The organism is Hymenobacter saemangeumensis (assembly GCF_039541835.1).
Taxonomy (GTDB): domain Bacteria; phylum Bacteroidota; class Bacteroidia; order Cytophagales; family Hymenobacteraceae; genus Hymenobacter; species Hymenobacter saemangeumensis.
Window position 1 is genome coordinate 1 of sequence record NZ_BAABGZ010000017.1, and the last position, 112,183, is coordinate 112,183.

A 112,183-nucleotide genomic window follows, 5' to 3' on the forward strand; every position below is an offset into this window, starting at 1 on the left:
CAAAAATGAGGTGGGTCGCACCCCAAATTTCGCCTCGTCGTGGAAGTCTTTTTTATTGGCACCCTACTTCCTAAACAGCTTCGAACTGAGCCGGAGCACCAACCAGGCCGCGTCCAAAGGTTGATACATCATTATTGTAGGAGCAGCCGACAGCGGCCAACACTGGCCGCTGCGCTGACTCTGATGCGGCGGGCGGCGGGGCCGGCTGGTCGGCAGAGTTGGAAGAGGGCTTGTGCTGCTCGCAGCAGGTAAGCCCCAAGAATATTATGGCCGGTAGAGAAGCCCGACGGATGAAGCGGAAGGACATGGCAGGTAGAGAAAGTGAACCGGCAGCCGCAGTGGGAGGGGCTTTGGGACGGCTAAAGGTAGATGCCATCATGCGGAAGGAGCCTGAACCTGCCAACCTGCCGTGCGCACGGCTTACATTTGTCAGGCCACTATCTAGCCCGAAATTACCCGTGACCGACGCCGAATTCGACCTGCTCGACGAGCTGTACTTCGTGACTACCTTCCGCACCCTGGCGGAGAAAACCGGCCTGCCCGCGCCCGAGCTGGAAAAGCAGCTGCGCAGCCTGCTGGAGCAGGGCCTCATCCGCAGCTTCTGGCCCGACCCCGACACCGAGCTGGCCTACGAAACCACCTCCTTTGGCGCCATCGCCCGCGACGCGTCCTACCTGGCCTCCAAGGAAGGGCTGCTGCAGCATAACACCCGCTAGCCCGTGGCAACCACGGCAGCATTGGCCGGCGCGGCCCTCACCGCGGCCCAGGCGCGGCCCCCCGGCTACTACGTGCGGCAGCGCCTGCTGCAAAACAAGCCGGCCCTGGCCGGGCTGCTTTTCATTGCCCTCTGCACCCTGATTGCGCTGCTGGGCTACTGGGTGCTGCCCGACAGCTCGCCCAACGCCAACCACGGCTTTGTGGCCCTGCAAAAGCAGCCGCCGGGGCTCACGGTACAGTTTCTGCGCCTGCCCGTAGCGGGTTCAGCTCCGGCAGCAGGCAACATATTCACTACCTGGCTGCACGGCCGCGAGCCCCAGTTCGAGGAAATAGCCATTGCCCCGGGCAGCTACCGCACCCTGGGCGCCGACTCCGTAGAGTACCGGCCCTGGACCGCCCCCGGCACCGCTCCAGCCCCGCCCCAGCGCATCAAAGCCTCATTCACCCATTCACCCATTCACTCATTCACCCACTGGCTGGGCACCGACAAAGCCGGGCGCGACACGCTGAGCCGCCTGCTGCTGGGCACGCGCATCTCCCTGGGCATCGGCTTCGTGGCCGTGCTTATTTCGCTGGTGCTGGGCATGGCCATCGGGGCCCTGGCCGGCTACTTCGGCGGCTGGGTCGACTCGCTGCTGCTGGGATTGATGACCGTGGTGTGGAGCATTCCCGGCATCATGCTGGTGATTGCCATTTCCCTGGCGCTCGACAGCAAGGGCGTGTGGGTCAGCTTTGTAGCCGTGGGCCTGACCATGTGGGTGGATGTGGCCCGGGTGGTGCGGGGGCAGATGCTGAGCTTGCGCTCGGCCACCTTCGTGGAAGCCGGCCGGGTGCTGGGCCTGCCCACGCACCGGCTCATTGCCCGCCACCTGCTGCCCAACATGCGCGGCCCGCTGATTGTGCTGGCCACCAGCAACTTTGCCGCGGCCATCCTGCTCGAAGCCGGCCTGAGCTTTCTGGGCCTGGGCGTGCAGCCCCCCGCCCCCAGCTGGGGCCTGATGGTGAAGGAGGGCTACGACCTGCTCGGCACCGAGGCCGGCCTGTGGCTGACGCTGCTGCCGGGCACGGCCATTTCCCTGCTCGTGCTTAGCTTTAACCTGCTCGGTAATGGGCTGCGTGATGCCTATGACCCGAAAACCGCGGTAAATGGGTAAATTTGTTTTCTGCCTATACCTACCCCCATTGCCTTCTGGCCTAATTCATGTCGCACGCCGCCGTTCCTGCTTCTACTGACAAGCCCACCGACCCCACCGGCGCGCAGGTGGTGGCGGCCCGCGACGAGCAGCTGAAGCAGCTGCGCCGCCAGCTGTTTCTCAAGCAGTTTGAGCTGGATACGGTGCTGGGCGTGGCCCACGACATGACGGCCCGCGACCACAGCGAGGACGAGCTCTACCGCATGCTGCGCCTCACCCTGCAGGGGCAGCGCGCCGTGGTGCAGCTGCTGCTTTTTGCGCGCGAAGACAACGGGTTCCGGGTGCGCGTGGCCCTGGGGCGCGACGCCGATGAAGCCGAACGCCTGGCCCTGCCCACCGTGCTGGCCGAAGAAAATATCACCCAGCCCCGGGCCGTCGAAGACTTTAACCTAGGCCCCGACTGGGACCGGTACGAGCTGCTGATTCCCATCCTGCGCCAGCACCAGACGGCGGCCTACATCTTCGTGGGCGGCCTGCGCCACGACTACGAGCGGCAGCAGCTCATTCCTTTCCTCGGCTCGCTGGCCAACACCCTGCTGGGGGCCGTGGAAAACCGCCGCCTGCAAAGCCAGCGCGTGCTGGATGCCGCCGTGCGCAAGGAGATAGAGATTGCCCAGGAGGTGCAGGCCATGCTGTTTCCGCGGCAGCTGCCCAACGACGGCCACCTGGCCATGGAGCGCAGCTACGTGCCCCACACCGAAATCGGCGGCGACTACTACGACGTAGTCGAAATCGATGCCCACCGCCTGCTGATGTGCGTGGCCGACGTGAGCGGCAAGGGCGTGCCGGCTTCGCTGCTCATGTCCAACTTCCAGGCGGGCCTGCGCACCCTGCTGCGTCAGGGCGTGGAGCTGGTCACCATCGTGCCCGAGCTCAACCACCTGCTGTTCCGCAACTCCGGCGGCGAGAAGTTCATCACGGCCTTTCTGGGCATCTACGACCGCCGCACCCGCAGCCTGCAGTACGTCAACGCCGGCCACAACGACCCTATTCTGCTGCCCGACCACGGCCCAGCCCAGCGCCTGAGCGCCGGCACCGTGATGCTGGGCATCATGGAAGAGCTGCCGCTAATGCGGGTAGGGGAGGTGAAGATAGAGCCCCAGTCCCTGCTGCTGCTCTACACCGACGGCCTCACGGAGGTATTCGATGCTGAGGGGGCCGAGTTTGGCGAGGAAGGCGTGCTGCAGGTGCTGCAGCACAACCGCTATCTGCCCCTGGCCAAGCTGCACCAGGAGCTGCTGCACCGCATCGAAGCTTTCAGCGCCAAAGCCGCTCAGTTCGCAGATGATGTGACCATCCTCAGCTGCCGGTTTAAGTGATTTTTGATGTGCTGATGTGCTGATGTGTCATTGCTTCGCTGCGCTCGCAATGACACGTACCTTTTACTCACTGCGCACTACTCACTACTCACTAACTCCCTCTCGCACCCACGTCTCGGCCCGAATCAGCAGGGCCAGGCTTAGGAAGAACACCGAGCCAATCTTGTCGACTTCCACCAGCTCGTTGAGTAGCAGGTGGAAAATGATGATGATAAGCGAGAGCGCAGCCGCCAGCACTACGCGGCGCACTTCCGGGTTACGGGCCTGATGATAGAGGCGCTCAGCAGATAATAAAGCCACTGCCAGCAGAACGACAAACAGCAGGAAGCCCGGCAGGCCCTGTTCGGCCAGCTGCAGCAGGAAGTAGTTGTGGGTGGTCGACTTCTCAGGGTTTTCGCTTACGTAGGTGCGGAAGCTTTTCACCGTGTAACGCTTGTACTCGGGGTAGAACGTAGCCGGGCCCGAGCCCACCAAGGGCTTCTCGGAAATCATGCGCGAGGCTGCTATCCAGCGGTACACCCGCTCCATGCCCGACACATCCTGCAGCTTATAAGTGGCTTCGAGGTGCTTGTTAAAGTCCTTGCCGTTGAATACCGTCTTCTCGAAGTCGGGGGCGTACAGCATGAAGTTGTTGGCGCTCATAAAGTAGAACGCCCCGCTGCCTGCCGCCAGGGCCACGGCCAGCAGCATCACCTTGGTCAGGCGCAGGCGCATCACCAGGTAAAACAGGCCCGCAATGGGCAGCGAAAGAATGGAGGCCCGGGTGTAGGATGTCAATAGCCCGAACAGTAGCACGCCCAGCAACCCCAGCCAGGCCAGGCGCGGGCCCTGCCGGCGCGTGGCCTTGGCCCCGTACAAGCAGAACGGAATCAGCAGCGCCAGCGTGGCCGCGTAAATCACGTGGTTGCCGAAGAAGGGCTGTATCGCCCCGTTGATGGTGCCAAAGGAAAAGCCGAAGCGAGCATGGCGGCTGGCCACGTAGAGCACGCTCAGGCAGGCCCCGGCGGCGTACACGGCCGCAAACTGCCACACCTGGGCCGGGCGCCGCATTATCAGCAAGGTGCCCAGCATAAAGGGCGTGAGGTACCACACCTTGGCCATGAGGTACTTGACGGACTTCACCGGGGCCACCGAGAAGAGGATGTCGACGCCGGCCCATAGGAGCATCAGCAGCAGCACAATAACAATGGGGTGCAGCAGCTCGCGGCCCGGCAGCCGGGCCGTGCCGAGCAGGAAGGCGCCGGCCACGCAGGCCGTCAGGGCCAGCATCAGCGGCTCGGAGGGCAGGTCCATGCTAAGCCCACCCGGCAAGCCGATTTCCTGGGAGAAGGGCAGAATAAAAAACAGCAGGTAGTAGAGCAGGCGCCACTCGATGAAGACCACCAGCAGGCCAACCAGCGCCACGCCCGGCAGTAGTAGCACGGGGTTCTGGGTGAAGGCCGCCAGGGTGCCACCAGCCAGCAGCAGCAGCACGAAGCCCACAAAAACGCGCTGCGGCCCATCAACGGGCCGGAGCCGGTGCAGCAGCTCGCTTACACTCACGACAAGCCTCCCTGCGGCTGGCGCTGATTGTAGCGGTACAGCTCGAGCAGCGTAATCACCACCACCGACAGCGAGAAGGTGAGCAGCACCGAGCCCACCACAATCAGCCAGCGCACGGGTTTGGTTTTTTTGGTAGCCGGGTAGGCCTTCTGCACGACGTACACACTCGATACGCGGCCCGTCAGGCCCAGGCGAGCAGTCTCATAGGCGGCCTGGGCTTCTATCAAACGGGTTTGCAGGTTGTTGACGCGGCTGGTGAACATGGTCAGCGAGTCGGCTCCGCGCACGTAGCTTTCCACATTGATGAGGTTGCCGCCGTCGGCCTTGGTGAGGCCGCGCAGGGCCCGGCGCAGGCCGGCCACGTCGCCGCCGCTGGCTTCGGCTTTGCGCAGGGCGGCCTCGGTTTCAATCAGCTGCTTCACCATGTAGCGGCCCTGCATCTCAAAGCCAAAGATGCCGTAGCGGTTGCGGGCCGCAATCAGCTGGCGGCGGCTGCGCTCGAAGCCGGCCTTTAGCGAGTCGTAGCGCTGGCTGTAGAGGCCCAGCAGCTTACGGCGGTTTTCCATGGTCAGCTGCTGGTTTACCGAGTCGATGGCCTCCACCATGCTGTTGGCAATCTTGGCGGCCAGGAACTTGTCCTGGTCCATGAACGTGAGCTCAATGGCGTCGCGCTCGTTGTGCACAATGTTGAGGTTGCTGTTGAACTCGTGCAGCACGTAGTTGTCGGCGGCATCGTCGCCGGGCGTGCCGGCCCCGTAGTGATTATAGAGGTTATACTTTCTGATGATGAAGTCGGCCACGGGCTGCGACTCGCCGATGGTGATGGCCCGGTCCAGGTCTTCGGCCCGGCCCCCCAGCTCCAGCTTGTTTTCGTTGTTGCCCAGCAGCCGGTCCGGGTCTGCCGTTTGCGGGTTGGTGGGAAAAAAAACCGAGGTCGACTTATAGATATTGGGCAGCAGCAGGGCAACAACGATGCTTACGACAGCTGCCAGTACCACGGCCCATCCCACCAGGTATTTCCAACGATTAATAATGGGGCCCAGACCAAGCAGCGAAAAAGAAGATGCAGACATAAATAGCGAACGAGCGAACAAACCGCGGTTTTGCCCGCGCTTTCACGGCAAACAGACCAACGGCAGGCAAAGATAGCCCGAAAATGGGCGCGCAGGGTGCCCGCAATGGCCGCCGCACGGCTGTAGCGTAGCTTTGCGGGGCGCAAGGCACCCGGTGCCGCGCCAGGGCATGGTTCGTTCTTAGCATCTACTCGGCATCAAACGGTTTTTTGGCAATATCAGCATCGTCGTCCTGCTCAACCTGCTGGTTAAGCCCGGCTGGGTGGTGGTCGAAAACCTGGTGCAGGACCGGCTGGGCCACGCCACGTTCGGCCTGATTACGGCCCTGTCGGCGCTCACGCTGGTGGTGGCAGCCCTGTCCGACCTGGGCCTCACGCCTTATACCGTTAAGCGCGTGGCCGCCGAGCCGGGTTTCCTGCAGGAAACCTTTCCCACGCTGCTGCCCCTGCGCGGCTGGCTGAACGCCGTGGCCCTGGCGGCCATGCTGGGCGTGGGCTGGGTGCTGGGCTACCGCGGCGCCGAGCTGGCCCTGCTGGTGGCCGTGGGCGGGGCGCTGCTGCTCACCCAGTACGGGCAGTTTCTGCGGGGCACCCTGCAGGCCCACCAGAAGTTCAACACCGATGCTGTGCTGTCGGTGGTGGAAAAGCTGCTGCTGTTGCTGGTAGTGGTGGCCCTGCTGCCCATCGGCCTCACCCTGCACAACTACGTGGGGGCCCGCCTTGGGGCCGCCGCTTTCACGGCCGTGCTGCTGTATGGGCTGATGACGCGCCTGTTTGGCCGCATCCGCTACCGCTGGCGCTGGCCCCAGGCCCGCTCGGCCCTGAGCGCCAGCCTGCCCTTTGCCATGATGACGCTGCTCTACGGCATGAACGAGCGCATCGACATGGTGATGCTCGAGCGCCTGGCCTCGCCCACCGAGGCGGGCTACTACGCCGGGGCCTACCGCTGGGTCGATGCCGTGATGATGTACGCCTGGACGGTGCTGCCCCTGTTTTTTGCCAAGTTTGCCAGCGTGCAGCACGAGGCCCGGCAGCAGCGCAAGCTGCTCTGGTTCGGGCAGCGCGTGCTCACGCTGCCGCTGCTGTTTGTGGTGGCCTTTGTGCTGTTCCGGGGCGAGGTGCTGTTCTGGCAGTTCAGCCACAGCACGGCCGGCGAGCTGGCCCGCATGAGTACCTGCCTGAAGATTCTGTTTGTGAACGTGCTGGTGCATGCCTTCTTCGCCATCTACAGCACCCTGCTCACCAGCACCACGCACGAGCGGGCCGTGAGCTGGGTGGTAGCCGGCAGCATCGCCCTCAACGTGGGCCTGAACCTGGTTCTGCTGCCCCGGTACGGCGCCGTGGCGGCCTCGCTCAACACCCTGGCCTGTGCCGTGGCCGTGTCGGGCGCCTACCTGGTGCTGGTGGCGCGGCGCACCGGCGTGGTGCTGCCCTGGCGCATCCTCTCGCGCCTGCTGCTGGCTTTTGGCATGCTGTGCGGCGCCTGGTACGTGCTGCGTACCGGCCTGTACCTGAGCTGGTGGCTGGAAGCCGGCCTCATGGCCCTGGTGTATGGCCTGATTGTGCTGGGCACCGGCCTGGTGCAGAAAAAGGAGATTCAGCAGCTGCGCCCTGGAAAGGGAATTAAAAATTAAAAGTTATCAATTAAAAATTGATTCTATTTCCGCCGGTGCCATCTGGATGAGGGCGCTATGCCAATTCATAATTCATAATTTTTAATTCAATTTGGATATCGCCGTCAACACCCGTTTTCTGCTGCCGGGCGACAAGCTCGAAGGCATTGGGCGCTTCAGCTACGAAACGCTGAGCCGGCTGGTGCGCCAGCACCCGGAGGTGACGTTTCATTTCCTGTTCGACCGGGCCTACGACCCGCGCTACCTCTTTGGGCCCAACGTGGTGCCGCACGTGCTGCTGCCCCCGGCGCGGCACCCCTTTTTATACGTGGCCTGGTTTGAGGGCGCGGTAGCACTGTGGCTGGCGCGGCACCGGCCGGCGGCCTTTCTCAGCCCCGATGGCTTCACCACCCTGGCCACCACCGTGCCCCGCGTAACCGTGCTGCACGACCTGGCCTTCGAGCACTTTCCCCTCGACGTGGGCCTGCTGCAGCGCAAGTACTACCACTTCTTCGTGCCGCGCTTTGCCCGCGCCTCGGCCCGCCTCGTGGCCGTGTCGGAAGCCACCAGGGCCGACATCCTGCGCACCTATGGCATTGCGCCCGGGCGCATCAGCGTGGCCTACAATGCGCCGGCCGACCTGTTCCGGCCCCTGCTGCCCGACGAGCAGACCCGCATCCGGGAGCAGTTCAGCGACGGGCGGCCGTACTTTCTGTTTGTGGGGGCCCTGCAGCCGCGCAAAAACCTGGGCACGCTGCTGCGGGCTTTCGACCAGTTCAAGGAAGAGGGCGGGGCGGCCGTGGCCGATGCGCAGCTGCTCATCGTGGGGCGCAAAGCCTGGAAGGCCGGCCCCATCTTCGATGCCTACCAGCAGATGCGCCACCAGGAGTCCGTGCGCTTCACCGGCCGCGTGGCCGATGCCGAGCTGGCCGGCCTCTACGCCGCGGCCCTGGCCACCGTGTTTGTGCCCTACTTCGAAGGCTTCGGCATTCCCATCGTGGAAGCCCAGGCCAGCGGCTGCCCGGTGCTGACCTCCGACGCCAGCTGCATGCCCGAAGTGGCCGGTCCCGGCGGCGCCGTGCTGGCCGACCCGCACAGCCCCGCTGCCATCGCCACCGGCCTCACCCAGCTCTGGCACGATGCGGAGCTGCGCCAGCGCCTGGTAGCCGCCGGCACCCACAACCTGCACCGCTTTTCCTGGGAGCGCAGCGCCGGGGTGCTGTGGGACGCGGTGCTGCAGGCGGTTGGTAGTTAGTTCCTGGTTGCTTGTTTCTGGTTTCTAGTTCCTAGCTGCTTGTTGCTGGTTGCTTGTTTCTGGTTGCTGGGATACATGCCCCCGCGGGGCTTCCCAGTTTACGTTTGCTAGTATGCCTGGCTTCGCCTCGCCATGACAGAGGCCGGACGCATACCAGAAACAAGCAACAAGAAACCAGAAACCAAAACCCAGAGGCTATTTTTGCCCTGCTATGGCCCGTACCCATCCCTACAACTTCGTTCATGTGCTGCTGCCGCAGCTGGCCTGGCGCCGGCCGGAGGCGGTGCGGCGCGAGCTGAGCGACCCCGGGCTGGCCCGCGACCTGCTGCACTACGTGTGGGACAAAGCCGGCGAGGGCCTGCCGGTTTCCGAGAAGGTACCGCCCCGGGGCCTGCGCCTGAGCTGGCACGAGGTTGCTGGCCGGGTTACGGCCCTGGTGCAGCTGCCGCCGCCGCAGGCCACCAGCGAAGCCCATTTCGCGGCCCTGGTGTATGAGCAGAACGAAGCCCCCGACGATGACGATGTGCCCGAGCTGCGCCCCCGCTACTTCACCCTGGAAGCTACCCTGGGCCTGAGCACCGGCGAGGGCACGCCCACGGTGATAGGCGAGCGCAACGCCGAGGCCCACCGCCACCTGGGCCGCGGCCCCGCCGGTGGGCGTTCCGATACGGCCAGTGCCTTCCTGCACGCCCTGGCGGAGATGCTGGGTCCGCTGCCCGACCTGGACGTGCCCTACATGCACGTGGTGCGCTCATGAGCAAGTGGCTTGAGGCAGCGGTGATGACGCGGCCGCCCCGGCTGCTGCACGCCCTGCTGCCCGGCTGCCAGTGGACCGGCCCTGCCCAACCGGCCGGCCAGCCGGTGCTGTACCTGACCTTCGACGACGGTCCCATTCCCGAAGAAACGCCCTGGGTGCTGGAGCAGCTGGCCTTGTTTAAGGCCCAGGCCACGTTTTTCTGCGTGGGCCAGAACCTGCAGCGCTACCCCGAGCTGGCCCGCGCCGCCCTGGCCGCCGGCCACCGCCTCGGCAACCACACCCAGCACCACCGCAGCGCCTGGGCCAGCGCCCGCCCCGCCTACCTGGCCGACGTAGCCGCCTGTCAGGAAGTATTGGACGAGCTGCTGCCTCCTGCGGCAAGCTTCACCCACCAGGCACTAAGCACCGGGCACCAAAAGCCCCTCTTCCGCCCGCCCTACGGCCGCCTCACCTGGCCGCTGCTGCGGGCCCTGCAGCCCCACTACCGGGTGGTGATGTGGTCGGTGCTGACCCGCGACTACGACCCCGACCTGCGTCCGGAAGCCTGCCTGCGGCTGACGCTGGCCGCTGTGCGGCCCGGCGACGTGCTGGTGTTTCACGACAGCCACAAGGCCAGTGCCCGGCTGCGCTACGTGCTGCCGCGGGTGCTGGCGCACTTCGCCGGGCATGGCTACCAGTTTGCGGCCTTATGACGACGGTGCTGCTGCTGGGATACTGCCTGCTGTGGCTGCTGGGCGTGGCCTACGGCGCCTGGTGCTTTGCCCGGCGTAAAGGAGCGCCTGCTCCCGTACGCCTGCCCGTGCCGCTGCCGCGCGTCAGCATTCTGCTGGCGGCCCGCAACGAGGAAGCGGCGCTGCCGCGCTGCCTGGCCAGCCTGCGGGCCCTGCACTACCCGCCCCAGCTGCTGGAAGTGCTGCTCGGCGACGATGCCAGCACCGACGGCACGGCGGCTGTAGCCCGGCAGGCCATGCGCGGCTTTGCCGGACAGTTTCGGATAATTCCCATTGCCGAAAACCGGGGGCAGGCCCGGGGCAAGGCCAACGTGCTGGCCCACCTGGCCCGGCACGCTACCTCCCAGTACTTTTTCATTACCGATGCCGACATCAGCCTGCCGCCCACCTGGGTAGAAGCCCTGCTGGCCCACGCGGCGCCGGGGGTGGGCACCGTCACGGGCATCACGGCGGTGCGCGGGCCCCGGCTGTTTCACCAGCTGCAGGGCATCGACTGGCTGCTGTCGCTGGCCCTGATTCAGGTGGTGAGCGACTCGGGGCGGCCCGTGACGGCCATGGGCAACAACATGCTGGTGACCCGGGAGGCTTACGAAGCCACCGGCGGCTACGAAAACCTGCCGTTTTCCGTCACCGAAGATTATGCCCTGTTCAAAGCCGTAATTGCCCGGGGCTTCGGCTTCCGCCACGTGTTTAGTGATAAGGCGCGGGCCGACTCCCTGCCCATTCCCAGCTGGGGCGCCCTGCTGCGGCAGCGCCGCCGCTGGCTGCGCGGCGTGGAGGCCCTGCCCCTGCGCCTGCGTACCGAGCTGGCCGTGTACGGGATGTTCTGGCCGGTGCTGCTGGCGCTGGGCTGCACGGCCGGGCCAGCCGCGGCGCTGGCCGTGTGGCTGGGGAAAATGCTGGTGCAGGGCACCCTGGCCGGCCTGGCCCACCGCCGCGCCGGCCTGCCGATGCGCTGGCCGCTGCTGCCCTTGTTCGACTTCTACGCCCTCGGCCTGCTGGTAAGCCTGCTGGGCTTCCGCCTCTTCGGCGGCGCGGTGGTGTGGAAGGGGAGGAGGTATTAAGAAAATGGCCGAGAATGGCAGACGAATGATGAGCCAAATCAAAAGCCCCGCCGTCAGCAACAGACGGCGGGGCTTGGGACGGGCAGCAGCTGGCCGCCTTGTGGCAGTGGGCCTACAGCTCTACTACGGTCAGCTCAATGTCAACCAGGTCGGTAGCCTGGTTGGGGCGCATGACCGGCCGGGGGTTGATGCCGATTTTTTCAGGGTTGAACTTCCCTTGCCGGGCCAGCACGCGCTGGGCCTCCAGGAGCTTGGCCCGGCTGAAAACGTCACCCGCCCGCAGGGGAGTCAGCTGGAGCACCGAGGCCGCGGAGGTTTTCCGGTTGCCGCTCACGCTGAGAGTGCCAATGCGGGCGGGGCGGCCTTCCACAATGCTGAAGGTCAGGTCGGTGCTGCCGTCGGCCTGCCGGGTGGCGCTGGGCGTTACGGAGAAAAACAGGTAGCCATTGTCCATGTAGCGCGAGGTAAGGTCCTGGCCCTGCGGGTCGAAGCTCAGGCGGCGGGCCACGGCGGCCGAGTCGTAGGCATCGCCGGGCTTCAGCCCCAGCGCCTGGTCAAGCTCGGCGGTGCTCAGAAAGGTGTTGCCCTGCCAGCTGATGCGGCCAATGCGGCCCGTGACAGCTGATGGCGCGGCCGTGACGGCAGCCGGCCCGGTGGCGTCGGCAGCCGGCGAGCCGGCGCAGGCGGTGGCTGCCCAGGCAAACGCGAATACGGGCAGCACGAGGAGAAAGCGGAGTTTTTGCATGGTGGTGGAAGTGGGTTGGGTGAGCATGTGGATGCGTAAAAAAATCTGCTTGCCGGCAAAGGCGTGCGCCAGGGCGAAGGGCGGCTGGCTGGCGGCCAGCTTTATCAGCAGCTCGCCGTAGCCCAGGGGGCTGCCCTGGGTGCGGGCCACGGCTTCATCGGCCAGGTACTCGTGCACGGCCTTGAGCTGGGTTTTGAAGTAGGGCAGCAGGCCATTGAACCAGAGCAGCACGCCCAGCGCTTCGGCAAACAGCAGGTCGGCGGTGTGGCGCTGCTGCACGTGCACCTGCTCGTGCTGCAGCAGCAGCTGGCGCTCCCTGGCACTAAGCCCGGCGTGCAGAGGCGAGAGAAACACCAGCCGGCCAAAGGAAAACGCCGGGAGGCTGGGCGCGGGCAGCTCCACGATGGTAAAGCCGCCCATGTTGGTGCGGGGGTGCCGGCGGGCCAGGGCCAGCAGGCTGCGCACGTTTCGGCCCGCGCCCCAGAGCTTAGCCAGCGCGCCGAGCAGGTAGATAAGCGCCAGGGCCGGGACCAGCAGCGCGGCCAGGTCGGGTGAGGCAGCACCGGGGGCCTGTGGGGCGGGCGCTACGGAAGGCGCCAGCTGCCAGCTTAGCGGCAGGGGACCAACGCCCGGCTCGGCTGCCACCGGGAAAAGCAGGCTCAGCCCTGGAAAGGCCAGCAGGGGCAGCAGCAGGCTGGCCGTCATGCTCCCGAGCAGGTAGGCGCGGTTGGCGCCAAACGTGCTGAGCCGGGCCAGCAGCAGGCGGTAGGCCAAGGCGAATACGGCCAGGCAAAAGCTGGCTTCGGCCAGGTACAGCAGCAGGCTAGTGAGCATCGCCATCGGGCTTGGAGGGGGAGTCGGACTGGTGCAGCATGTCGAGCAGCTGCTGCTTTTCGCGCTGGCTCAGGGTTTCTTCCACCATAAAGGAGACCAGGGCAGTGGGCGAGTTGTCGAAATACTGGCTCAGCATGCGCTTGAAGCTGGTTGTGCGGTACTCCGTCTTGCTGATAAGCGGGAAGTACTCGTAGGTTTTGCCATAGGCTTTAAAGCCCACGTAGCCTTTGCGCTCGAGAATGCGCACCACCGAGGAGATGGTGTTGTAGGGTGGCTTGGGCTCGTCGGGCAGGTGCTCGATAACGTCCTTCACAAAAGCCTTCTTCAGCTTCCACAAGACGTGCATGATGCGCTCTTCGGTTTTGGTTAGCTCTTCCATGGCTCAAAGGTATAACGGTGAAAACAGTTTTGCAACTTATTTTTCAGTTATAAAACTGACCTTGCCGTTTTTCAAAATGCTCTATTTGCTTATGGTTTGATTTGCAGTCACTTTCATGTTGGAGAACAGCCTTCGTTCTATCGTCCGCCTCACCCCCCCCCCGCCCCCAAAAAATGCTTCATTCGCATTTCCGAAAGGGAGAGGGGGAGCCGGTCTGGAATAACCTTCGCACACTAACCTGGGATGCGCTCTAGGTGTGTTTACTGCTGGGCGGCCTTCGTTAGGGGCGCAGGCCCGAACTTTGCGGCATGATGCACATCACCGACTCCCACGCCCACCTCTACTCCGAACAATTCAAGGCCGACCGCGAGCAGGCGCTGGACCGGGCCCGGGCGGCGGGCGTGGGCACCATTGTGATGCCCAACATCGACCACTCCAGCATAGCCGCCATGCTGGAGCTGGAGGCGCTGGCCCCCGAAACCTGCTTTGCCATGATGGGCCTGCATCCCTGCTCGGTGGGCAAGAACTTTGAAAAGCAGCTTTACGAGGTGGAAGAATGGCTCAATAAGCGGCCCTTCGCTGCCGTGGGCGAAGCCGGCCTCGACCTGTACTGGGACAAAACCCTGCTGGCCGAGCAGCAGGAAGCCCTGCGCATACAGCTGCAGCTGGCCAAGCAGCACCAGCTGCCCATTGTGCTGCACACCCGCGACGCCTTTGCCGAAACCGCCGCCCTGGTGGCCGAGGCCCAGGACGGCACCCTGCGCGGGGTGTTTCACTGCTTTTCGGGTAGCCCGGAAGAAGCCGAGCAGGCCATCAGCCTGGGCTTTCTGCTGGGCATCGGCGGGGTGGCCACCTTCAAGAACGGGGGCGCCGACAAAGTGCTGCCCGGCATTGGCCTGGAGCATTTGCTGCTCGAAACCGACTGCCCCTACCTGGCGCCGGTGCCCTACCGCGGCAAGCGCAACGAGCCGGCCTACCTGCCCTACGTGCTGCACCGCGTGGCCGAGCTGCTGGGCAAAGACATGGAGGAAGTGGCCGCGGCGACCACCCGCAACGCCGCCGCGCTGTTTAACCTTTAAAAGCCGGCGGCCAGGCAGGCTTCAGGAGCCGCTTTCGCGCTCCAGACTCTGCAGGGCCAGCTCAATCCGGCGGCTGTAGCCGTCTATCTGCTCGAGGCCGGCCCGGGCTTCCTCAATCTTGCCCCGCTGGTACAGCGCAGCCAGCTCCTGGCCCTTGTCGAGCATCTGCTTCAGCAGGCGCTCCAGCTCCCGCACCTGGGCGCTGGTTCCGAAGCGGGCCTTTACAACGGTTTGTATCCATTCGCCCAAGGGGCTGTGGGCCACGCTGAATAGCTCCGGCTCGGCCTCGCGCACCCCATAGAGCACCGACCGCAGCCGCGACTTAAACAAGACCTGCTTGATGCGGGCCTGCTGAAAGTCTAGGTGTGAAAGGGCCATGGCAAATGAAAGGAATGCTAAAGTCGTAATGAAACAGATAATAACTGCACGGGGCAGCCCGGCGGGGGGGGAGGCTCATCCGCGGCCCTGCCGGCAGGGCCGCATTGGCTAAGCAACGAGGCCTGAGGGTTAGAAAGGGCTTTAGCCCGTGCTAAGGCCGCTTGCAGGCGGTAAAAGATAGGTGCTGCCCGAGGGCGAGCGCCGCAAGAACGGCCGGAGGTAAAGCCCGGTTTTGCTTACGCGGCTTCCAGCTCGCTGGAACTTGCTGAGGTGGCCGGGCTGCGTCGGAGCTGCTCCAGGGCGTGGCGGGTTTGCACCAGCTCGGTTACTTCGTAGGAATAGGCCGTGATGCCGGCCGGCTGCCCGTTTTCTTCAAAGCGCTGGTAGATAAAGTTGAAGTAGGCGTCGCGCATGCCGCCCTGGTTGTCGCGGATGCTTACCTGCAGCTCCTTGCCAACAACCGGCTCGCCGGTTTGAAAAACCCCGTCCAGCATGGCCGTGAGCTGCTCCCTGGCTTCGGGAAACACCTCGGCCACGGTGCGGCCCACCACCTCCTGGCCGCCCACCAGCTCGCGGAACAGCGTGTTGGCAAACTCGTAGCGGTGCTCGGGCCCGCGCACAATGCTTACGTACGCCGGGGCGTGCATCAGCAGGTCGTAGAAGGTCTGGCGCTGCTGCTTCACCAGCTCGGCGTTGCGGTACGACTGGTCGGAGAGGCGGGCCTGCTGCTCGGTGGCGTCGAGCAGCTCCTGCACCATCATCTTCTGGTCGTGAATGTCGGTGCCGCCGCCTACGCGCTGCACCACGCGGCCCCGCTCGTCGAAGTGGGGCACGCTGCGCGTCATTATCCAGCGGTACTGCCCGTCGGCGCGCCGCACGCGGTACTCGTACTGGGTGGTGTCGGCCAGCTGGCGGCTGCGGTCCCAGTCCCGCTGCAGCTTCGGCTGGTCGTCGGGGTGAATGGCCTGGGCCCAGTTGGCCTGCAGGGCCTCGGCGCTCAGGCCGGTAAATTCCAGCCAGCGGCGGTTGAAGAAGACGCCCCGCCCGCTGGCGTCGGTGATGTTGACCAGCACCGGCAGGGCATCGAGGGTGAAGCGGGCCCATTCCTGGGACTGCGTCAGCTGCTGCTGCACGAGCTCGTGCCGGCGCTCGGCCAGGTGCTGGGCCGTCACATCGCGCGGCTGCTGCAGAATGTACTGCAGCTGGCCCTGGCTGTCGAGAATGGGGTAGTGGGTGAGCTGCCAGTAGCGCTCCTCGGTGCCGCCGCCCAGCTCAGCCGGCCGCTCCAGGTCGTAGCGCAGCAGGGGCATGGTGTCGGGCTGCAGGGTGTGGCGCACCTTCTCGTGCGACTCGTGCAGGGCCTGCTGGCTTTCGGGGGCCGAAGGATAGGCCTCGAATATGTTGCGGCCCCGGGCCTGCTCCCGCGGCAGCATGGCCTGGTTTACGTGCTGGTCGGAGTTGTCGAGCACCGTGCCATCGGGCGCCAGGAGCAGGAACAGGCCGGGGAGCGAGCGGAAGATGTGCTGATAGTCGACGGAAGGCGTGGAAGGGGACATAAGGCAGCAGGTGCAGAAGACAGAAAGCAGGGGCGCAAAATTAAGGCGGTACCCAGAGCGGTTTTTAGGCTCGTGTACTGAGTTGAGAGTTAAAAGTTAAAATTCAAATGGGTCGGTTTTTTAACTCTTAGTGGCGTTTCAGGGACAGCCCCGATGTAGCGTGGACTCTGCGAGTGCGCGCGCATGAACGTTCACCCGCGCGCACTCGCAGTGTCTACGCTACGCTTGTCTAACTTCTTCTCAAGGTGTACACCAGCCTGGAAACTGCTATAGTACTGCAATTCGCCGGTACGGTTGCCTTTTCTGCGCCGAACGCTGTCCGCCTCGCCCTTTGCAGGCTGATACACCGCCTGCGACCGGGCCGGCGCCAGCCCGGTACAGGCAACCTAGTCCTTATCAAACCAGGCCAGCACAATGGGGAAGATTATCAGCTCGCCCAGCAAGGCGCCGGCAATAGCCACTGCCGTCAGGGCTCCAAAGGTTTGCACGGTTTTCAGCGAGCCAAGCATCATAAAGGCGTAGCCGCAAAAGAGAATGGTGCCCGTAAGCACGATGGCCGGGCCCACGTGGGTAATGGTAGCCAGCCGGGCCACTGCCGGAGCGTGGCCGGCCCGCCGCTGCTGCCGGTAGTGGTAGATAAAGTGCATGGTGTCGTCGACGCTGAAGCTGAGCACGATGGCGGCAATACTGGCCGTGGCAGTGTCGAGCGTGATGCCCAGCCAGCCCATCAGGCCCAGCACCACCAGCACCGGAAACAGGTTGGGCACCACGGTGAGCAAGGCCAGGCGCAGGTCGCGGATAAACAGCCAGACCAGGAAAAACACGAGCCCACAGGACAGCAGCAGGCTGTTGGTTTGCGATGCGGTGACGTACTGCACAATGTTGGCGTACATGGGCTGGTAGCCGGCAGGCCTCACCGTGGCTACCGGCCCCAGCGTGGCCCGGGCTATGGCCAGCAGCGAATCCGTTTTGGCCGTAAGCTGCCGGGCCGAAAGCATGGGCCCCGATACCGTGATGCGGCCCGTGCCGCCGTTGGCCGTCTCAAACTGCCGGGCCAGGCTGGGGTAGTCGGCCGCCAGCTGCTCGTGGCTGAGGCGCAGCACCGAAGCGCTGCCCAGCGCCACCCGGCTGCGGCGCTCACCCAGCCGCGCCTCCAGCCCGCCCAGGTAGAGGGAGTGAAAGCCGAATATCCGCCCCACGCCCGCCAGCTGCCGGGCCGAATCGGCGAAGGCCACGGCGGCCTGCAGCACGGCCGGGCTGTGCAGCGACTGCCCGGCGCGGGGCGTAACGAGCAGCTCCAGCGGCAGGTAAGCCCCCCAGGCGGCCTGAATGGCTTGGTGGTCGCGCACGACGGGGTGCGATGGGGGGAAGTAGCCCAGCGTGTAGGTATCGGCGCGCAGGCGCGGCAGGCCGGCCGCCAGGCCCAGCAGCAGCAGCAGGGCCGCCGTGCCCAGCGGCACCTGCCGGCGCAGCACCCAGCCGTAGAAGCCGGCCAGGCGCGTGCTGGCCGCCCGGGTGCTGGGCGCCGCCGGCCGGGCCAGCGGCAGCAGCCACACGCCCAGCCCAAAGGTGAAAACCAGGCAGAGCCCAATGCCCAGCGCGGTGAACAGGCCGAAGGTCTGCAGAATGGCCATGGGGCTGGTGAGCAGCGCCAGAAAGCCGGCCACCGTGGTGAGCGTGGTGAACAGGCAGGGGTAGAAGGTGGCACGCAGCGCCTGCAGCGCCAGCTCGGTATTGTCGGTGGTGGTCTTGCTGGCCAGCTGGTTGCGCTCGTTGATGACGTGCAGCGCATCCATCAGTCCGAGCAGGATGATGACGACGGGCAGCAGCACGGTCATCAGGTTGAGGCGGTGGCCCAGGGTGCCGTAGAGGCCCAGCGTGAGGTAAGTGGAAAAGCCCACTACCCCCAGCACGTACAGCAGCAGCCGCCAGTCGCGGTAGATAAGCAGAAACACCAGGCCCATCAGCAGGTAGCCCACGCCCAGGAACAGCCCGAAGTCCTGCTGGGAAAGGGCATTCAGCCCCGCATACACCACGCCAATGCCGCCGAGGTGGGCCCGGCTGGCCGGAAAGTGGCGGAGCACGGTGGCCCGCACTTCATCCAGCAGCTGCCCGCGCTGGTTGTCGAAGTCGGCACTGGCTTTCAGCACCACTAGCAGGCGGGCGGTGCGGTAGTCGGCCGTGAACAGCTGCTCCCGCAGCGTGGGCAGGGTTTGCAGGGCGGCGCGCACGGCCTCGCCGTTGGTGCCGGGGGCGAGGAGCGGGGCGGCGTAGGAACCCAGCAGGCTGCGCCGCGGCAGGGTGGCGCTGCCGGGGCCAAACACCGTGGCCACCGCTGGTAAGGCGGCCAGCTCGGCATCCAGCTGCCTTAGGGCCTGCAGGTTGGCCGGCGAGAGTAACGTCTCCCGTCCGGCGCGCACGGCAATAACGACGACTTCGTCGTTGCCGAACTTCTCCCGGAACTCGTGGTAGGCCGCCAGGGCCGGGTCGCCCCGCAGGAACCAGACGGCGAGGCTGTTGTCGACCACCAGGGCCGCTTTCACCCCCGGCCAAAGGGCCAGGCCAGCCAGCAGCGTAAGGCTGAGAAAGGCCAGGCGGAAGCGGTATAGCAGTGCAATCATGGGAGCAAAGCAAGCAGCTTTTCTGGTGGTTAGCTAATGCTCGAAAGAATGGCGCGATGTCCTTTGCGCATTGCGTTACGCTCTGATTTGCAAATTTTTGTGATTGTGTTAGGTCTGATTGTAAAGTCCCGTTATCGCAAAAGTCGGCCTGACAAGCGGCCCTTTATGGGCTCTCTTTGTACTGTTCGCCACAGCGGCCGAAGCCGGGTGAGCATCTTCCATTATGAGCATGCTGAACTTCTGGGCTTATCTGCGCCAACGCTTCCCGCCGGTCAACATGGCCTTGTTTGCGGTGCTGTTTCTCACGGTATGGGCCGTAGCGGGCACGACGGGGGCGGGCCGGGCTTTCGGCTGGCGGGAAGGGCTGGGCATTATGGCCACCATCTCGTTTTTCTTTCGCCTCCGCGTATTCGACGAAATCAAGGACTTCGACCTTGATGCCCAGAACCACCCCCAGCGGGTGCTGCAGCAGGGCCGCGTGACGCTGCCGCAGCTGCGCCGCCTGGCCTGGGCCGGCGCGGCCCTGGAGCTGGGCTGGTCGGCGCTGCTGGGCGGGCCGGCCGTGCTGGGCTGGGCCCTGGCCCTGGCCTACAGCCTGGTAATGCGCTTTGAGTTCTTCGCGCCGGCCTGGCTGCGGGCACGCCTGCTGCTCTACGCCGTTTCGCACATGCTCATCATGCCTCTGATAATCGGGTGGCTGTGGCTGGCCTACGCACCCGCGCTTAGCGGCCGGCTGGTGCTGCTCATGCTGCTGAGCTTGCTGGGGGGCTTTGCCTTCGAGCTGGCCCGAAAAACCCACGCGCCGGCGGCCGAGCAGGCGGGTATCGACTCCTACTCCCGCACCCTGGGGCTGGCCGGGGCCTGTGCCGGCATCGTGCTGGTGCTGTTGGCCGGGGTGGGCGTGCAGGCCGGGCTGCTCTACCAGCTGCACGCCGGCCCAGGGCCCTACGTCGTGCTGGGCGGCCTGCTGCTGCCCACGCTGGCCCTGTACCGCGCGGCCCTGGCCCGACCCCGTGAGGCCCTGTTCCGCCGCGCCGAGATGCTGGTATCCCTTTTTATGCTGAGTAGCTACCTGACCCTGATTGTGCTCATAAAGGCTTAACGCGGTGCGTTCAGCTGCCACTCTGCTTGCCTGTTCAATTTTAACCTGACGACTATGTCTCCTGCGCTGCCATTCAACGGGCTGATAGATTACCGCCAGCCTACGCCGCCCGCCGGCCTCACCGTAGGGGGCAAGGCCCAGGGCCTGTACCAGCTGCGCCGCCTGGGCCTGCCCGTGCCGGGCTTCGTGGTGATTCCCGCCGAGGTGTTCGACCCGGTACTGGCCGGGCTCGGCACCACCGAGGCAGACCTGGCTGCCCGCGGCGACGCAGGCGGCCCTGGTGCGGGTGCTGGCCGTGTGGGCGGGGCCGGGCGTAGCCGTGCGCTCGTCGGTGGCCGATGAGGACGGCGCCCAGGCCGCCTTCCCGGGGCTGATGGACTCGGTGCTGGCCCTGCGGACGCCCGACGAGGTGCTGGCCGCCGTGGCCCGGTGCGCCGCCAGCGCCTATTCGGAGCGCGCCCTGGCTTACCGGCGGCAGAAGGGCCTGTCGCTGGCGGCGCGGCCCGCCATCATCGTGCAGCGGCAGGTGGCGGCCACGGCGGCCGGCGTGCTGTTCACCACCTTTCCGGAGTTTCCGCAGGAGATGGCCATCCACGCGGTGTGGGGGCTGGGCGAGGGGCTGGTGGGCGGCGCGCTGGAGCCCGATGAGTTCTACCTGGACAAGCAGAGCCGCCAGGAAACGCACCGCAAAATTGCCCGCAAGGCCGAGCAGGTGCAGCCGCTGCGGGGCGCCACCGGCCTGGTGCCCGTGCCCGAAAGCCAGCAGGACCAGCCCTGCCTGTCGGCCAGGGTGCTGACCCGGCTGCGGCAGACCGGCGCCTTCCTGGAGTATTCCCTGGGCAGCCCGCAGGATGTCGAGTTTGTGGTCGACCACGACGAGCTGTGGCTGGTGCAGACCCGCCCCATCACCCAGCCCATTCCCGAGGTGGTGGTGTATGATAACGCCAACATTCAGGAAAGCTACTGCGGCGTTACCACGCCGCTCACGTTCAGCTTTGCCCAGCGGGCCTATGCCACGGTGTACCGCCAAACCATGCGGGCCCTGGGCCTGCCCACCACCACCATTGACGCCCACGAGCCCGTGCTGACGCAGCTGCTGGGCCTGGTGCAGGGCCGCATCTACTACAACATCAACAACTGGTACCGGGGCCTGCAGCTGCTGCCGGCCTTCCACCAGAACAAGGCCGACATGGAGCGCATGATGGGCCTGGACGCGCCCGTCGACTTCGTGCAAAGCCGGGCCAAAACCCTCCCGGAAAAGCTGCGCCTGCTGCCCCGCCTGGCCCTGAACCTGGCCCGCCTGCTGGCCGCCTTCGCCACGCTGCCCCGCCGCGTGGCCGCCTTCCAAAGCCACTTCGACCAGCAGTACCAGCGCTTCTACCGCCTGCCGCTCGCGGAGCTGGCGGCGCCCGCGCTGCTGGCCGAGAAGGCCCGCCTCGATGCGGCGCTGCTCGATAGCTGGACCACGCCCATCATCAACGACTTCCGGGTGATGATGGCCAACGGCCGCGTGGCCCGCGACTTGCGCCGCGCCGGCCTGGCCGACCCCGACGAGTTTCTGAGCCGCTACTTCGCTGCGGCCAACGCCGAGCTGGCCAGTGCCCGCCCGGCCCACGCCATGCAGGCCATTGCCGCTGGCATCGCCGCCCGGCACGCTGCCCTGCTGCCGCTGCTGCGCGAGCTGCCCGCCAACCTGCCGCAGCGCATTCGCCAGGCGGCGCCGGACCTGTTCGCTGCCATCTACGAATACATTCAGCAGTATGGCGACCGCAGCATCGGCGAGCTTAAGCTCGAAACCGAAACCATGCGCACCGACCCGCTGCTGTTTTATAAGTACCTGCGCAATTACCTCGGCGCCGAGGCCGGGGCTCCGGCGGCTGCGGTGCCGGCCAGTGCGGCTACTTGGCACGCGGCGGCCAGCGCCGAGCTGCAGGCGCTGCTGCGCTCCCACTCAGCCTTTTTTGCCCGCCGGGTGTGGAGCGGCCTGCGGCAACTGCAGGCCGCGCTGGCCCGCCGCGAAGAGCTGCGCCTGCAGCGCACCCGCCTTTTTGGCATGTACCGGGGCCTGTACCGGGCCCTGGGCCAGCGCCTGGCCGAGACCGGGCAGCTCGCCGCGGCCGCCGATGTGTTCTACCTGACCGAAGCTGAAATTGCCCGCGCCGCGGAGAACCCCGCCAGCCGCTGGGCCGAGCTGGTAGCCAGCCGCCGGCAGGAGTTTGCCCGCTACCGCGCCGAAGCGGTACCCAGCCGGGTGTCACTGCCCGGGCGGGTGGGCAGGGGTGCAGTGGCGGCTACCGGCGATGGAGCGGCTTCTTTGCGCGGCACGGGCTGCCTGCCCGGTCGGGTGGAGGGCGAGCTCATTCTCATCACCGAGCCCGGCGACAGCCTGGATGTGGCCGGCCGCATTGTGGCGGCCCCCCGCACTGACCCCGGCTGGGCGGCCCTGTTCCCTACCTGCGGCGGCGTGCTCATCGAGCGCGGCTCGGCGCTGTCGCACTCCGTGATTTTGCTGCGCGAGCTGGGCATTCCCACCATCATCAACATCCCCGGCCTGTGCCAGCGCGTGCAGTCGGGCCAGCTGGTGGCGATGGATGGGGGTACGGGCGAAGTATCACTCAGCGCAATCGAGGTTTCCAGCTATGCTTGAGCGTATTGTCTACTCCGGGCAGCTTCCCGCCAGCTTTTTTGACCTGGCCGCGCCGCGGTATGCCCAATCGTCGTTCGCACCGGAGGAAGAGGCCGACCAGGTTCGGCAGCTGCTGCGCATGGAAGCCGGGCAGCATACGGTCATTGTGTATACCGACCACCAGCGGCTGCGCCTGGTTGGCATTTTTCCGCAGGCGGGCAGCGCGGCGTATTTCGGCTTTTGGGAAACAACGAACGACGCCGAGTTAAACAAAGCGGCCTTCGCTATGCTGGAGGCCGATGCAGCCACGCTTCATAAGCAGACCCTGGCCGGGCCGCTGCATTTCAATACGTTTCACCGCTACCGCCTGCGCCTGGGCCCTGCGCCCAGCTGGCAGCAGTTCGACCGCGAGCCGGTAAACCCGGCGTATTATCCCGAGCTGCTGAAGCAGCTTGGCTTTCAGCCCAGCATAACCTTTCAGAGCCGCCTGCTGCGGGCCGATACGGTGCCCCGCGTGTACCTGGAAAAGAACCCGGCGCTGGAAATGCTGGCCCGCATTCCCTTCGATTTTATCCCCGTCACGCCCGAGAGCTGGGTGCTGTTAGCGGACGACATTGCCAGACTGATTCACGAAATATTTAACGCGAACCCGGCGTACAAAGCCGTGCCGCGGGCACAATTCGACTTGCTGTACAACCCGGTTTATGCGGCCAGGCTTTGCCCGCATTCCTCGGTGCTGTTTCGGGACCAGCGCAGTGGCCGGCTGGCGGCCATCAGCCTGTGCCATCCCAACTATCAGGAACTCGACTTACCGGCTGGCGTCGCGCCCGAATTTGCCCGCGACTACCCACGGCTGCCGCGCAGAACGCTGCTAGCCAAAACCGTGGGCGTGCACCCCGACTTCCGGCAGCAGGGCCTCATGGATTTGCTGGCGGCCTATGCCATGCAGAAATTCCAGACCTACTACGAGGAGGTGATTTTCTGCCTCATGCGGGCCGATAACTATTCCCTACGCTTCACCGATGGCCTGCCGGTGGAAACGGCGCATTATGCCTTGTTTGAGCGAAGGGTGGGGTAGCTTTCCCGCAGGGTTTCGCAGTGGTTAAAATCGCAGTGTTCCGCAGTGTCGTTCTATCGTTGAACGGTCACTGCGGAACACTGCGGTTTTAATCACTGCGGGAAATCCTATCAATACGTCACCAGCCCGTACTGTACACCATAGCCCCGGCCATACCGGTTCAGGTCCAGTCCGGCTATGGTATCGAAGAAGCTGTTGGCCACGCGGGGCAGGTAAGGGTAGGGGCATACCGAGTGGGCCATGAAATACATGCCCAGGCGGTGCAGGCCGAAGTCCAGCGCGGCCAGCTGAAAGCCTTCGCGGAAGCGGACTGCGTCGGCAAACTGCCCGGTGAGGGCGTGCAGGGCCTGGCGGTAGTGCTCCAGGTACAGGGGGCGCAGGTGGTAGCGGTCGGCGTCGAGCACAAAGGCCAGCAGCTCCACCACGTCGTATTGCGGGAGGTGGTAGGTGGCCAGCTCCCAGTCGTAGGCGCAGAGGCGCAGCTGGCCGGCGGCGTCGCGCTTGAAGCAGGTGTTGCGGGGGTTCAGGTCGTTGTGAACAAGGGTTTTGGGGTGCTGCTCGAGCTGCTGCCAATAAGCTGGGATGTGGGCAATGGCCTGGCGCAGCTGGGCGGCCCGGGCCGGGGTGAAGAGCTCGGGGAAGCGGGACGCGGCATTGCTGAGCAGGGCCGTCCAGAGCGGAGCCAGCCGCTGCATAAAGGCGCCGGATGGCACGTCGGGGCCGTAGTTGGCGCGGGCAGTGGGCGTGGGGTGAAGGTGGGCGGCGTGCCAGGCCGCCAGCTGCGTGAGCGCCGCACGGATGTGGGCATCGGTCCAGCGCTCGGGTGCCATCACGGAGTTGAGCAGCTCCACGGTGCGGCCTTCGTCGAGGTATTCGAGCAGCACGGCGTAGGTGTCGCGGCTGGGGTCGGCGTGGGTGGCCCACACCTGGGGCAGCAGGCCGCTGGGGTCGGCCTGGCCATAGGCCTGCAGCTCGCGCCAGTGGGTGTGCTCGAAGCCGGTAAGGGCCTGGTAGTGCGGGTAGATTTCGGCCACTGCCCCGCCGCAGGCCCCGGCCATGCCGCTGAGCATGGTGGCAATGTCATGGCCGGCCGGCTTCAGCTTCAGCACCAGGCGCTGGGTCTGGGGCTGGCCATCGGCCAGCAGCTGCACTTCGAGGCCAAAGTGGCCCACGGGCTTGGCCGAGCAGCCGGCCGTTAGGGCCGTGAGAATGCTCGACGAGCTATCGAGGGCCAGGGGCCGCACCCGCTCTACCCGAATGTTGCGGGCGGGCGCATGGCGGCGCATTATCTGTTCCAGAAAGGCGGGGCGGAAGTAGTCGGCGGTCGTCATCGCAGGGAGAGGGTTAGGGAGCAGAATTGCTGCCCGAAGTAACGCTGCTCCCCGGCCCGCTGATGCTTTTTTGGAAAAGGTTTTATGCGTTTCAGGGACTTTTCAGATGTGGGGTATTTGGTGGGCTTAGGGTTTGAAAAGCGGGGTTTTTGAGGGCGTTTGGGGTATTTTTCTCTGATAAGAATCCGACTTTTGTTTTTTATTGAGGGCCGCCGGCGGTGGGGACTGGGGTGGTGCCACGAATTCCGCGCAGCGGTTCGTGGTACCACTAATTGGCAGAACGAAAACTATGAAGGATGTTCTGGCTATTAGTGGTACCACGAAGCCCTGCGGGCAATTCGTGGCACCACGCCCGCCGCTCAATCCACCGCCTAGGGGACATTCAAATCGGCCAGTCCAGTACCCGCACGTTTTCGAAGTAGAAGCAGGCTTCCTGCTCCGAGAGCTGCTGCGATACTTCCGGCAGCAGCGGCACGGCCGCGCTGCGGGCCGGGGCCTGGCTTTGCAGCAGGTTCCAGAATACCAGCCGCAGCTGGCGCGGGGACTGGCCCAGGGACTGGCACACGCGCTCAAACTCCGCCGGGCTCACGTACTCGAAGATGTTGGACAGGCTGGCCTTGCTGATGCCCTGGCCGGCCTCCGACAGCAGGTAAGCCGTGGCCTCGCCGGTGGTGATGTGCAGCCGGGGCAGCCGGGCGCGCAGCTGCTCGTAGTTGCGGCTTTGGTAGCAGGGCGGCAGAATGTTTTCGGGGAGGCCTTCGGCTCCGAAAAAGAAGAAGCGGGAAAAGAAATTGTCGCGCAGCAGCACCTGCGCTACGTGCTGCTGCCAGCGCTGGTAAAACAGCTCCCCGCCCGATGCGGCGGTGTGCTTGTACAGGCTTGCATCGCGGCCCTTGCTGAGGTTGACCGCATCGAAATAGCTGATGAACTGCCGCCGGAAATCGTCCTGCCCGTAGGCTTCAATCACCGAGGCGAAGTAGGCCTGCTGCGCGGCTACGGTATCGAACTCGAATAGCGTGCGCAGCTGGTCCTGCAGCGCGGCATCGAGCGTTGGCAGAAAGCCATGGACGTAGGCTTCGAGCCGGCCGGCGCCCAGCAGGCCGCCGGGGTGCTGCGCGAAAAAGGCGGCCCAAAACTCCCGCTCCCCGGCGGGCAGGCCCGGCTGCACGGCTTGCCAGGTGCGGCTTACTTCCCCGGGCCCCGCCAGGCCCAGCAGGCCGTGAAATACCGCCTGCTCGTGCCCGGCAATGACGTGGCACTTAAGCGCCAGCAGGCGGTTCTGCTCCGGGTTCAGGTCGATGGCTGTTACCCGGGCGGGCCCGGCGAGCAGGGTGTTGAGCACGTTGCAGCCGGCGCCGGTAATAACCAGGGCATGGTCCTGGGGCTGCAGCTGCAGCGCATGGTATAGGGTGGCGCTGCCTTCCCACACCAAGGAGTAGCGGAGCTGGTCGAGGGCGACGTGGTGGAACTCGGAGTTCATAATCAATTAGTAATTAAGATTGGGGAGGCCGGCTTTTTTAACTCTCAGCTTTTAACTGCCTACAGCACCTCCGCGTAGCGGATTTTGGAATGGTGGCGCTGGTCGACGGGCAGGCTGCTGCGGAAGTGGACGGCCTGGCAGGCGGCGGCCGGGAAATAAGCGGCTAACGCGGCCCGCACGGCGGCTTCGCTGGCTGGGCCCTGCACGTAGATATTGAACCCAGCGCTGACGGGCCGCGCCGCTACCCGCTCCACCCCGGGCAGGTGCTGCAGCACGTGTTCGAGCTGGTAGTGCTGCAGGCCCTGGCGCAGGGCCTCGTTGCCCTGGCGGCCGGTGAGGTAGAGCTGCCCGTCGGCCCCGAGGTAGCCGAAGTCGCCGGTGTGCAGCCAGCCATCGGGCTCGCGGCTGGCCACATGCGGGCCGCGCACCTGGATTTCGCCCACTACCGGGCGGCTGCCATCCGGCAGGCTGAGCGCGCCCAGGGAAGCCAGGCGCAGCTCCAGGGAAGGATGAACCGGGCCCACGCAGTATCCCAGGGCGGGACTCGCTGCCTGCCCGGCCAGGGGCCGCACGGCAATGGGCTCGGCTTCCGATGAGCCATAAATGACATACACCGTAGCGCTGGCAAACACCGCTTTTAGGGCGTGTACCAGCCGCTCGGGCACGGGGGAGCCACCTACGCCCAGGGCCCGCACCAGCGGAAAGCCACCTGGCTGCTGCCGCAGCGCGGGCAGCAGCTGCTCGAAGTAGAACACGTTGCCGGTGAGGGTCTCGACTTGCTCGACCAGCAGCTGCTCCACGATAAGCGGCGGGCGGACGGTGGAGATATCAGCCCAGTGCACATTGGGCAGAATGCTGACGGCGCCCGCGCCCAGGTTGTGCAGCAGCACGTTCGGGAACAGCGGAAAGTCGCGCTGGCCCGGCCAGGGCGGGAATATTTCCTTCAGCACCGCGTGCTGGGTGCTGAGCACGGCATGGGTGCGGATTATCTGCTTGGGCCGGCCCGTGGAGCCCGAGGTGTGGGTGATAAGGGCGGGCTGCTGGGGCGGCACGGGCTGCGGCAGCTCCGCCGGCGTGGCGGGGCTGGTAGGGCGCGAGGCGGCCAGCAGCTTCACACCAAGCAGGCGGGCCAGCAGCCGCGGCCCGGCCGCCACGCGGGGCAAAATGGCCACGCCGCCCTGCCGGGCCAGGGCCAGCAGCTGTCGTGTGCTCGCGCCGGCCGGGGGCAGCACCACCGTGGCCCCGTGCGCCAGCACGCCCAGCAAGGCCCCCACCAGCTCCAGGCTGACGGGCACCAGCAGCAGCACCCGCTGCCCGGGCAGCACCTGGGCCGCCGTCAGCCGCTGCCGCATAGCCGTTACAAAAGCTTCAATCTCGCCCCCGGTATGTAGTTCGCCGGGCTCGAACCCCCCGGTGCCGGACTGGGCCGGCGAGGCCGAAGGCCAGGCCAGCAGCACTTGCCGGGCCTGGGCCTGCAGGGTGCGGGCAATGTGGGCGTAGAAGTTGGTGCTGGGCATTGGCGCCGGGAAATTCGGCCGCTAGTACTTCACGTCGAACCGGCCGTCGGCGACTTCCAGCGAGTCGTTACCCCCGGGGCCACCGTAGAGCCAGCCCTCAAACGTGCCGCTTACGATGCGCTGCTGCCGGTCGAGGCGGCGGATTTGCAGGCGCACCGGCCGCCTGGTGCGGCTGCGGTAGTCGTTGCTAAAGCTTAGGTAGTCATTGGCCCACATAGCCTCCGGTTGTATGCCGGTAGTGGCACGGGCGGTATCGGTTCCCAGCAGACGCAGACCGCCCAAGGTATCGGTGAGGTGAAAGACCATATTTAGCTCCATGTCATAAAACGCTTTGCTGTCGCGTACGCCGGTCATGCGCCCCATTACCTGTAGCAAGGGGACACGGGGAGGGGTTAAGAAGTTATTGAACGGGCCCGCCCATAGCTCGTTCTTTTCCCAATAGGTACCCCCGATAATGGCCCGGCCTGCGTCATGATGGCCCAGCACCGTCCACACCTGCGGGCCCAGGCGGCAGCCCATAGTGTGGGCGCCGGTTTCGGTGTAGGGCGGCAGCTGGGCCCGATTAAACTCGGCTGCGTTGTCGTAGTCGTCGCACGACTTGGTGCAGGCGCCCAGGGGCAGCAGGCTGAGGTAGGTAAGCAGGGTACGGAGGCGCATGGGGCGGGAGGGGCTAGACTTACGCATGGTCGTTTCTTCCGTTTTACTGCAGTGTGCGCAAGGGTAAAGCGCCGTGTTTGCAGTGGTCGTTCAATAAGTTGACATCGAGGGCACCAAAGACAACCAAAACACGCCGTCGCCTGCCTGCCCCCTCCGGCCCGGCCGACAACGAGGCCGCCCGGCAGCTGGGCCAGCAGGGTACGCCAATATAGGAATAGGAGTTGGAGGACATGCAGCGGCTAGATGCACGGGCTGCTAACTCAGTACGTCACGTCGAACCGCCCGTCGCTGACTTCCAGCGAGTCGCGGCCGTTGGGGCCGCCATAAACCCAGCCCTCAAACCGGCCGCTGATGATGCGGCGCTGCCGGTTCAGGTGGCTGATAACCAGGCGCACGGGGCGCCGGGCACGGCTGCTGTACTTTGTGTCGGTTAACAGGTTTTCTACCTGCATGTACTCATAGGGCTGCCCGGCCGGTACCAGGGAGTAATCGGCCTCACCCAGCCGCCGCAGAGTGCCCAGCGAATCGGTAGGCAGGAAGGTCAGCTGAATGCGGGTGTTGTAGAAAATCCGGCTGCTGCGCGCCCCGGTCATGGCGCCGGTCAACCTGAGCGAGCGCGGCAAACGCGGGGTGTTCTCCAGCTCTACGCCCAGGGCATTGGGAAGCCATTCAGGGCCGCTCCCGCCAGAGCCGCTCAGGTCCTGCCTGCCCAGCACCGTCCATACCTGCGGGCCCAGGTGGCAGCCTAGCTTGTTGGCTCCGGTTTCGGTGTAGTCCGGCAGCTTGGCGCTGTAGAACTCGCTGGCGTTGTCGAAGTCCTTGCACCTGGTGCAGGCGCCCAGGGGTAGCAGGCTGAGGTAGGTAAGTAAAGAGCGGAAGCGCATGGATAGAGGAAAAGAAGGGAGGCCAAAAGTACCCATTTATTCTTCCCAGCCCGATTCGGCTCAGCCGGGCAAGCCCACGCTTCATCCTCCTCATCCAACGCTTCGGTAACAGAAACTGGAACAGGCGTGGGGCCGGCCGGCACCTTTGAGTCGTCAATTAAGACCGACTCTATGAAAACCCTGTTCCTCGCCCTCGTCCTGCTGCTGAGCCTTGCCGGCCTGGCCACTGCCCAAACCACCACGCTTTCCGGCGCCGTGCGCGACGGCGCCGGCCGCCCCCTGCCCGGCGTCAACGTCTTTCTCAAAACCACCTTCGACGGGGCCAGCACCGACTCCCTGGGCCGCTTCCGCTTCAGCACCACGGCCACGGGCTCGCTGCCGCTGGTGCTTTCGCTTATCGGCTACCAGCCCCAGGAAATACCCGTCACGCTGGGCCAGGGCCCCATCAGCCTGCCCAATCTGAAGATGAAGGACGCCCCCGCCCAGCTTGGCGACGTGGTGGTGACCTCGGGCTCGTTCGAAGCCAGCGACGAGAAGCGCAGCACCGTGCTCAAGCCCCTGGACATCGTGACCACGGCCGGCTCGCTCGGCGACATCGCCAGCGCCCTCAACACCCTGCCCGGCACCACCCGGGTGGGGGAGGAGGGCAAGCTCTTTGTGCGGGGCGGGGCCGCTTCCGAAACCAAAACCTACCTCGACGGCCTGCCCGTGCAGAATCCCTACGGCGGGGCTGTGCCCAGCGTGCCGGCCCGGGGCCGCTTCTCGCCCTTCCTCTTCAAAGGCACCGTGTTCAGCACCGGCGGCTACTCGGCCGAGTACGGGCAGGCGCTGAGTGCCGTGGTGGGCTTGAACTCCGATGATTTGGCCGCCGAAACCCAGACCGGCATCTCGCTGATGAGCGTGGGCGGCAGCCTGTCGCGCACCAAGCGCTGGGACCGTACCTCCCTGGCCGTCACGGCCGACTATACCAACCTGACGCCCTACTTCCGCCTGGCCCTGCCCGCCGGCAGCTTTAGCCAGGCTCCTGAGAACCGCGGCGGCTCCCTCAGCCTGCGCCACCGCACCGGGCAGGCGGGCATGCTCAAGGTGTACGGCACCTTCAGCCAGCAGCGCCTGGCTTTGCGCCAGCCCGACCCCAGCCCCGCCTTCCAGGCCGAAGGCCGCCCCGTGGCCCTCTCGAACGACAACGCCTACCTCAACGCCAGCTTCCGCAGCCCCCTGCGCCGCGGCTGGAGCCTGAACACCGGCCTGGCCCTGACCCGCGACGACAACACCATCCGCCCCGACGTGCAGACGGTGCAGGACGTGGAGCAGTCGGCCGTGGCCCGCCTCGTGCTCACCAACGACTCGGCCAGCACCTGGTTTAACCTCAAGCTGGGGGCCGAAGGCTACGGCCAGCAGTTCCGGCAGCGCTACCAGGCCAATGCCGAAGCCCCCACCCAGCGCCTGGGCTTTGATGAGCAGCGCGGCGCAGCCTTCGCCGAGTCCGACGTGGTGCTGGCCAAGCGGCTGGCGGGCCGGGCCGGCCTGCGCGGCGAGTACTCGGCCCTGCTGGGCGACTGGAGCCTGGCCCCGCGCCTGGCCCTGGCCTACCAGACCGGCGCCTACAGCCAGCTTTCGGCCGCCTGGGGGCAGTTTTACCAAACGCCCACCAACGACCTGCTGCGCGTCAGCACCAACTTAAAGTTTGAAAAGGCCGAGCACCTGCTGCTCACCTTCCAGCGCGTGGCCCAGCAGCGTACCCTGCGCGCCGAAGCCTACTACAAGACCTACGCCGGCCTCAGCACTTTCGACGCTGCCCAGCCCTTCAACCCCAGCCGCTACCAGAACGCCGGCAGCGGCTACGCCCGGGGCCTGGACCTGTTTTGGCGCGACCGCAGCACCTTCAAGAAGGTAGACTACTGGGTAAGCTACGGCCTGCTCGACACCCGCCGCCAGTACCGCGCCGACCCCGCGCAAGCCGTGCCCACCTTCGCCGCTACCCACAACCTGAGCGTGGTAGGCAAGTACTGGGTGCAGAAAATCCACACCCAGTTCAGCTTCACCTACAGCTACGGCAGCGCCCGCCGCTTCCACAACCCCAACGAGCCCGGCTACAACCAGGGCCGCACCCCCGACTTCCACGACCTGAGCCTCAACGCCAGCTACCTCACCCACCTCTTCGGGCAGTTCACCATCGTGCACGTCTCGGCTTCCAACGTGCTGGGCCGCCAGAACATCTTCGGCCACCGCTACGCCGTCACGCCCGACGCCAATGGGCAGTTTGCGAGTGTAGCTATTACGCCGGTGGTGCCCCAGATGCTGTTCGTGGGCGTGTTCATCTCCATTAACAAGAAGGCGAAAGTAGATTTGAACGAGGCGCCGGAGTAAGGGACAGCGCAGAAACGTGCCAGGGCCTTTTTCTTGGGGGGCGGGGGTAGCAGTCAATAATTCAGGTGCCGGCACGTTACCTCTGACACCGTCTAATTAATACCAGGCATGACCACTCGGCTACGTTGCTTTACACTGGCCCTGCTTACGGGCAGCACCTTTGCGCTTACAGATTGCAGCAAATCCGGGGAGCCCGAACCACGAGCTCCTTCCCAGCGAGAAATATGGCTTACCACCCCCGGCTGGCGGCTGGTTGGTTATGCATTCGAGGAAACGACAGCTGCGGGCGTCACCACCACGCACCCGGTTCCGCTTACAGCTTTCGACCCCTGCTCCCTTGATGATTTAATCTATTATCATCCCAACAAGGACTACACCGTGGACGAGGGCCTTGATAAGTGCAGTGTCACCTATCCATCATATCTAATGAGGGGCACCTGGGCATTTGCTTCTGACGAAACCGAGCTTATCCTGAACCCTGGCCAGCCTGGTGCCAAGCCCGACCGTATTCGCACCCTTACTGCCACGTCTCTGACCTTGGCATCGCCCCCAGATACCCTTTTTCCTAATGGCCCCACATCCGTTCAGATAAGGACTTACGCTGCGCAGTAGAAGTCAGTCCTGCTCGCCGGAGCTTCTCGCTGGTCTGCTCCTCGCCATTAACAAACTACCTGTCGACGGCCCCCGAGGCCCCCTGCGGGGCTGCCAGCCCCCAGCCGATACCAAAGTGGCCGCCCCAGAAGGGGCGGCCACTTTTTTTTTGCCTTCCCGCCAATCCCCCGCTTCCGACGCTTCATCCCCCTCATCCGACGCTTCGGTAACGGGAATTTTCGGCCGCCTCCGGGCCCTGCCACCTTTGAATCATCAACCAGCGCAGCAGCCCTGGTCAGCCACTAAAAACCATCAACCACTAACCAAAAACCAACCACAGCCATGAAGACCATCCTCACCGCCCTCGCCTTTGCCGCCGCTTCCTTCGCCGCCCAGGCCCAGGCTCAGCCCGCTACCGCATCCGTAGCCAGCACCAGCGCCCCCACGGCCGATGCCTACACCACCATGATGACGGCCACCATTGCCGAGCTGCTGCAAACCAAGGATGCCGCCGCGGTGCAAACCGTGCTCGACAAGCTGGGCCGGGCCGCGGCTGCCAAGCCTGCCGACTGGCTGCCCCGCTACTACCTGGCTTATGGCGCCGCCCGCCAGGCCTACATGAGCAAAGACGCCGAGCTGATGGACAAAACCCTGGACCGCGCCCAGGCCGACCTCGACCAGGCCCGCAAGCTGCGCGGCGACGAGTCGGAGCTGCAGGTACTGCAGGCTTACATCCACCAGGCCCGCATCATGGTATCGCCGATGATGCGCGGCATGAAGTACACGGCCAAGGTGCAGGAAAGCCTGAACGCGGCCGAGAAAGCCAACCCCGCCAACCCCCGCATCTACCTGCTGCGCGGCAACGACTTCTACTTCCGCCCGGCCATGTTTGGCGGGGGAGCTGAGGCGGCCCGCCCGCACTTCCTCAAAGCCAAGGAGGCCTACGCCGCATTTAAGCCTGCCTCCGAGCTGGCGCCCAGCTGGGGCGAGCGCCAGGCCCTGGGCCTGCTGAAAAAGATTGACGAAGACGCCGCCAAGGCCTCGGCCAAGTAGACCACGGGTAAGGGCTGGGCTGGCTCCCGCCCGGACGTCAGAACGACAACTGTTCGACGTCCGGGCAGGAACCAGCCCCGCTTTTGCAGCCATCTGCCGCCGTTGCTGCCTGCCTAGCCTGGCCTTGAATCTGCTTTAATTCCCCTTTACTTTGATGGAAACTTGCCCTTCTGCCGATTTGACCAAGCCTGGCTCCTCCACCATGCCCGACCAAGGCCCTTTCCTGCCCATCCGGGCTACGTGGCCGGCCTGGCTGCGGGCCCTGCGCACCCTGCTGCTGGTGTCGCTGGTGCTCTCCGTGCTGCTCAACCCCGGCGACCTGACCAATGCGCGCCGGTTTGGCATTACGTTTCTCATCACCTTCGGCTACGCCGGCGGCCTGTGGCTGGCCAATGGCTACATCGTAGACCTGCTCAATGCCCGCATGCCCTGGGGCGTTGACCGGCCGCTGCGGCGTCTGCTTATTACGCTGGCGCTTTCCACTACGGCCTCGCTGGTAGTGATAGTGGGCATGAACGTGCTGATTCTGCTGGGCTTCGGTCAGCCCTTGAGCCATATGCTGCGGCCGACCATGTATGCCCAGATTCTGGTGCCGTTGGCGGTAACCACCATCATCTCCCTGTTTCTGCACAGCCGGGCCTTTCTGCGGGAATGGCGGACGGCCGCCATCCGCGCCGAGCGCCTGGAAAAGGAAAGTGCTGTAGCCCGGCTCGACTCCCTGCGCCGGCAGGTAGACCCCCACTTTCTGTTCAACTCCCTGAACGCGCTGACCTCGCTGGTAGAGGAAAACGACCCTGCCCGGGCCGTGCGCTTTATCCGGCAGCTCTCGCAGGTGTACCGCTACGTGCTCGACAGCCAAAGCCAGGAGATGGTGCCGCTGGCCGACGAGCTGCGCTTTGCTGAGTCTTACCTTTTCCTGCAGAAAACCCGCCTCGGCGATGCTCTGGCCGTGGAAATGCAGCTGCCGGCCCCAGCTGAAATGGCCGCCTTCTTCCTGCCGCCGCTGGCCCTGCAGCTGCTGCTCGAAAACGCCGTAAAGCACAATACCGCCTTCCAGGCCGACCCCTTGCGCCTGCGCGTGGAGCTGGACGTCGCTGGCCGCTCCCTGGTGGTGCGCAACACCCTGCGCCCCCGCCGCCTGGCTCCCGGCGAGGCCTCCGGCACCGGCCTGCAAAACCTCACTGCCCGCTACGCCTTCCTCACCGAACGGCCCGTGGAGTTCGGGCCCGAAGGCGAGGAGTTTGTCGTAAAATTGCCGCTGCTGGTTATTTGAATTAAAAATTAAAAATTATTAATTAAAAATTGTTTTTCGGTTGTCAGGCTGTGTTTTCTAATGGAGGCTGTTTAGGAAGCGGTTAGAATGTCATGCTGAGCATTCTGCGCATCAAGCAGAGATGAAGCATCTTTACCACAAGTGTAGACCCAATTGAAAGGGCATTATACTGCTGTGGGCAAGACGCTTAGCCTGCGCGGACGCCAGATGAGCAGAACGGCCATTCGTGCTTTTTTAGATTTCCTAGAGCGGTTCTGTGGTTGATATGCGGCCTCGTTCTCGTGGTCGCCTCACCCCCCGGCCCCCAAAAAATGCTTGATTCGCATTTCCGAAAAGGAGAGGGGGAGGCACAGGTTGACCCATATGACTACCTGAAATTCGCTGTAAACAGCTTCTTTGTATGAATTTTTAATTTTTAATTCATAATTTTTAATTGAATAAAATGCTTCGCGCCCTTATTGTTGAAGACGAGCCCCTGGCCGCCCGCCGGCTGGCCGACCTGCTGGCCAAGCAGCCCCAGCCCGTGCAGGTGCTGGGCACGGCGGAATCCATCAGCCAGGCCGTGGCTTTGCTCGAAAGCCTGAGCCCAGCGCCCGACGTGCTGTTTCTCGACATTCACCTGGCCGATGGGCTGAGCTTTGAGATTTTTGAGCGCACCACCGTGCGCTGCCCCGTCATCTTCACCACGGCCTACGACCAGTATGCCCTGCAGGCGTTTAAGGTGAACAGCGTGGACTACCTGCTCAAGCCCATCGACGGCGAGGAGCTGGCCGCGGCCTTGCACAAGCTGCAGCGCCTGCACGCGGCGGCCACGCCGGCAGCACCCGCTCCTACGCTCGACGCGGCCCTGCTTGGGCAGCTGCTGCAGCAGATGCAGCAGGGGCCAGTGGCGCAGAGCTATAAATCCCAGTTTGTGGTGCGGGTGGGCGAGCACCTGAAAGTGGTGCCCGTCGACCAGATAGCCTACTTCTTCAGCCTGGAAAAGGCCACCTTCCTGCAAACCACCGAGGGCCGCAAGTACGTGGTGGACTACACCATGGACCAGCTCGAAGGCCTGCTCGACCCCCGGCAGTTCTTCCGCCTCAACCGCGCCTACCTGGCCCAGCAGTGCGCCATTCACGACATTATCCACTACACCAACTCCCGCCTGCAAACCGTGCTCAAGCCCACCGCGCCCGACGCCCAGGTGCTGGTGAGCCGCGAGAAAGTGGGCACCTTCAAAAGCTGGCTCGATAGGTAATAGTAACCCGGACTTTTAGTTTGCGTCCCGGAAAGAGCTAAAACGACGACACCAGAACGACTCCAACGGCGCGGAGTCGCGGACTGAAAGTCCGCGCTACTGACCACGGCTGCCCTGTTCCACACAAAGATGAAAGAAGCCCCGCTTTGGCTGCGCCGCCTGGCCGCAGTGCTGTCGTTTCTGGGGCACCCGCTGCTGGCCGTTCCCGCTTTTGTGGGGCTGCTGGTAGGCCCGCAGCTGAGCCACCGGCAGGCGGCCTGGGCCCTGGGCAGCATGCTGCTGCTGGTGCTGCCCCTGGGCCTGTGGAACCTGCGTCAGACCAAGCGCGGTGCGTACTCCAACTTCGATGTATCGGAAGCACGACAGCGCCGCTCGTTCTACCCGGTGCTGCTGGTGTTGCTGGGCTTGGGCACGGCGGTGCTGTTCTGGCAGCAGGAAGGCGGCCCGTTCCGCTACGGGGTGCTGGTGGTGTGGGCCATGCTGCTGCTGTGCTACCTTCTCAACTTCTGGCTGAAGGTGTCGCTGCATGCGGCCATCTCCTTTTTCCTGGCTGGTGCCGCCGTGTATCTATACCCGGGCTGGGGTGGGCTGGCGCTGCTGCTGGCCGTGCTGGTAGCGGCTTCACGCTGGGTGCTGGACCGCCATACGCCGGCCGAGCTGCTGGCCGGGGCCGCCCTGGGAGGTGCTGCCTATGGCGGGTTACTCTGGCTGCTGGAGCAGCCATTGCCGGGGTAAGCGGGTTCGGATAGTGGTTGTAAGGTCCGCAAAACCGCCTTGTACTTGTCGGCCCGGGAAGTGGCAACACCCAAGTTGCGGAGTACATCTGGCCAAACTTTAGCGGGACTTTGACCAAGAGCCCGGCACCGGAGCTAAAAAGCACGTCATGCACAATCTGGCGTCTGGGGAGGCTAAGCTTCTCTGGTACAGGAGTAATCCAGTTACTGCTGTGCCAGGGATGCTTAGCCTCCGCAAACGCCAGACGTGCATGACGAACTAGTGGCGATGCCCGGGAGTGGCTATTCCTTGCTGAAGCGGCTCACCACCTTACGCTTGTCGGTCGTGGTCAGCACCAGCGTGTAGAGGCCGGGCTTCAGGGTCGAAACGTCTACCGTTTCGCCGTTGAAGGTGCCGCGCGACACCACCGTGCCGTCGAAGCCGAGGATGCTGACCTGCGCGCCTTGCAAGTCGGTAGCGGAGGTCACGTTCAGGCGGTCGGTGGCGGGGTTAGGATACAGCGTCAGAGCAGGGGTGGGGTCGAAGGCAGGGGCAGGGGCCAGCGTGGCGGGCTCCGCATCGACTGTTGGGCGGGCACTCACCCGGCTGATGCGCACCCAGTTGATGTTCCAGCCGCCGGTTTGGGCAAACACGGTGAAGTTGTAGGTGCCGGCGTTGATGTAGACGGTGCGCGACACCGTAGTCCAGTTCTGCCAGCCGTTGGTAGAGGGAATGGCCGTGCTGCCCAGCTGAATGCTGCCGTTTAAATTCGACGACAAGGTGCTTGCTCTCGTAGCGGCCACGCGGTACTCGATGAGGTAGCTGCCGGAAGAGGGAAAGTTGATGCTGTTCCACACCAGGTAGTCGCCCGGGTCGATGTAGCCCATGTTCCGCCCGCCTTCCGTGCAGGCTTCGGCTTGCATGCCGTAGTTGACGTTGGCAAATTCAGCGCGTAGCTGGCGGCTGAAGGCCGGCGCGGCCGTGCGCACCCGCAGGGAAGTAGCGCGGTCGTTCCAGCCGTTATTTACCAGGCAGGAGGTGGAGGAAGTCAGGGTAAGGGCAGCACCGCCAAAGTTGTCGTCATCATACAGCACCATCTCGTAGCCGCTGTTCACGGTCAGCGACGAGATGTCGTTGTTCAGGATGCCGCGGCTTTGCAGGGCCGCCAGCGTGTAGTCGCCCACGGCCAGGGAAGTAGCCGCGCCGCCGTAGTTGCAGTCGCGGTACACGGTAGCCACGCCCGTAACGGGCGTCGTGTTCGGTGCCGGGGCCGTACCCGAAATGGTGTAGGCCCCCAGCGAGCCGTAGTCGGAGTAGCCGTCGGTAGCCGGGTTTCCCTGCCCGACGCCATCGACCTGCAGGTAGTAGGTGCCTGCGCTTAGGTTGGTGCTGAACGTCGCGTTCAGGTTGTTGGCGCCCGCCGTGTCGTAGGTGCCCAGCAGGGCCCCGCTGCCGTTGAAGAGCCGCACCGCAATGTCGAGGTTGCTGTGGCGGCTCACCCCACTCACGTTGAAGGTGGCCGTGCCGCCGGCGGTGCTGAAGGAGAAGTAGTCCAGGTCGGTAGCGCGTTCGATAACGCCGCGGCCCGAGAGGCTGTTGCCGCTGCGAGCAAGGGCCGTGGCGCTGGTCGTGCTGTTGCTGTGGTCGTCGGCGCGGTAGCCTACGTTGAAGTTAGTGCCCGTCATGATGGCCAGGTCATCCTGGGTGTTGTTGGCGTTGGCGTACTCGCCGCGGCTCCACTGCGCCACGGGCGTGTAGTAGCCGTTGCCCATAATCGGCGACCAGCTGCCGTGCCCGGCAAAGTAGCCTTCGTTCGGGGTGGTGCGGCCGTCGTGGCTCAGGCCCAGGGTGTGGCCCACTTCGTGCGAGGCCGCCTCGCCCCCGTCCTTGGGGCTGCTCATAAACACCCAGCAGGGCGTGTCGTTGAAGGCAAGGAACGAGTTCATGTAGGCAATGCCGCCGGTGCCCGGTGCAATGGTGCCGACGCTGCCCGGCGACACCACGCAGCGGATGCGCATGGTGGTGGCGTAGGTGTTGAAGACGGCCTCGTCGGTGGTTACGTTGAGGTTGAGCGGGCGGAAGTCTTCGCTCACCAGCTCCCAGAACTCCCGCACCCTGGCTTCGTCGTTCTCAATGCCCGAGGCTGGGGCGCTGTACGCTCTCCCCTGGTTCCAGCCTTTGCCAGCCGGCATTTCGTAGCCGTCGAAGTCGAGCAGCACGCAGCCCCGCGCACCGGGCAGGCTCTGCAGCAATACCACCGTGGTACGATTGGCGCTGTTGCCGGCAGAAACGGGCTCTTGGTAGCCCAGGGGCTTGTTGTAGTCGATGCAGACAACGTTGTTGATGTCTACTTCCTGCACCTGCACATTACCGGCGGAATCGGCTGAGTAGCGGTAGGCCTGCTTCGTTTTTTGCAGGATGATGTGGCCCTCAACCTCCTTGCCATCAATGCGCAGGGAAAACGAGGAGCCGGGAACCCCCTGGATTTCACCCTGCAGGAATTCCCCGGTTGCGGCCAGGTCTTCGCGGTAGTTTACCTGGCCGGCCATGGCCTTGGCCGCTGATACCCGCAGCGATACCACGGGTTTGGCGCGTTGGGCGGTGCCCACGGCTACCTGGCTTTCAAGCTGCTGAACCAGCGTCTGGCTGCTTCCTAAGGGAAAAGCGGGGCCGTCCGGGCGTTTCTGGGCCTGGGTGCCTAAGCTGCCCAGCAGCAGGGCCGTGCTCAGCGCCAGCGTGTAGAGAGTTTTCATTGAGTGAATGATGGTAAATGGTTGTTTGGGATGGGTGAGGTGTACCAAAGGCAGGACGACAAACCCGGCAGGGCCAGCTCTTCGCGGCTGTTCCTTCTTTATGCAAGCGACCGGTGAGCTTGCCCTGCTCGTCGGGGCTGACCGCCCGCGGGGTGGAAGCCAGGCCTGGGGCCAATACATCCAGGGCGCCTCTGGTGTATCTGCCCAGCCCGGTCACGGTGGCGATAGGCCCGCCGTGGTGGCTGTTGCTGTTTCCTCTGTATGTAAAGGTCTCGCAGCTGCTAAGCGAATCCTATGGCCGGAGCGGCTTACTTGGACCAACGACAGCTGAAGCAGTATCAACGACTGCTTTACTTGAATAAGTGCATGGTGCAATCGATTGCGCAGCGCGGTGTTTTGGGCTTTCCTGTCGGCCCTTCAGTTCCGGTGGCAGTGGGCTGGCCAGGCCGGCATAGAGGCAGCAGCGTCTTCCGCAAGGGGTGGTCGCGCTCATTTCCGGCCTGTGCGCGGGGACCCTGCGGAGAGCTAGGTGCCGAAGTGGAAAATGCGGGTTTTGACTTTGATGCCGTTGCAGTAAAAAGCCAGCAGGTAGGTGTCGGCGTACCGGCGGGCCAGGCCGGGGTCGTAGGTATAGGAGTAGGCATAGGCCCCCGGGGCCTGGGCCCTGGTGGCCCGAATGGTTGCCAGGACCCGGCCCGTCAGGTCGCACAATACCACTTCGGTCGTTGCCGCTTCGGTAAGGATGTAGCCCACCTGCACGACGTGCTTCTGGGCTTCGTAGGCCAGGGATAGATGGCGTACCGGACCAGCAAGAAGGGAGGAGTTCATAGTTCAGGGGAGAACAGGTTGTGGCACGGCCCTCCTGGTGAGAAGGCGCGCTTCCAACCCGCTGCTGGCTGGGTAAGAGGGTGGCCGGCCCGATACCCGCCAGGCTTGCTACCGGGGGCGGCTGGCTTTTGGCCAACTCACCGGCTGCTTGTCGGCATGGCCGCAAGGCAACCGGCGGGCAGCAGCCCGGTTGTGTTGACTGGCCCGCAGGTGGCGGGTGCTGGTGGCCGGCCGGAGCAGCGGGCCGTTCGACCCGGGGGGCCGGGTCAGGAAGCCGCTTGGGGGCATCATCTGCGCAGCCTGGGCGGGCTTGGCCCGCCGGCCTCGTGGTCGGCGGGCGCCTGCTGCGGAAGGGTTTCCGGTTTGCCGGGAGGGCCGCCGGCATCCTGTGTTCCCGCCGGCGGCACGGGAATGGGGGCTCAGGTCAACACTGCTGCTCAGCTCGTCGGTAACAGAAGTGCCAGAGTGCGCCGTTTTTCACAGTAGAAGAGGAATGAGCGTTGATAACAATGCCCAAAGGTCCCATGGCGGCTGAGGGTTTCCTACTCGCTTTGCTTCTGCTTTGGACCAACGACAGCTGCTTCCATGTCAACTTCCTTATTCTTTGGATTAGTTGCCCGGGCAGGTGCCTGCCGGGGCCAGGTGCAGCTTGCCGGCGGCCAGGAGCTAAGCGGTGTCGCAGAGCGCTTTGGCAGTCAGTGTACCGCGGACTCTGCGAGTCCGCGCGAGTGAACGTTCAACCGCGCGGACTCGCAGAGTCCGCGCTACTGCTCTACGCCAGCCTGGTGTGCATTTCTGGTTGTTGTACTGCGTTAAAAGTGTGCACCAACCTGGAAGCTGCTGTAATCAGCCGGGTGGCAAGCGCCGTGGGGCATCAGCTGCCTTCGAGCCAGGCTTTGAGGGAGCCGGCTTTTTCGCGGCTCACCAGCACTTCTTCGGTAGGGGCGGGGTGCAGCTCCACGGCCAGCTTGCCGTTGAAGTGGGGGTGGAGGCGGCGCACGGCCGGCAGCTGGGCAATTACCTGGCGGTTGAGGCGGAAGAAGTGGGCCGGGTCGAGCAGCTTCTCCAGCTGCTCCAGGGTGTAGTCGACCACGTAGCGACGGCCGTCGCTGGCCACCAGCGTGGTCACTTCGTGGCGGCTCACAAACCAGGCCGCCTCGCTGGCCGGCAGCGGCAGCAGCTGCTCGCCCTGCCGCACCAGAAAGCGCGTTTTGTAGGGCCGCCCGGCGTGGGGCAGCGCATCGAGCAGGCGCTCCATGGAGGAGTGAAAAGTTGAAAGTGATGGGTTAAAAGCACTGGGCTTGCCCTGCTCTTTTAACTCTTCACTTTTCGATTTTATCTCACTTCCGGGCCAGCGCTGCAGCTTTTGCAGGGCGGCCTGCAGCTCTACCAGCTTCACGGGCTTGAGCAGGTAGTCGACGCTGTTGGCCCGGAAGGCATGGATGGCGTAGGCATCGTAGGCCGTGGTGAAGATGACCGGGCTGCTGACCACCACCTGCTCCCAGATTTCCAGGCTCAGGCCGTCGGCCAGCTGAATGTCGCTCAGGATAAGGTCGGGGGCGGGGTTGCGGTCCAGCCAGCTCAGAGCGCCGGCCACGGTGTCGAGCACGGCCAGCACCTGGGCTTCGGGCGCGGCCTGCAGCAGCAGCCGCTGCAGCCGCTCGGCCGCCGGGTACTCGTCTTCGATGAGCAGAACGTTCATTCTCTAGTTGTCAGTTGGTAGTTGTCAGTTGTCAGTGCAGTTCTGCCGTTTGGTTGTCAGTTGGTAGTTGTCAGTTGTCAGTGCAGTTCTGCCGTTGTGCCTCACCCCCGGCCCGCTCTCCGCAAAGGAGAGGGTGAGCCTGGCGCCTGGGGAGGACAACGCCAAGGTGAATAACATTTAAAGACTTCCTGAACCGAGCAGTCAGCAGTCAGTTACTGGTTGTTTACTGTCAGTTTGCTCAGGAAAGCAGCCGTCAGAACAAACTGACAACTGACAACGACCAACTGACAACTACCAACTAAATAAGCGGCAGCTTCACCACGAACTTCCCGTCGCCGGACTCTATTTCTACCGGGCGGCTGGTGCCCAGCAGCTCGTAGCGCTGGCGCACGTTGGCCAGGCCCATGCCGGTGCCGGGCGCCAGGCCGGCGCTACGGGGGCGCAGGGTGTTTTCGACGGTGATAAACTCCGATTCGGGGCCAGCCAGCAGGCGCAGCTGCAGGGGCTGCTCGCGGCTGGCTACGTTGTGCTTCAGCGCATTTTCCACCAGCAGCTGCACGCTGAGCGGGGCCACGTGCCGGGTCAGGGCGGCGGGTGCCACGTCTGTTTCTACCCGCAGATTGTCGCGAAACCGGGTTTTGTGCAGGGCCAGGTAGGTTTCCACAAAGGCCAGCTCCTCGGCCAGGGGCACGGTGGCCTGGCCCTGGCTGAGCAGCACGTAGCGGTACACGTCGGCCAGCTGCTCCACGAAGTGCTGGGCCGGCTCGTTGGCCGGCTCAATCAGGGCCGAGAGGGTGTTGAGGTTGTTGAAAAGAAAGTGCGGGTCGAGCTGCCCGCGCAGGGCGTCGAGCTGGGCCTGGGTGCCGGCCCGGGTGAGCTGCTCGGCGCGGCGCAGGTTCTGCTCCCAGCCCCGGAAGAAGTGCGAGCTTTCATATATCAGCAGCACCACGCCGGTAGGCAGCAGGTTGAAGCGAATTTCATGAAACACCGACACCGAGTGCTTGGCACAGTAGTGCGGGAAATAGATGTTCAGCCCAAAGTGCAGCACGGCAGTCACCAGGCTGGTTACCACGATGGAGAGGGCTCCCAGCAGCCAGAGGCGCCGCGCCGTTTGCTCTACGCGGGGCATGCGGCCCAGCAGCCACAGCCACAGCGCCCGGTTGCTGAGCCAGATGCTGAGGGTGAAAGCAAAGGCAATGGCCCAGCTTAGCAGAAAGTCGGCCACGCCCGGATTGGTGCCGTAGCGGGCCTGCATCACCGTAATGGCAAAGCTGATGGTGGGAATGCCCACCAGTAGGTAGCGACGGTCGTTCATGAGCAGGTAAGCCGGCCGGGCGGTAAAGCGCCTCCCCGGGCGTAAACATAAACAGAGGGCCTTTAGCTGGCGAAATGCAGCAGGCCAAGCAGGGTCGACAAGGCCAGCAGCAGGCACAGCGGCGTGTAGTAGCGCGTGTCGTTGGTAGCGAAGCTGGTCCCGGTCACGCGCTTGCTCAGGCCCACGTAGCGAAAGTCGCCGACCACGCGCAGCAGCAGCAGCACTGCCACGGCGGCGTTGCCGGCCCTTACCCAGCTGGCAGGGAAAGGAAGCGGCAGCCACCCCGCCCCGGCCGCGCTCAGCCCGGCAAAGACCAGCAGCCCTGCCGCCACCAGCAGCGTAAGGCCCCGCCCAGGGCGCAGCACCAGGCGGCCATCGGGGTGAGCCGGCAATGCCGCCGGGGCCGCTTTATTGCCCAGGGCCCAGTACAGGTGCAGCGCGGCAAGGAAAGCAAAAACCAGGGTGTTGAATAAGGGCATTTTTGGGGTCTTGGGGTCTAAGGGTCTAGAGGCTGGGTAGTTCCGACGAACTTCTCCAGAACAATTCTCATGTCTAAGGTCTCATGTCTAAGGTCTAAACCAGGGGCGCCCCAGCCAGGCTTGCCAGAACAGGGCGGCCACCACGGCGGCGTAGGCCAGGGCCCCCAGGGCGGTGAGCCCCACGGCCCGGCGCGGTAGCTGCCGGCTTAGCCACCAGCCCAGCAGCGGGATGGCCTGCAACGCGTGCATGCCCAGGAAGTGCGCAATGCGCAGGTCGCCGGCCCGGGTGTTCCAGCCCAGGCCGGGCAGGCCGGGGCCGCCGTCGGGCGCGCCCACGCTGTGCTGGTTGAGCCGTATCATGATGCCGCCCAGCAGGCTGCCCAGCACAAACAGCAGCAGGCCCAGGCGCAGGCCCCACACGTAGCCCGCCGGGCCGTGGGGCCGGTGCCGCCACACCAGGTACAGGGCCCAGAAGCTAAGCACCGTGTTCACCATAATGAATACGCCCATGAGGCCAAAGGCCAGCGCATCGGGCCCGGAGGCAGTGTTGTAGTGGGAGCTGGTGCCCCGCGCGGCCTGGGTGAAGATGCAGGCCAGCTCCACCCCCATGCTTAGGGCCACGCCCCGGCTAATGCGGCGCACGGCGCGCTGGGCGGCGCCCGGCAGGTCGGCCAGCAGCCAGCCCAGGGTCCAGACGTAGCTCGTGATGGAGAGGGCAAACTTCAGGGGCTTCACCCACACCGGAGCCCCGGTCACCAGCCGGGTGTCGAGGGGCAGCAGCGCCAGGGCCAGCAGGCCCAGCGCCAGGCTCAGCCAGCCCATACTGGAAAGCTCGGGGCTGGCCCGGTGCAGCACCGCCAGCCAGCTGCGGCTGGGAGCGGCTTCGTACAGCCGGCTGGCAGAAGGAAGCAGGGCAGTTTTCATGCGGTGGGGGCGGGAGCGGACAAGGGGTAGCGCAGGCGCAGGCCGTGGTAGAGCAGCAGGCCCACCGGCCCGAGCAGGAAGGTGAGCAGCAGGCAGGGCACCAGCAGCCCGTGGGGCAGGCCGCGCCGCCGGGCATCGTGCACTTCCCAAATGCCGGTCCAGAGGTCGAAGCACAGGTAGTGCACCCAGCCGGCCAGCAGGGCCCAGGGCTGTTTAAACAATGCCGCCACTTCGCCCAGGGAGCCGAAGCCGCCCCCGGGCGCGGGGTGGGCCAGGGTCTGGTAGCCGATGATGAGGGCGTAGCTGGCTGCCAGCAGCAGGGGCAGGGCGCCGCTGAGCACCAGCCGCCGCGTGAGCGCCCGGCGCGGGGCCAGCAGCAGCAGCACCCAGCCTACTATGGCAACGGGATTGGCCAGCTGAAACAGGAATTCGGGTGTGAGCATGGCCAAAGCTACGCTGAGGCCAGGGCGGCCGGCAGCTGAAATAGGTTGAACCAGCAAATAGGATGGGCCAACCGGCACTCAGCAAAGGCGAAATAACGCCCGCTCCTTCCTTGATATAAGGCTGGCGGGCGCAGCGCGGCTGCAGGGCAGAAGCTCTTGAACCTGTTTAGGATGTTATAGAACGTCATGCTGAGCTTGTCCAAGCATCTCTGCCGCTTCGTTGAACGGCCCTAACGAAGCGGTAGAGATGCTTCGACAAGCTCAGCATGACATTTTAATGACTACGAACAACTTCCTACACAGCTTCATTACGAAAACTTCACCCCGTGGCCCGCCGTACCCCGCCCGTTATGGTGCGACTGGGAATATTGATTGGCAGCCTGGCGCTGGTGGCTCGCGTAGCCCCGGCCACGGCCCTGCCTGCGCCGGCCGATACGGCCCGTCCTGCTCCGCCCAGCCGCAAGATTGTGGTGCAGTACGATTCCCGCTACTCCATTCTCAACTATTATTTCTGCACCATCAACGGGCTGAAGCTGGGCCTGGAGTGGCCCGGGCGTGCGCGCGTGGGCGGGGCCATCTACTTCCTCAGCACTGGCATTCCCACGCGCCAGCCGCGGCCCGACAATGCGGCCCTCGATGCCCAGGCCGAGCTTCGCTTTCGCTACCTGGCCGGCTACGGCGAGTACGTGCTGCTCGAAACGCCCCGCTGGGAATTAAGCGGCAACCTGCAGCTGGGCCTGGGCTCGGCCCACCTGCGCTACGAAAACGTGGAAGGGGAGTTCGACCGCACGCCCAAGCGCTTTATGGGCGTGCTCGAGCCTTCGGTGGCCGCCCAGCTGCGCATCTTCAAGTGGGCCGGGCTGGGCGCGGGCGCGGGCTGGCGGCAACCCATCTTCACCTCTGCTGCCATTCAGCGCGAGCTCAACGGCCCCATCTTCTACCTGCGGGCCAAGCTCTTTCTTGGCGACTTCGTGCGCGTGGTGCGCGGCCGCGAACCGCTGTTCACTCAGGAAGGGCTGCGTAAGGAGTAGCGCCCGCGCCCAAAGCCGGGCAGTGGTAACGCAGTCGTATGTAGCAGGCGAGAGCGGGCGGCTTTCAACCCCATCCCGGCCACCGCGTAAGCTAGCCCATGAGCTACCGTCACCTTCTGTATCTGGCCGGCATGCTGACTACGGCGGCCTGCTCCTCCCCGTCGGAGACGGCTTCGGAACACGCTGCTCCGGTGGAGACCGGCGAAAGCATTGCCACGGCAACGGCCGGGCCGGTGCTGCGGGTAATTGAGCGCCGCCGCCTCTTTGCCACGCCCAACGCGCCCGACGTGTTTCGCCTGGAGCTGCTGGGCGACTCCCTGCTGAGTGCCAGTGCCCTGCTCATCATTCGCACGGCCACCGGGCAGGAGCTCTACCGCCAGGAGCTGCGCCCCGGCGAGCTGGAAGCGGCCCTGGTGTACGAGCTGAAAGCCGGCGAGCAGCCCAGTCGGGCCCGCCGGGAGGCTTATCTGCGCCAGCGCCGCGCCGAGTTTTTCTCCGACGACAAGTTCACCTCGCCCGCCATTGGCCCCGAAGAAGCCATGCAGCCCGAGTACGCCGACCTGCCCACCTGGAACTCCCTCAAGCTGCCCGGCACCGTAGGCTTCAGCTTCCAGGTAGGCAAGGAAGACGGCCACCGCATTGCCTGGGTGCCGGCCAAGAAAAAAGTACTGCGCTATGCAGGGTTTGGAGGGGGATGAAGGTGATGGAGTGATGAGGTGAAAAGGTGATGAGGTGATGAGGTGAAAAGGTGAGGAAGTAGAAAAAAGAACGTCATGCTGAGCGAGCGCAGCTGAGTCGAAGCATCTTGCCCGCAGCAGTAATTCCCCTTGAAAAAGGTTTACTCTCGTGGTAGAGATGCTTCGGCTACGGCTGCGCCTCCGCTCAGCATGACGTTCTTTTTCTACTTCCTCACCTTTTCACCCCATCACCCCATCACTCCATCACCAAAAACCACCCCATCAATTATAGTCCGGTAATGTCTTGTACTTGTGACCGAAGTCCAGCATTTGCCGGGCGAAGTCGTCGGGGTATTCCACCTTCACGTCTACCAGGCGGCCGTTGAGCTCCACGGGCACCAGCTTGGGCTGAATAAAGCCCTGGTAAGGGGCAATGTTGAGCTTGGCGTAGCGGGCCAGCACCTCCTTGTGCAGCACGGGGTCTACTTTCACGCCGTAGGTTTCGATGAGGTTCTGCGCACCGCGGTAGTCGCCTTCGCTGGTGATGCGCTGGGTTTCGCGCAGCAGCTGGCCAAAGAGCTGGCGCAGCTTGTCGTAGTTGTTGATGCGCACGTAGGTTTTGCCGTCGCGCTTCACCATCTCCACCACTTTTTCCTTCTGGCCTTTTTCCAGCACCCAGCGGGCCACCATCTGGCGGTTGCGCATGTGGGCTTCTTCCACGGTTTCGCCGGGCTGCAGGCGCGTGAGCTGGGTCATCAGGCCGTTGCGCATGTAGTTGTCGTAGGCCGCCTTCGCTACGTCGGCCGAGGGCACTACGCCCAGCTGCTGCAGCTTGGCATCGGGCAGGTAGTAGAGGGCCACCAGGTCGGCGCGGCCTTCCTCCAGGGCCGAGGCGTAGCTTTTCAGGGTTTGCTTGGGCGTGCCCACGCCGGCGTTGAGCTGGCCCGAGGCGTGGCCGATTACCTCGTGCATGTCGGTGTGCAGCTTGCCGGCCAGGGCCATATGCTGGCGGGCGCGGGCCACCTCCTCCTTGGAGTAGGCAAACTCGTCGAGCAGGCCGGAGTTGGCGCTGGCCTGGTCGTAGGCTTCCACAATGTTGCCCAGGCTCACCGACTTCGAGCCGTGCTCCTTGCGTATCCACTCCGCATTGGGCAGGTTGATGCCGATGGGCGTGCTGGGAGCGGCGTCGCCGGCCTCCGTCACCACGGTAATAACCTTGGCCGTGATGCCCACCACGTTTTTCTTCTTGTGGGCGTCCATAATGGGCGAGCTGTTCTCAAACCACTGGGCCTCCTTGGCAATGGCGGCAATGCGCTTGCTGGCTTCCAGGTCTTTGAACGACACCACCGACTCGTAGCTGGCGCGCATGCCCAGCGGGTCGCCGTACACCTCGATAAAGCCGTTCACCACGTCCACCCGCGAGCGGGTGTCTTTCACCCAGGCAATGTTGTAGTCGTCCCACTTCTTCAGGTCGCCCTGCGAGTAAAAGAGGATGAGCTTGCCCAGGGCCTCCTTCTGCTCCACGGTTTCGGCCACGTCTTCGGCCTTGCCCAGCCAGTAGGCAATCTGGTTGATGGCCTTGCCGTACATGCCCTTGGTGTGCCACACCCGCTCCTGAATGGGCTTGCTGGGGCTGCTGCGCTCCAGCTTGGAGTTCAGGCCGTAGGAAATGGGCCGCGGGTCGTTTTTGTCGATGAGCTTGGCGTAGAAGTTCTCCACTTCCAGCTGGCTTACACCCTCGTAAAAGTTGTTGGCAGAAGTAACGACCAGGTCTTTGCCCTTTTCCTGGTTTACCCGCTTGGGCGCCACGTTGGGGTCGAAGATGATGGGGGTGATGAACTTCAGAAACTGGTCCACCGACTCGCCCTGCAGCAGGGGCAGGGTTTTGGCATCCACTGCCCGCACCAGCCCGGCGAAGTAAGCCGGCGTGCAGTCCGGCACAAACTTGCGGGTGGAGTAGTGGTGGTGAATGCCATTGGAAAACCACACCCGCTTGGCGTAGGTGCTGAAATTACGGGCCTGCTCGGCCTGACTGGGCGTGGCCAGGCGCTCCTGGTTGGCTTCCCACACCGCCTCCAGGGTGCGGCGCACGCGCAGGTTGTGCTTGTAGTTCTGGTCGTAGATGATGTCGCGCCCGCTCAGGGCCGCTTCCGACAAGTAGTAAAGCAGCTCCTTCTGCTTGGTGCTGAGGGTTTCGAAGCCCGGCACGGCGTAGCGCAGAATGCGCAGGTCGGCAAACTGCTCGCTGACGACCTGGGCCGGTGGGGGAGTGGCCACGCTCCGACCCGTTGCAATGGCATTGGCCCGGGCAGTGGCGGCGTCAGAGTCGGCCGGCGCATTGGCTGTCGGACTCGGAATGGGGTTGGAGTTCGGGCTTTCCGAGTTGCTGGGGGTAGTGCGCGTGCAGCCAGCCGTGATGCCAAGCAGCAGGGCTGCTGGCAGTAAAATACGCTTCATGGAAGAGAATAATATAATTGGGGGGCACAAATCTAACCGCTGCGCCCTATTCCTTCCATAAATTGACTTTTTCGGAGGCTAGCTCCGGCGCCCGCCCTGGGTAGGCAGGGGCAGCGGCCCCAGCCCACGCAGGGTGGCCGGCCTATCCAGCTTGCCCGTGGCCGTGGTGCGGAAGCCGGGCACGTACACCAGCTGCCGGGGCTGCTCGTACTTGCTCAGCCGCTCCTGCAAAAGGGCCTGCAGCTGCTTTTCCTGGCCGGCGCTCAGGGCCGGGCCTTCCACATAAGCCGTCACCTGCTCGCCCAGGCGCTCGTCGGGACGGCCGGCCACGAAGCAGCGGCGGCTCAGCCCGATTTCGGCCAGGGCCACTTCCAGCACCAGCTCCACCTTTTCGGCCTGCACCTTCACCCCGCCGGAGTTGATGGTGAAGTCAGCCCGCCCCAGCCACTCAAAGCTGTGGGCGTCGAGCAGGTTCACCCGGTCGTTGGTTACGATAAGCTGGTCGTCGGTCACGTCGCCGCGCAGCGTAAGGCAGCCGCGGGCATCCACCCCGGCCGCAATGCCCGTCAGCACGCGGTAGCTCTGGCTGGCGTCGGCACCGTTCAGGCGGCGCAGTGCCACGTGCGAGCAGGTTTCCGTCATGCCATAGGTGTGGTACACGGGCACCGTCAGCGGCTGAATGGCTTTTTGCAGGGAGGTTTCCACCGTGGCGCCGCCCACCAGAATGGTTTTCATGCGGTTCAGGCGCGGCGTCTGCCCGCCGTCGAGCAGGGTGCGCAGCTGCAGGGGTACGAAGGCGGCAAAGTCGAATGCGGCGTCGGCCGGCACCAGGGCCAGCGGGTCGGCCTGGGGCTCCACAATGGTGAGGTGCATCTGCCGCTCCAGGCCGCGCACCAGCATCATCAGCCCGCCGATGTACTCGCAGTTGAGACACACCAGGGCTCGGTCGCCGGGGCCCAGGTCGAAGAAGTCGCCGGTGCGGCGGGCCGAGGCTTCCAGCTGCCGCCGCCGCAGCTGAATGAGCTGGGGGGCGCCGGTGCTGCCCGAGGTGCGCAGGCCAAACTCCTGCACGCCGTTCAGCCACTGCCGCACGAAGTCGAGTACGCGGGCCTCGTAGCCGTTCACCGGCGCGTCCAGCATGGCCGGGTATTGGCGGATGGCCTCGTAAGTGAATTCGCGGCCGTTGAGCAGCAGGGAGGTGGGCAGGGCAGTTGTCATGGCGCAAAGCTAGCTGCAACGGCCTGCTAGTAGCACAGATGCTGCCCCGTGCGCATTCCAGCCGCTGCCCTGGGCAAGCCAGCACCACGGTAAGAAAGTGCAAGGTTGTAGCAACCATTTCAGCAGCTTGCCAGTCATTAGGCTACACCATTAATTAATCAAAGAAAAGGTTGGCCGAAGGCTCACATTTTGGTCAACCTCCCGTATAAGAATTCCTTGCTCTGTCCACTCAATACACCTTCCGCTATGAATCCGACCCCGTTTCCGCTCAACGACCCGCCGGTTCCGGCTATGGTGCTGGCATCATCCAACTCGCAAATCGGCTCCCAACCCGCCATTCCACCATTGCGCCGGGAAGACGTACGGGCCGAAGTTGAAGCCGAGCTGGAAAAAGAAAAGAAAGGCAACTTCTACGCCTGGTGGCTGGCCTGTGAAGGCTACGGCTCGGTGTTTTAAATCCTGCATAATTACATAGAAAAGCGCCCACCCGATTGTATCGGGTGGGCGCTTGTGTTATGAATAGTAGCTTTTTTGCTTTTCAGCTATTTTCATAAGCAGCCCTTGACGTATAGAGATAGAATCCTCGTTCTTATTTTTAAGAAATTAATGGTCCTGATAACTTGTCTTTGGGCTAAGTTGTTAGTGCTCATTTTCTATCGTGTAGGCTCCCAAACGAAGTTTCCTTCCTTGTCGATGTACCCGTATTTGTACTCCTGATATTTATTACTGACTATCACACTGGCAAGCCCATTTTTAAATGATTCTGCACTGGTAAATATGGGTTCAATAGTAATGTCGCCAGCTTTATTGATGTAGCCGTATTTACTAGTCTTTCCCTTTCCCTTCGGCTCAAAAACGGCAAGTCCCTCACTGAAGTGTTGTCCTAAATTAAAATCGCACGGAATAACCAGGGTTCCCTTGTCGTCTATATACCCGTACCCTTTATCCCAGACTGCGCATAGCCCTTCAGAGAAATGAATATCCGCACCATTAAAGACAGGTGGGATGACCATTTCATTATTCTTGTTAATAAAGCCATACAACCCCTTTCTATTAGGCTTACCACTGCTACTCTTTTTGGGAGAAACGGCAGCCTTGCCCTCCGAAAACTCGCGAGTGTACTGATAAGTAGCAGGGATAACAAAATGGCCTGTTAAATTAATATAGCCCCACTCACTATTTTCCCCACAATTAATTAGCCCTTCACTGTACCGGGATACCATAAAATTCTTTCCAGTAACAAGCACGTTACCCTGCTTATCAATAAAAGAACCTTTTGAAGAAACATCTTCAAAAACGAGGGCCGCTCCGTATGCAAAATCGGTTACTCGGTTAAATGCTGGATTGATTGCGAATTTGCCTTCTTTATTAATGTAACCGGCCTTGCCACCAACTCTACAGGCTGCTAAGCCATCTGAGAAGTTCATGGCCATGTCAAATTTTGGAAGAATAACAACTTCTCCTTTGATGTTAACGAAGCCAACTTTATTCCCAACAAATATTCTCGCAAGACCTTCTGAAAAATCCGATGCACCATCAAACTCAAAATCAGTAATAACCTGACCACTACGGTCGATGAAACCATATTTCCCATCTTTCATCACAGGGAATATAGCTTGAGTATTTTCTTCCATAAGGTAGTTGCTGTAAAATTGTGTTAATCAATGAAATGTAATTAGTCGCTCCCCTCGTATTCCGCTATTAAGTGGTGTAAGCTCAGACAATTTAGGCCGGAATCACTACCCCAAACGAAAAACAGCCCGGCCCGCACTGCGCGAACCGGGCTGTTTCGATTTAAAGCCGGATGCTTACCGCACCAGCAGCTTCACGTATTCCACGTGCTTGCTTAGCTGCAGGGTTACGATGTACACGCCGGGGCGCAGGCCGGCGGGCAGGCTGTAGCCCAGGGGCTGCTCGGAGGCAATTTCCGCCTGGGTGGCGCTGCCGATGGGCTGGCCCTGGGAATCACGCAGCACCAGCTCGGCCGGGCCGTCGTAGCCGCTCACCGTCAGCCAGGCCTTGGTGCCGGCTTCCACGGGGTTGGTGATGGTAACCACCGGCTGGGTAGGCGCGGTTGGGCTCAGGCGGGCAGCCACTGCGCTGCCGTCGCCGGCCGGGGCCTGCCGCCACGCCACCGACTGCGTGGAAACGCGCAGGGTGTAGGCAGTTGTGTTGCTGGTGGCGCCGTTGTAGCCGTACACCCGCACGTAGTAGGTAGCCGCCGGTGCGCCGTTGTAGATAATGGTTTCGGAGTTGGTGCTGGGGTTGGTGGAGGAGTAGAGCAGGGCCCCGCTGGCATTGTAGAGCTCCAACTCGTAGTCGAAGGGCAGGTTGGTAAGCGTCAGCTTGATGTTGTTGTTGGTGCTGCTGCTGTTGAAGTAGTACCAGTCGTTGTCGCCGGCCGGGCAGACATAGGCCGAGTTGTTCACGTTCACGCCGATGAACTTGCCAGCCGACAGGGTTTCGTTGGCTTCGTAGCTGTCGGTGGGGCAGGAGGTGGTAGTGGGCATGGTGGCCGTCCAGGTAGCCGCGAAGCCCGGGCGGGTGGTGGCGCAGTCGGAGCGCAGCTCCAGGAACATCTTGCCCGAGGTAGCCGTGAGCGTGCCGGGGCTGGTGGTGCCCGAGTACTTGCCAATCAGCGGGGCGTTGGCGTTGGAGCCGTCGTACACGAAGAGGTGGTCGTAGCCGCTTTCCAGGTCGAAGGCGCTGAAGGTAAGCTTGATGCTGGTGGCGCCGGAGGGCGAAATCAGCTGGCACTGCCGCACGTCGTCGCCGTAGTTGGCCGAGGGGCCGCCCGAGTCATACACCGAGCCCGAGGTAGCGGTGAGGGTGCTCACGGTGGGGGCGTTGTTGATGAGCTTATAAAAACGCTCCCAGTTCCAGTTTACGCCGGGGTCGGTGTGGGTCTGGTTGGGGTAGTGCTGGTGGCCCTTGATTTTCACGCAGGCGCCGGTGCTGAACGTGCCCGTAGTGGCCGCCCCGTAAAACGTGCGCAGCCCGCTGATGCCGTAGCCGCTCACGGTGATGTCGCGGGCGAGGTCGGCCGAGCTGTTGTACATGGCCGTGGTGTACCAGGAGGCGTCGTTCACGTAGCCTTCGTGCTCGGTGCCAATAGTATAGGGGTTCTCGTTGCCGATGTGCCAGGCTTTGTTGGCCTCGCTCACCATCTGCGTTACCTGCCCATCGCTGGAGCGGATAACGTAGTGGGCCGACACGTTGGAGGAGCAGTTCTTAAACCAGGAGATGCAGCCGGCGTAGGTGCCCTGCACGGTGTGAATGGCGTAGTGCGTCACGGCCACACCGTTGCGCGAGCTGTAGTTGCAGGTAGTGAAGTCGCTGATGGCCGGCCCGTAGTTGGTGGAGTTCACCCGCGCGTAGGTGGAGCTGCCCGGGTCGAAGGTCTGCCCGTCGGCTTCCACGCTGCGGTCGGATACCTGGGCTGCGCCGGCGCTCAGTACCCGAAAGTTGGCCCCGAAAATGGCCCGCAGGTCGAGGTTGTAGCTGGGGAAATGGTACTGCTGCTGGTTTTCGGCCTTGTTCAGAAACGACAGCACGCTGTAGAGGTGGGAGTCGAGGGCGAAGTTGCTCACCGCGTCCTTGGCCAGGGGCAGCTCGCTCAGCTCGATGAGGATGGGCAGGTGCCGGGCCGGGTCGGCGCCGCTGAGGTTGCGCTCGTTTACGAGGCGGGCGTAGGCCGCGGCATAAGCCAGGATGTTGCTGTGCGGGTCGGTCTTGATTTGCTCCACGCTTACGTCCGAGAGGCGGGCTACCAGCTTCAGGTTTTCGCGGAAGTAGCCCTTGCCATCGGCAAACAGGCCCATGACGCCGGCAGCCTGGGGCATGCCCGTGCAGCTGGCCGGCTCGGTGGCGTCGATGTGGCGGATGTGGGTCTGGGTGTAGGCAACGGCTTCGAGCATGCCCCGGGGAATAACCGGGTAGCGGCGGTAGGCCTCGGCGAAGTCGGCCGCGTAGGGTGTTTCGGCCCCCACTGCGCTGGTCGCAGCGAGGCGCGGCGCCGTCTGGGCCATGGCAGTGGGAGTGAGGCAGAGCAAGCCGGCCCAAATGAGTAATGTTGTTTTCATATAAACATAACCGAAGGAGTTTGGAGTTTAGTAAGAGCTTCGGTGGCGGTAAGGTAGATATTTCCGGAATCTGTCAAAATTTTCGGCTGGTCGCAAGGACTGATTTTCAGACTAATTAGGGGGAGAGTGTAGGTTAATTGTTTGACGGATAATTGTTTGTTTGGCATGTGTAAGTTTTTGGCATTGTGCCAAGAAAGACCGGGCTGAAAAATGGGGCAGGGCATTTCATTAAAAAAGTAAAAGGCCGCCCTACTCGCAGGGCGGCCTTTTACTGGCAAAACCGACGGGACAGGTCGGCCTATAGGTTCTGAATCAGGGCGTAGTACAGGGGCATGCCTACCGTAATGTTGAATGGGAAGGTGACGCCCAGCGCCATGGGAATGTAGAGGCCGGGGTCGGCCTTGGGAGCGGCCAGGCGCATGGCGGCCGGCACGGCAATGTAGGAAGCGCTGGCCGCCAGCACCGCGAAAATGAAGCGGTTGCCGGGGTCGTGGGTGACCAGCTGGCTGGCCAGGGCCACCACGCAGCCATTAAACGCCGGAATGACAATGGCAAACAGGCTGACGTAGAGCCCGTACTGCCGGAAAGCCGCGAAGCGCCGGGCCGTAACCATGCCCATCTCCAGCAGGAAGATGGCCAGGAAGCCTTTGAAGATGTCGGTGGTAAAGGGCTTGATGCCGTCGGCCTGCTTGGTATCGGCAATCAGCCCGATAACGAGGCTGCCCAGCACCATCAGCACGCTGCCGTTGGTGAAGGAGTGCTGCACAATGGACTTGAGGCTGACCTGCTCCGTCCCCGTCTGCTCGTAGCGCATCAACAGGATGACGCCCACGATGATGGCCGGGGCCTCCATCAGGGCCATGGTCGCTACCATGTGGCCGCCAAACAGCACCTTCTGGTTTTCCAGAAACGCAGCTGCGGCCACAAACGTGACGGCACTCACCGAGCCGTAGGCCGCGGCCACCGCGCCCGCGTCGCTCACGCTCAGCCGGCGCTTGAGAATGAAGAAGGTGTAGAGCGGAATCAGGGAAGCCACCAGCAGGCCAAACAGCAGGGAGTACACAATCTCGGCGCTGAAAGGGCTGTGGGCCAGCTCCTGCCCGCCCTTAAAACCGATGGAGAACAGCAGGTACAGGGAAATGAACTTGCTGCTGGAAGCGGGAATCTCCAGGTCGCTCTTCACGGCAGTGGCCAGAATGCCGAGCACGAAAAATAGCAGCGTAGGGTTGGTAAGGTTGCTAATGAGTATTTGTGAATCCATGCAGGAAGCCGGCCGCGAGCCGCGTTTATGAGGCTGCGAAGGTAAAGCTTCTTCTTGTGATAGTAAAACTTTCTTGAAAAGTTGGTGATACTATTGTGGGTGCGGCCCTCAACCCCGGCCTGTCCTGCATGAAGCGCATCGCCATAGTACAGTGAAGGCGGAAGATAAAAAAAGCCCTGTCGCCGTAGCAACAGAGCTTTTTCGGAATTCCTTAAGTTGGAGCAGCCAGAATAGTCGTCGTGCGGCCAGCAAAACAGCCTGCGGCCGCCCCGGGCGAGCTCCTTACGGAAACTTCGGGTACTTGTCGAAATCGGGCTTGCGCTTCTCCAGGAAGGCGTTTTTGCCTTCTTTGGCTTCCTCGGAGAGGTAGTACAGCAGCGTAGCGTTGCCGGCCAGCTCCTGAATACCCGCCTGCCCGTCGAGCTCGGCGTTGAACGAGGATTTGAGCATGCGCAACGCCAGGGGGCTTTTCTCCAGAATCTTGTGGCACCAGGCCACGGTGGTTTCCTCCAGCTTGTCCAGGGGCACTACTTTGTTTACCAGGCCCATGTCCAGGGCCTCCTGGGCGTCGTACTGGTCGCAGAGAAACCAGATTTCGCGGGCCTTCTTCTGGCCGACGATGCGGGCCAGGTAGGAGGCACCGAAGCCCCCGTCGAAGGAGCCTACTTTGGGGCCGGTCTGCCCGAAGCGGGCGTTTTCGGCCGCGATGGTGAGGTCGCACACCACGTGCAGCACGTGGCCGCCGCCAATGGCCCAGCCGGCCACCATGGCAATAACGGGCTTGGGAATGGAGCGAATCTGCTTCTGCAGGTCGAGCACATTCAGGCGCGGCACGGTGTCTTCGCCCACGTAGCCGCCGTGCCCGCGCACGCTCTGGTCGCCACCCGAGCAGAAGGCTTTGCCGCCCTCGCCGGTGAGCACTACCACGCCAATGTCGGTGCGGTTGCGGCAGATGTCCATGGCCTCAATCATCTCCTGCACTGTAAGCGGCGTGAAGGCGTTGTGCACCTGCGGGCGGTTGATGCTGATTTTGGCGATGCCGCCGTGCTGGGTGAAAAGGATTTCCTGGAATTCTTTGATGGGGGTCCAGGTGATTTGCTCTGACATAGAAAGAGAATTTTTCTTCTGCGTAAGCTCTGCGTTTGCTTCTGCGCCCTCTGCGGTGAAAAAATCGTTGAACGAGATTACACCGCAGAAGTCGCAGAGGAAAAACGCGGAAGGTTCGCAGAAGGAGATTAGGAAAAGGCTTTGCGCACGGCGGCGCGGTATTCTTCGAAAAAAGCGGCGTTGGTTTTGGAGTCGGTAAACACTTCCAGAATGGCCGCGCCCGTTTCGGCCGCAAAGAAAACCGGTAGCGCGGCATCTAGTTCGGCAAAGGAGGAAACCGGGAAGTAGCGCAGCCCAAAATCCCGGGCCGTGTTCTCGGCCGTGAGCGTCTGGCGGGTCTCAAAGAGCTCCTCCAGCTCCGGCTGCTGCCGCGGCCCATCAATCAGCCGGAAGATGCCGCCGCCGTGGTTGTTGAACAGCACCACCCGCAGGTTGGGCGTGGGGTAGTTGTGCCAGAACGCGTTGCGGTCGTAGAAAAACGCTACGTCGCCGGTGAGCAGCACTACCGGCCGCTCGGGCTGAGCCAGGGCCGCGCCGACGGCGGTGGAGTTGCAGCCGTCGATGCCGCTGGTGCCGCGGTTGGCGAAGACTTCAATTTGCCGGCCTATGGGAACCCCCAGGATGTTAGCGTAGCGCACAGCCATGCTGTTGGCCAGGTGCAGGGCCGTACTTTCCGGCAAGGCAGCGAGAGCCTTACGGAAAGCAGAGAATTCATTAAATGGCTGGTTGATTAGAGCGAAGAAGTCCTGAAGAAATTTCTCTGCTTTGGTCTCTGCTTGCTGCCAAAGCACAAGGGTGTCCGCATCAACAGTTGGGGTTTCCTGCGCCAGTTGTGAGAAAAAGGCTTCAGGCTCCATTCGGATGATGGACGTCAGACTGCGAAATGTGTCGGCAACTTCACCGGACGCCTGAATATGCCAGTGCTGTCGGGGCGAAGCATTGCGCAGGAATAATTTCAGGCTCTTTGAAATAAGCGACTGCCCGAAGGTGATGAGCAAATCGGGGCGCAGGTCCAGCTTTTGACTTTCGTTTAAACCAGCTAAAAGCACATCCTGCTTGCGTACCACAAAAGAATCAGCACTCAGGTTGGCAATGATGTCGGCTACAACCGGGATACCATAATTTCTGGTAAAATTCTGTAAGGTTTCACTCAGCTTTTTACTGAACGGCTGCTGACCCACTACAACCAAAACCCGGCTTTCCATTTGAAGCGGAGATGCTAGCTCATCATAAAGGTCTCGATTAGCAACATGCTGAGGAATATTTACCTGCCGGCTTACCCGCACCTCTGCCTCATACCCCATTTCTTCCCCCGCTTTCGGATAAAAAGGCTCCCGCAGCGGAATATTCACCTGCACCGGCCCGGCCGGCGCCGCCTGCGTCAGGTTAATAGCCTCATTAATTATCCGCTCCGAGTGCCACTTGGCATCGGGGTGCGAAGTATCGGCTGGAAAGTCGAACGCGCCCTTGGCGTGGGCACCGTAGAGGTTGCGCTGGCGGATAGTCTGCCCATCGAGCTGGTCTATCCACTCCGGCGGCCGGTCGGCGGTCAGAATGAGCAGCGGGATTTGCTGAAAAAAGGCTTCGGCCACGGCCGGGGCATAGTTGAGGCCAGCCGTGCCGGAGGTGCACACCAGCACTACCGGCCGCCGCGTGGCCTGGGCAATACCCAGCCCGATAAAGGCCGCGGCCCGCTCATCGGGCACCACCCGCAGCCTTCCCCGAAACGCCGGGTGCCGCGCAAAGGCCAGCGTCAGCGGCGCCGAGCGCGAGCCGGGCGAGAGCACCACGTCGGTAATGCCGTGGCGGGCGCAGATTTCGGCAATGTTATAAACAGCCTGCATGAAATCAGTTAACAGTTAACAGTGAACAGTTAATAATGAAAGAAAACAGCATTGTTAACTGCTAACTGTTCACTGTTAACTGGTTTAAAACCGTGCCTACGGTCTGCAGCTTCAGCTCCGTCTCGCGCCATTCCCTGGCCGGGTCGGAGTCGGCGGTAAGGCCGGTGCCGGCGTAGAGGATGGCTTCGTCCGGGCGCAGCTGCAGGCAGCGTAGGTTTACGAACAGGCGGGCAACGCCGGGGGCTTCTACGTTCACCGGGCCCAGAAAGCCGCTGTAGTAGGCGCGGTCGTAGCCTTCGTGCTCCTGCAGAAACGCCAGGGCCTCGGCTTTGGGCATGCCGCCCACGGCGGAAGTGGGGTGCAGCAGGCGCAGCATGTCGGTGCCCAGGCTGGGGAAGGGCACCTGTTGGAGATTTACCTCGAAGTCGGTGCGCAGGTGCAGCAGGTCGCCGGCTACGGCCGTGCGCGGGCCGGTTTCTTCGTACTCGCGCAGGCGCAGCTGCTTGAAGCAGCTCACGATGTAGCGTGCCACCAGGGCCTGCTCCTCAATTTCCTTCTGCCGCCAGATGGCCGTCAGTGGCGTCACGTCGGGGGTGAGGGGCTGGGTGCCGGCCAGGGCCATGGTGCGGAAGCGGCCGTCGGCCGTCACTTCGGCCAGCACCTCGGGTGTGGCGCCCAGCCAGGTGCCGGCGCCCGGCGCGCTTACCAGCGACACAAAGGCAGTGGGATATTTGCGGCACAGCATATCAAATGCCGCCAGCGGGTCGAACCCGGCAGGCAGGGGCCGGCACAGGGCCCGCGACGACACCACTTTCTGCACCGCCGCACTTCGAATGGCGTCGACGCCCTTTAGCACCAGCGCTTCGTACGCTGCCTTGGTGGCGGTAGCCGGGGCCGGCTGCCGGCTCTGGTGCCAGGGCAGGGTGGGCGAGGGGCTTGCCGCCAGGGCTGGCTCTACTGCTTCGCGTAGCTGGTCGCTGGATAGCCGCAGCACCTCCGGCTCTTGCGCCGAGTACAGCAGGTCGGCCGGCAGAAACAGGGCCGGGTTGTGGTCGGAGTCGCGGAAGGGGAAAAAGGCGAAGCCGGCCGGGGCGCCCGGGTCCAGGGCCGGGGGCAGGCCGGCGTAGGCGGCCTCCACGCTGCGGCTGATGAGCAGCGTGGGTGTTTCGGCGCCGGGCGCCCGCCACAAGGCCAGCGGCCGCCCCGAGCTCAGCGCCCAGGCGCAAAGCTGCCGGATTCGGCGGGTGGTGTCGGCCACGTCGGGCCAGGGTAAAGTAACAGGGTAAGTCTGCATGCCTTGGAGCGCCTTTCCAGCCAGAAAAGGCAGGAAGTAAGCCTAAGCCGCTTTGCCGCTGGCTGGCAGGTCAATCACGGCCATGGTAATGCGGCTGATGCACACCAGGGCGCCGGTTTCCTCGTGGGTGATGCGGATTTCCCAGACCTGGGTGCTGCGCCCCACGTGCAGGGCCGTGGCCCGGCCCCGTACCCAGCCCTCGCGTACGCCGCGGATGTGGTTGGCGTTGATTTCCAAACCTACGGTGGCTTGCTTGCTGGGGTCGACGCGCAGGCTGGCGGCGATGCTGCCCAGGGTTTCGGCCAGGGCCACCGAGGCGCCGCCGTGCAGCAGGCCCATGGGCTGGTGGGTGCGCCCGTCCACGGGCATGCGGCCTTCGAGGTAGTCGTCGGTCAGCTCGGTTACTTCAATGCCTAAGGAGTCGGCCAGCGTTGGGCGGGCCGCCATCCAGGCTTTTACTTTGTCCAGGTTCATCAGCGGGGTGGGTTTCTGGTTGCTGGTTTCTTGTTCGGTTGATGTCAGCTGAGGCAGCACCTGCTGCGTCCTCTGCGCAAACATCTGCGCCATCTGCGGGAGCTGGCGGCAGGGCGGTAGCAACTCGCCGGCTGATTGAAACGGAATAGCAACCAGAAGCGAGCTTCCTGCCGTATCTAGCGGCATTACTTCGCAAAATTACCCGAAAAGTGAGTGCCCGAACCATTTACCTGCTTCGCCACGGCCAGACCGACTTCAACGTGCAGGGCATCGTGCAGGGCAGCGGCGTCGACTCCAGCCTGAATGAGAAAGGCCGGCAGCAGGCGGCGCAGTTTTTCGCCGCTTATGGCCACTTTCCATTCGATAGGGTGTACACCTCCACGCTGCGCCGCACCCAGGAGTCGGTGCAGCAGTTTCTGGACCTGGGCCTGCCCCACGAGGCGCATGCCGGCCTGAACGAAATCAGCTGGGGCGTGCGCGAGGGCACGCGCATTACCATGGAGGAAGACGCCGAGTACCGGCAGGTGCTGGCTGAGTGGGCTGCCGGCAACACCAGCGCCCGCCTGGAGGGTGGCGAAAGTCCCGACGAGGTAGCGGCCCGGCAGCGGCCCTTTATTGAGCTGCTGAAGGCCCGCAGCGAGGAGCAGAACGTGCTGGTGTGCATGCACGGCCGGGCCATGCGCGTGCTGCTCTGCCAGCTGCTGGGCTACCCGCTGCAGTGCATGGAGGGCTTCGAGCACAGCAACCTCTGCCTGTACAAGCTGCACTTCACCGGCTCCATGTTCACGGTGCGCAACTTCCTGGATGTGTCCCACCTCGCAACCGAGGGCTAAAGCCTCTGGTATCAGCTTGCTGGTTCCTTGTTGTTCTGACCAGTAACCGGCAACCAGAAACTAGAACCCCCTAAGAATTGCGTGCCCAACTTTTCGGGCTAATTTTGGCGCTCTCAATTCCTAGCGCGATAATCTGATGGCCGAAATCATTAAAATGCCTAAAATGAGCGACACGATGACCGAAGGGGTTATTGCGTCCTGGCTCAAGAAAGTGGGCGACCAAGTAAAATCAGGGGATATTCTGGCCGAGGTGGAGACCGACAAAGCCACCATGGAGCTGGAAAATTATGAAGATGGTACCCTGCTCCACATCGGCCCTCAGCAAGGCGAAGCGGTGCCCGTTGATGGCCTGCTGGCCATTGTAGGCAAAGAAGGCGAAGACATTTCCGCCCTGTTGAATGGCGGCGCCGCGCCGGCGGCAGCCCCCGCCGAAGCCGCTCCGGCGCCCGCTCCTGCCGCTGAAGCCCCCAAGGCCGAAGCTCCCAAGCCTGCTCCGGCTGCCCCCGCCGCTCCTGCCAATGGCAAAAAGGCCGTGGTGGTGCGCATGCCCAAGATGAGCGACACCATGACCGAAGGCACCATTGCTTCCTGGCTGAAGCAGGTGGGCGACGCCGTGAAGTCGGGCGACATCCTGGCTGAGGTGGAAACCGACAAGGCCACCATGGAGCTGGAGAACTACGAAGACGGCATCCTGCTCTACACCGGTCCCAAAGCCGGTGAAGCCGTGGCTGTGGATGGCGTGCTCGCCATCATCGGCGAGGAAGGCGCCGACGTGCAGGCCCTGCTGGGCGGGCAGAGCGGTGGTGCCCCGGCGCCGGCCGCAGCTCCTGCTGCCGCTGATGCGCCGGCCGCTGCCCCCGCGGCTGCCGCGCCGCAGGCGGCCGAAGCTGCTCCGGCAGCTGGCAACGGCCGCATCTTTGCCTCGCCCCTGGCCAAGAGCATTGCCCGCGAGAAAGGCATAGACCTGGCCCAGGTGAAGGGCAGCGGCGACAACGGCCGCATCGTGCAGCGCGATGTGGAGAACTTCCAGCCCGGTGCGGCTTCGGCTGCCAAGCCTCAGGCCGCCCCTGCTGCTGCGCCGGCCCCGGCGGCTGCTCCGGCTCCGGCCGCCGCCCCCGCCCCCACCGCCCCGGCCGCGGTCGAAGGCACCTACACCGACACGCCCGTGTCGCAGATGCGCAAGGTGATTGCCAAGCGCCTGTCGGAAAGCCTGTTCACGGCCCCGCATTTCTATCTCACGATGGAAATCAATATGGACCGCGCCATGGACGCCCGCGTGAAGCTCAACGAGCTGTCGCCGGTGAAGCTTTCCTTCAACGACATGGTGATTAAGGCCGCGGCCGTGGCCCTGCGCCAGCACCCGGTGGTAAACTCCTCCTGGCTGGGCGACCGGATTCGGCAGAACAAAGTCATCAACATCGGCGTGGCCGTGGCCGTCGACGAAGGCCTGCTGGTGCCGGTGATTCGCACCGCCGACCAGAAAGGGCTGGCCCAGATTGCCGGCGAGGTGAAAGAGCTGGCCGGCAAGGCCAAGAGCAAGAAGCTGCAGCCGGCCGAGTGGGAAGGCAGCACCTTCACCATCTCCAACCTGGGCATGTTCGGCATCGAGGAGTTCACGGCCATCATCAACCCCCCGGATGCCTGCATCCTGGCCGTGGGCGGCATCAAGCAGACGCCCATCGTGAAGGACGGGCAGATTGTAATCGGCAACATCATGAAGGTGACCCTGAGCTGCGACCACCGCGTGGTAGACGGCGCTACCGGCGCGGCCTTCCTGCAAACGCTGAAAGGCCTGCTCGAAGACCCCATGCGTATGTTGATTTAAAAGGATATCAGCTAAGCACTGAGCTTATTAAAAAAACCAGCCCATACCGGCTGGTTTTTTTTATTGCCGATTACAGTAGCTTGCGTCCTTGTAAGAAGACCATATTCGTTCCTAAAACTTTTCCAATGCAAGGCATGAAATCAACTTTACTTGTCCCGCTGATTTGCCTGAGTGCCAGCGTTGCCTGGGCGCAGAGCGGCCGCAGTGTATCGGGCCAGATTCTCGACCAGCAGGGGCGCCCCGTGATTGGCGCCACGGTGGTAGAGAAGGGCACCAACAACGGCACGGCGACGGGCGGCGACGGGCGCTTCACCCTGCGCACGCGCACTGAGCAGGCCCGCCTGGTGGTCAGCTCCCTGGGCTACGCCACGCAGGAAGTGGGCGCCGATGGCGAAGGCCTGAGCATCAAGCTCGCCGAGAGCAGCACCAGCCTCGACGCGGTGCAGGTGGTAGGCTCGCGCAGCCAGAACCGCTCCGTGACGGACTCGCCCTCGCCGGTCGACATCATCGACCTGCGCGAGGTGACTACCAAAACCGGGCAGCTCGACGTGAACCAGCTGCTGCAGTTCGTGGCTCCGTCCTTCAACTCCAACCGGCAGACCGGCTCCGACGGGGCCGACCACGTAGACCCGGCCAGCCTGCGCGGCCTGGGCCCCGACCAGACCCTGGTGCTGGTGAACGGCAAGCGCCAGCACCAGTCGGCCCTGGTCAACCTGTTCGGCTCGCGCGGCCGGGGCAACACCGGCACCGACCTGAACGTGATTCCGGCCGCCGCCATCGAGCGCATTGAGATTCTGCGCGACGGCGCCGCGGCCCAGTACGGCTCCGATGCCATTGCCGGCGTCATCAACATCGTGCTCAAGACGTCGGTAAAGGAGCTGACGGCCAACGTCAACTACGGCGCCTACGACGCTAAGTACCGTTTCGACAACGAGCGGTTCGACGGGGGCAACTTCAACGCCAACGTGAACTATGGCCTGGGGCTGGGGGAGAAGGGCAGCTTCGTCAACCTCACCCTCGACTACAACAAGCGCGAGCACACCCAGCGGGCCAACGTGCCCGTGGGACCTGACGGCCTGGCCCGGCGCGAGTACGGCGACCCGGAAATCAGCAACGCCTCGGCTTACCTTAACTCCAAGTTCGCACTCAGCGACAAGGCCCACGTGTACGTATTTGGCGGGATGAACAAGCGCAAGGGCGACGCCTACGCCTGGACGCGTAAGGCCGACGATGAGCGCAACGTGCCGGCCATCTACCCCAACGGCTTTGACCCCATTATTACCAGCGACATCTGGGATGCCTCGGCCGTGGCCGGCGTGCGCACCGCCCTGGGCGAGTGGGAGCTGGACCTGAGCAACAACTTCGGCTCCAACCGCTTTCACTACGGGGTGCGCAACTCCCTGAACGTCTCGCTGGGGGCCAGCTCGCCCAGGTCCTTCGATGCCGGCGGCTTCCAGCTACAGCAGGACGTGGTGAGCCTGGGGCTGACGCGCAACTACAAAACCGTGCTGCAAGGCTTCAACCTGGCGGCCGGCGCGGAGTGGCGGCGGGAGTGGTATTCGCTGTTTGCCGGCGAGGAGAAGTCGTACCGCAACTACGACCCCGACGTGACCGGCGGCTCCCAGGGCTTCCCCGGCTTCCAGCCCAGCGACGTGATTAAGGCCCAGCGCGACAACTTCGGCGCCTACCTCGATGCCGAGCTGAGCGTCACCCAGCGCTGGCTGCTGGCCGCCGCCCTGCGCTTCGAGAATTACAGCGACTTCGGCAGCACCCTCAACTACAAAGCCTCGACGCGCTTCAACGTGACCGACTTTCTGACGGTGCGCGGCACCTTCAACACCGGCTTCCGGGCGCCCTCGCTGGCCCAGGTCAACTTCAACTCCACCTTCACCAACTTCGTGGGCGGCAACGCCGTGGAGGTGCTGCTGGCCCGCAACAACAGCGCCGTGACGAAAAAGCTGGGCATCCCCAGCCTGAAGCAGGAAACTTCCACCAGCGCCAACCTGGGCTTCACCAGCCGCCTGGGTAAGTCGCTAAGCCTGACCGTGGACGGCTACTACATCAAGGTGCGCGACCGGGTGGTGCTTACCTCCCAGTTCAGCTCCGACGACCCCGTGATTGGCTCCGACCTGCAGGCCCTGAACGTCAACCAGGCCCAGTTCTTCGCCAACGCCGCCGATACCCGCTCCCTGGGCCTCGATGTGGTGCTGAACCACGTAGCCACCTTCAGCAGCAGCCGACTAAGCTCCACGCTGGCCGCCAACTTCAACGACCTGACCATCGACCGGGTACAGACCTCGGGCCGCCTGGCCGGCCGCGAGGACGACTTCTTCGGCCCCCGCGAGCAGGCCTTTGTGAAAGCTTCGGCACCGCCGTCCAAAATCAACCTGACCTTCGACTACCAGGTGAGCAAGTTTGGCCTGCTGCTGCGCTTCGTGCGGTTTGATAAGGTCATGCTGCGCGACTGGGATGGCGAGCCCATGCGCTACGACGCCCGCATCACCACCGACCTGACGGCGAGCTATGCCCTCACGCCCCACCTGCAGCTGGCCGTGGGCAGCTCCAACCTCTTCAACGTGTACCCCACGCTGTTTGACCCGCAGCGCACCGAAACCGGTGGCGCCTGGGACCCCGTGCAGATGGGCTCCAACGGCCGCTTCATCTTCACCAAGCTGCAGGCCCGGTTCTAGGCCGGTCTACAGTTGAGCGTTAAAAGTGAAAAGTGAGGAGTTAAAAGGCAGAACGTCTTTTAACTCTTCACTTTTCACTTTTAACTGCAAGCGGCCGGACGGTTTGCTAAGCAGCAGGGCGTAATTTTGCCATCCGGCCCGGCCTCTTGCTGGGTCGTTGCCCGCTACCTGATACTCGCTAAATGACCATAATTCGCTCCACTACCGTGCTTGGCGTGCGCCACAACGGCGAAATTGCCCTCGGCGCCGACGGGCAGGCTACCATGGACAAGCACGTGGCCAAAAACAACGTGCGCAAAATCCGCAAGCTGCAGGACGGCAAGATTGTGACCGGCTTTGCCGGCTCTACCGCCGATGCTTTCATGCTGCTCGACAAGTTCGACGAGAAGCTGGGCGGCTACGGCGGCAACCTCAAGCGGGCCGCCATCGAGCTGGCCAAGGAGTGGCGCAAAGACCAGTACCTGCGCAAGCTTGAAGCCATGATGGTGGTGGCCGATAAAAATGAGCTGCTCATCATCAGCGGCACCGGCGACGTGCTGGAGCCCGACTCCGACGTGGCCGCCATTGGCTCCGGCGCCATGTTTGCCCAGGCCGCCGCTCTGGCCCTCAAGAAGCACGCGCCCCACCTCACGGCCCGGCAGATGGTGGAGGAAGGCCTGCATATCGCGGCCGACATCTGCATCTATACCAACCACAACCTCATTGTGGAGCAGCCGGTATAGAAAAGTTGGTTGTCAGTTGTTCGTTGTCAGTTGTCAGGTCGTTCTGATAAAGCTGACGCGAGAACAGCCCTGACAACTGACAACGAACAACTGACAACTAAAACACTGAAAACCCACCATGCACGTAACCAATTTCATCAAGCACCACTTCCGCCACTTCAACGCCGCCGCCCTCGTGGATGCGGCCGATGGCTACAACAAGCACCTGGCCGACGGCGGCAAGATGCTGATTTCGCTGGCCGGCGCCATGAGCACCGCCGAGCTGGGCATTCAGCTGGCCGAGATGATTCGGCAGGACAAGGTGCACATCATCAGCTGCACCGGCGCCAACCTGGAAGAGGACATCTTCAACCTCGTGGCCCACGACTTCTACGAGCGTATCCCGAACTACCGCGACCTGACCGCGGCCGACGAGCACGAGCTGCTCAAGCGCCACCTCAACCGCGTAACCGACACCTGCATTCCGGAAGAGGAAGCCATGCGCCGCCTCGAGCACGTGGTGCTGAAGTTCTGGGAAAAGGCCGACAAGGCCGGCGAAAGCTATTTCCCCCACGAGTTCTTCTACCAGATTCTGCTCTCGGGCGAGCTGGAGCAATACTACCAGATTGACCCCAAAAACTCCTGGATGCTGGCCGCCGCCGAGAAAAACCTGCCCATCGTGTGCCCGGGCTGGGAAGACTCCACGCTGGGCAACATCTACACCGGCCACGTAATGACCGGCGACATCAAGAACGTGCACACCATGCGCACGGGCATTCAGTACATGATGTTCCTGGCCGACTGGTACACCGAAACCGCCACCGAGGAAGCCAAAATCGGCTTTTTCCAGATTGGCGGCGGCATCGCCGGCGACTTCCCCATCTGCGTGGTGCCCATGCTGCACCAGGACCTGCAGCGCCACGACGTGCCGTGGTGGGGATACTTCTGCCAGATTTCGGACTCCACCACGTCGTACGGCTCCTACTCCGGTGCCGTGCCCAACGAGAAAATCACCTGGGGCAAGCTGGGCGAGCACACGCCCAAGTTCATCATCGAGAGCGACGCGACGATTGTAGCGCCGCTGGTGTTTGCCATCGTGCTGGGGCAGTAACCGACGCCTGTGGAATAGCCAAAGAGCCTGCCGCTTCAATAGTGGCAGGCTCTTTTGTTTGCTGTGTAATAGCTAGTCAAATGAAAATTTGCCGCCAGGCGCTTTACCGAAAAAGACTTCTTCGATAAAAGCAATGGCAGCCTCATACTCACTACTCCACCAAGGCCCTATTTCAATCGAATTCTCAGCATTGTCATCCCATAATAAAATGACTTCGCCGCTTGGCTCCAGCTGAACAGAAAACTGCACTGGGTCATCCTCATAATAAGCCCAAACGTCACCCTGCTGGGAGCCTTGAGGCTGGAAAAACCGGAAGTTTGAAAGTATTCCTGGGAAGTGAGAATCTAGCTTCTCAAATAAATGCTTCCCAAAACCCGAGTAGCGAGCCATAGATTCTGCCAGGGTTTCTTCCTTGAAATTTATTTCTACGGGAAGAAGTCGATGCCGCTGCCTGCTAAGCAAGATGAATTGAAGCAAGTGGTCTTCGCCTTACATACGCCTGTCTTTACCCCAGCACGTGCTGGGCCAGCACCCGCTGCACGTCGTAGATGTTCACGGCGGAGGTAAACTTCTTCACGATGCTGGGCTGCAGCTCGCTCGACACCCAGATTTTCAGCTCGGCGTCGAGGTCGAAGTGGCCGGCGGTTTCGATGCTGAAGCGGGCAATGCTTTTGTAGGCCACCGACAGGTACTCCACCTTGGAGCCGGTGATACCCTGCTTATCCACGAGGATAAGGCGCTTGTTGGTGAAGATGAATACGTCGCGCACCAGCTTGAAGCCGATTTCGATGGCTTCGTTAGGAGCCAGCAGCTTGCCGTAGTCGTTTTGTAAGTCGGCCGGCTTTACGGTGCTGGCGTTTTCGAGCAGGGAGGAAAAGAAGCCCATTAGAAGGTCTTGGAATTAAGTACGCGGATAAAGTGACGCAGGCCAGCGGCTATGCACTGCTTAGTGCCGGGCGGGAGCCGGCTGCTCGGTTTTTAGCGGCTTTTTGCCAAACTTGGCTTTGAATTCGGCTTTAAGGGCCGGGTCCTGGTTCATCAGGGAGATGACAAAGTAAATGATGAGCGCGAAGCCCGCCACCCACATTACCAGCAGATGCAAGAGGGCCGTGCTCAGCGCCCGGACCCAGCGGCGGGCAGCCGAGAGCGGCGTAGCAGACAGCATCTGCAGATACACCCAGACGGGATACACCACGGAGGGCAGCATGCCCAGCATGGGAATCACTAGCACATGTTTGGTCTCCCGCATCAGCCACATAAGCGGCGTCATAACCAGCAACGACGGTACCGAGAGCGTACCCATAATGAAGGCCTGGCTGAGCAGCATCTCGGCGTAGTTGTAGCGCGTAGCCCGCAGCAGCCAGCGGGCCAGCAGGGCATACACCGGCAGCAGCACCATGTACACCAGCGTCGGGAGCTTAGTGAAGGTGTTCATGTACCGGTCCATAGCCAGGCTGATTACCTTGGGCATTTCCGCCGCCCGTTCCGGGGGCAGGGGCTGCAGGTTCAGCATCGACATGGCCAGGGCCGATACCCCCCCGATGAGCAACAGGTAGGAGATGGGCCGGAAGTGCCGGGCCCGACGGCCGGCCATGTACTCGGCAATAGTGGCGCCTGGCCGGGTGAGCATCGCGCGCAGCGTGTAAAGCAAGCCCTTGTCGACGTGCCATATCGAGTGCGGCAAGTCGTGCAGCAGCAGCGAGCGCAGCGTGAAGCGGTGGGTGTGGTGCACATCCTGCCCGCAATGCCCGCAGAAGTGGTCAGGAACCGGCGTGCCGCAGTTGAGGCAGGCCGGCGCGAGGGTATCAGTAGCAGGCAGGTTGTGTACCGTATGTGCCAGCTCGGGCGCGATGCTAACCGCTTGGGCAGAGGTTGTTTTCATTAGCGAAAGGAAGAATCATGGAAGCGAAAGATAAATGAAACCAGGATAGAAATAATAAAAGCCCGCTGCTTTTTGGCAGCGGGCTTTAAGAAGAAAAGACTTACCGATAAGGCTTACGCCATTTCCATCGCTGGTACCCCCATGCCCACGGCTGCAAAGGCCTGCTCGAGGTCGAGCATGATGTCCCGCGGGTCTTCCACCCCAATGCTGAGGCGTATCATCTGGGGCGTGATGCCCATCTCGCGCTGCTCGCAGAGCGTAATGTCGGAGTGCGTCATGGTGCCGGGGTGCTCGGCCAGGCTTTCGGTGCCGCCCAGGCTCACAGCCAGCTTGATGAGCTTCAGCGCGTTGAGGAAGCGGAAGGCTTCGGCCTCGCCGCCCCGAATGTCGAAGGAAATAGTAAGTGAAACATTATAGATACGGTACGGAGCTGCCAGGCAAACCGCTGCTTGCTGAAGAGGCTGCTCACCGTGCGAAAAGGTAGTTCAGAGCAGTTTGCTGGTGCCTTGTTCCAGCCCGTTAGCTGAAGCGGCTGCCGGCTAAGCTGAACTTTGGTCCTGAGGGAGCGTAACCCTTTAATATCATTCTTTCCACTCCATTCCACCTGCCTTATGAAAACGCCCGTTCTTTCGCTGCTGCTTGCCGCTGCCTCGTTGCTGACCAGCTGCGACAACCTCAACAAACCGAAAACCCTGAATGAGCCCAGTGAGGCTACTGCCGACACTGCAGTGGTTTACCGCAACGACTTCGACCTGCGCAACGTCCAACTCACCGAGGTGAAGCTGCCCGAAGTAAAAACGCCCGGTACCACCGTGCGGGGCGACGCCAACTACCAGGTGTATTCCCTGGACGAAACCGTGCTGTTCGACCTCGACAAGGCCGCCATCCGTCCCGGTGCTGCCAAGGCCCTCGATGAAATCCTGGCCTCCATCAACCAGCGCTACACCGGCAAAGACATCCGCGTGATGGGCTTCACCGACTCCACCGCCTCGGCCAGCTACAACATGGACCTGGCTAAGCAGCGGGCCGAAGCCGTGAAAAGCTACCTTACCAAATCCGGTAAAATTCCCGCCGACAAAGTCACCACCGAAAGCTTTGGCCAGCGCCAGCCCGTGGCCACCAACGCCACGCCTGAAGGCCGCCAGAAAAACCGCCGCGTGGAAATTGTGGTGCGTACGAAGTAAACAGTAGACTGTCAATATCAAAAGAGCCTGCCGCTGAGGAAGCGGCAGGCTCTTTTAATTTGTGTGACGGTGCTTTTATTGGTGTGTAAAGCAAACGCTTACGCCATTTCCATCGCTGGTACCCCCATGCCCACGGCTGCAAAGGCCTGCTCGAGGTCGAGCATGATGTCCCGCGGGTCTTCCACCCCAATGCTGAGGCGTATCATCTGGGGCGTAATGCCCATCTCGCGCTGCTCGCAGAGCGTGATGTCGGAGTGCGTCATGGTGCCGGGGTGCTCGGCCAGGCTTTCGGTGCCGCCCAGGCTCACAGCCAGCTTGATGAGCTTCAGCGCGTTGAGGAAGCGGAAGGCTTCGGCCTCGCCGCCCCGAATGTCGAAGGAAATCATGGAGCCGGGCGAGAGGCAGTGGCGGCGGTAGATGTCCTGCTGGGCGGGGTTGTGCTCGAGGTGGGTGAGGTAGTAGGTGCGCTCCACCAAGGCGTGCTGCCGCAGCCAGTCGGCAATAACCTGGGCGCTCTGGGCGGCGCGCTCCATGCGCAGCTTCAGGGTTTCGAGGCTGCGCATCAGCATCCAGCCTGTGTTGGGGTCGCACATGGTACCCATGAAGGTGCGCATGGCCTTGATTTCCTTCATCAGGGGCTTGCTGGCCAGGGCGGCGCCGGCAATCAGGTCGGAGTGCCCGCCCAGGAACTTGGTGGCCGAGTACAGCACCACGTCGGCGCCGTGCTTGAGGGGGTGCTGAAACACCGGGCCCAGGAAGGTGTTGTCGACCACTAGGCGCACGGGCTTGTCGGGGGTGCCGAAGCGGCGGGCTAGGGCGGAGCAGGCTTCCAGGTCCACCAGGTGGTTGGTGGGGTTGGCGGGCGTTTCCACGAAAATCATGGCCAGGCGGCCCGGCTCAATGGCCGCGGCCTGGGCTTCCATCTCGGCGGGCGTGGCGGTGGGGCGGAAGCCCACAGCCGTGATGCCGAACTTGCGCAGCACGTTTTTCAGGAAGAAGTCGGAGCCGCCGTACACCGGCTCGGAGTGCAGCACCACGTCGCCGGGCTGCAGCAGGGCCAGCAGGGTGGTGCTGATGGCGGCCATGCCGCTGGCGAAGGAAGCGGCATCTTCGGCGCCGTCCCAGAGGCAGAGGCGCTGCTCCAGAATCTCCAGGCTGGGGTTGTTCAGGCGGGAGTAGATGAGGCCCATCTCCTCGCCGGGGTCGGCCTGGCGCAGGCCGTAGGCCAGCTCGAAGAAGGACTTGCCTTCCTCGGCGTTTTTGAAGACGAAGGTGGAGGTTTGGAAGATGGGCGGCTTGATGGCGCCTTCGCTCCAGGCCGGCGTGTAGCCGTAGCTCATCATCAGGCTTTCCGGGCGCAGGCTTTGCCCGCCAATCTGGGCGTGGTCGTGGGAGGTGGACATAATAGAGTGTTGGGTGGGAGGGGAGATACGGAGCACGAAGGTAGAATTTTTACCGCTGAGGCCGAGGGAAAAACCACCGTTTTCACTCTGGCCGGGCAGAGGGAAAGGCTTTCCTGCAATCGATTGCAGTGCCAACGCACAATAGCTCAGGCTATAGCGGCTTGCTACGGTAGGAGCCATATTCCTTGGTCACAAAAGCGCACTCAGCCGGACGCCCGCACGAAAAAGCCCCGCCTCGGTCAGGAGGCAGGGCTTTTTTGTGCGGGCGCCGGGGGCGCAGCTATTTCGGGCCAGCGGACGTTTTGCTGCGGTAGGCATCAATCTGCTGCCGCAACACCGATAGTAAGGTTCCGTAGCGCTGACGCGCTTCCTGCTTGCTTTCAAGGGCTTGCAGGCGTTTGTTCATTAAGTCGGAAAAGTCTTCCCGGGAGTAAACCAATTTACGAGCGGCTGTCACGGTGCAGAAAATAAAAAGGCGAGGGGAGGGGCTAGTCGTTGCGCTGTGCACGTGCTAACTCAAACTTAAGCACTAAAAACGGAACAAGGGCCGCTCGGGGTTCCAAATGCCCCAGGGAATCATAATCAGAATAAGTAGCAGCGCAATACCGAAGTAAGTAAAGGCTTTTTTGTGCTTCACCACGTCGTCGCTGGCTTTCTTCGACAGGCTGCGGCCTACCTGGGCCAGCACCGCGGCCAGCAGCATCACGGCAATGTGCTCCATCTTAAAGAAGCGCACTTCCGTACGGGCGGCAGCTTCCATGGCGGCGCCCGCGGCCCGCGACGGCCAGTTGCCCATAAAATACAGCAGCAGCCCCAGCAGCACCTGCAGGTGAATGGAGCCTACAAAGCTGGCCCCCATGCCATTGTCGGCCCCCACGTAGGGGCGGCGGTTGCTGTAGCCGGTATAGGCGCGGTACAAGGCAATCAGGCCAAAAACCAGTACCAGCCAGCGGGTGTAGGAGTGAATTACAAGTAAGGTGTTGTACATGGTGAGCGAGTGTGAGTGTAGCCGCAAAGGTAGGGCCCGCGGTAGTTGTGCCAGCCTGCGTAGCCCGGGTGCCCTACGTACTGGGCGGAGTGGCCGGCAGGCTAGCGGCAGCTCGTGCCGCCCCGGCCGCAGCCTGCTTTTCCTCCCGCAGCTGCTCGCGGATGCACAAGCCCAGAATAAGAAATACCGACACGAAGGGCAGCAGCAGCCCCAGCAGAAACCAGCGCCAGAACGAGCGGCCGTAGCTGCTGGCGATGTAGGCCGTGAGCAGGGGAAAGAGGAGGGCAAAAAAAGCCCACAGGGCAAGCAGGTCAAACAGCATACCTACCGCCCTTTGCCGCGCTTCACCAGGTAGGCGTAGAGCACCTTTTCGAAGGGCTCGCGCACATCCACGGGCACGAAGTCGATGCGCAGCTGCCCGCAGCGCAGGGCCAGCTCCTGCTCGTAGGCCGTCATGGCGGCGCGGTACTGCTCGCGTATCTGGGAGGGCTGCAGCTTGATTTCCAGGCCCGTCTCCACATCCTCGAAAATGTAGGGCCGCTCGCTGAAGTTGAAGTCGGCCTCGGTGCTGCGGTCGAGCACGTGGAAGAGCAGCACTTCGTGGTGCTGGTGCTTGAGGTGCTGCAGCGCCGCCAGGGCCGCGTCCTGCTCCTGCTTGCCCTTGCCCAGCATGTCGCTGAACACAATCACCAGCGAGCGTTTGGGAATCTGCTGGGCAATGGTGTGGATGACGCCGGCCACATCGGTGGTCGCGCTGCGCGGGGCCGGGGCGCGGTCGAGCAGCTGCTGCAGCACCAGCAGCAGGGTGTGGCGGTGGGTGGAGGTGGAGCGTACCGGCGTTTGCAATTCCACCTTGTCGGCGAAGGTGACCAGGCCCACGGCGTCGCGCTGCCGCGTAAGCAGCGTGGTGAGCGCCGCCGCCGCCAGAATGCTGAACCGGAGCTTGTCGTAGCCCGGCGCGGGGTAGTACATCGAGGGGCTCACGTCGAGCAGGATGTGGCAGCGCAGGTTGGTTTCTTCCTCGTAGCGCTTCACAAACAGCTTGTCGGTGCGGGCAAACACCTTCCAGTCGAGGTGGCGCGTGCTTTCGCCGGGGTTGTAGAGGCGGTGCTCCGAAAACTCCACCGAAAAGCCGTGGTAGGGCGACTGGTGCAGGCCGGTGATAAACCCATCCACCAGCTGGCGGGCCAGGAATTCCAGGTTTTCGAAGGAGCGGATGGAAGCGAGGTCGAGGGGCATGGGCGGGAAGGCTATTTCAGATTATAAAGAACGTCATGCTGAGCTTGCCGAAGCATCTCTCCGGCAGCAGTAATCCAGTCAAAAGAGTTTACTCTCCTGGTAGAGATGCTTCATCCCTGGCTTGATGCGCCACATGTTCAGCATGACGTTCTTTTTACTTTGTCGGCTGCTAACACGCTGCACAAGCCAGGCGTTTATATTTGTTCGGTCTTGTGCAAGTTTTGCGTAAGTTAGGCCCCAGAATCAACCGACCTTTTCTATTTCCCACTCATACCCAACCCCTATTCCCGTGGACGACCGTCACGACCAGGAAGAAATTTATTCCCAACGCATCAAGGCCGGCAAGCGCACGTACTTCTTCGACGTGAAGGCCACCCGTGGACAGGACTACTACCTGACCATCACCGAAAGCAAGCGCCGACAGAACGGCGACGACTCGGTGTCGTACGAAAAACACAAAATCTTCCTCTACAAGGAAGACTTCCTCAAGTTCGTGGACGCCCTGCAGGATGCAGTGGACTACGTGCGCGAGGAGCTGCTCACCCCCGAGGAAGTAGCCGAGCTCGACCGCCCGCGCGACTTCGACGAGCGTGACCCCCGTGAACGCGACCGGCCCGCCTACGACCCCAACCGTAGCGACGACCGGTACTAACCTTAGTTACCCACACCCTCCCATAACCAAAGCACCCGCGGCGCGGATGGACCTGTACAGGTCCGTTCGCGCCGTTTTTGCGGTACCGCGGACTCGGTGAGTCCGCGTGCTGGTCGGCCGGGTATCGTTCAGACGCGCGGACTCGCAGAGTCTGCGGTACGTACCTTTGCAGCGAATTGTGACCAACTCATAATTCATAACTCTGAACTCATAACTCCAAAAAATGGGCCTCCGCTGCGGAATCGTGGGCTTGCCAAACGTTGGCAAATCCACTCTGTTTAATGCTTTATCGAACGCCAAGGCCGAATCGGCCAACTACCCGTTCTGCACCATCGAGCCCAACGTGGGTGTCATTACCGTGCCCGATGAGCGGCTGCAGGTGCTGGAGCAGCTGGTGAACCCCAAGCGCGTGGTGCCTACCATCATCGAGTTTGTCGACATCGCCGGCCTGGTGAAAGGCGCCAGTAAGGGCGAGGGCCTGGGCAATAAGTTTCTGGCCAACATCCGCGAGGTTGATGCCATCATTCACGTGGTGCGCTGCTTCGAAGACCCCAACATCGTGCACGTAGCCGGCGGCGTCGACCCGGTGTTCGACAAGGACGTCATCGACACCGAGCTGCAGCTCAAAGACCTCGAGAGCGTGGAGAAGAAGCTGCAGAAGTCGGAGCGCAGCGCCAAGGCCGGCGATGCCGTAGCCAAGAAGGAAGTAGCGGCCCTGCAGCGCTTCAAGGCCGCGCTGGAAGGCGGGCAGAACGCCCGCGCCGTGCAGGCCGCCGAAGACGAGCTCGAAGCCATTGCCGACCTGCAGCTGCTCACCATCAAGCCCGTGATTTACGTGGCCAACGTGGACGAGGCCAGCATTGCCACCGACGGCAACAAGCACGTGGAGGCCCTGCGCCAGCACGTAAAAGTGGAAAATGCCCAGGTGGTGCTGGTGTCGGCCGCCATCGAAGCCCAGATTGCCGAGATGGAAGACCCCGAGGAGAAAGCCATGTTCCTGGGCGAGTACGGCCTCACCGAGTCGGGCCTGAACAAGCTCATCCGCGCCTCCTACGAGCTGTTGAACCTGATTACCTACTTCACCGCCGGCGTGCAGGAAGTGCGCGCCTGGACTATTCACCGCGGCGACAAGGCGCCCGCCGCCGCCGGCGTCATCCACTCCGACTTCGAGAAAGGCTTTATCCGCGCCGAGGTGATTAAGCTGGCCGACTACCAGGAGTTCAAGACCGAGGTGAAAATCAAGGAAGCCGGTAAGATGGCCGTGGAAGGCAAGGACTACGTGGTGCAGGACGGCGACATCATGCACTTCCGGTTTAACGTTTAGTCTGAACCACGGATTAGCTGCGCTGAACTTCGTTTGACACGGATTTTTCGGATTACACGGATTTTGTAGACATAATTTAAAGCCCCGGTCGTTGGTACGGCCGGGGCTTCTTATTTCTTTTTTATGAAAATTGGCAAGACTGGCTTATTCGCCTTCTGCGCAGTTGCTCTATGCACTATGACTTCTCAGGGCCCCAAGAAACCATTAAAAGCCAAACAAGCCCCGCGACTTTATACCCTACGGGAATACCATGAAGAATGTACCGAATGCGGCGATTTTCAAATTGACAGCGGTAAAGTAATAATACCACTTCATATGCGGGAGACGTTTATTAACCAAGCGCTTAAATCACGCAGGATGCGAGGTAGGTCAAAAGAGGAAATAGCTGATTTTTATAAATCCCGAGGATATACGGCTGGGTTACGCCTGGAAAGTGAGGAAGCCTTCGACTCCTTATTCTTGCTACCTGGGCACAGCCGGGGTGATACACTTAAGAACAAGTACGGGGTTGTTTACCCGTGGGACTTCGAAAGGCAATACCGTGTAACCGGTATGGTAACAGGTATGCAGTGGCCTTACCTCCAATTCAAGGTCATCAAAGCTGTTTTGCTTCTCGACCCCAGAAAATATTAGCAAACAGTAGGCCTAGCACCCCACCACCTTATAAAATGTGCCCACCCCAAGCTTATCCGTTAGCTGCATGCCGATTCTCCTTAGTCATACATGCAAAAGGCCACCCGCAAGGGTGGCCTTTTTTATCAAGTAGCATTTCTGAAAATCGTCTACAAAATCCGTGTAATCCGAAAAATCCGTGTCAATCCGTGGTTCAGACTACCGCCCCACCACCTTATAGAACGAGCCCACGCCTAGCCGGTCGGTGAGCTGCATGCCGTTGAGGATGGCCATTTCTTCATGGCGGGCCTGGGGCACGCCCTGCTGGGTGAGGGCCTGGGCCAGCGTGGTGCTGAGCTGGGCGGTTTTGATTTTGATGCGCTCGGGCTGGCGGTTGAGCTTGTCAGCGTCGGTGAGGCGCTGGAAGCCGGCAGCGGTGTTAGTGAAGGTGGCGGTGTAGTTGGGGAAGTCGGCCGGGGCCGACACACCGAGCAGGGCGTAGATGGTTTTGCCGTCCTGGATGACGTGGCCCAGCACGCGCACGCCGGCCACCTGCTGCCCGGTTTGCTGGTCCTGCTGCACCTGGTCGGCGGTGAAGACCATGGTGGGGAAACCGTTGATGGTGGTGCGGCGCGAGTCAATCAGCTGCAGGTTAAGCTGCTTGTTGATGCCCAGCGTGGCCTCGTCCACGCTGTTGCCGGGGGCGGTGGTGAGAATAAGCAGGGCCTTGCCGGCGGGGTCGGCCATCTGAAACTGCTGGGGCGTGTTCTGGTGCTTCCAGCCCTGGGGCACGGGAAACTGGAATTTCAGCTCGGGGTGGTAGAACATGCTGTTCTCCACGAAGCCCTGCTTGGGGTCTTCGCCGTACACCAGCCCGTCGATGAGCTTGAGGTACTGGTCGCGGTTGACCACCATCTTGGTGCTGGGCGAGGCGTTTTTCTGCTTCCACTCAGCCGCCAGCCTTTTCACGGTGTTGTACCGGTCTTCGGGGTTGGGGTGGGTGGAGAGGAAGTCGGGAATGGCGCCGGCACCGGACTTCTGCTGCTCGCGGGACAGAGTCTGGAAGAAGTCGGCCATCTGGCTGGCGTCGTAGCCGATTTGGGAGGAGTAGGCCACGCCCAACTCGTCGGACTGCCGCTCGGCGTCGCGGCCAAACTTGAGGAAGAGCAGCTGCATGCCCTGCATGGCCTGCTGGCCAAACTCGGCCACGCGGGGCGAGAGTATCATGGCCCCAATCAGGCCTACCTGTCCGAAAATGGCCTTGGTTTGCTGCTGGGCAGTGTGCCGGGCCGTGATGTGGCCAATTTCGTGGCCCAGCACGCCGGCAAACTGGGCCTCGTTGTTGAAGTGGGCCATGATGCCGCGGGTGAAGTACACGTAGCCGCCGGGCACGGCAAAGGCGTTGATAACCGGCGAGTCGACAATCTTAAACTGGTACTTCAGGTTGCGGCGGTGCGAGATGGCCGCCATCTTCTGGCCTTTGTCGTCGATGAAGTTTTGCAGCTTCTTGTCGGGGTACAAGCCAAACTGCGCGGTGACGGCCGGGTCCGACTGCTGGCCCATGGCCACTTCCTGGCTTTCCGAGACCAGGGTAACCTCTTTCTTGCCCGTTACTGGATTGGTAGTGCAGGAGTTGAGCAGCAGCAGAACAGATAGGGCACCGCCGCTAAGGCGCAGGGAAGTATTCATGAGAAGGCGAAAAGGTAAATCAGCATATCCGGCTCGTCATACAAACGCAGCTTAGCAAAGCAGGTTATAAGTAGCAGCCGGGCGGCGGGCATAACCGAACAGAACAAAGCCCGCCGCACCGACTAAGTCGTACAAGGGCGGGCTTTGCTTTAAATAGCGCTAAGAAATTAGTGGCAGCTAATCTGCACGGGCGTCAACCTAGCGGGCCACCACCTTGTAGAGCTGGCCAGGGCTGAGGCGGTCGTTGCGCTGCATGCCGTTGAGAATGGCCAGCTCTTCGTGGCGGGCCGCCGGCACGCCGGCCGCCGACAGGGCCTGGGCCAGGGAGGTGGCACCGGCCGCTGCTTTGATGCGGATGCGCTCGGGCTGGCGGTTGAGCTTGCTGGCATCGGTGAGGCGCTGGAAGCCCTGGGCCACCCGGCTAAACGTGGTGGCGTAGGTGGAGTAAGCCGAGGGTGAAGTCAGACCTACCAGGGCGTAGATGGTCTGCCCGTCCTGAATGAGGTGGGCCAGTACGCGGGCCCCGCCCTGCTGCCCTTGCTGGGCGGGCTGGTCGCCCTGAATGGCGATGGCCGGGAAGCTGTTGATGGTCGTTTTCTGGGCCTGGGCACCCTGCAGGCTCATCTGCTTGGCCAGCGACTGAGCGGCATCTTCCAGGGAGCTGCCCCCGCCGGCCATCAGCACCAGCATCGCCTTGCCGTTGGGCTCGGCCATCTGGAACTTGTCGGGCGAGTTCTGGTGCTTCCAGCCCTGGGGCACCGGAAACTGGAACTTCAGCTCGGGGTGGTAGAAGGCACCACCTTCCACAAAGCCCTGGCGCGGGTCGTTGCCGTAAGCCAGGCCGTCGATGGCCCGCAGGTACTGGTCGCGGTTTACGGCCAGGGTGCCGCCGGTTTGCTGCCGGGCCTGGGCGGCGAGGTTCTTAACGGTTTTGTACCGGTCGCCGGAGTTGGGGTGCGACGACAGGAAGGTAGGCACCGAGCTGCCACCGCTCTGCTGCTCGTTGCGCTGCAGGGTTTGGAAGAAGTCGGCCATGTGGCTGGCGTCGTAGCCGATTTTGGTGGAGTACTTCACCCCCAGCTGGTCGGCTTCGCGCTCGTCGTCGCGGCCGTACTTGAGAAACAGCACGCCCAGGCCCTGCTGGGCAATGCCGCCCACGGCCTGCGTCACGCGGGGCGCCACGATGGAGCCCAGCAGCAGGCCGATGCCGGCGGCCGTGGACCGGCGCTGCTGGCTCTGCCCGTGCCGGGCCGTGATGTGGCCCAGCTCGTGGCCCAGCACGCCGGCAAACTGGGCTTCGCTGTTGAAGTGGGCCATGATGCCGCGGGTGAAGTACACGTGGCCATCGGGCGTGGCAAAGGCGTTGATAACCGGCGAGTCGACGATGGTGAAGCCGTAGTTGCCGGGGCGGTCCGATACCTGCACCATGCGCTGGCCTTTATCATCGATGAAGGACTGCAGGTTGCTGTTGTCGAGCAGGCCAAACTGCGCAATCACCTGCGGGTCGGGCTTGGGGCCTTGCATCACCGAGCTGGTGAAGCCCGCCAGGGGCAGCAGCAGGGCCTTGAGGGGCAGGCCTCTGAAAAAAGATAGGTTCATGGTTGTAAGCGGAAAGGCCGCGCCACAGGCGGCGCGGTGGTTGGGCTTACAAACGAGTGGGAGAGGGAGCGGGTTGGGACCAGGTGATGAGGTAATGAGGTGAGGAGGTGGTTTTGGTGATGAGGTGATGAAGGCAGAGCATAACTCCCCTCCTCAGATGAGGAGGGGACGCTAAGCCGCAGGCTTAGCTGGGGTGGTTGACTCCGCTAGAACAACATCCGAACGATAAATGCCTGAACAACTCTTTCTGCCGGCGCAGACGCCCTGACCACCCCAATTTTCGCTGAAGCGAAAATATCCCTCCTTGGTAAAGAGGGGAGTTTCGTTCTGTCCTCCTCACCTCATTACCAAACCACCTACTGCCGGTTGTTCATGGTCACGGCCTGGTAGCCAATGAGCAGGTCGGCGCGGGTGCCGGGCGGGCGGTAGTACACCAGCAGGTCGTACTGGTTTTCGGTTTGCTGGTGGCTGCCCTCGAAGTACACTTCATTGGGGGCCTTGCCAGCGCCCTGTCCCACGGCGAAGCTGTAGTTGTAGTAGCCTTGCTTGAGCAGGGCCGTGCCGGTGTACAGGCCCTGGGCCTCGTCGTAGGCCAGCTTGAACTCGTCCTTCAGCTGCCAGTCGCTGAGGGCGCCCAGCACATATACGGGGCCTGGCGCAGGCTGGGGCGTGCGCAGCTGAAAGGTCACGTTGGCGTAGTCGGCGTTGGTGCGGCCGTCGCCAAACTCGCGGCTTTCGAACACGCGCTGCCCATTGGCGTCCTGGTACTGGTTGTAGGCCAGGGTGCCGCGGGGCGTTTCCGGCACCAGCGTCACGGCAGTGGGGGCGGTGCGGGTGTTAATGCTCTGCACGCTCAGACCGGCGGCCTGAATGGAGCGGGTATCAAAGAAGCGGTACTCGCTCAGGCCGGGAAAGGCATTCTCGAAGTTGAAGTACTGGTATTCGAGGCGGCGGTCGGCGTCGCGCACGAAGGTGGGGCGCAGGTTATACTTGGCATTGTCCCAGCGGAAGTTCTGACGCAGCACCACCTTCACCTCGGCGGCGGGGTTTACCAGCTGCACGCCGCCGTAGCCCACGGCAAAGTCGAGCTGCTGCATGGTGTAGCGCTCCTGCCCGCCCACCACGATGCCCGGCTTGAGGCTTACCTGCACGCGGTTTTCGTACACCAGCAGGCGGCGCGACACCAGCGGCACGCCGGCCGAGGTTTGGACCACCAGCAGGTAGTTGCCGCTGAGTTTCACGCCCGGGGCCCGCATCCGGTAGTGGAAATAAGGCGTTTTGCCGCCCACGCCGGTGCGGTAGTCGGTGATGAGAAACTCGTTTATCTCGCTCAAAAACTGCATGTCGGTCAGCACCGAAGGCTGCCAGTCGACGTCGCAGTGCACGAGTTTGGCCAGCAGGCGCTGGCTTTGCCCGCCCAGCACGTCAAACTCCAGCGTAATGGCCTGGCTCTGGCCCAGCGGCACCACCGGCGGCTGAAATACTTCGGTGTTGACGCCCGTGGCCACGTAGCACTGCACGCTTTTCACGCTGGGGTCGTACACGTAGTCCTGGTAGCGGATGGTTTTGTCGGCGTAATACTCCGGCGCTTTCTGGCCGGGCGCGCTGGCCGTGCCATTGGGGTCGGTGATGGGCGTGCCCAGGGGCACGCAGGCGGTAGCCAGAAGCAGGAGGGGAAGGGCAAGGGGGAAGCGCATGCTGCGAAAGTACAGCCGGCCGCAGTTTGTCTTAGCTGGTGGGCTGAACCGATGGAATAGAAAGAAATGGTTGCGACAGCTGAACAGCGGCCGGTACGCAGGCGGGAGTGAGGGGCAGGGCGTTGCCTTATTCTGCTGGTCGCAGGCCTCTGGCACAGCCTCGCGCAGAGCCAAGCAGCAAAAGCCATAAGCTCAGGAAGCACCGCTGCCAACGGCAGGCAAGACATGGCCTGGCACAAAACGGTTTTGATAGCCACCGGCTTTTACTTCTGGGGTTCAGCTATATGTTTGTACCATAAAATCTGTTGGCCTTTTGCCCTCAGAATAATAAAGCCCGCTTCTTGCTCCGATGACTATACTCGCCAAATGGATAGTGGTTCTTTTTGGGCTTTTTCTGATTGGAGCGGGCTTCCTTATGCTGTTTGCACCAAAAAAGGCGCGGCATATTCTGTCCAGGGCCGGCAGTACCAACCTGATTAATTACGCCGAAATAACAATTCGAATGATTCCGGCTGCCGGACTGATTTTGTACGCCGACTACTCAAAGTACCCGGACGTTTTTAAGGTGCTGGGGTGGTTTATGCTGGGTACTTCCCTGATGTTATATATCATTCCGCGGCGCCTGCACTATGGCTACTCGCATAAATGGTCGGTACTCATTAAACCCCTGTACTTTCAGCTGATTTCACCTTTCTCGTTTCTGTTTGGCGGCGCTCTTATTTATGGGGTGATGTAGCCGGCAGCCAGCAGCTACATTTGACGCTGCTGGCCCCTGCAGCCGGCCCAGGACTTTCTGAAGCCCACCGTTCAGGCTCTGTAGTAAAAAATTGATAGCAACAGTAAACAGTGCGTCCTGGCCAGGATTTAAAGTATGGATGAGGTTTTGAAATCGTTTGAGAAAACTGTAAATACCAAGCACAGTGTCGGCTTTACTCCTAAATACAGCGAGAAATTCAGGACGAGCGTAAACAGTACTGTTTTTATCGCCATTACTGAAAAGACTCTAGAAAAGCTGAATTGGGACTTAGTATATAAAGACGATAGTAACGTCGAGGCGAAGCGCAAAGTCAAATCCCTGGGGTTTGAGCAGTACACCGAAGCAATAACAATAAGCTATGAAGCAGGGGAGGTGACGGTCAAAAGTGAGTCGCTGGGCAACGAGATGTGGGATTTGGGAAGAAATTCAAAAAGGGTAAAGCTCTTCATCTACGCATTCGAAGAAACCCTTAAAGCCTTTGACGGGGCATCATTAAAAGAGCTTGAAGAAGAAACTGAGAAAAAGAATAAATGGAATGATTACGTTATTCCTGAGGCATTGCCACAGCCTGTAGCAACGAAAGCTCCCAACTTTATAATTGTAATTGCTGGCGGGCTGGCTGTTGCCCTTATTTTAGGGTTTGTGCTGGCATTTATTTCTATAAAAGGCGTGTATATAATCGGCCTTTTTGAATTCTTAGTCGCACTGGTAATTGCTTATGCGCTGAAACATCTAATCAAGCTCTCCAACTTCACCGACTTCAGTAAGCTGCAGTATCTGCTCCTGGCAATAGTGATTTTAACTTATCTGTCGAACCAGTATTTTCAGTATGAAATCCTTACTGGTCTGCATAACTTAGACAGAATCGGTTTTGGGGAGTTTATGAAAATGAGGCTCTCGGCAGGCTTAACCATTAATAAGCTGAATACCGGTTGGATAGGCCTGCTGATAAGCTGGGTAGTTCAAATTGGTTTAACACTGCTAATCGCATATCCGAGGGTAGCATCTGCTTTTACCAGCTATTTAATTGAGAGAGTACCGCTTGAAGTAGTGGACTTTGCCTTTTATCATCTTGTAAAGGAGAAATCGGAAGAGGAGGTGAGAGCAGAGCTCTCCCGGAAAGGATGGTCAGACGTAAAAAATCAAGACGAGGTGTTTGAAGCCATTGTCGGGCTGCAGAACGCAGTTGAGCTTAACAGAATTAAGTAGGAATCGATTCTGGCCAGCGGTAGCTTGGTAATAGAAGGGGGTGGGCTGGGTTACACTACTAAGCCCGGGAACCGCTCTGCTTGAACAATGCCGATGATGCTGGCAAAAGTCATTAAAAAGGCGCTGCTCGGGAAGGAGCAGCGCCTTTTTAATAGTATTTAATGGCGAAGGCGGCTATACCAGCTGCTCCCCGGCGGCCGTCTGGACGGCCCACGCCCCAGCCCCAGGTGAAAGGCTGGCAGAAGCAACACTATTGAGCTGACGGATAGCCCGGCACCTGATTACCTTTACTGAGCAGTGTCGCTGCCAATACCACACCTGACAGCAAGCCTTTTAAGTTGATGGCAAGTGTAACAGACAACAGTAATAACAGCAGCAAAACAATGAAGGATATACTGTTTGGCTTTATAGAGAGATACGTTTCTCTGACAGAGGAAGAGAAGGTGGCAATACTCTCCTTGGACATCTTCCGCACGGTGAAGAAAGGGGAAACTTTACTTAAAGAAGGTCAACTATCAGACGACAGCTATTTTGTTTTAAAAGGATGCATCCGTAAATATTACATCATAGACGGTGAAGAAAAAACTACTGCTTTCTTCACGGAGATGGACGCCTTAACCCCTCATTGCGTTATAAGCAATGCGCCTTCGGAGTATTTTATTGGCTGTGTTGAAGACTGTATTCTTATTGTTTCAAACTCTGATATGCAGGAAGAAACAAACAGTAAGTTTCCGAAATTTGAAATAATGTGCAGAATGCTGTCGGAGGAATTGTTGGCCAAGCAACAAAATGCTTTTGATGAGTTCAAAACTTCTTCACCAGAGCAACGATACCTGAACTTGATACAAACAAGACCAGACCTCATTCAGCGCGTTCCACAACATCAATTAGCAAGCTATTTAGGTATTAAGCCACAATCATTAAGCAGGCTAAGGGCGAGAATCTTTGAAAAAAAGAGCTAATACGTATTTCTTAACTTAAGTGAACGAGCTACGGTAGCCCGTCAATCTACTTTTGCCGCATCATTTTACCTAAACAAGTAAAGGAATGCAAAAGAAGATTGTATTCATCGGTTTCGCCTTAATGGCGTCAAGCACGCTACACGTTAAAGCACAGTATGCTAAAGCTGACAGCACTCACAAACGCTGGTTCGTTGGAACCTCTCTCTTTGTTCTGTTAGGTAACCTTGATACAGAAAACCCGCCCAACTTCGCTCAACTCAATATAGGCTATCGGGTTACAGGAAGAGATGTAATCGCCTTTGCTCCAAAAACCTGGAAATATGCCTGGCCAAATGGTATTCATCCATTTTTAAGCAAAGCCTACAAAAAGCCAGAAGAAAGATTTCCGGGCTATGTTCGGGAGTATGGCGTAACAGCGTCTTACACACGATTTTTATGGAAAGGCTTGTATGCCCAGCTTGATGTAATGCCTACCTGGCAAATTTTTGTGAATGACAACGGTAAGAAAATTGATGATGGCTTTCAGGTTTTCAATTCATACCGTGTTGGTTATCACATTAAGCTCTTCAAGGACAAATTTTTCTTTCAACCATCCGTTTGCATGACTCATCGTGCTTATCATACAGAATTGCCCGATGGATTTAAACAGCTGGATGATAAATGGTCTAAATTTGTATTTCCCGAACCAGGGCTTAATATCGGGTTTAATTTTTAGTGGTTTAGCGAGAAATTATTAAGCTAACAGCAGCCACCCAAGGCGGCGGTGCAGTGGTTAAGCCAAGCTTAGTGTATCTATCAAAGGTCAGGCTTGCCTGAGAGTGAAGTGCTTCAAAATCGTCACCTGCGGGTAGCTGCAACCAGTCCGCCCGCAAGTCGTCCGCTGGCGTAAATATAAAACGGCGCTGCTCCCACCAGGGAACAGCGCCGTTTGCATTCAATGCTGTAAGAGCCAGTTACATTAGCTGCTCCCAGCGCGCCGTCTGAGCGGCCAGCTCCTTTTTCACGGCCTCGAACTTGAGGGTGGTGTCCTTGAGCTGGGCGGCGTTGGAGTAGATGCTGGAGTCGGCCAGCTGGGCTTCGTAGGTGGCCAGCTCCTTTTCCAGGGCGGTGATGCGGGCCTCTACCTCCTGCAGCTCGCGGGCGGCTTTCTTGGCCTCGTTGCTGTTGTTCTGAGCCGGCTTGGGCTCCTCTTTGGGCAGGGGCTTGGGCGCCGAGGGGCTGGGCAGGCCGGCTTTCTTGGCGGCTTTCTCCCGGTCTTCCTGCCACTGCTCGTACTCCACGTAGGTGCCGGGGTACTCTTTCAGCTGGTAGTCTTCGATGTACCAGATTTTGGTGGCCACATTTTCCACGAAGTAGCGGTCGTGGCTGATGACGATGAACGTGCCCTCGTACTGCTCCAGGGCCTGAATGAGGATGTTTACCGACACCATATCGAGGTGGTTGGTCGGTTCGTCGAGCAGCAGGAAGTTGGCCTCGGAAATCAGGGTTTTGGCCAGGGCCACACGGCTTTTCTCGCCCCCGCTCAGCACCTTGATTTTCTTGAACACCTCGTCGCCCGTGAACAGGAAGGAGCCCAGCACCGAGCGCAGCTCCATCTCGTTGCGCTTGGAGCCGGCCTCGTTCATCTCCTGCAGGATTTCGTTGTCCACGTTCAGGCTTTCGAGCTGGTGCTGGGCATAGAACGACATGATGACGTTATGGCCCAGCTGGTGCTTGCCGGCGGTGGGGGCCTCGGTGCCGGCCACCAGGCGCATCAGCGTGGACTTGCCCTTGCCGTTGGCGCCGATGAGGGCGATTTTGTCGCCCCGCTCGATGTGCACGTGGGTGTCGCGGAAGATGAGCTTCTGGTCGTACTTCTTCGTGACGTGCTCCATGCGCAGGATGTGCCGGCCGGGCTCCACCTTGAACTGGAACTTCATGTTAATCTTGGCCGCGTCCTGGGCCACGTCTTCGATGCGCTCCAGCTTGTCGAGCATCTTCACCCGGCTCTGGGCCTGCTTGGCTTTGCTGGCCTTGGCCTTGAAGCGCTCAATAAACCGCTCGGCCTGGCGAATCTGGGCCTGCTGGTTTTCGAAGGCGCCCTTCTGAATCAGGTTGCGCTCCTCCTTTTCTTCGAGGTAGAAGGTGTAGTTGCCGGCGTAGGGCACCAGCTTGCCGCCGGTTACTTCCACGGTGGTGTTGGTGGTGCGGTCGAGGAAGGCGCGGTCGTGCGATACGATGATGACGGCGCCTTCGTAGTCGGCCAGGTAGTTCTCAATCCACTTGATGGAGGGCAAGTCCAGGTGGTTGGTGGGTTCGTCGAGCAGCAGCAGCGAAGGCTGCTGCAGCAGGATTTTGGCCAGCATCACGCGCATGCGCCAGCCCCCGGAGAAGGTCTTTAGCGGCTTCTGCAGGTCTTCGGTCGAAAAGCCCAGGCCTTCGAGGATTTCCTCGGCCTTGGCCTGCATGGTGTAGCCGCCCAGGGCCTCGAACCGCTCCTGCATGCTGGCCAGCTTGTCCACCAGCTCGTCGGTGTAGTTGGTTTCGAACTCCAGCAGCACTTCCTCAATCTTGCCCTGCAGCTCCAGGGCTTCCTCGAAGGCCTGCATGGCCACGGTGAGGATGCTTTCGTGGGTTTCATAGCTGAGCAAATCCTGGTTGAGGAAGCCCAGGCTCACGTCCTTGCTCATGGAGATGGAGCCGCCGTCGGGCTTGTACTCGCCCACGAGCAGGCGCAGCAGGGTCGACTTGCCCGTGCCATTCAAGCCAATCAGGCCGATTTTGTCCTTGGGCTTGATGTGCAGGCTGGCGCCGTCGTAGAGGGTGCGGGAGCCAAAATGGAAGTCGAGGTCGGAAATTGAAATCATTGCGCGAAGGGTATCGGGGGCAAAGATACTAAACCCCACGCGGGCAGATTTTGCTCCCGGGCGGGGAGGGGGGCGCAGGCACGATAAACCTCAGGGATAAAACCTGACAAAAGAGAAAGGCGGGGTGAATAGCATGGTTGATATATCAACTACATTTGCAACATCAATTCCAGCCTATGCATCGCGAAACCCCAGCCCAAACCGTCCTCTACACCCTTGAGAAGGCCATCAAGGGCTACCGCCGGCTCTGCCAGCAGAACATCGACCAGGTGATGGACAACCTGACGGTAGACCAGGGCCTGGCCCTGATGGTGCTGAGCAAGCACCCCGCCCTGAGCCAGCAGGAGCTGGCCGAGCTGGTATTTAAAGACAAAGCCTCCATCACCCGCATTATTGAGCTGCTGGTGCAAAAAAGCTTGCTGGCGCGGGCCGAGCGCTCCACCGACCGGCGAAAATCAGTCTTGCGCCTCACGGACCGGGGCCGGCAGACCCTGGTTCAGCTCAGCGCCACCATACAACTCAACCAGCAGACGGCCCTGCAGGGGCTAAGCGAGGACGAGCTGACGCAGTTCGACGTCACCCTGCGAAAAATCATTGCCAACTGCACCTCGCCAAGACCATAATATACCCTAACTCATGCGCCTCAGAATTTTTGGGCTGCTGCTGGCGCTGGCCGGGCCAGTGGCCCTCGCGCAAAGCCAGCCCACACCCCTCCAGAACAAATTGGCTGCCTACATGCAAGGGCAGCACGACGTCAACAACTTTGCGGGGGTGGTGCTGGTAACCCGCCACGACACGGTGCTGCTGCACCGGGCCTACGGGCTGGCCGATAGCGAATGGGAGGTGCCCAACACCCTGGATTCGCGGTTTGCCCTCGCTTCCATTTCCAAGCACTTCACGGCCCTGGCCATCCTGCAGCTGGTGGAGCGTGGCCAGCTGCGACTTACCGACAAGCTCGGCACGTTTGTGCCGGGCTTCCCAAGCGGCGAGGCCATCACAATTCACCAGCTGCTGACCCACACGGCGGGGCTGGCCCTGGACTTTGAGGAGGTGTACCTGCAGCAGATGTCGGTGCCCAAGGATTCGGCACTGGCGTATATGCGGCGGCAGCCCCTGAAGTTTGCCCCGGGCACAGGCCTCTCGTACAGCAACGTGGGGTACTTCCTGCTGGGCTGCATCATTGCAAAAGCCTCGGGCCTGTCGTACGGGGAATACCTGCAGCGCAACATCTTCGCCGTGGCGGGTATGGCCAACACCGGCCTGCACAGCAACACGGCCCTGGTGCCGCGCCTGGCCCGGCTGTACTACCGCGAGGATACGGTGCTGGTGAAGAACCCCGCCATCAACTGGGACCTCAACGTGGGGCACGACGGGCTGTACTCCACCGCGGGCGACCTGGCCCGGCTGGACCAGGCCATGCGGGGCACGGCGTTGCTCAGCGAAGCCTCCAAGGCCCTAATGGCCACCCAGCACAACAAGCAGTTTCCGGGCAAGGGCTTCTTCGACCATTATGGCTACGGCATCTTCATCAACCCGTTTTACAACCAGGGGCATTACCTGCTGACCCACAGCGGGGGCTATTTCGGGGCCATGACCACGCTGGACCGCTACCCCGAGGACGGAATTTTCGTCACCGTGCTGTCGAACAATCAGGCCGAGTCGCACTGGATTAGCTACGGGCTGGCGGGCATCCTGTTTGGTAAAGCCGTGGAGCTGCCCTACGTGCACCGGCCGCTGCCCGCGGCCCCGGCCGGGCTGGCAGCGTTTGCGGGCCAATACGGCGAAACCACCATCCTCCATGCCAATGGCCAGCTCTACCTGCAAAGCCTCGACACGCCCCTGGTGCCCGAGTCGGCCCGCAAGTTTTTCAACCCGAAAAACCCCGACCGCACCGTGGAGTTTGTGCTGAACAAGGCCGGGCGCGTGCAGGCGCTGAAGCTGACCAAGGGTGGCGTACCCGAAACCCTGCCCCGGCAAGCTACGCCCCAGCAAAGCCGCGCCCGCCGCTAGCATGACTTGTAAAGACCTAAAAAAGGCTGCCCCGAAGCGGGGCAGCCTTTTTTATGGGTTAAGCGCGCTTAGGCCGCAGAGGCCAAATCCGGCGACATGGGAATGGCTTCCGACTTGGGCGTGCGCAGCCGGATAATGCCGACCTTGTCCAGGGTCCAGATAACGGGGTAGGTGGGGTCAATCTCCCACTTCTTCACGCCAAAGTTGACGCGGCTGGGCAGCTTGTGGTGGTTGTTCTGAAACAGCTCGCCGCCGGTGAGAAAGTCGAAAAACAGGGAGTTGCGGCTTTTGTCGTTGTTGTCGAAGTTCTGGTAGCCGTACTTGTGGCCGGCCCAGTTCACGATGGCCCCGTGGAAAGCGCCCATGGTGAAGTGAATGGGCAGCAGCAGGTACTGCCACCAGGCCGTGGCAAACTGCACGTAGAACAGAATGTAGAACACGCCCCAGCCCACGCGGGAGTACCACTTGTTGCCAAACTCCTCCAGCGAAGCCCACTCCGGGTAGTCGCCGGCAAAGCGCTGGGCGGCCACCGAGGTACCGGCCACGCACTCCTGGTACACGGTGCGCGTCTTCCACATCATGATGAAGGCGTTGTTGGAGAAGTGCGGGGAGTGGGGGTCCTTCTCGGTGTCGGAGTAGGCGTGGTGCATGCGGTGCAGCAGGGCGTAGGCCTTGGGCGACATAAAGCTGCTGCCCTGCATGAGGTAGCAGAAGACGAAAAACACCCGCTCCCAGGCGTACGACATGCTGAACATGCGGTGGGCGGCGTAGCGGTGGTGGAAAAACGTCTGGGTAAACAGCGACAAATACCAATGGGCGGCAAAGAAAACCAGAATGGCCATAAGCAGGATACTAAGGTTGGGCAGCAGCTTGGAGATGAGAAGCAGCAGCCTAAGGGAGTTAACTCAGGCGCCAGGGCTCAGCTAATGCTGCTGAAAGGTACGGCTTTGTCAGGGCTTGCGGACGAAAGCCTCTGGCTATAGCTTGCTATAGTAAGAAACCAAAGCCATTATCTGCAAACCAGGCGATGGCCCCAACAGCCAGCAGCTGAGCCGCAATGCCTACTTCGGCAGCGGCGCCTCATCTTTGAACTCACTGATTTTCTGCGCTTGCATTTGAGGCAGGCCCACGCTGTGAAACAGCCCGCTTACCACGCCCTGCCGCCAGAGGGTAAACACCGAGAAGCGGGACTCGCGGCGGGAAGTCATTTCGCCTAAAGCCAGCTTGCCGCCCTTGCGCGGGTTCTGGTCGCGGATAACCACTACGTTGGCTGCTTTAGACAGGAGGCGCTTGGCTAAGCTCTGCTTTACTTCGTCGTCCTTGTAGCTGAGCAGGCGCAGCTGCAGGCCGGTGTATTCGGCGCGCATGCTGCCTGTTACCTGCTGCTTGTCGGCCTGCAGCTGGAAGCGGATGCGCTGCACCTGGCCTTTTTTAAATTCCACCAGCCGCGTAGGAACGGTGATGGTGTTAAGAATGCTGAACGGTGCCGGCCCGAAAGTCCCCCACACCCGGTGGCGGCCCTGGGCATCGAGCAAGGCTATGGCCGCCTGCACATCCATGCGGCAGCGGCCGGCCAGGTAGGCGCTGGCCTGGGCCGTAAGCGGCGTGCGGGCGCTCTGCCGGCGCGGGTCGTTGCTGAGGTTACGGAAGGTAAGCTGGAAGCGGGTGATGCTCATGCTGCCGGTTTCGGGAGTGAGCGGGCTGCGGTAGCGCGAGTGCAGGCTGCCATTGCGGATGTCGAGGCGGCGGATGTCGAGCAATACGGGCAGCTGGCGGAATTGCTCGGGCGTAATCTTCGAGCGGTGCGGATTGATGGGCCCGCGGCCGTCGGAGGAGATGCGCACCGTTGGGGCCTGGGCCGTCACCTGCGCGATGCGAAACTGCCCCCGGTGAGCCAGTTGATGAAAGTCGAAGCCCGTAGCCGTAAGTGAGGGCAGGCGGACGCTGATGGCTGGCGCCTGGTAGCCTTTGCGCAGGTTGGTGGTTACGGCCGAGAAGGCCGGGGTGAGGGCCAACCCTTCGAAGCGTAGGGTTTGAGTGGCTGTGCTCAGGCGCACGCGCTGGCTGCTGGCCTGGTAGAAGGGGGCATCAAAGGACGTAGCCAGGCGGCCGGCGTCGGCCTGCCAGTCCCGGGCATAGGCAATACGGCGGGTGTCGGCCGCCGCCGCCGAGTCGATGCGGATGCCAGTGCCGGTTACGTTCAGCTGGCGGATGACCGGCGCGTGCTCCTGGCGCAGCAGGTGCAGGTAGCCGTCGCGCAGGCTAACACGGGCAATGTCGACGCGCCGCGCTACCGGCGCCAGCAGCTGCCAGATGGGAGGCGGTGGCTGGCTGGGCGGCTGGAAGGTGAGGTGCGGTGTAAGCAGCTGCAGGGCATCGGCCCGCAGCTGGTGCTGATGCTGCAGGGCCAGGGGCTGCAGGCCGGTAAGGGACAGCCGGGGGAGGGTGAGGTCGACGCGCACGGCGCCGCCCTGGCGAACTTTAGGCGGCACTATACGCAGCGAGCTCAGGGAGAAGGTGCCTGCCTTGGTCGAAAGCTGCAGGCTTTGCAGGCGGAGGTGGTGAGCAGCTGCCCGGGCCTCGCTGGGGCCCAGCGAGGCCTGCCAGGACTCCGCAAATAGAACCTGGCGCGGGCTCATCCGGAAGCTCGAGTCCAGCCGAACGCCGGCGCCGCTGACCTCAATGCCGCGCAGCACCGGCGCCGCCGTGGTGCCCGCTACGCGCAGCTGCCCGTCGCGCAGGCGCAGGTGGCTTAGCTCCAGGCTTCGCAGGTAGGGCCGCAGCGCTTGCTGCCAGGTGGTGGCTGCCGGCTGGGCGGCCGCCCTATAGCTGAGCTGTGGTGCCTGCAGCAGCAGCGAATCGGCCCGGAAGCGGCGCTGGTGCTGCAGTGCGGCCGTCTGAACTCCCGTGAGAGCCAGACGAGACCAGGTCAGGTTGATGCGGGACTGGCTGGCAGAGGCCACTCCGGCCGGCTGCGGCTGCACAGCCAGGGAGTCGATGGTCAGGTAGCCCTGCTTGGTGGCGAGACGAAGGCGGTGGGCGGCGGCGCGGTGGCCTGCCCCAGCAGCCTGAGCCTGCTGCAGGTGCAGCTGCCAGTTCATGGCATAGGCCACCCGCTGGGTGTCGGCCGCCCCGGCAGCGCTCAGCAGCAGCTCGTGAGCCACCACCTGGGCTTGCTCCACCCGCGCCTGGGGCTGGGTGGCGGGGCCATACTGCAGCTGGGCATGGAGCAGGCCCAGGTAGCCCACTTCCAGGCCCGTCAGGCCCAGGGGCAGCTGCGCGTGCAGGGGGCGGCCGGCTTTGCGGGTGGGCTGCGCGGGCAAAGCCAGCAGCTGCAGGCGCACCGAGTCGAGCACCACGCTGTCGAGCGGCACGGTGCCGCGGCGCAGCAGGGCCAGCAGGCCCACACCGGTCAGGTGCAGCCGGCCTACGTCGAGGCGCAGGCGGGGCAGGGTGTCGGCTACCGCACCTGCGGGGCGCAGGCGCAGGCCGCGCAGCCGCACGGCCCGCTCCCAGAGGCTGGTTTCCAGCCCCGCCACCTGCAGGCGGTATTGTCCCTGGGTTTGTTGGCTTACCTGCTGCTCCAGCTTGCGGCGCAGCCAGGGGTCGAGCCAGTGCCGGGCCAGGGCCAGCAGGCCTGCTACCAGCAGCAGCGTGCCCAGCAGCCACCACAGCCAGCGCGGAACGCGGCGCCGGGCAGTGGCAGGCAAAGCAGAGGGAGAAGGCGAAGATTCAGACACAGCGCATCAGATGGACCGGTAACGGTGAACAGGCCGGGCAGGGTTATGCATCCAACGGCCGAAGCGGGCACTGGTTTGAGACTCGCCAAAAAAAGAGTAAGTTGGCCGGCCCGCCAGCCCGTGCGGTACCGGTTGGCTGGGCCCCGCCTTCTCCATGGAAAATGCTAGTGTTTCTGAGCTGGCCCCGGCCGTGCTGGCTTCCTTTCGCCACAGCTTTCGCAGCTACAAGTCCTTGGCCGACCGCGCCCTGGCGCAGCTTGCCGATGCCGAGTGGCTGTTTGTGCCCGCGCCGGAGTCCAACAGCGCCGCCGTCATCGTCCAGCACATGATTGGCAACCTGCGCTCCCGCTTTACCGACTTCCTGAGCAGCGACGGCGAAAAACCCGACCGGCAGCGCGACCGGGAGTTTGAGGAACCGGCGGCTGCAGCGGCTATTCCTTCGCTTAAGCAGGAGTGGGAGGCTGCCTGGCATATTCTGTTCAACCTGCTCGACGAGCTGCAGCCCACCGACCTGCTGCGCACCGTCACCATCCGGCAGGAGCCGCACTCGGTGCTGAGTGCCCTGCAGCGGCAGGTGGCACACTACGCCTACCACGCCGGGCAGCTGGTGCAGCTGGCCAAAATCATTCGGGCCGGGGAGTTTGTCTCGCTCAGCATTCCCCGGGGGCAAAGCGAGGCCTTCAACCGGCAGCTCGCGGCCACCAAGCCTTAGCAGCGGCCGTTTAGCCGGCTTCTTAGCTGGCCCGGCTATTTTTGAGCCGGGCCGTTCCTTCGTCGCTTTTCCGGAACGACCGTAATGTTGGCTTTGGCCAGTCCCTTCCGTCTGTGGCCGCGAGAGCAGCCCCGTCGATTCTTCACCCTTTTTTCCGTCTGATGCTTGCCATAACGTCCTTGCTCAATCCCCGCAATGCCCAGCGCATCAGCCGCATTATTAAAGAGCTGGAGGTGAAGTTCGGCCTCGACGACGTGCAGGCCACCCCCGACCCCCACCTTACCTACCTGCTCACCGGCACCCGCCGTCTGAATGAGCTGAAGCAGGTATTGCAGGAAGTTGCCGCTACCACGCCCCCCTTCTCGGGCTTTACAACCGGCCTGGGTGTTTTTCCGGGCGAGAACCCGGTGATTTACATCCCGGTGCTGCGCTCCAACGACCTCAACCTGCTGCACCAGCGCGTGCTCGACGTGACGGCTCCGCTCTGCCGCCCCAGCCCATATTATTTGCCCGACCGCTGGCTGCCCCACCTCTCCCTGGCCCTGCACGACACCACGCCCGATGTGCTGGGCCCCGTGCTGCGCTACCTCAACCAGGAAACCTATAACCTGCGCCTCAACGTGAACAACCTGGCCATCCTGCGCAAAAAAGGCGACTTATTTGTGCGGGAAGAAGTGTTTGAGCTCAAGGGAAGGAATTGATTTTTTGATGGGGTGATGTGCTGATGTGCTAATTTTTTGATGTGCAAATGGGGTGATGTGCTGATGAAGAAAATAGAACGTCATGCTGAGCGGAGGCTAAGCATCTTGCCAGGGGAAGTAATCCTTTTTGAATGAGTTTACCCTCGTGGTAAAGATGCTTAGCCTGCGCTGCGTCGCCGCTTGATGCGCGGAATGCTCAGCATGACGTTCTTTTTCTACTTCATCACCTTCTCACCTCATTACCCCATCACTAAAATCAAACCGTGGGTGGAATCTGGGTGCCGTTGTCCAGCGACTGCCAGAGGTACTTGCAGGCCAGGGTGCGGTAGGGGCGCCAGGCTTCGGCAATGTGCAGCATGCGCTTTTGCAGGGCGCGGCCGGTTTCTTCCAGGCCGTAGAGGCGGCGCATGGCGTTCTGCACCCCCAGGTCGCCTTCGGAGAATACGTCGGGCTGGTCCAGGGCAAACATCTGCAGCATCTGGGCCGTCCAGCGGCCCACGCCCCGGATGGCGGTCAGGTGCCGGGTAAAGGCTTCCTCGTCGAGGCTGGTCAGGTGGTCGTAGTCGAGCAGGCCGCGCTCGTTGTACTCGGCAATGGCCTTGAGGTAGCCGGCTTTCTGCCGGGACAGGCCGGCCCCGCGCAGGGTGTCGTCGTCCATCTGCAGCAGGTCGCGCGGCTCGGGGTAGCCTTCCGGTGGAAACAGGGCCAGGAAGCGCTTCCACACCGCCGCGGCCGCCTTGGTCGAAATCTGCTGGCTGACGATGGCCCGTAGCAGGGCCAGGTACAAATCCTCGTGGGCGGCGGGCTTGATTTCCCGACCCCGGGCAATAAGGGCGCCCAGCTGTGGGTCGGCGGCGGAGAGGTGGGCAATGGCGGCCTGCAGGTCGTAGGAAGGCAGGGAAGGCGGGAGGTTGGCAAACGACATGTGGAAGAGAAAGCGGGGCGGGAAGGAATAACTTTGCCCAATATCGGGGTTGTTAACCCCTTTTTTGTAGTACCCGTTCCGCCTCACATGCCCATTCGCCGCGCGTTCAGCCCCATCCGAGAACTATCCGAAAGCGGCAAACTGGCGGGCTTACTGTTGATTCTGGCCACCATCACCTCGCTGCTGGTGAGCAACAGCCGCTTCGGCGCGCAGTACCTCGCCATCTGGGAGCAGCACCTGGGCCACGGCATCCTCTACCGCTCGGTGGGCCACTGGATAAACGACGGGCTGATGACCATCTTCTTCTTCACGGTGGGCCTGGAAATCAAGCGCGAGGTGCTGGAGGGCGAGCTGGCCGAGCCCCGACAGGCCCTGCTGCCGGCCCTGGCGGCCGTCGGCGGGGTGGCCATGCCCGCCCTCATCCACCTGGCCCTGAACTATGGCACGCCGGCCGCCAGCGGCTGGGCCATTCCCACCGCCACCGACATTGCCTTCTCGCTGGGCATCCTGGCCTTGCTGGGCAAGCGCGTGCCGCCCAGCCTGCGCATCTTCCTCACGGCCCTGGCCATCATCGACGACCTGATGGCCGTGCTCATCATTGCCGTGTTTTACTCCAGCAACCTGCACTGGGGCTACCTGGGCGGCGCCGCCGGCTTTTTTGCCCTGCTGCTGGGCCTGAACCGGCTGGGGGTGCGCAAGCTGACTCCCTATCTGCTGCTGGGCCTTGCCCTGTGGTTTTGCGTGCTGCAGTCGGGCGTGCACGCCACCGTGGCCGGCGTGCTGCTGGCCCTCACCATTCCCCTGCGGCGGGTGGCTGTGCTGGAGCGGCTGCTGCAGCGGCCGGTCAGCTACGTGCTGCTGCCCTTGTTTGCCCTCAGCAACACCACCATCGTGCTGGGAGCAGCGGCCACGGTCGGGCTTACCTCGGCCATGGCGCTGGGCATTGCCGGCGGGCTGTTCCTGGGCAAGCCTCTGGGCATTGTGGGCGTGGTGGCCCTGCTGGTGCGCCTGGGCTGGGCCCGCCTGCCCGAGGGTGTGAGCTGGCCGCAGATGCTTGGGCTGGGCTTCACCGCCGGTATCGGCTTCACCATGGCCATTTTCATCGCCACGCTTTCTTTTTCCGACCCCGCGGCCATCGACGTAGCCAAGCTGGCCGTGCTGCTGGGCTCGCTGGCCGCGGCCGTAGTCGGGGCTACTATCCTGGGGTTGTCCAAGCGCAGCCGGCGGGCTTAACTCTGCACGCCTTTTTTTGAGTTAAAAGTTAAAAATTAAGAGTTAAAAGGCGGTATGCTCTTTTACTCTCTCCTTAGGTTTGTTGGCCTTGTACAGACTGCCTTCGAGCTTGGGGAAAACCCGGTGTAGGGCCACCGAAACCCAGGTCGACACGCAGGGGCTTTAACTTTTATAGTTCTCGCGAAATGGTCTGCGAAACCTGAACGATGTAGAGACGCAACATTTTGCGTCTGCGGGACTGCGCCATTAAAGCCGGGATTGCGCTGTTCGCATCGTTCGGGTATCGTTCAACGAGGAGACGCAAAATGTTGCGTCTCTACATCCGCCAGACGTTCCGCAATGCACTTTGGGACGAGCATAACTCTCAACTTTTAACTGATTTTACCCAGCGCCGCCAGCACCCGCTCAATGCCGGCATCGTCCACGTCGAGGTGGGTAACGAAGCGTATCCACTGCGGCCCGAAGCTGCTGGCCCGGATGCCCTGCTCTTCGAGGTTGCGGAGGAAGTCGACGGCCGGCAGGCGGTCGGCGAGGCGGAAAATTACCAGGTTGGTTTCCGGGGCCAGCACGTCGGTCACGTAGGGCTGCTGCAGCAGGGCTTCGGCGAGCTGGGCGGCGCGGCGGTGGTCGTCGGCCAGGCGCTCCACGTTGTGCTCCAGGGCATACAGGCCGGCGGCGGCCAGGTAGCCCGCCTGCCGCATGCCCCCGCCCATCACCTTGCGGATGCGGCGGCACTTGCGAATAAAGGCCGCCGAGCCCAGCAGCACCGAGCCTACGGGCGTGCCCAGCCCTTTCGACAGGCACACCGAGATGGAGTCAAACAGCTGTCCGTAGTCTTCCGAGCGCTGCCCGGTTGCCACCACGGCGTTGAACACCCGGGCGCCGTCGAGGTGCAGGGCAATGCCTTCGCGCCGGGCCAGGTCGGCAATTTCCTGCATGTCGTTCCAGGCATAGCAGGTGCCGCCGCCGCGGTTGTGGGTGTTTTCGAGGCAGATAAGGCTGGTGGTGGGGTAGTGCAGGTTTTCGGGCCGGATGGCGTCGCGCACCTGGGCAGCCGTGACCCGGCCCCGGTCGCCAACCAGCAGCGCCACCGAAGCGCTGGAGTGAAAGGCGATGCCGCCTACTTCCCAGAGGTATACGTGGGCCGTCTGTTCACACACCACCTCACTCAGCGGCTCGGTGTGGGCCTTGATGGCAATCTGATTGGCCATGGTGCCCGAAGGACAGAACAGGCCGGCTTCGAGGCCGAAGCGGGCCGCCGACACCGCTTCCAGCTCGCACACGGTGGGGTCTTCCTCGTACACGTCGTCGCCCACAGGGGCCGAAAACATAGCCTGCAGCATGCCGGCAGAAGGACGGGTAACGGTGTCGGAGCGGAGGTCGATGAAGGGAAGAGAAGAAGCCGGAGAAGTCATGGAAGCAGGTTGGAGAGGGGATGGCAGGAAGTGGGAGCAGGAAAGCCAAGGGCTGCAGATGTAGCACCAGGCGACTACAAAAGTAGCTCTTACAAAGCGCTGCCCCGGGGCCTGGCCAGCCTTTAGCCCGGCAAAATGCCTATCGGACTTGCACTTTCGAAATCAAAGGCGTACTTTTGCCCTCCATTTCGTAAGACCCTAGATTTTAAATAACTCGGCACCATGTCCGTTACCCGTCTGAAGCGTAAGCACCGCAAGAACATTGCCCGTGCCAACAACAAGCAGAACATCATCAAGAACCTGCTGCGTACTCCCGTTCTGAAAAACGTGGACCTGGAAGAGCTCAAAGCCCGTTTCCCCAAGAAGGGCGCAGCCGGTGCCGTAGCTGCCGTAGCCGAAACCGCTACCCAGGTAGTTGAGAAGGTGAAAGAAGTAGTCGCCGACGTTGTGGAGTCGGTGAAAGAAGCCGTTTCGGGCGACAACACCGCCGAAGACAACGCTTAAGGTAGCCTAACGGCCTGCCAATCCCGGGCCGTTGCCTTGCAGCCGGTTTATACATCCATAAGCCCTGCCGCCTGCTAGCCAGGTGGCAGGGCTTGTCGGTTTCTGCTGGGGGCAGCCAAAGTGCCTATAGGCCGGTGCGCTTGCCCAGCTCCACGGCCTGCAGCTCCACCACCTTGCCGGCAGCGATGCCAAAGCGCAGCAAGGTGCGCACCTGGTGGAAGCCGTGCCGCCCGGCCGCTCCCGGATTGAGGTGCAGCAAACCCAGCCGGGCGTCGGGCATAACCCGCAGAATATGGGAGTGGCCCGAAATGAAGAGCCCGGGGCGGCTGGCCGCCAGCAGGGGCCGGGCGGCCGGGGAATAGTGCCCGGGATAGCCGCCAATGTGGGTCATCAGTACGCGCAGGCCTTCTAGCTCAAAGTCTTGCACTAAGGGTTGGGTACGGCGGACGTCCGCGCCGTCGATATTCCCGTACACGCCCCGGAAACACGGTGCCAGCGTCTGCAATTGGCTGACCACGGCGGCATCGCCGAAATCGCCGGCGTGCCAGATTTCATCGCAGCCGCGCAAGTGGTGGGCGATGCGCTCGTCGAGGTAGCCATGGGTGTCGGAAAGTAAGCCGATGCGCTTCATGCCGCAAAGATGCGGCGGGCGTGCAAACCGGCACCGCCGTGTATCTTGCGGCCGCTGCCGATGGCCGTGCGTTTAGCCATCTGCCCGCCGCTAACCCCGTGTTTCGCTAGTCCTAACGCCCTTCACTTTGCCCTTGCGATGAATATTTTCATCAACGACATTCCGCTGGTTATCAAAAAACAGAGCGAGAAAGTATACAAACATAAATACGACCTGGTGCTCAACCCCGACGACGAGTTCACGTCCAAGGATTTGGTGGGCGACGTGCTGGTGCGCGATGCCGGGCCACTGTTTATCGACCGCCTGCTGCGGCTGATGGAAGTGAAAAAGCTGAAAAAGCTGAAGTCGCTGACCATGCTGGTGAAAAAGAAGAAGTACATCACCCTGCACCTCAAAGACCAGTTTAAGATTGCCAAGGCCGCCGGTGGCCTGGTGGTGAAAGACGACCAGGTGCTGATGATTTACCGCCTTGGCAAATGGGACCTGCCCAAGGGCAAGCTCAAAAGCGACGAAGACACCGCCCTGGGCGCGGTGCGCGAGGTGGAAGAGGAAACCAACATCAAGCTGGAGCTGGGCCAGAAGCTGCCCAGCACCTGGCACAGCTATGCCTACAAAGGCAACAAGATGCTGAAAAAGACCAGCTGGTACGTGATGAAGTGCATCGACGACAACCTGATGAAGCCCCAGGCCGAGGAGTACATCGAAGAAGTGCGCTGGATGAGCCCCCAGGAAGCACTGGCCAAGCTGGAGGATTCCTACGCCTCCATCGCGCTGGTGATGCGCCACTATTTAAGCAATATTGCCGGCAAGCCGGCCGCCAAAGAGGCCCCGGCCGCCGGAAAATAGTCCTATCTTGCGTGCCTATGCGGCCACGTCAGACATTTGTAGCACTTGCCCTGCTGACGGCCTCTGTAGGCTGGGGGGGATGCTCGGGCGCGCATGAGCAAAACAGCAGTAAGGTAGCCGCCCGTCCCGGCCGTCACTTTGCCGGCCCCGTGGTGGATGTGTCGGCCTTCCTGGGTTTAAGCATCGACGAGCTGTACCAGCGGGTGGGGCCCCCCAAGCCCCTGCCAGCCGGTTTTGTCGACCCGGTTACCTTGCCGCTTAAGCAGCGGGGCATCTATACCGACTCAGCCGCGCTGCTTCAGCTGGGCCCCCTGAATATGGTGGTCACCTTCGACATCAATACCCACCAGGTGAGCGACTTCATTCTGCTAGGCAGCGACGAAGAACAGATAATGTACCAGGGCAATCTGAAGCTCAACTCAGAAAAGTACCTGGTTATGCCCGTCTTTGAGATGGGGCGCCCCCGGCAGCTGCTTGGGCTGCGCGTGGTATCGAAAAAGATGTAAGCCTGGGCAGGCTGCACACCCGTAGCAAAGAAGCAGTGACGCGGCTTCTTTGGCTGATTATGGCGTAAAAGGGCCGAAACGGGGAGGGTTAAAAGAGGCAAACGGGCTTCGGAATAGCACTGCCTAACCCAAGCGGCGGAACGCTTCGCTTGGTTCCGAAGGGTCGGGACATGGCTGACGAACACCGCCCCTCTGAAGTTTGCCCGCTATACTGCGCAACCTGACTTATTTAGTGGCGGCAGGCAGCTCAAAGGGCACAAACTGCCGGGCATCGCCGCCAAAGCGGTGAATCTCGCGGATGATGGTGCTGCTGATGGCCGCCAGGGCCGGCGAGGTTATCAGGAACACGGTTTCCAGGCCCGGGTTAATGTGGCGGTTGACCTGGGCAATGGTGTTCTCGTACTCGAAATCCGTGGTGTTGCGCAGCCCCCGCAGCAGAAAGCCCGCTCCAACTTCACGGGCAAACTCGGCGGTAAGGCCTTTAAAGGAGCACACCGATACCTTGGGCTCGTGCTTAAACACGCTGCTTATCATGCCCACCATGCGCTCGACCGGAAAGTAGCGCTGCTTGCTGCTGTTGTCGCCAATGGCAATAATAACCTGGTCGAAAAGCACAGCCCCACGCCGCACCACGTCGAGGTGGCCATTGGTGAAGGGGTCGAACGAGCCAGGGAACAAGGCAATGCGCGGCATGGCTGTTTTAATTAAAAATTAAAAATTAAGAATTAAAAATTAAAAATTGTTTCTGAGAAAAGCGGGTTTGTACTTCTCAGCTTCTTGGCCCAGAGCCAGCACATCAGCCTATCGCCACATCAGCACATTAAAAAGCCAGCACATCAAACGAAGTGCAGGCTCAGTACATCGAAGTAGCGGTGCTCGAATACGTCGTTGAGGCGGTAGCTGTACTGCACGTCGAGGGGGCGGTCGCCGAAGCGTACCTGCCGCAGGTAGCTCCGCAGCAGGGCAAATACGGCCGAGTCGTGCGTGAGCTCGCCCCATACGGTTACTTCGTCCTGGTCGGGGTTGAGGCCCAGCTCCTGCATAACGAGGATGGTGTAATACACCACGTCCTCGGCCGAGGCAAAAGCAAACACGTTGCAATACTCCAGCTGGGCACCCAGCACCACCAGGGTAAGCTCGTGCTCGCCCAGGTTCAGGTAAAGCTGGCGGGCAGTACCTGCCCGCCGCTGATGGGCCACGCCGGCCAGCAGGGCGCTGGTATGATGCAGCAGGCGGCCAGCCGGGCCGTGGGTAGTGGCCAGCCAGTCGGCCACGGCAGTTTCCACGGCAAAGATGTTGACCAGCTCCAGGCTGCCGTGGCCAAAGTGGCGGGCCACTTCGGTGGGGGCCAGGGTGTGATGCAGGCGCAGGGCCGCGGCTTCATCGCCGGGGTGGAACAGCGGAGCCGGGAGCAGGGTGAAGGCCCGGCCACTAACTGCCAGCCGCACTTCATTCCAGCCGCGGGTATTCAGGAAGTCGTGCTGGGCGGCCAGGTCGGGCAGGGCGCCCACCGGCAGCTCATAGTCTTCCAGGCCCACGAACTTGCGGCGCTCGGCATCGGCTACGGCCAGGCGCAGGCGGCGGGGGCCTGCCAGCAGGTAGAGATTGTAGGAGCCGGGAGTAGCGGGGTCAAAGGTTTCGTCGCGGAGTCGCAGCAGCGGCGACGCGCCTACGGGAACAGACGAAGCAGAAGTAGCGGTTGCAAACACGAAGAATAGCTTAGGCCCGGCCATCGGCCGGGCCTAAAGATACAGGCGCCGCCGCAACCTTATGGGCATGGCCCCGGGGCTTGCGGCCGCGTCCCGCTCAGCGCAGTCTTACCTGGGGCACGAATACATCGTCGGGGCTGAGGATAAGCGCCAGCACCGGATGCACCTGGGGCGGGGGCAGATGCAGCAGCTGCCGGGGCGTAAGCCAGGCCAGCTGGGTGAGCAGCTGCTCGCCAGGGGCATGCTCCGGGTCGTGGCCCAGCCGGGGCTGGGCGTGTTCGTCTTCGGGCACCACTTCAAAGAACAGCTCCAGGGCCTGCAGCCCTTCGCTGCTGAACTCGTGCAGGTGGAGAAAACGGCCCACGCGCACCACCAGGCCGGTTTCTTCCCGAAACTCGCGAATCAAGGCTTCCCGGATGCTCTCGCCGAACTGCCAGCCGCCGCCGGGAGGCGACCAGAAGGGTGCGCCATCGGGCAGCAGGCCGCGGTGGGCTGCCAGCAGCAGGGCTCCATTGCGCAGCAGCAATCCTCCTACGCGCACCCGCACGCGGCCCTGGTAGGCATGGAGCAGTGAATCGGACGTGGCGGGGAAAGAGGCAAGCATAAGCTGGCAGCTGGGCGGTTGGAACGTGCGCAGGTACGCAAACGCCGCGCAAAGGGTGATATTTTCTGAAGACTGGAAAAAGAAAAAAAGTTTATTCGAAAGACTCTTCCGTAACGGGCAGGCCCCGGCGGCGCCAGCGCCGCAGCCGGCTGAGAATGAACAGCAGCTGGCCCAGCACCAGCGCCGCCGCCAGCAGGGGAAGCAGCAGCGTCAGCACCACGCCGCCCAGGGCCAGGGTATTTTCGATTGTGGCCAGCACGGGGTTGGCCAGGCCACCGGTAGCGGCGCTGGAGCCGGCCCGCAGCAGGGCGGTGCTGCTTTGCACCAGGCCGGCCGTGCCGCCACCCACCAGAATGCCCAAGGTCCAGCGCAGGGTAGGGTCGAGCTGGGGTAGGGCCGACGTCATGAGGATGGTGCCGGCCACAAAGGAGGCAGGCGTGGTAATGGCGTCCAGCACATTATCGACCCAGGGCAGGTAGTAGCCGGCCAGCTCCGCCAGGGTGGCCACCGCCAGGGTGAGTACAGCCGGCCAGGAGCCCAGCCAGACAAAGCCCACGGCCGGCGTCAGAAAGCCCGTGCGGTACGCAATGCTGGCAGCCAGCAAGGGCACAAACACCCGAAAGCCGCTGCAGGCCGCCAGCCCCAGGCCCAGGGCGCCCGCCACAACATACTGCGAAAAGGGAAGCTGTTCCATAAATGATGGGTCAGAAGAATAAGGACGCTGAAAGGTAGTCAGCCCCGCCGGGTGGGTATCTTTGGTACATTAAAAAAACTGTTCTGTGACCGACTCTACAAGCCCTTCGGCAGCCGACCTGGAAGCCCGCATTCGTCAAAAGCTTACCCGCCAGCACTTCATGCACCTGATTGGTGCCGACCTCACCCTGATTACGCCCGGCCGGGTGGAGGCCGAGCTGCAGCTGGCCCAGCAGCACCAGCAGCAGCGGGGCTTTGCCCACGGCGGCCTTATTGCCACCATGGCCGACCTGGTGGCCGGCTTTGCCGGGGTCACCCTCATTCCCGACGGCCACGGCATGGTAACCGTGGAGCTGAAGGTGTCTTACCTGCACCCCGGCGTGGGGCAAAAGCTGAGAGCCGTTGGCTGGGTGCTCAAGGCCGGCCGGCGCCTGCACTTTTGCGAAGCCGAGGTATGGTGCGACGAGCTGCTGATTGCCAAAGCTACCGGAACTATGGCGGTTATTGAGCCCCTTGTATAAGGGTTAAACGAAATGACTAATGGAAGAAGGGATTAATTACCGACAGCAGTTGCATGCTTGGCTTACCGAAACGGTGGAGCACGAAAAGCCTGCAGCAGGAATTGTGGCTTTTCGCTTTGGCCTTACCGAAACAGAAGAGTCCTATGTACTGTATTTGGCTGGCCATACTAAGCACGATAAAGACAATTATGAGTGGGCCTGTTATGAGCCGGAATTCATGGCTGAAACCGAACTGCACTTCCCAATAAAAGACGAACAACAATGGGAATGGATACTACTGGAAGTTATTCGGTCGCTGGGTTGGGGTTTGAGGACGGAAGTCATTGATGCTTCCTTTCTGGGAGGTGAAATGCCTGTTTATACAGGATTTGTAGGAGGTGATTTATTCAGAATCAAGTAATGCTTTCCATACGCACGCCGTCCGTTCGCGACTTTTTTCCCTACGAGCCCACCGAGGACCAGGCCACCCTGTTTACGCAGCTCGACGAGTTTCTGCGCGACCAGCTGCCGGGGCGCAAGGTGTTTGTGCTGCGCGGCTACGCCGGTACCGGTAAAACCACCGTGGTAAGTGCCCTGGTGCAGTGGCTGCACCAGCGCCAGCGCAAGTACACGCTGATGGCCCCCACCGGCCGCGCCGCCAAGGTGATGGCCGGCTACGCGGGCGTGGCTGCCAGCACCATTCACAAGAAAATTTACCGCCAGACCTCCGGCGCCCCTAGCGAGCGCCTCAACTTCCAGCGCCAGCCCAACCGCACCGAGCAGATGCTCTACATCGTGGACGAAGCGTCCATGATTTCGGATGAGAAGGCCTTTGGCGAGAACGGCCTGCTGGATGACCTGATGGGCTACGTGTTTGAGAAGTCCACGAACCGCCTGCTGCTGATTGGCGACACGGCCCAGCTGCCGCCGGTGGGGCAGCTGCTGAGCCCGGCTCTCGACCCTGAGCTGCTGGCCCACCGCTTCCGCGCCCGCGTCGACAGCGTGGAGCTGCGCCAAGTGATGCGCCAGGCCCAGGAGTCGGGCATTCTGATGAATGCCACGGAGCTGCGCGAAGAGCTCCGCGAGGAAACGCCCAACATTCAGCTCTACACCAAGGGCTACCGCGACATCTTCCGCATGGGCGGCGACAAGCTCGAAGACGGCCTGCGCTGGGCCTACCGCAACTTCGGGCACGAGAACACCACCATTATCTGCCGCTCCAACCGCAACGCCAACCAGTACAACCAGCTTATCCGGCGCGCCCTGTTCGATGCCGAGGAGGAGATTGAGGGCGGCGACTACCTGATGGTGGTGCGCAACAACTACTTCTGGCTGCCCAAGGACTCCGAAATCGGCTTCCTGGCCAACGGCGACTTCCTGCAGATAACCAAAATCGTGCGGCGGGAAGAGATGTACGGCTTCCGCTTTGCCCAGGCCCAGGTGCGGCTCGTGGACTACCCCGACGAGCCGGAAATAGAGGTAAAGCTGCTGCTCGACACCCTGCATACCGAGTCGCCGGCCCTGCCTTCCGACCGCAACAACGCGCTCTACCAGGCCGTGAGCGAGGACTATGCCGACGTGAAAACCAAGGCCGAGCGCTACAAGCTGCTCAAGCAGGACCCCTACCTGAATGCCCTGCAGGTGAAGTTTGCCTATGCCCTGACCTGCCACAAGGCCCAGGGCGGGCAGTGGCAGGCCGTGTTTGTCGACCACGGCTTTCTCAAGCCCGACGAGCCGCTGGCCGGGGAGTTTGCCCGCTGGCTGTACACGGCCATCACGCGGGCGTCGGAGCGGCTGTTTCTGCTTAATTTTCAGCAGAAGCTGCTGGCCGAGCAGCCGGCGGAAGATTAAACGGCCGGCCCGCCGCAGCGCATCCCTGGATGATTCGCGAGCTGAAAGGAATCCAAATTCCTGCACAATGGTTTGCAGTCTGCCTTCATGTCTTTTTCACCTGACACGCTTTAGTTTGGCCGCAGATTTGCAGGCCCGCACGAAATCCTTAAATTTGTTTAACCTCAATCCTACAATTCGTTTCAACCTTATGAAAAAAGTACTGCTCTTGGCTCTCAGCCTGACTGCTACCGCGTATACCGTTCAGGCCCAGTCGGTGAAGCCTGCCAATGCCATTGATAAAGTAGTTGGCCCGGCCATCACCTTTGAAGAGTCGAAGTACGACTTCGGTGAAATTGCCCAGGGTGGCGTGGTTACGCACGTGTTTAAGTTCAAAAACACCGGCTCGGCGCCGCTTATCATCTCCAACATCGGCGTAAGCTGTGGCTGCACCACCCCGGAGTGGACCAAGGACCCGATTATGCCCGGTAAAAGCGGCACCATCACGGCCAACTTCAACACGGCCGGCAAGATGGGCATGCAAAATAAGGTGCTGACCATTGAGTCGAACGCAACCGGCGGCAACACCACCGTGGCCCTGGTAGGCAACGTGAAGGAGGCCAACTCCACGCCCACGGCCGACATCAAAGTGGAAGGCCCCGGCGCCATGGCGCCGGTAGCTGCGGCGCCGGAAGAAAAGAAGATGAAGGAAAAGTCGGGCGAGACCAAGGTGAAGGTGAAAACCAAGAAATAGCTTCTGCCCCCCTATAACAAAGGCGGTCCGCACCTGCGGGCCGCCTTTTTTTGTGTCTGGCGCCGCCAGCTGTCCTACAGGCTGCGCACGGCCCAGGCCAGGCTCAGCCAGCCGGCCAGCAGGAGCAGGCCGCCAATGGGAGCCACTATGCCCATTTTGGTGATGCCCGTGAAGCAAAGCACGTACAGCGAGCCGCTGAATAGCAGAATGCCGCCCACCCACAGCCAGGCAGGCGTGCTGAGGCTGCGCAGCTCGGGCCGGAAGGCCCAGAGCGTACCCAGGGCAAACAAGGCCAGCACGTGGTAGAACTGGTAGCGCACAGCGGTTTCGAAAGTGTCGAGGCGGCCGGCTTTTTCCAGCATGTCGTGCAGCTTATGGGCACCAAAAGCCCCGATGGCTACACCCAGGGCACCCAAAAGCCCGGCAAGCTGAAGTACTAGACGAAAAGTCATTTTCAGGAAAAAATAAGAAAGCTGGGAATGAAGGGTTTGTGCGGAGGCCAGGTTCGAGCGCCTCCGCTGCGTAGCGAAAGGTAGCCACGCGGCGCCCTATGGCCCCGCCAGAAAGCTTAAATCTGGCGCTTCAGGCGAACAATGGTGGTGTAGAGCTCGCCATTGGGCCGGCGCAGCACCATGTAAAGGGCCCGTCCGTCTTCGGAGTGCAGCAGGCGGCTGAGCTGCGTAAGGGTGAAGAAGTGGGCCGGCACCAGGTTGACGCCTACCAGCTCGTCATCGGCCAGCAGGCCCGCCTGTGCTGCCGGCGAGCCGGGCACCACACCCAGCACCACGTAACGGCGAAGGTCGGGGCCGGTCGCCAGCAGGTCCAGGCCGCACATGTCGTGCTCAAAAGGCTCGTTGAACTGGGCGTTGGGGCGCAGCAGCATGCGCTGGTGCGGGTAGTCGATAATAAGGGAGAACCGCTTGAGCAGCTCAAAGCCGATGTTGCCGTTGCGGGGCGTGGTAACCCGGCTATGCACGTCGGCAGCTACCGGAAAAGAAGTAAGCACCGACCGCAGCGTGTGGCGCCCCAGCTGCAGCACGGGCGTCCGCCCCAGGTGGCCGCGTACCACCCCGGTGATGCCCCGCCCCAGCTCGGCCGTAATGCGCCTGGCCGGCAGGCGCAGGCGCGGGTCGGAGTCGGTTTCGATGGACAGGGCGTGACCAGCGCCGGTGTCCAGCACCAGCTTCAGGGGCAGGGTAAGGGAGTCGGAAATCATTACGGGGGCGGTCAGGTAAGCCTTGCCGCCTTCCAGGGAAAGCGGCAGGGCCGCCCACTGCTTGCCGCTGGGCGCCACAAAGCTTTCGGGGTCGTAGAGGTGCAGCTGGCCCGTGTGCGGCTGCAGCGACACCACAAAGCTTTGAAACAGCTCCGAGCCCAGAATGCCGTGGATGGGCATGCCCACGTAGCCGGACAGGTTGAGCACGTCTTCGGACAGCACCAGCAGGCTCATGGCGGGCGCCACCACCCCCGGCATGGTTAGCCGCACGTTGGTGGTTTGGTAGGCCTGCAGGCCAGTGGCTTCGCCCCCGGCGCCGACTACCCGAAACAGCTGCCCACGCGCAAGGCGGAGCGAGTCGGCCAGCCGGGCATCGGTAATAAGCGAAGTGCTGACCCCCGTATCGAGCAGGAAGTTGAATGGGCCCGCCCCGTTCAGGTGGGCACTGACCACAATCAGGTTGCGCTGCGACTGGAAATAGAGGCGGGCTTTTTTCTGCTTGGGCTTTTCAAATACAAAAAATGTACTGCCGCTTTGCGCAACTGCTGGTAAGCAGCAGCTCCACAGCCAAAGCAGAGAGCAGGCAAAGCGCAGAAAGGACATGAAGGGTGCTGGAAACCGGGCTGGGTAAATAACGCATAAGATGCGTTATTTTTAGCAACCGATGCGCGCTCAGGGCATTTCCCACACGCCGCCCGGCTCATAATGCAGGCAGCCCGCCCGGATGTGCAGGGGCGCAGTCACGTTGTTGTGGTAGAGCTGTCCGGTGCCCAGGCCCTGGGGGAAGTCAGAAACGGGGTATTCGGCCGTGAGCTGGGCCACGGCATTGAGGCCGACATTGGATTCCAGGGCCGAGGTCATCCACCAGGCCAGGCTCCGGGCCTGGGCCAGGGCAATCCAGCGGCGCGTAGCGGCGTGCCCGCCCAGCAGCGTGGGCTTAAGCACCAGGTAGGCCGGGGCAATGGCATCGAGCAGGGCCTCCTGCTGGTCGGGGTCGGTAACGCCAATCAGTTCTTCGTCGAGCGCAATGGGCAGGGGAGCGTGGCGGCACAGCTGAGCCAGGGCTGCCGCCTGCCCGGGCCTGATGGGCTGCTCGATGGAGTGAATGGCGAAGGGCGCCAGCTGCTCCAGCCGGCCCAGGGCTTCCTCGGGCCGGAAGGCGCCGTTGGCATCCACGCGCAGCGTCAGCTCCCCGGGGCCGGCTATGGCCCGTATTTCGGCCAGCAGGCGAAGCTCGGTGGCGAAGTCCAGGCTGCCAATCTTGAGCTTGAGGCAGGAGAAGCCCGCCGCCAGCTTCTGCTCAATCTGTCCGCGCATGAATTCCGCATCGCCCATCCACACCAGCCCATTGATGGGCAGGCCGGCCTGCCCCCGGCTGAAGGCATTGTCGTACAGCCGGCGCGGGCTGTTCCCGGCCAGGTCCAGGGCCGCTGTTTCGAGGGCAAACCGCAGCGCCGGCAGGTGGGCGCCCACGAAGGCCGGCACCTGGGCCGGGTCGAAGGTGCGGAGGCCGGCCTGGTTGAAGCGCTGGCACAGCTGCTCTACTTCGTGCGCAAACCCCGGGCCGTAGTCGGGGCTGAGGCCGGCCAGGGGAGCCGCTTCGCCCAGGCCTACCGCTTCGGGCCGGGCCGCATCGCGCAGCTGCAGGTACCAGGCTGTGTGCGTGCTAAGGGCGCCACGGGAGGTGCGGGCCGGAAAGTTAAAGCGCAGCGCACGCTGCGAAGCAGAAAGGTGAAGCATGGCACAAAGATGCGCCCCCGCCAGTGCCGCCACGACGAGGGAATACGAAAAAGCAGCCCCGCGCGGGCGGGGCTGCTTTTCAGAGTAATGGAATGGGCTATGGCCAGCTGGCTGCTTACTGCTTGGTGCTGTCTTTGCCCCGGCGGCTTACCAACCCGCCTTTGCGGCCGGCATCGCGGGCCTCTTCGGCCGAGAAGCGGTGGCCGCGGCCGCTGGCGTGCGAGGCTTTGCCGCCTTCGCTGGCAATGCGGCGCTGGGTTTCGGGGCTCATGGCCGCAAACCCCCGGCGGCTTTTGGTGCCTACCCGGTTGGCCGGGCGGGTAGCCGCTTTGGCTGCGGAAGTGGTGGCGGTGCTGGCGGCGGTGCTAAGTGAGTTCATAATGCGGGTATAAAGTGGTGGAGTGAGGGCCTTGTAAAGGCTGCCGGCCCTGGCAGCCTTGGCTAGTTAGTGATTTGGCCCGCAATAGGTTGCAAACGGTAGGGAAATGGCTTTAAAATACCGCTTTCTACCGAGAAGCTCCTCCGTATTTGTTCCCACAGCTCCTCCGTATTAACGCCTCCGCTACGTAGCAAACGACGGCTTTGGGGCGTCGACCATAACCCTGGGGCCGAACTGGTGGTTTGCAGTTCGATACCTTGCCATCTCCTGCTACCTATGAACCCTGTGCTTTCCGCTCCTGCTTCCTCTGCTGCTGCCACTGCCTGGACGGGCCGCTACCAGGCCGTGCGCCAGCAAACCGAGGCCCTGTGTGCGCCGCTGCTGCCCGAAGACACGGTAGTGCAGCCCATGCTGGACGTGAGCCCGCCCAAGTGGCACCTGGCCCACACCACCTGGTTTTTTGAAACGTTTCTGCTCAAAGAATACGGGGCAGGCTATCAGGTGTTTCACCCCGACTATGCCTACTTGTTCAACTCCTATTACAACTCGCTTGGCTCGCGGGTAAACCGGGCCGACCGCGGCACCATTTCGCGGCCACCCCTGGCCGACGTGCTGGCGTACCGGGCCTATGTAGACCAGGCCATGGCCGGGCTGCTGGCCCAGGCCGAGGAGCTGCCCGCCGCCTTTGCCGAAGTGATGGAGCTGGGCCTGCAGCACGAGCAGCAGCACCAGGAGCTGCTGGCAACCGACATTAAGTACATTCTGAGCACCAGCCCGCTCGCCCCGGCGTACCTGAGTGAACCGTCAAAAGGTAAAAGTGAAGAGTTAACCGAACGACAGGGGATAGCTGATTACAACGTTCAGCAGCTGCCTTCTACCTTGCCGGAAGCGCGCTTCCTGCCCGTGCCGGGCGGCATCTACCGCATTGGTTTCCAGGAGCGGGGCTTTTGCTTCGACAATGAGCTGGCCGTGCACGAGGTGCTGCTGGCCCCGTTTGAGCTGCAAAACCGGCTGGTAACCAATGGCGAGTACCTGGCTTTTATGGAGGCCGGCGGCTACCGCGACTTCCGCTACTGGATGGGCGAAGGCTGGGACCTGGCCCAGCGCGAGGGCTGGGAGGCGCCGCTGTACTGGGTGAAGCAGCCCGAAGGCTGGTTCCGCTTCACCCATCACGGCCTGCAGCCGCTGAGCCTGGCGGCTCCGGTGACTCACATCAGCTTCTACGAAGCCGATGCCTACGCCAACTGGGCCGGCGCCCGCCTGCCCACCGAGCAGGAGTGGGAGGCCGCCGCCCGCTACTTCGGCGCTGGCACCAGGGGCGGCACCTGGGTGGAAAGCCAGCGCTTCGACCCCCAGCCGCTGCCCGCCTCGGCTGACCCCGCTAGCTGCCACCAGCTGCTGGGCGACTGCTGGGAGTGGACCTACTCGGCCTACCATGCCTACCCCGGCTACCAGCGGGCCGCCGGCGCCCTGGGCGAGTACAACGGCAAGTTTATGGTCAACCAGCTGGTGCTGCGCGGGGGCTCCTGCGCCACGCCCGAAAGCCACGCCCGTATCAGCTACCGCAACTTCTTTCACGCCGACAAGCGCTGGCAGTTTACCGGCATCCGCCTGGCAAGGTCGGTTAATAGGTAGCAGTTAGCAGTTAGCAGTTAACAATCGTCCTTTTTCA

The 112,183-nt window shown here is 62.3% G+C and carries 102 protein-coding genes; 47 read left to right on the forward strand and 55 right to left on the reverse strand.

Annotated features, from left to right (window positions below):
* The first annotated feature begins 458 nt into the window (after nt 1–458).
* The 3 genes from ABD919_RS08470 to ABD919_RS08480 are packed head-to-tail and all read left to right on the forward strand — an operon-like array spanning nt 459 to nt 3,229.
* Nucleotides 459–716 (forward strand): helix-turn-helix domain-containing protein, encoded by a 258-nt coding sequence (locus tag ABD919_RS08470; RefSeq protein WP_345235559.1) that lies wholly within the window; start codon nt 459–461, stop codon nt 714–716.
* A 3-nt stretch (nt 717–719) separates the two neighbouring features.
* Complete coding sequence (locus tag ABD919_RS08475; RefSeq protein ID WP_345235560.1) at nt 720–1,871, forward strand: ABC transporter permease; 1,152 nt, start codon at nt 720–722, stop codon at nt 1,869–1,871.
* 47 nt (nt 1,872–1,918) lie between these two features.
* Nucleotides 1,919–3,229, forward strand: a complete 1,311-nt coding sequence (locus ABD919_RS08480) for a PP2C family protein-serine/threonine phosphatase (protein WP_345235561.1) — start codon at nt 1,919–1,921, stop codon at nt 3,227–3,229.
* Nucleotides 3,230–3,313: 84 nt separating this feature from the next.
* On the opposite strand, the gene ABD919_RS08485 is transcribed toward ABD919_RS08480, so the two are convergent.
* Together ABD919_RS08485 and ABD919_RS08490 are read right to left on the reverse strand one after the other, a co-directional pair.
* Nucleotides 3,314–4,771 (reverse strand): O-antigen ligase family protein, encoded by a 1,458-nt coding sequence (locus ABD919_RS08485; protein ID WP_345235562.1) that lies wholly within the window; start codon nt 4,769–4,771, stop codon nt 3,314–3,316.
* Nucleotides 4,768–5,844: a GumC domain-containing protein gene (locus tag ABD919_RS08490; protein ID WP_345235563.1), complete on the reverse strand. Its 1,077-nt coding sequence runs from the start codon at nt 5,842–5,844 to the stop codon at nt 4,768–4,770. Before ABD919_RS08490 ends, ABD919_RS08485 begins: the two co-directional genes overlap by 4 nt.
* A gap of 223 nt (nt 5,845–6,067) precedes the next feature.
* Here ABD919_RS08490 and ABD919_RS08495 point away from each other — a divergent pair, with 223 nt between their 5' ends.
* The 5 genes from ABD919_RS08495 (at nt 6,068) to ABD919_RS08515 (ending at nt 11,263) form a co-directional block, all read left to right on the forward strand.
* On the forward strand, nt 6,068–7,477 hold the full coding sequence (locus ABD919_RS08495; RefSeq protein WP_345235676.1) for an oligosaccharide flippase family protein: 1,410 nt from the start codon (nt 6,068–6,070) through the stop codon (nt 7,475–7,477).
* 91 nt (nt 7,478–7,568) lie between these two features.
* Nucleotides 7,569–8,711 (forward strand): glycosyltransferase family 4 protein, encoded by a 1,143-nt coding sequence (locus tag ABD919_RS08500; RefSeq protein ID WP_345235564.1) that lies wholly within the window; start codon nt 7,569–7,571, stop codon nt 8,709–8,711.
* 211 nt (nt 8,712–8,922) lie between these two features.
* The gene (locus tag ABD919_RS08505; protein ID WP_345235565.1) at nt 8,923–9,468 is read left to right on the forward strand and encodes a hypothetical protein; all 546 of its coding nucleotides are present in this window, start codon (nt 8,923–8,925) and stop codon (nt 9,466–9,468) included.
* Nucleotides 9,465–10,160, forward strand: coding sequence for a polysaccharide deacetylase family protein (locus ABD919_RS08510; protein WP_345235566.1), 696 nt, complete (start codon nt 9,465–9,467; stop codon nt 10,158–10,160). The genes ABD919_RS08505 and ABD919_RS08510 overlap by 4 nt, the downstream gene beginning before the upstream one ends.
* A complete protein-coding gene (locus ABD919_RS08515; RefSeq protein ID WP_345235567.1) occupies nt 10,157–11,263 on the forward strand; it encodes a glycosyltransferase in 1,107 nt (368 codons plus the stop codon). Before ABD919_RS08510 ends, ABD919_RS08515 begins: the two co-directional genes overlap by 4 nt.
* A gap of 112 nt (nt 11,264–11,375) precedes the next feature.
* On the opposite strand, the gene ABD919_RS08520 is transcribed toward ABD919_RS08515, so the two are convergent.
* Both ABD919_RS08520 and ABD919_RS08525 read right to left on the reverse strand, forming a co-directional pair.
* Nucleotides 11,376–12,848 carry a POTRA domain-containing protein gene (locus tag ABD919_RS08520; RefSeq protein WP_345235568.1) on the reverse strand — a complete coding sequence of 491 codons (1,473 nt, stop codon included), beginning with the start codon at nt 12,846–12,848 and terminating at the stop codon, nt 11,376–11,378.
* On the reverse strand, nt 12,832–13,221 hold the full coding sequence (locus ABD919_RS08525) for a BlaI/MecI/CopY family transcriptional regulator (RefSeq protein ID WP_345235569.1): 390 nt from the start codon (nt 13,219–13,221) through the stop codon (nt 12,832–12,834). Before ABD919_RS08525 ends, ABD919_RS08520 begins: the two co-directional genes overlap by 17 nt.
* 311 nt (nt 13,222–13,532) lie before the next feature.
* Between ABD919_RS08525 and ABD919_RS08530 the strand changes: the two genes are divergently transcribed.
* A complete protein-coding gene (locus ABD919_RS08530; RefSeq protein WP_345235677.1) occupies nt 13,533–14,300 on the forward strand; it encodes a TatD family hydrolase in 768 nt (255 codons plus the stop codon).
* A 21-nt stretch (nt 14,301–14,321) separates the two neighbouring features.
* On the opposite strand, the gene ABD919_RS08535 is transcribed toward ABD919_RS08530, so the two are convergent.
* From ABD919_RS08535 to ABD919_RS08545, 3 genes are all read right to left on the reverse strand, one after another.
* Nucleotides 14,322–14,678 (reverse strand): hypothetical protein, encoded by a 357-nt coding sequence (locus ABD919_RS08535; protein ID WP_345235570.1) that lies wholly within the window; start codon nt 14,676–14,678, stop codon nt 14,322–14,324.
* A 236-nt stretch (nt 14,679–14,914) separates the two neighbouring features.
* Nucleotides 14,915–16,234, reverse strand: coding sequence for a PAS domain-containing protein (locus tag ABD919_RS08540; RefSeq protein ID WP_345235571.1), 1,320 nt, complete (start codon nt 16,232–16,234; stop codon nt 14,915–14,917).
* A 386-nt stretch (nt 16,235–16,620) separates the two neighbouring features.
* The gene (locus tag ABD919_RS08545; protein WP_345235572.1) at nt 16,621–18,855 is read right to left on the reverse strand and encodes an efflux RND transporter permease subunit; all 2,235 of its coding nucleotides are present in this window, start codon (nt 18,853–18,855) and stop codon (nt 16,621–16,623) included.
* Between the two features lie 229 nt (nt 18,856–19,084).
* On the opposite strand from ABD919_RS08545, the gene ABD919_RS08550 reads away from it, so the two are divergent.
* Genes ABD919_RS08550 through ABD919_RS08565 form a run of 4 tightly spaced genes read left to right on the forward strand, consistent with a single transcriptional unit; the run spans nt 19,085 to nt 23,661 of the window.
* The gene (locus ABD919_RS08550) at nt 19,085–19,957 is read left to right on the forward strand and encodes a UbiA prenyltransferase family protein (RefSeq protein ID WP_345235573.1); all 873 of its coding nucleotides are present in this window, start codon (nt 19,085–19,087) and stop codon (nt 19,955–19,957) included.
* 54 nt (nt 19,958–20,011) lie between these two features.
* On the forward strand, nt 20,012–20,299 hold the full coding sequence (locus tag ABD919_RS08555; protein WP_345235574.1) for a hypothetical protein: 288 nt from the start codon (nt 20,012–20,014) through the stop codon (nt 20,297–20,299).
* Complete coding sequence (locus ABD919_RS08560) at nt 20,238–22,604, forward strand: PEP/pyruvate-binding domain-containing protein (protein ID WP_345235575.1); 2,367 nt, start codon at nt 20,238–20,240, stop codon at nt 22,602–22,604. The genes ABD919_RS08555 and ABD919_RS08560 overlap by 62 nt, the downstream gene beginning before the upstream one ends.
* Entirely contained in the window at nt 22,597–23,661 is a 1,065-nt protein-coding gene (locus ABD919_RS08565) for a hypothetical protein (RefSeq protein ID WP_345235576.1), read from the forward strand. Before ABD919_RS08560 ends, ABD919_RS08565 begins: the two co-directional genes overlap by 8 nt.
* Nucleotides 23,662–23,771: 110 nt before the next feature.
* On the opposite strand, the gene ABD919_RS08570 is transcribed toward ABD919_RS08565, so the two are convergent.
* The 5 genes from ABD919_RS08570 to ABD919_RS08590 form a co-directional block, all read right to left on the reverse strand.
* Nucleotides 23,772–24,992 carry a phosphotransferase gene (locus tag ABD919_RS08570; RefSeq protein WP_345235577.1) on the reverse strand — a complete coding sequence of 407 codons (1,221 nt, stop codon included), beginning with the start codon at nt 24,990–24,992 and terminating at the stop codon, nt 23,772–23,774.
* A gap of 382 nt (nt 24,993–25,374) precedes the next feature.
* Nucleotides 25,375–26,472 (reverse strand): DUF3419 family protein, encoded by a 1,098-nt coding sequence (locus ABD919_RS08575; protein ID WP_345235578.1) that lies wholly within the window; start codon nt 26,470–26,472, stop codon nt 25,375–25,377.
* A 59-nt stretch (nt 26,473–26,531) separates the two neighbouring features.
* Nucleotides 26,532–27,989 (reverse strand): AMP-binding protein, encoded by a 1,458-nt coding sequence (locus tag ABD919_RS08580; RefSeq protein ID WP_345235579.1) that lies wholly within the window; start codon nt 27,987–27,989, stop codon nt 26,532–26,534.
* Nucleotides 27,990–28,010: 21 nt separating this feature from the next.
* Nucleotides 28,011–28,646, reverse strand: coding sequence for a hypothetical protein (locus ABD919_RS08585; protein ID WP_345235580.1), 636 nt, complete (start codon nt 28,644–28,646; stop codon nt 28,011–28,013).
* 260 nt (nt 28,647–28,906) lie between these two features.
* On the reverse strand, nt 28,907–29,530 hold the full coding sequence (locus tag ABD919_RS08590) for a Riean_0653 family protein (RefSeq protein WP_345235581.1): 624 nt from the start codon (nt 29,528–29,530) through the stop codon (nt 28,907–28,909).
* Between the two features lie 171 nt (nt 29,531–29,701).
* Here ABD919_RS08590 and ABD919_RS08595 point away from each other — a divergent pair, with 171 nt between their 5' ends.
* From ABD919_RS08595 to ABD919_RS08615, 5 genes are all read left to right on the forward strand, one after another.
* Nucleotides 29,702–31,900, forward strand: a complete 2,199-nt coding sequence (locus ABD919_RS08595; RefSeq protein WP_345235582.1) for a TonB-dependent receptor — start codon at nt 29,702–29,704, stop codon at nt 31,898–31,900.
* A 933-nt stretch (nt 31,901–32,833) separates the two neighbouring features.
* Entirely contained in the window at nt 32,834–33,544 is a 711-nt protein-coding gene (locus ABD919_RS08600) for a hypothetical protein (RefSeq protein WP_345235583.1), read from the forward strand.
* Nucleotides 33,545–33,746: 202 nt separating this feature from the next.
* Complete coding sequence (locus tag ABD919_RS08605) at nt 33,747–34,817, forward strand: sensor histidine kinase (RefSeq protein ID WP_345235584.1); 1,071 nt, start codon at nt 33,747–33,749, stop codon at nt 34,815–34,817.
* 442 nt (nt 34,818–35,259) lie between these two features.
* Nucleotides 35,260–36,057, forward strand: coding sequence for a LytR/AlgR family response regulator transcription factor (locus tag ABD919_RS08610; protein WP_345235585.1), 798 nt, complete (start codon nt 35,260–35,262; stop codon nt 36,055–36,057).
* A gap of 129 nt (nt 36,058–36,186) precedes the next feature.
* Complete coding sequence (locus ABD919_RS08615) at nt 36,187–36,792, forward strand: phosphatase PAP2 family protein (RefSeq protein ID WP_345235586.1); 606 nt, start codon at nt 36,187–36,189, stop codon at nt 36,790–36,792.
* A gap of 281 nt (nt 36,793–37,073) precedes the next feature.
* Here the strand turns inward: ABD919_RS08615 and ABD919_RS08620 are convergent, their stop codons facing one another.
* From ABD919_RS08620 to ABD919_RS08650, 7 genes are all read right to left on the reverse strand, one after another.
* Nucleotides 37,074–39,524 carry a carbohydrate-binding protein gene (locus ABD919_RS08620; protein ID WP_345235587.1) on the reverse strand — a complete coding sequence of 817 codons (2,451 nt, stop codon included), beginning with the start codon at nt 39,522–39,524 and terminating at the stop codon, nt 37,074–37,076.
* Nucleotides 39,525–40,049: 525 nt separating this feature from the next.
* Nucleotides 40,050–40,352 carry a hypothetical protein gene (locus ABD919_RS08625; RefSeq protein ID WP_345235588.1) on the reverse strand — a complete coding sequence of 101 codons (303 nt, stop codon included), beginning with the start codon at nt 40,350–40,352 and terminating at the stop codon, nt 40,050–40,052.
* An 874-nt stretch (nt 40,353–41,226) separates the two neighbouring features.
* Nucleotides 41,227–42,054, reverse strand: coding sequence for a LytR/AlgR family response regulator transcription factor (locus ABD919_RS08630; RefSeq protein ID WP_345235589.1), 828 nt, complete (start codon nt 42,052–42,054; stop codon nt 41,227–41,229).
* 298 nt (nt 42,055–42,352) lie between these two features.
* Nucleotides 42,353–43,369, reverse strand: a complete 1,017-nt coding sequence (locus ABD919_RS08635) for a sensor histidine kinase (protein ID WP_345235590.1) — start codon at nt 43,367–43,369, stop codon at nt 42,353–42,355.
* Nucleotides 43,370–43,431: 62 nt separating this feature from the next.
* Nucleotides 43,432–43,848: a DUF3995 domain-containing protein gene (locus ABD919_RS08640; protein ID WP_345235591.1), complete on the reverse strand. Its 417-nt coding sequence runs from the start codon at nt 43,846–43,848 to the stop codon at nt 43,432–43,434.
* 87 nt (nt 43,849–43,935) lie between these two features.
* Complete coding sequence (locus ABD919_RS08645; protein WP_345235592.1) at nt 43,936–44,772, reverse strand: hypothetical protein; 837 nt, start codon at nt 44,770–44,772, stop codon at nt 43,936–43,938.
* A complete protein-coding gene (locus tag ABD919_RS08650) occupies nt 44,769–45,215 on the reverse strand; it encodes an ABA4-like family protein (protein WP_345235593.1) in 447 nt (148 codons plus the stop codon). The genes ABD919_RS08645 and ABD919_RS08650 overlap by 4 nt, the downstream gene beginning before the upstream one ends.
* A 326-nt stretch (nt 45,216–45,541) precedes the next feature.
* Between ABD919_RS08650 and ABD919_RS08655 the strand changes: the two genes are divergently transcribed.
* Nucleotides 45,542–46,246, forward strand: coding sequence for a hypothetical protein (locus tag ABD919_RS08655; protein ID WP_345235594.1), 705 nt, complete (start codon nt 45,542–45,544; stop codon nt 46,244–46,246).
* 98 nt (nt 46,247–46,344) lie between these two features.
* Nucleotides 46,345–46,944 (forward strand): hypothetical protein, encoded by a 600-nt coding sequence (locus tag ABD919_RS08660; protein ID WP_345235595.1) that lies wholly within the window; start codon nt 46,345–46,347, stop codon nt 46,942–46,944.
* 261 nt (nt 46,945–47,205) lie between these two features.
* On the opposite strand, the gene ABD919_RS08665 is transcribed toward ABD919_RS08660, so the two are convergent.
* Entirely contained in the window at nt 47,206–49,380 is a 2,175-nt protein-coding gene (locus ABD919_RS08665; RefSeq protein WP_345235596.1) for a dipeptidyl-peptidase 3 family protein, read from the reverse strand.
* Nucleotides 49,381–49,458: 78 nt separating this feature from the next.
* Nucleotides 49,459–50,598, reverse strand: coding sequence for an AMP-binding protein (locus tag ABD919_RS08670; protein ID WP_345235597.1), 1,140 nt, complete (start codon nt 50,596–50,598; stop codon nt 49,459–49,461).
* Nucleotides 50,599–50,844: 246 nt separating this feature from the next.
* Between ABD919_RS08670 and ABD919_RS08675 the strand changes: the two genes are divergently transcribed.
* Nucleotides 50,845–51,054: a hypothetical protein gene (locus tag ABD919_RS08675; RefSeq protein ID WP_345235598.1), complete on the forward strand. Its 210-nt coding sequence runs from the start codon at nt 50,845–50,847 to the stop codon at nt 51,052–51,054.
* Nucleotides 51,055–51,251: 197 nt separating this feature from the next.
* Here the strand turns inward: ABD919_RS08675 and ABD919_RS08680 are convergent, their stop codons facing one another.
* From ABD919_RS08680 to ABD919_RS08710, 7 genes are all read right to left on the reverse strand, one after another.
* Entirely contained in the window at nt 51,252–52,232 is a 981-nt protein-coding gene (locus tag ABD919_RS08680; RefSeq protein ID WP_345235599.1) for a WG repeat-containing protein, read from the reverse strand.
* A 174-nt stretch (nt 52,233–52,406) separates the two neighbouring features.
* Nucleotides 52,407–54,680: an N-acetylmuramoyl-L-alanine amidase gene (locus ABD919_RS08685; RefSeq protein WP_345235600.1), complete on the reverse strand. Its 2,274-nt coding sequence runs from the start codon at nt 54,678–54,680 to the stop codon at nt 52,407–52,409.
* 298 nt (nt 54,681–54,978) lie between these two features.
* Nucleotides 54,979–55,941, reverse strand: a complete 963-nt coding sequence (locus ABD919_RS08690; protein ID WP_345235601.1) for a sodium-dependent bicarbonate transport family permease — start codon at nt 55,939–55,941, stop codon at nt 54,979–54,981.
* 282 nt (nt 55,942–56,223) lie between these two features.
* The gene (gene menB, locus ABD919_RS08695) at nt 56,224–57,048 is read right to left on the reverse strand and encodes a 1,4-dihydroxy-2-naphthoyl-CoA synthase (protein ID WP_345235602.1); all 825 of its coding nucleotides are present in this window, start codon (nt 57,046–57,048) and stop codon (nt 56,224–56,226) included.
* Nucleotides 57,049–57,176: 128 nt separating this feature from the next.
* Nucleotides 57,177–58,892 (reverse strand): 2-succinyl-5-enolpyruvyl-6-hydroxy-3-cyclohexene-1-carboxylic-acid synthase, encoded by a 1,716-nt coding sequence (menD, locus tag ABD919_RS08700; protein WP_345235603.1) that lies wholly within the window; start codon nt 58,890–58,892, stop codon nt 57,177–57,179.
* A 61-nt stretch (nt 58,893–58,953) separates the two neighbouring features.
* Nucleotides 58,954–60,150, reverse strand: coding sequence for a chorismate-binding protein (locus tag ABD919_RS08705; protein WP_345235604.1), 1,197 nt, complete (start codon nt 60,148–60,150; stop codon nt 58,954–58,956).
* A gap of 78 nt (nt 60,151–60,228) precedes the next feature.
* Nucleotides 60,229–60,660, reverse strand: coding sequence for a hotdog fold thioesterase (locus tag ABD919_RS08710; protein ID WP_345235605.1), 432 nt, complete (start codon nt 60,658–60,660; stop codon nt 60,229–60,231).
* A gap of 209 nt (nt 60,661–60,869) precedes the next feature.
* Between ABD919_RS08710 and ABD919_RS08715 the strand changes: the two genes are divergently transcribed.
* The 5 genes from ABD919_RS08715 (at nt 60,870) to ABD919_RS08735 (ending at nt 67,820) form a co-directional block, all read left to right on the forward strand.
* Nucleotides 60,870–61,493: a histidine phosphatase family protein gene (locus tag ABD919_RS08715; protein ID WP_345235606.1), complete on the forward strand. Its 624-nt coding sequence runs from the start codon at nt 60,870–60,872 to the stop codon at nt 61,491–61,493.
* A 136-nt stretch (nt 61,494–61,629) separates the two neighbouring features.
* The gene (locus ABD919_RS08720; RefSeq protein WP_345235607.1) at nt 61,630–63,318 is read left to right on the forward strand and encodes a pyruvate dehydrogenase complex dihydrolipoamide acetyltransferase; all 1,689 of its coding nucleotides are present in this window, start codon (nt 61,630–61,632) and stop codon (nt 63,316–63,318) included.
* Between the two features lie 134 nt (nt 63,319–63,452).
* Nucleotides 63,453–66,008 carry a TonB-dependent receptor gene (locus tag ABD919_RS08725; RefSeq protein ID WP_345235608.1) on the forward strand — a complete coding sequence of 852 codons (2,556 nt, stop codon included), beginning with the start codon at nt 63,453–63,455 and terminating at the stop codon, nt 66,006–66,008.
* Nucleotides 66,009–66,190: 182 nt separating this feature from the next.
* The gene (gene hslV / locus ABD919_RS08730) at nt 66,191–66,730 is read left to right on the forward strand and encodes an ATP-dependent protease subunit HslV (protein WP_345235609.1); all 540 of its coding nucleotides are present in this window, start codon (nt 66,191–66,193) and stop codon (nt 66,728–66,730) included.
* Between the two features lie 118 nt (nt 66,731–66,848).
* Nucleotides 66,849–67,820, forward strand: a complete 972-nt coding sequence (locus ABD919_RS08735; protein ID WP_345235610.1) for a deoxyhypusine synthase family protein — start codon at nt 66,849–66,851, stop codon at nt 67,818–67,820.
* Nucleotides 67,821–67,892: 72 nt separating this feature from the next.
* On the opposite strand, the gene ABD919_RS08740 is transcribed toward ABD919_RS08735, so the two are convergent.
* From ABD919_RS08740 to ABD919_RS08755, 4 genes are all read right to left on the reverse strand, one after another.
* A complete protein-coding gene (locus tag ABD919_RS08740) occupies nt 67,893–68,210 on the reverse strand; it encodes a hypothetical protein (protein WP_345235611.1) in 318 nt (105 codons plus the stop codon).
* A 115-nt stretch (nt 68,211–68,325) separates the two neighbouring features.
* Nucleotides 68,326–68,706: a PH domain-containing protein gene (locus ABD919_RS08745; protein ID WP_345235612.1), complete on the reverse strand. Its 381-nt coding sequence runs from the start codon at nt 68,704–68,706 to the stop codon at nt 68,326–68,328.
* 60 nt (nt 68,707–68,766) lie between these two features.
* Nucleotides 68,767–69,702, reverse strand: coding sequence for a DUF3667 domain-containing protein (locus ABD919_RS08750; RefSeq protein WP_345235613.1), 936 nt, complete (start codon nt 69,700–69,702; stop codon nt 68,767–68,769).
* Nucleotides 69,703–69,815: 113 nt separating this feature from the next.
* Nucleotides 69,816–70,139, reverse strand: coding sequence for a PLP-dependent transferase (locus ABD919_RS08755; RefSeq protein WP_345235678.1), 324 nt, complete (start codon nt 70,137–70,139; stop codon nt 69,816–69,818).
* 174 nt (nt 70,140–70,313) lie between these two features.
* Between ABD919_RS08755 and ABD919_RS08760 the strand changes: the two genes are divergently transcribed.
* Complete coding sequence (locus tag ABD919_RS08760) at nt 70,314–70,886, forward strand: OmpA family protein (protein WP_345235614.1); 573 nt, start codon at nt 70,314–70,316, stop codon at nt 70,884–70,886.
* A gap of 98 nt (nt 70,887–70,984) precedes the next feature.
* Here the strand turns inward: ABD919_RS08760 and ABD919_RS08765 are convergent, their stop codons facing one another.
* The 5 genes from ABD919_RS08765 to ABD919_RS08785 all read right to left on the reverse strand — a co-directional run bounded on the left by ABD919_RS08765 (nt 70,985) and on the right by ABD919_RS08785 (nt 74,516).
* Nucleotides 70,985–72,289: a cystathionine gamma-synthase family protein gene (locus ABD919_RS08765; protein ID WP_345235615.1), complete on the reverse strand. Its 1,305-nt coding sequence runs from the start codon at nt 72,287–72,289 to the stop codon at nt 70,985–70,987.
* A gap of 280 nt (nt 72,290–72,569) precedes the next feature.
* On the reverse strand, nt 72,570–72,746 hold the full coding sequence (locus ABD919_RS08770) for a hypothetical protein (protein ID WP_345235616.1): 177 nt from the start codon (nt 72,744–72,746) through the stop codon (nt 72,570–72,572).
* A gap of 72 nt (nt 72,747–72,818) precedes the next feature.
* Nucleotides 72,819–73,277, reverse strand: a complete 459-nt coding sequence (locus ABD919_RS08775; protein ID WP_345235617.1) for a hypothetical protein — start codon at nt 73,275–73,277, stop codon at nt 72,819–72,821.
* Nucleotides 73,278–73,350: 73 nt separating this feature from the next.
* Entirely contained in the window at nt 73,351–73,599 is a 249-nt protein-coding gene (locus tag ABD919_RS08780) for a hypothetical protein (RefSeq protein WP_345235618.1), read from the reverse strand.
* A gap of 2 nt (nt 73,600–73,601) precedes the next feature.
* Nucleotides 73,602–74,516, reverse strand: coding sequence for a DUF58 domain-containing protein (locus tag ABD919_RS08785; protein WP_345235619.1), 915 nt, complete (start codon nt 74,514–74,516; stop codon nt 73,602–73,604).
* A 289-nt stretch (nt 74,517–74,805) separates the two neighbouring features.
* Here ABD919_RS08785 and ABD919_RS08790 point away from each other — a divergent pair, with 289 nt between their 5' ends.
* From ABD919_RS08790 to ABD919_RS08800, 3 genes are all read left to right on the forward strand, one after another.
* Nucleotides 74,806–75,168, forward strand: coding sequence for a DUF3276 family protein (locus ABD919_RS08790; protein WP_345235620.1), 363 nt, complete (start codon nt 74,806–74,808; stop codon nt 75,166–75,168).
* A 223-nt stretch (nt 75,169–75,391) separates the two neighbouring features.
* Nucleotides 75,392–76,492 carry a redox-regulated ATPase YchF gene (gene ychF, locus ABD919_RS08795; protein WP_345235621.1) on the forward strand — a complete coding sequence of 367 codons (1,101 nt, stop codon included), beginning with the start codon at nt 75,392–75,394 and terminating at the stop codon, nt 76,490–76,492.
* A gap of 123 nt (nt 76,493–76,615) precedes the next feature.
* The gene (locus tag ABD919_RS08800) at nt 76,616–77,125 is read left to right on the forward strand and encodes a hypothetical protein (protein ID WP_345235622.1); all 510 of its coding nucleotides are present in this window, start codon (nt 76,616–76,618) and stop codon (nt 77,123–77,125) included.
* Nucleotides 77,126–77,323: 198 nt separating this feature from the next.
* Here ABD919_RS08800 and ABD919_RS08805 read toward each other — a convergent pair whose 3' ends face one another.
* The 3 genes from ABD919_RS08805 to ABD919_RS08815 form a co-directional block, all read right to left on the reverse strand.
* Nucleotides 77,324–78,793 (reverse strand): M48 family metalloprotease, encoded by a 1,470-nt coding sequence (locus ABD919_RS08805; protein WP_345235623.1) that lies wholly within the window; start codon nt 78,791–78,793, stop codon nt 77,324–77,326.
* A gap of 198 nt (nt 78,794–78,991) precedes the next feature.
* Entirely contained in the window at nt 78,992–80,392 is a 1,401-nt protein-coding gene (locus ABD919_RS08810; RefSeq protein ID WP_345235624.1) for a M48 family metalloprotease, read from the reverse strand.
* A gap of 356 nt (nt 80,393–80,748) precedes the next feature.
* A complete protein-coding gene (locus ABD919_RS08815) occupies nt 80,749–82,089 on the reverse strand; it encodes a type IX secretion system plug protein (protein WP_345235625.1) in 1,341 nt (446 codons plus the stop codon).
* Nucleotides 82,090–82,591: 502 nt separating this feature from the next.
* Here ABD919_RS08815 and ABD919_RS08820 point away from each other — a divergent pair.
* A complete protein-coding gene (locus ABD919_RS08820; RefSeq protein WP_345235626.1) occupies nt 82,592–82,825 on the forward strand; it encodes a hypothetical protein in 234 nt (77 codons plus the stop codon).
* Nucleotides 82,826–82,960: 135 nt separating this feature from the next.
* Nucleotides 82,961–84,055, forward strand: a complete 1,095-nt coding sequence (locus ABD919_RS08825) for a hypothetical protein (RefSeq protein WP_345235627.1) — start codon at nt 82,961–82,963, stop codon at nt 84,053–84,055.
* Nucleotides 84,056–84,305: 250 nt separating this feature from the next.
* On the opposite strand, the gene ABD919_RS08830 is transcribed toward ABD919_RS08825, so the two are convergent.
* Complete coding sequence (locus ABD919_RS08830; RefSeq protein WP_345235628.1) at nt 84,306–84,434, reverse strand: hypothetical protein; 129 nt, start codon at nt 84,432–84,434, stop codon at nt 84,306–84,308.
* A 4-nt stretch (nt 84,435–84,438) separates the two neighbouring features.
* On the opposite strand from ABD919_RS08830, the gene ABD919_RS08835 reads away from it, so the two are divergent.
* Complete coding sequence (locus tag ABD919_RS08835; protein WP_345235629.1) at nt 84,439–85,017, forward strand: Crp/Fnr family transcriptional regulator; 579 nt, start codon at nt 84,439–84,441, stop codon at nt 85,015–85,017.
* A gap of 85 nt (nt 85,018–85,102) precedes the next feature.
* A complete protein-coding gene (locus ABD919_RS08840) occupies nt 85,103–85,732 on the forward strand; it encodes a hypothetical protein (protein ID WP_345235630.1) in 630 nt (209 codons plus the stop codon).
* A gap of 238 nt (nt 85,733–85,970) precedes the next feature.
* Here ABD919_RS08840 and ABD919_RS08845 read toward each other — a convergent pair whose 3' ends face one another.
* Nucleotides 85,971–87,863 (reverse strand): ABC-F family ATP-binding cassette domain-containing protein, encoded by a 1,893-nt coding sequence (locus ABD919_RS08845; protein WP_345235631.1) that lies wholly within the window; start codon nt 87,861–87,863, stop codon nt 85,971–85,973.
* 176 nt (nt 87,864–88,039) lie between these two features.
* Here ABD919_RS08845 and ABD919_RS08850 point away from each other — a divergent pair, with 176 nt between their 5' ends.
* Nucleotides 88,040–88,486, forward strand: a complete 447-nt coding sequence (locus ABD919_RS08850; RefSeq protein WP_345235632.1) for a MarR family winged helix-turn-helix transcriptional regulator — start codon at nt 88,040–88,042, stop codon at nt 88,484–88,486.
* Between the two features lie 13 nt (nt 88,487–88,499).
* Nucleotides 88,500–89,873 (forward strand): serine hydrolase domain-containing protein, encoded by a 1,374-nt coding sequence (locus ABD919_RS08855; RefSeq protein ID WP_345235633.1) that lies wholly within the window; start codon nt 88,500–88,502, stop codon nt 89,871–89,873.
* 68 nt (nt 89,874–89,941) lie between these two features.
* Here the strand turns inward: ABD919_RS08855 and ABD919_RS08860 are convergent, their stop codons facing one another.
* Both ABD919_RS08860 and ABD919_RS08865 read right to left on the reverse strand, forming a co-directional pair.
* Nucleotides 89,942–90,715, reverse strand: coding sequence for an acyl-CoA desaturase (locus ABD919_RS08860; protein WP_345235634.1), 774 nt, complete (start codon nt 90,713–90,715; stop codon nt 89,942–89,944).
* Between the two features lie 219 nt (nt 90,716–90,934).
* Nucleotides 90,935–93,583: a hypothetical protein gene (locus ABD919_RS08865; RefSeq protein ID WP_345235635.1), complete on the reverse strand. Its 2,649-nt coding sequence runs from the start codon at nt 93,581–93,583 to the stop codon at nt 90,935–90,937.
* 184 nt (nt 93,584–93,767) lie between these two features.
* Between ABD919_RS08865 and ABD919_RS08870 the strand changes: the two genes are divergently transcribed.
* Both ABD919_RS08870 and ABD919_RS08875 read left to right on the forward strand, forming a co-directional pair.
* Nucleotides 93,768–94,325, forward strand: a complete 558-nt coding sequence (locus ABD919_RS08870) for a DUF1572 family protein (RefSeq protein ID WP_345235636.1) — start codon at nt 93,768–93,770, stop codon at nt 94,323–94,325.
* Between the two features lie 161 nt (nt 94,326–94,486).
* The gene (locus tag ABD919_RS08875; RefSeq protein ID WP_345235637.1) at nt 94,487–95,026 is read left to right on the forward strand and encodes a 2'-5' RNA ligase family protein; all 540 of its coding nucleotides are present in this window, start codon (nt 94,487–94,489) and stop codon (nt 95,024–95,026) included.
* Nucleotides 95,027–95,282: 256 nt separating this feature from the next.
* Here the strand turns inward: ABD919_RS08875 and ABD919_RS08880 are convergent, their stop codons facing one another.
* Nucleotides 95,283–95,951 (reverse strand): DNA-3-methyladenine glycosylase family protein, encoded by a 669-nt coding sequence (locus ABD919_RS08880; RefSeq protein WP_345235638.1) that lies wholly within the window; start codon nt 95,949–95,951, stop codon nt 95,283–95,285.
* Between the two features lie 87 nt (nt 95,952–96,038).
* Here ABD919_RS08880 and nhaA point away from each other — a divergent pair, with 87 nt between their 5' ends.
* Nucleotides 96,039–97,184 carry a Na+/H+ antiporter NhaA gene (gene nhaA, locus ABD919_RS08885; RefSeq protein ID WP_345235639.1) on the forward strand — a complete coding sequence of 382 codons (1,146 nt, stop codon included), beginning with the start codon at nt 96,039–96,041 and terminating at the stop codon, nt 97,182–97,184.
* A 371-nt stretch (nt 97,185–97,555) separates the two neighbouring features.
* Here nhaA and ABD919_RS08890 read toward each other — a convergent pair whose 3' ends face one another.
* Nucleotides 97,556–98,599, reverse strand: a complete 1,044-nt coding sequence (locus tag ABD919_RS08890; protein ID WP_345235640.1) for a threonine aldolase family protein — start codon at nt 98,597–98,599, stop codon at nt 97,556–97,558.
* A gap of 222 nt (nt 98,600–98,821) precedes the next feature.
* Between ABD919_RS08890 and ABD919_RS08895 the strand changes: the two genes are divergently transcribed.
* Entirely contained in the window at nt 98,822–99,103 is a 282-nt protein-coding gene (locus tag ABD919_RS08895) for a hypothetical protein (RefSeq protein ID WP_345235641.1), read from the forward strand.
* A gap of 124 nt (nt 99,104–99,227) precedes the next feature.
* Here ABD919_RS08895 and ABD919_RS08900 read toward each other — a convergent pair whose 3' ends face one another.
* The gene (locus ABD919_RS08900) at nt 99,228–99,734 is read right to left on the reverse strand and encodes a metallophosphoesterase family protein (RefSeq protein WP_345235642.1); all 507 of its coding nucleotides are present in this window, start codon (nt 99,732–99,734) and stop codon (nt 99,228–99,230) included.
* Between the two features lie 138 nt (nt 99,735–99,872).
* On the opposite strand from ABD919_RS08900, the gene ABD919_RS08905 reads away from it, so the two are divergent.
* On the forward strand, nt 99,873–100,580 hold the full coding sequence (locus ABD919_RS08905; RefSeq protein WP_345235643.1) for an NUDIX hydrolase: 708 nt from the start codon (nt 99,873–99,875) through the stop codon (nt 100,578–100,580).
* Between the two features lie 17 nt (nt 100,581–100,597).
* Nucleotides 100,598–101,086 carry a hypothetical protein gene (locus ABD919_RS08910; RefSeq protein WP_345235644.1) on the forward strand — a complete coding sequence of 163 codons (489 nt, stop codon included), beginning with the start codon at nt 100,598–100,600 and terminating at the stop codon, nt 101,084–101,086.
* A 225-nt stretch (nt 101,087–101,311) separates the two neighbouring features.
* Here the strand turns inward: ABD919_RS08910 and coaD are convergent, their stop codons facing one another.
* The 4 genes from coaD to ABD919_RS08930 form a co-directional block, all read right to left on the reverse strand.
* Entirely contained in the window at nt 101,312–101,779 is a 468-nt protein-coding gene (coaD, locus tag ABD919_RS08915; RefSeq protein WP_345235645.1) for a pantetheine-phosphate adenylyltransferase, read from the reverse strand.
* Nucleotides 101,780–101,922: 143 nt separating this feature from the next.
* Entirely contained in the window at nt 101,923–102,795 is an 873-nt protein-coding gene (locus tag ABD919_RS08920; protein ID WP_345235646.1) for a DUF3822 family protein, read from the reverse strand.
* A 97-nt stretch (nt 102,796–102,892) separates the two neighbouring features.
* A complete protein-coding gene (locus tag ABD919_RS08925; protein WP_345235647.1) occupies nt 102,893–103,399 on the reverse strand; it encodes an NUDIX domain-containing protein in 507 nt (168 codons plus the stop codon).
* A 91-nt stretch (nt 103,400–103,490) separates the two neighbouring features.
* Nucleotides 103,491–104,093: a DUF4126 domain-containing protein gene (locus ABD919_RS08930; RefSeq protein WP_345235648.1), complete on the reverse strand. Its 603-nt coding sequence runs from the start codon at nt 104,091–104,093 to the stop codon at nt 103,491–103,493.
* 85 nt (nt 104,094–104,178) lie between these two features.
* On the opposite strand from ABD919_RS08930, the gene ABD919_RS08935 reads away from it, so the two are divergent.
* From ABD919_RS08935 to ABD919_RS08950, 4 genes are all read left to right on the forward strand, one after another.
* On the forward strand, nt 104,179–104,613 hold the full coding sequence (locus ABD919_RS08935; protein ID WP_345235649.1) for a PaaI family thioesterase: 435 nt from the start codon (nt 104,179–104,181) through the stop codon (nt 104,611–104,613).
* Between the two features lie 19 nt (nt 104,614–104,632).
* The gene (locus tag ABD919_RS08940; protein WP_345235650.1) at nt 104,633–105,013 is read left to right on the forward strand and encodes a hypothetical protein; all 381 of its coding nucleotides are present in this window, start codon (nt 104,633–104,635) and stop codon (nt 105,011–105,013) included.
* Entirely contained in the window at nt 105,013–106,443 is a 1,431-nt protein-coding gene (locus ABD919_RS08945) for an ATP-dependent DNA helicase (protein ID WP_345235651.1), read from the forward strand. Before ABD919_RS08940 ends, ABD919_RS08945 begins: the two co-directional genes overlap by 1 nt.
* A 190-nt stretch (nt 106,444–106,633) precedes the next feature.
* Nucleotides 106,634–107,176 (forward strand): DUF1573 domain-containing protein, encoded by a 543-nt coding sequence (locus ABD919_RS08950; RefSeq protein WP_345235652.1) that lies wholly within the window; start codon nt 106,634–106,636, stop codon nt 107,174–107,176.
* A 74-nt stretch (nt 107,177–107,250) separates the two neighbouring features.
* On the opposite strand, the gene ABD919_RS08955 is transcribed toward ABD919_RS08950, so the two are convergent.
* From ABD919_RS08955 to ABD919_RS08970, 4 genes are all read right to left on the reverse strand, one after another.
* Nucleotides 107,251–107,628 (reverse strand): DUF423 domain-containing protein, encoded by a 378-nt coding sequence (locus tag ABD919_RS08955; protein WP_345235653.1) that lies wholly within the window; start codon nt 107,626–107,628, stop codon nt 107,251–107,253.
* Between the two features lie 116 nt (nt 107,629–107,744).
* Nucleotides 107,745–108,995 carry an aspartyl protease family protein gene (locus ABD919_RS08960; RefSeq protein WP_345235654.1) on the reverse strand — a complete coding sequence of 417 codons (1,251 nt, stop codon included), beginning with the start codon at nt 108,993–108,995 and terminating at the stop codon, nt 107,745–107,747.
* Between the two features lie 69 nt (nt 108,996–109,064).
* Entirely contained in the window at nt 109,065–110,132 is a 1,068-nt protein-coding gene (locus tag ABD919_RS08965) for an o-succinylbenzoate synthase (RefSeq protein WP_345235655.1), read from the reverse strand.
* Between the two features lie 115 nt (nt 110,133–110,247).
* Nucleotides 110,248–110,511 carry a KGG domain-containing protein gene (locus ABD919_RS08970; protein WP_345235656.1) on the reverse strand — a complete coding sequence of 88 codons (264 nt, stop codon included), beginning with the start codon at nt 110,509–110,511 and terminating at the stop codon, nt 110,248–110,250.
* Nucleotides 110,512–110,787: 276 nt separating this feature from the next.
* Between ABD919_RS08970 and egtB the strand changes: the two genes are divergently transcribed.
* Complete coding sequence (egtB, locus tag ABD919_RS08975; protein WP_345235657.1) at nt 110,788–112,146, forward strand: ergothioneine biosynthesis protein EgtB; 1,359 nt, start codon at nt 110,788–110,790, stop codon at nt 112,144–112,146.
* Nucleotides 112,147–112,183: the final 37 nt, after the last annotated feature.

Bases quoted from the DNA above. Each gene is read 5' to 3' on its own strand.
- ABD919_RS08480 (WP_345235561.1), top strand. From the start codon at position 1,919: ATGTCGCACGCCGCCGTTCCTGCTTCTACTGACAAGCCCACCGACCCC.
- ABD919_RS08490 (WP_345235563.1), bottom strand. From the start codon at position 5,844: ATGTCTGCATCTTCTTTTTCGCTGCTTGGTCTGGGCCCCATTATTAAT.
- ABD919_RS08505 (WP_345235565.1), top strand. From the start codon at position 8,923: ATGGCCCGTACCCATCCCTACAACTTCGTTCATGTGCTGCTGCCGCAG.
- ABD919_RS08510 (WP_345235566.1), top strand. From the start codon at position 9,465: ATGAGCAAGTGGCTTGAGGCAGCGGTGATGACGCGGCCGCCCCGGCTG.
- ABD919_RS08515 (WP_345235567.1), top strand. From the start codon at position 10,157: ATGACGACGGTGCTGCTGCTGGGATACTGCCTGCTGTGGCTGCTGGGC.
- ABD919_RS08520 (WP_345235568.1), bottom strand. From the start codon at position 12,848: ATGGCGATGCTCACTAGCCTGCTGCTGTACCTGGCCGAAGCCAGCTTT.
- ABD919_RS08525 (WP_345235569.1), bottom strand. From the start codon at position 13,221: ATGGAAGAGCTAACCAAAACCGAAGAGCGCATCATGCACGTCTTGTGG.
- ABD919_RS08530 (WP_345235677.1), top strand. From the start codon at position 13,533: ATGCACATCACCGACTCCCACGCCCACCTCTACTCCGAACAATTCAAG.
- ABD919_RS08535 (WP_345235570.1), bottom strand. From the start codon at position 14,678: ATGGCCCTTTCACACCTAGACTTTCAGCAGGCCCGCATCAAGCAGGTC.
- ABD919_RS08540 (WP_345235571.1), bottom strand. From the start codon at position 16,234: ATGTCCCCTTCCACGCCTTCCGTCGACTATCAGCACATCTTCCGCTCG.
- ABD919_RS08545 (WP_345235572.1), bottom strand. From the start codon at position 18,855: ATGATTGCACTGCTATACCGCTTCCGCCTGGCCTTTCTCAGCCTTACG.
- ABD919_RS08550 (WP_345235573.1), top strand. From the start codon at position 19,085: ATGCTGAACTTCTGGGCTTATCTGCGCCAACGCTTCCCGCCGGTCAAC.
- ABD919_RS08555 (WP_345235574.1), top strand. From the start codon at position 20,012: ATGTCTCCTGCGCTGCCATTCAACGGGCTGATAGATTACCGCCAGCCT.
- ABD919_RS08565 (WP_345235576.1), top strand. From the start codon at position 22,597: ATGCTTGAGCGTATTGTCTACTCCGGGCAGCTTCCCGCCAGCTTTTTT.
- ABD919_RS08570 (WP_345235577.1), bottom strand. From the start codon at position 24,992: ATGACGACCGCCGACTACTTCCGCCCCGCCTTTCTGGAACAGATAATG.
- ABD919_RS08575 (WP_345235578.1), bottom strand. From the start codon at position 26,472: ATGAACTCCGAGTTCCACCACGTCGCCCTCGACCAGCTCCGCTACTCC.
- ABD919_RS08580 (WP_345235579.1), bottom strand. From the start codon at position 27,989: ATGCCCAGCACCAACTTCTACGCCCACATTGCCCGCACCCTGCAGGCC.
- ABD919_RS08585 (WP_345235580.1), bottom strand. From the start codon at position 28,646: ATGCGCCTCCGTACCCTGCTTACCTACCTCAGCCTGCTGCCCCTGGGC.
- ABD919_RS08590 (WP_345235581.1), bottom strand. From the start codon at position 29,530: ATGCGCTTCCGCTCTTTACTTACCTACCTCAGCCTGCTACCCCTGGGC.
- ABD919_RS08595 (WP_345235582.1), top strand. From the start codon at position 29,702: ATGAAAACCCTGTTCCTCGCCCTCGTCCTGCTGCTGAGCCTTGCCGGC.
- ABD919_RS08600 (WP_345235583.1), top strand. From the start codon at position 32,834: ATGAAGACCATCCTCACCGCCCTCGCCTTTGCCGCCGCTTCCTTCGCC.
- ABD919_RS08605 (WP_345235584.1), top strand. From the start codon at position 33,747: ATGCCCGACCAAGGCCCTTTCCTGCCCATCCGGGCTACGTGGCCGGCC.
- ABD919_RS08610 (WP_345235585.1), top strand. From the start codon at position 35,260: ATGCTTCGCGCCCTTATTGTTGAAGACGAGCCCCTGGCCGCCCGCCGG.
- ABD919_RS08615 (WP_345235586.1), top strand. From the start codon at position 36,187: ATGAAAGAAGCCCCGCTTTGGCTGCGCCGCCTGGCCGCAGTGCTGTCG.
- ABD919_RS08620 (WP_345235587.1), bottom strand. From the start codon at position 39,524: ATGAAAACTCTCTACACGCTGGCGCTGAGCACGGCCCTGCTGCTGGGC.
- ABD919_RS08625 (WP_345235588.1), bottom strand. From the start codon at position 40,352: ATGAACTCCTCCCTTCTTGCTGGTCCGGTACGCCATCTATCCCTGGCC.
- ABD919_RS08630 (WP_345235589.1), bottom strand. From the start codon at position 42,054: ATGAACGTTCTGCTCATCGAAGACGAGTACCCGGCGGCCGAGCGGCTG.
- ABD919_RS08635 (WP_345235590.1), bottom strand. From the start codon at position 43,369: ATGAACGACCGTCGCTACCTACTGGTGGGCATTCCCACCATCAGCTTT.
- ABD919_RS08640 (WP_345235591.1), bottom strand. From the start codon at position 43,848: ATGCCCTTATTCAACACCCTGGTTTTTGCTTTCCTTGCCGCGCTGCAC.
- ABD919_RS08645 (WP_345235592.1), bottom strand. From the start codon at position 44,772: ATGAAAACTGCCCTGCTTCCTTCTGCCAGCCGGCTGTACGAAGCCGCT.
- ABD919_RS08650 (WP_345235593.1), bottom strand. From the start codon at position 45,215: ATGCTCACACCCGAATTCCTGTTTCAGCTGGCCAATCCCGTTGCCATA.
- ABD919_RS08660 (WP_345235595.1), top strand. From the start codon at position 46,345: ATGAGCTACCGTCACCTTCTGTATCTGGCCGGCATGCTGACTACGGCG.
- ABD919_RS08665 (WP_345235596.1), bottom strand. From the start codon at position 49,380: ATGAAGCGTATTTTACTGCCAGCAGCCCTGCTGCTTGGCATCACGGCT.
- ABD919_RS08670 (WP_345235597.1), bottom strand. From the start codon at position 50,598: ATGACAACTGCCCTGCCCACCTCCCTGCTGCTCAACGGCCGCGAATTC.
- ABD919_RS08675 (WP_345235598.1), top strand. From the start codon at position 50,845: ATGAATCCGACCCCGTTTCCGCTCAACGACCCGCCGGTTCCGGCTATG.
- ABD919_RS08680 (WP_345235599.1), bottom strand. From the start codon at position 52,232: ATGGAAGAAAATACTCAAGCTATATTCCCTGTGATGAAAGATGGGAAA.
- ABD919_RS08685 (WP_345235600.1), bottom strand. From the start codon at position 54,680: ATGAAAACAACATTACTCATTTGGGCCGGCTTGCTCTGCCTCACTCCC.
- ABD919_RS08690 (WP_345235601.1), bottom strand. From the start codon at position 55,941: ATGGATTCACAAATACTCATTAGCAACCTTACCAACCCTACGCTGCTA.
- menB (WP_345235602.1), bottom strand. From the start codon at position 57,048: ATGTCAGAGCAAATCACCTGGACCCCCATCAAAGAATTCCAGGAAATC.
- menD (WP_345235603.1), bottom strand. From the start codon at position 58,892: ATGCAGGCTGTTTATAACATTGCCGAAATCTGCGCCCGCCACGGCATT.
- ABD919_RS08710 (WP_345235605.1), bottom strand. From the start codon at position 60,660: ATGAACCTGGACAAAGTAAAAGCCTGGATGGCGGCCCGCCCAACGCTG.
- ABD919_RS08720 (WP_345235607.1), top strand. From the start codon at position 61,630: ATGGCCGAAATCATTAAAATGCCTAAAATGAGCGACACGATGACCGAA.
- ABD919_RS08725 (WP_345235608.1), top strand. From the start codon at position 63,453: ATGAAATCAACTTTACTTGTCCCGCTGATTTGCCTGAGTGCCAGCGTT.
- hslV (WP_345235609.1), top strand. From the start codon at position 66,191: ATGACCATAATTCGCTCCACTACCGTGCTTGGCGTGCGCCACAACGGC.
- ABD919_RS08735 (WP_345235610.1), top strand. From the start codon at position 66,849: ATGCACGTAACCAATTTCATCAAGCACCACTTCCGCCACTTCAACGCC.
- ABD919_RS08740 (WP_345235611.1), bottom strand. From the start codon at position 68,210: ATGGCTCGCTACTCGGGTTTTGGGAAGCATTTATTTGAGAAGCTAGAT.
- ABD919_RS08745 (WP_345235612.1), bottom strand. From the start codon at position 68,706: ATGGGCTTCTTTTCCTCCCTGCTCGAAAACGCCAGCACCGTAAAGCCG.
- ABD919_RS08750 (WP_345235613.1), bottom strand. From the start codon at position 69,702: ATGAAAACAACCTCTGCCCAAGCGGTTAGCATCGCGCCCGAGCTGGCA.
- ABD919_RS08760 (WP_345235614.1), top strand. From the start codon at position 70,314: ATGAAAACGCCCGTTCTTTCGCTGCTGCTTGCCGCTGCCTCGTTGCTG.
- ABD919_RS08765 (WP_345235615.1), bottom strand. From the start codon at position 72,289: ATGTCCACCTCCCACGACCACGCCCAGATTGGCGGGCAAAGCCTGCGC.
- ABD919_RS08775 (WP_345235617.1), bottom strand. From the start codon at position 73,277: ATGTACAACACCTTACTTGTAATTCACTCCTACACCCGCTGGCTGGTA.
- ABD919_RS08780 (WP_345235618.1), bottom strand. From the start codon at position 73,599: ATGCTGTTTGACCTGCTTGCCCTGTGGGCTTTTTTTGCCCTCCTCTTT.
- ABD919_RS08785 (WP_345235619.1), bottom strand. From the start codon at position 74,516: ATGCCCCTCGACCTCGCTTCCATCCGCTCCTTCGAAAACCTGGAATTC.
- ychF (WP_345235621.1), top strand. From the start codon at position 75,392: ATGGGCCTCCGCTGCGGAATCGTGGGCTTGCCAAACGTTGGCAAATCC.
- ABD919_RS08800 (WP_345235622.1), top strand. From the start codon at position 76,616: ATGAAAATTGGCAAGACTGGCTTATTCGCCTTCTGCGCAGTTGCTCTA.
- ABD919_RS08805 (WP_345235623.1), bottom strand. From the start codon at position 78,793: ATGAATACTTCCCTGCGCCTTAGCGGCGGTGCCCTATCTGTTCTGCTG.
- ABD919_RS08810 (WP_345235624.1), bottom strand. From the start codon at position 80,392: ATGAACCTATCTTTTTTCAGAGGCCTGCCCCTCAAGGCCCTGCTGCTG.
- ABD919_RS08815 (WP_345235625.1), bottom strand. From the start codon at position 82,089: ATGCGCTTCCCCCTTGCCCTTCCCCTCCTGCTTCTGGCTACCGCCTGC.
- ABD919_RS08820 (WP_345235626.1), top strand. From the start codon at position 82,592: ATGATTCCGGCTGCCGGACTGATTTTGTACGCCGACTACTCAAAGTAC.
- ABD919_RS08825 (WP_345235627.1), top strand. From the start codon at position 82,961: ATGGATGAGGTTTTGAAATCGTTTGAGAAAACTGTAAATACCAAGCAC.
- ABD919_RS08835 (WP_345235629.1), top strand. From the start codon at position 84,439: ATGAAGGATATACTGTTTGGCTTTATAGAGAGATACGTTTCTCTGACA.
- ABD919_RS08840 (WP_345235630.1), top strand. From the start codon at position 85,103: ATGCAAAAGAAGATTGTATTCATCGGTTTCGCCTTAATGGCGTCAAGC.
- ABD919_RS08845 (WP_345235631.1), bottom strand. From the start codon at position 87,863: ATGATTTCAATTTCCGACCTCGACTTCCATTTTGGCTCCCGCACCCTC.
- ABD919_RS08850 (WP_345235632.1), top strand. From the start codon at position 88,040: ATGCATCGCGAAACCCCAGCCCAAACCGTCCTCTACACCCTTGAGAAG.
- ABD919_RS08855 (WP_345235633.1), top strand. From the start codon at position 88,500: ATGCGCCTCAGAATTTTTGGGCTGCTGCTGGCGCTGGCCGGGCCAGTG.
- ABD919_RS08860 (WP_345235634.1), bottom strand. From the start codon at position 90,715: ATGGCCATTCTGGTTTTCTTTGCCGCCCATTGGTATTTGTCGCTGTTT.
- ABD919_RS08870 (WP_345235636.1), top strand. From the start codon at position 93,768: ATGGAAAATGCTAGTGTTTCTGAGCTGGCCCCGGCCGTGCTGGCTTCC.
- ABD919_RS08875 (WP_345235637.1), top strand. From the start codon at position 94,487: ATGCTTGCCATAACGTCCTTGCTCAATCCCCGCAATGCCCAGCGCATC.
- ABD919_RS08880 (WP_345235638.1), bottom strand. From the start codon at position 95,951: ATGTCGTTTGCCAACCTCCCGCCTTCCCTGCCTTCCTACGACCTGCAG.
- nhaA (WP_345235639.1), top strand. From the start codon at position 96,039: ATGCCCATTCGCCGCGCGTTCAGCCCCATCCGAGAACTATCCGAAAGC.
- ABD919_RS08890 (WP_345235640.1), bottom strand. From the start codon at position 98,599: ATGACTTCTCCGGCTTCTTCTCTTCCCTTCATCGACCTCCGCTCCGAC.
- ABD919_RS08895 (WP_345235641.1), top strand. From the start codon at position 98,822: ATGTCCGTTACCCGTCTGAAGCGTAAGCACCGCAAGAACATTGCCCGT.
- ABD919_RS08900 (WP_345235642.1), bottom strand. From the start codon at position 99,734: ATGAAGCGCATCGGCTTACTTTCCGACACCCATGGCTACCTCGACGAG.
- ABD919_RS08905 (WP_345235643.1), top strand. From the start codon at position 99,873: ATGAATATTTTCATCAACGACATTCCGCTGGTTATCAAAAAACAGAGC.
- ABD919_RS08910 (WP_345235644.1), top strand. From the start codon at position 100,598: ATGCGGCCACGTCAGACATTTGTAGCACTTGCCCTGCTGACGGCCTCT.
- coaD (WP_345235645.1), bottom strand. From the start codon at position 101,779: ATGCCGCGCATTGCCTTGTTCCCTGGCTCGTTCGACCCCTTCACCAAT.
- ABD919_RS08925 (WP_345235647.1), bottom strand. From the start codon at position 103,399: ATGCTTGCCTCTTTCCCCGCCACGTCCGATTCACTGCTCCATGCCTAC.
- ABD919_RS08930 (WP_345235648.1), bottom strand. From the start codon at position 104,093: ATGGAACAGCTTCCCTTTTCGCAGTATGTTGTGGCGGGCGCCCTGGGC.
- ABD919_RS08940 (WP_345235650.1), top strand. From the start codon at position 104,633: ATGGAAGAAGGGATTAATTACCGACAGCAGTTGCATGCTTGGCTTACC.
- ABD919_RS08945 (WP_345235651.1), top strand. From the start codon at position 105,013: ATGCTTTCCATACGCACGCCGTCCGTTCGCGACTTTTTTCCCTACGAG.
- ABD919_RS08950 (WP_345235652.1), top strand. From the start codon at position 106,634: ATGAAAAAAGTACTGCTCTTGGCTCTCAGCCTGACTGCTACCGCGTAT.
- ABD919_RS08955 (WP_345235653.1), bottom strand. From the start codon at position 107,628: ATGACTTTTCGTCTAGTACTTCAGCTTGCCGGGCTTTTGGGTGCCCTG.
- ABD919_RS08960 (WP_345235654.1), bottom strand. From the start codon at position 108,995: ATGTCCTTTCTGCGCTTTGCCTGCTCTCTGCTTTGGCTGTGGAGCTGC.
- ABD919_RS08965 (WP_345235655.1), bottom strand. From the start codon at position 110,132: ATGCTTCACCTTTCTGCTTCGCAGCGTGCGCTGCGCTTTAACTTTCCG.
- ABD919_RS08970 (WP_345235656.1), bottom strand. From the start codon at position 110,511: ATGAACTCACTTAGCACCGCCGCCAGCACCGCCACCACTTCCGCAGCC.
- egtB (WP_345235657.1), top strand. From the start codon at position 110,788: ATGAACCCTGTGCTTTCCGCTCCTGCTTCCTCTGCTGCTGCCACTGCC.